Genomic DNA, 115,343 nt, shown 5'->3' with positions numbered 1-115,343 from the left:
TATTGAAGGATAATTAGATACGCATGATAAAATGCCCAATACGGCAGGTTCCCTGGCTTTAAAAAACTCTTTTCCACTACAGGATAGTTATCTCGTTAAAAAACTTAGAGATGCAGGTGCTGTAATCATTGGAAAAACCAATCTCAGTGAATGGGCAAATTTCAGAGGCCAGAAATCCACAAGTGGTTGGAGTGGGCTGGGTGGACTTACCAAAAACCCTTATATCCTAAATAGAAATACCTGCGGATCCAGTGCTGGTTCAGGGGTTGCTATCTCCTCCAATCTTGGCATAATAGCAATCGGTACAGAAACTAATGGATCTATCGTTTGTCCTTCCAGCTTCAATGGAATTGTTGGTTTAAAACCTACTGTCGGCTTAATTTCCAGACAAGGAATCATTCCCATTTCCAGTTCACAGGATACCCCGGGACCAATGGCAAGAACGGTGAAAGATATTGCCATAAGCCTTGGAACTATGGTAGGTGAGGATGAACATGATAAGAAGACCATTGGTAATACACCATTTCTACATAAAGATTATACCCGATTCCTTACTCTAACAGGATTGAAAGGAAAAAGGCTCGGATATGTAAAAGGAATTACCAAAGGAGCAAATAAAAAAGTGGACGATTTATTCTTACAAACATTAAAAATACTGGAAGCTCAGGGAGCCATAATTGTTGAAATAGAAAAAGATTGGATTTCCCCTGAAATTTCAAAAAGCTCCTTTGAATTGATGGTCAGTGAATTTAAGGATGATTTGAATGATTATTTAAAATCTTTAGGGAAAAATGCAGTAATAAAAAATATAGATGAATTAATCGCTTTTAACAAAAAGAATAAAGAAGAACTTCAATACTTTGGACAGGAATATTTAGAGATTTCAGCAAAAAGTAATGGAAAGAAAGATAAGGATTATAAAAAGGCTGTTACAATTGCCCAAAAAGGCAGCCAGCAAGGAATAGACTCTACAATAAAAAAATATAATTTAGATGCGATAATAGCACCTACTACTGCGGAAGCATGGAAAACGGATTTGAAAAATGGTGATAATTATGAAAATTTCTATTCAAGTTCCAGTGCTGCAGCTATTGCCGGATACCCAAGCATTACCTTACCAATGGGCTATATAAATAACTTACCGATTGGTATTTCTTTTTTTGCCGGAAAATGGGAAGAAGGTAAACTGATCAATATGGCCTATACATTTGAACAGAACAACCCACAAAGAAAAGTTCCTCAGTTTTTAAAAGAATAGCAAGTATATCATCAATTACAATATATCAAATACAGCTTTTAACTCTTGGTCTTTTATAATTGATTAATCGTCAGCTTATTTCAGGACGGGACATACAAAAAAAGCGCAGAAAATAATTCTGCGCTTTTTTATTCTTTACTCTCAAAAGTACTGTTTAAAGCATTTTAAGGTTGTTCACTTCCAGTTCTGTAAGGATTCTCCAGTGTCCTCTCTTGATATTCTTCTTCGTTAATCCTGCAAACATTACTCTGTCTAAAGATTCTACTTCGTATCCTAATCTTTGGAAAATTCTTCTGATAACACGGTTCCATCCGATGTGGATCTCAATTCCGATTTCATTCTTAGGTTTCCCTTCAATATATGAAATCTGATCAACCACAGCTACTCCTTCATCAAGACGGATACCTTCTGCAATAAGACGTAAATCTTCACCAGTAAGTTTTTTATCCAATGTTACATGATAAATCTTCTTAGCATCAAAAGATGGATGCGTCAGTTTCTTAGTCATGTGTCCGTCATTGGTCAGTAAGATAACTCCTGTTGTAGAACGATCCAGTCTTCCCACCGGGAAAAGTCTGTAAGGAGAAGCATTCGCTACAAGATCCATTACAGTTTTTCTTGCTTTATCGTCTTTTGTAGTAGAAATATAACCTTTTGGCTTATTCAAAAGTACATATACAGGTTTTTCAGGAGTAATGCTTTGTCCGTCAAAAACTACTCTGTCTGTTTTCTGTACCTGATATCCCATTTCAGTTACCACCTTTCCGTTGACTTCTACCAATCCCTGAGTAATCAGCTCATCAGCTTCTCTTCTGCTGCAGATTCCGGAATTAGCGATATACTTGTTAAGACGGATGCTGTCTTTATGAACGTCTTTTTCAATTTTATTCAGCCTTCTTTTCTGTACAAAAGATCTTGTTTTGTCATCATTTCTTTCTTCACCATTGGATGGTCTTCTTCCGTATTTCAGACTGCCTCTTTCATACTTATCTCTGGTATCGAAATTTCTTCCGCCTCTTTTAGGTTTACCGAAAGATTTTTTCTCATAGCTCTCACTTTTGTTCGTGATATAAGGTTTTCTTTCAGATTTTGAACCTGAATCTTCGTTAGAATTTTCGAAACTGTCTGTATTTCTTTTGAAAGGTTTCTTTTCAAATCTTGAGTTGGATCCCTGATGTTCTGGTCCTTTTCTTCCTCCGTCTTTAGAGAACGGTTTCTTAAAAGGCTTTGATCCTGAAGAATTTCCAGATCTGGAAGCACGAGAATCATCAGAACTTTTCTTGGTTGAAATTCTTGGTCTCTTTGGTCTGTCTGAATTATTATTATCTCTGCTCATTCTAAAAATTTCTGCAAAGATAGTAATTTAGTTACGAGTTAAAAATTAAGAATCATAACTTTGCACTATAGTTTACATTTTAACTTTACATAAAATAGAAGATGATAACAATATTAAACGATAATTTTTCACAGCTCAACGAGTTTCTTCACGAAAAAACTTTCAGTAAAATTTTCATTCTTGTAGATGAAAACACGCATGAATACTGCCTTCCTGTTCTTTTAGGAAATATGGAAACGGACCTTGGCTTTGAAATTTTAGAGATTGAAGCCGGAGAGGAAATGAAAAATATCCAGACAGCCAATCAGCTTTGGGAAATTCTTACAGAAATGCAGGCGGACAGAAAAGCGCTGGTTATCAACCTTGGTGGTGGTGTAATAACCGATATGGGCGGATTTGTGGCATCTACTTATAAAAGAGGAATACAGTTTATCAACATCCCTACTACCCTTCTATCGATGTGTGATGCTTCTATAGGTGGAAAGACCGGGATCGATTTGATGCACTATAAAAATATGGTGGGAACTTTTGCTTTCCCTGAGCAAATCTTTATTTTTCCCAAATTCTTAGAAACATTACCTTTTAAAGAATTAAGAAGCGGATTTGCTGAAATGCTGAAACATGGGTTAATTGCTGATAAAAATCATTGGGATCAGCTGACACAGATCCGTAAACTGGAAGTGGAAATGGTAGTCCCACATATTCAAACGTCTATGAATATTAAGCAGAATGTTGTGGATCAGGATTTCCATGAGCAGAACATTAGAAAAACACTTAATTTCGGGCATACCATAGGCCATGCGGTAGAAAGTTTATGTCTGCAACAGGAAAATCCAATCCTTCATGGTGAAGCTGTGGCTATGGGAATGATTGCTGAAGCTCATCTTGCTTACCTTGAAAACCTTATTTCTGAAGAAGATTCAAAAATAATCATTGAAAACATTCAGAGATATTACCCTTACCTTGATATCAGTGATTTTAAAGATGAAGATATTACCGCTTTACTATTGAATGACAAGAAGAATACCGACAGCAAAATCAATTTCTCTCTGCTTTCAGGAATAGGTTCTTGCATCTATGATCATCAGTGCAGCCAGGAAAATATCCTTGAATCTTTATCTTTTTATAGAAAATTGAACGATGCTTAACGTTTTTTTCGAAAAATAAATTCATTTTAAAACCTGTTTTTGACAAAATTGTCAATTTAGACCATGTCTAAACAAACATTTATTTAAAATCATAAAGAATTAATAATCAATAATTTATTTTAAAAATCACTTAAACACTAAGTGATTTTTTTATTGATTTTACTCATAAAAAATATTTTTGGCAAGCAATTTGAAAGATACTCTGCGTTCAACTGAAAAGCTGAACAAGTAGTAAAATTTAAAATTAAGAAAGAGTAAAATTAAAAAAATTAAAGTTATGAAAAAGTTAATTTTAGGATTAGCGTTAACTGCAGGAACATTCGCATTCGCTCAACAGACAGGAAACACATCTTCTAATCCGGTAACATTTGGAGTAAAAGGAGGTATGAACGTTTCTTCACTTTCAAAAGATAGTGGTCTTGATGATCAAAAATCTAAAATAGGATTCAACGCAGGTGTATTTGCCAACATTCCATTAGCAGCTTCATTCAGCGTTCAGCCAGAGGTTCAGTATTCACAATATGGTAATAAATCAAATTATACGTTAGGAAATACTAAGTTTTCTGCTTCTACCAAATTAGATTATATTACAGTACCGGTAATGTTCCAGTACAACCTGATTCCAAATCTTTATGTGGAAGCAGGACCGGAATTTGGTTTCATGGTAAGCGCTAAAAACAAGTTCAAAAATGAATCAAACGGAGATTCTAACACTACTGATAACTACAAAGACAATCTAAATACATTTAACTTTGGTATCGGTCTTGGAGCTGGATATTATTTCACTCCGAACTTAGGACTTACCGCAAGATATGTAGCAGGTTTAACAGATGTAGCGAAAAACAGACCTAGTGGATCTGATGCTACAAGAAACAACCTATTCCAGGTAGGATTAGCTTATAAATTTAAATAAGCTACTCATTCACTAACAAATTTTATATTCAATAGAAAAGAACAGATTAAAAAATTAATCTGTTCTTTTTTTATGTTAAAATAACAAAGTGTTGATAAAACAACAAAAATACATCCCAATTTGATGACTTATGAATTTGTTAAAAACCCATAAAGTCTTTATACAAGGGGTTTCCCGGCATATTGTTTGTTGCTTCTCGGACGTTAAACAACGTAAAAATTAAACTAATCTATGAAAAAGATTTTTCTAGGCCTGGCACTTATTGCAGGTACCTTTGCTTTTGCTCAAAGCACTTCAACTTCTACAGAAGCTACTACTCCATCCACATCTTCTTCTAAAATCAAATTCGGTTTGAAAGCGGGACTTAATGTTTCCAATCTTTCTAATATGAATATGAATTCAAAAGCAGGATTCTACGGTGGTGTTTTTGTGAATATTCCTGTCGCTAAGGATTTTTCAATTCAGCCGGAAGTTTTATATAGCGCTACGGGAGCTAAAGAAAAAGGAGGCAGTAATGCAAAACTTAATTTAGAATATCTTTCTGTACCGGTAATGTTCCAATATAAGGCACTTCCAAATTTCTATGTAGAAGCAGGTCCTCAATTTAATTTTTTAATTGATGCAAGGTTAAAGAAAAGTGAATCTACGGGCCTTCTTAAAAATGGAACTCAATCTTTCGATTTTGGAATCGGATTGGGAGCAGGCTACTATATTACCAAAAACATTGGGATAAATGTGAGATACACTGCCGGATTATCTGATATTGTAAAAACAAAATATCACTACGGATATGACAGAGAAGGATCTGTGAGAAATGGTGTATTCCAGGTAGGAGTAAATTACAAATTCTAAAGCTTTATTAAGCTTTTTTCATTAAGTTTTTATAATTAAAGTGGAGTCGGATTAAAATTAATCCGACTTTTTTAATACAATAGAAAAATTATTCTTCAAAAAACACAGTAAATAGTAGATTCACAGCATATTTAAACTTTGGCACACAGTTTGTTTCTTAATGAAAAGTTAAATAAAACTTAAAAACTATTAAAATATAAAACTTATGAAAAAGATTTTTTTAGGCCTTGCCCTAGTAGCAGGTACTTTTGCTTTCTCTCAGAAAACTTCAACTTCAACGGCTTCTGCTTCACCAGTTAGATTTGGTGTAAAAGCAGGTCTTAATATCTCTACTCTTTCTGATAATGACTTCAACTCTAAAGCTGGATTTTACGGAGGAGTATTCGCTAACATTCCTGTAGCTCAGGACTTCTCTTTCCAACCGGAAGTTATGTATAGCGGAATGGGAGCAAAATTTAAAGCAGACAGCGATGCTAAAGCAAACCTAGATTATATCTCTGTTCCTTTAATGCTTCAGTACAATGCTCTGCCTAACCTATACCTGGAGGCTGGACCACAGTTTAGTTTCCTTGTGAATTCAAAATTAAAATATAAATCAAACTCTACAGATGCCAAAGATGTTTTCAAATCATTTGACTTCGGAATTGGTCTTGGAGCAGGATACTATTTCACACAAAATATCGGAGTTACTGCAAGATATGTTGCAGGTCTAACAGATGTAGCGAAAAACAGACCTGATTTATCTGAAGATAAAGCGAAAAACGGAGTATTCCAATTTGGTTTAGCTTACAAATTCTAAAAACAAACTTTCTATTCAATACAAAGCCGGATTATAGTAAATCCGGCTTTTTTATTGTTTGAATATTTTTTGGCAAGAAATTTGCGTATTGAATAGTTGATTGTACTCTATTCCGGAAATTTCCAACTTACGGTCTTGTTTTTTACAATGAGTATGCTTTGATTCAGTTGATATTCAATTGAATATCAAAATTAAAATCTAACTATTACCATTAACTTTTAACGAGAACTGTGTCAGGTGGGCTGGACATTAGAGTGCACAACAGAATATGAAATATATTTTGTTTTATCATTTAAATACATTTTGATTTCAATAGAAAAAGTCAGGTTTATTAGTTTAAGCCTGACTTTTTCGCATCCGCATGATTTTTATCACTTCTTATCTTTATGGCAGATAATTTGCCATAACCAGAAAATAAAACTTAAATCATGAAAAAAATTTTTCTGGGACTTACACTTGTTGGCTCTTTTTTAATGAATGCTCAGGAAAAAGAACAGTCTCCCACCAAACCATCTTCAGTAAAATTCGGGATTAAAGCCGGTTTTAATGGGTCTACTTTCAGCAGAGGGGAAAGAAACGAAGTTGATAATAGCGAAAAAATCAAAGCTGGTTCACATATTGGAATATTTGCCAATATTCCTATTGCTGAAAAATTCAGTGTACAACCCGAACTTCTTTTCAGCCAGCTAGGCTCAAAAACGGAAGATCTCTTTATTCATGATTCCGGAGATTATTTTACGAAGCAGGAATATGAGTACAAAACTAATTTAAACTACCTTACTCTTCCTATTATGGTTCAATACAATATTCTTCCTCAATTGTATGTGGAAGCAGGACCTGAATTCGGTTTACTTCTGGGAGGGAAAATAGAAGGGGACGGAAGAAACGAAGTAAGATACGATAATACAACGACTGTTAATTCTGAGAGTTTCTCCGATAAAATTTCAATGAAATTATATAATAAATTCAATTTTGGAATTGGAATTGGTGCAGGATATTATTTTACTCAAAATTTTGGAGTGACTGCAAGATTTACAGCCGGTATAACAGGAATTTTCAAAAATGATTACGGGAGTAAAGTCAGAAATAATGCGCTTCAGCTTGGAGTGGCTTACCGCTTTAAATAGAGATATTTATTATTTTCAAAACTGATGCCGGGCTTTTAATAGTCCGGTATTTTTATTTCTATTCTTAAAAATAACCCGGAAGACCTATTAATTCTTGAAAAAGCTAATTCAAGTTCAAAATTTTTTATCATTTCAATTATCAACAATAAAGCCTATTGAGCATTCAACTATTTTCACAAAATATTCAGTTTACAACATATTTATTCATCAAAAAGGGATAAATGATTTAAAAAAAACTTTACAAAAACAGTCTAAAAACCCTTATAAACAGGCATTTTTCAACTTTGGCAAGCAATTTGCAAAATAATTCGAGTCTGATTGAGAGATCATCCGACACACAAATAGTAAAATTAAAAATTAAAATTATGAAGAAGTTATTTTTAGGATTAGCATTAACTGCTGGTACGCTAGCTTTTGCTCAGGAGACAGAAACAAAGACAGAAACGAAAACAGTAAATGCATCACCACTAAAAAAAGATGTTCAGCCTATTAGATTCGGGATCAAAGCAGGGGGAAACTCAGCGTATTTCAGCCAGCAGAAATTTGGAATCAACACTCAACAATTAGGTTTCCACGCAGGTGTATTCGTTAATATTCCAATTTCTAAACAATTCAGCTTCCAGCCAGAGGTATTGTATAACCAAATGGGTGCAAAAGATGTAATGTATTCTACAGAAACTGACAATGGAGTAACGAATGTAAAAACTAAAGTACAGAGCAGAGTAAAAATGGATTACATTTCAGTTCCATTAATGGTTCAGATGAGACCTACTGACAAGTTCTATATTGAAGCAGGACCTGAATTCAGTTATTTCATTAACGGAAAAAATAAAGGAGAATCTACTGTGGCAAGCACTACAGGAGGTGTTACAACAACTACATCAAATTCTCACTCTACAGATATCGACAAAGATATGATCAACAAATTCAACTTCGGTTTAGGCCTTGGTTTAGGATATGATATCACTTCCAATATCGGTATCAATGCAAGATATGTAAACAGTTTAACAAAGATTGATAAAAGCATGTCTGCCGCTGAAAACAACAACAGAGTGTTTCAGTTAGGTGTGAATTATAAATTCTAATCAAAGAACCAATTTTTTAACCCTAAGTGCAGAGCAATCTGTACGTATAAAATAGCCGGAAGTATATCTTCCGGCTATTTATATTGAAGTATAATAGTAATAGTTTTATTCGAATATTCTCGGATCATCACTGATGACACCGTCTATTCCCATCTCTTTTAACTCTTTTAATCTTTCTTTGGTATTCACAGTCCATGGGATTACTTTCATGCCCAAAGAATGGCATTCCTGTACTAATTGCGGGGTCACAAGACTATGTTCAGGGCTGTAAATAGTAGGAGTAAAACTCAGGAACTTCATATCTCCGGCTACTCCACTCAGGTGATCGGGATACATTTTGAACTTTTCTACAGGAATATTTTTAAAATAAGCCTGCTGCTGAGCCAGCTTTTTATCATCTACCTTTTCCACCAATAAAGCAGTCATAATTTTAGGATATTCTTTATGAAGAATTTCCAGTGTTCTTGGATCAAAAGACTGAATGACCACTCTGTCCTGAATCTTTTTTTCTACAATAATTTTCATCATCAGATCTACAAACTCCTTCGGTTCCGGATGAAATATATTATCAGAAAAAGGACGGGTTTTCGTTTCTATATTGTAAAAAGGCAACGGTCTTTTCAATTCACGGGCATAAGCTTCAGATGCATCAATGACGTCAGAAAAGAGAGGTTTCTGAACTTTTATTTTCTTTTGATCCGGATAATTATTCAATTTTTTTAATCCTACGTCAAATGTTTTGATCTTTGCGTAAGTCATTTCATATATTTTGTAATAAAAACCTGAATCTTTGGGAATGTAAGTTCCATCCGGTTTTGTAACCAGTTCCGGTGAAAGAAAAGCATCATGGGAAAGAATCACTTTTTTATCCTTGGTGATGGCCAGATCCATTTCCAGAGTTGTCACATTCATTTTCAGGGCATTCTTCATTGCCGGGATCGTATTTTCGGGGTAAAGAGATTTTCCTCCGCGGTGTGCCTGCTTGTCAAAAGACTGCGAAGAATACAGTTGGGTAAATACCAGAAAAATACCCATAAAAAGTGCGTTTTTCATATCCTGAAGTTTTAATCTGACAAAATTAAAACTCCTTTATATATTGAATACTACAGGAATATTAAGCTTTTGCTACATTTAAACAACAAAAGAGCCGGATTACAAATCCAGCTCTTCTATTTTGATATTTTTTAGATAAAGAGATTAATTGAATAAATCTACTTCTTCTCCTTTTCCTACTGGATATTCTTCTGTAAAGCATCCGAAACAGTGGTTAGCTGATCCTAAAATGTCTTTCAGGTTGTCTATGCTTAAAAACTCTAAGGAATCTACTCCCAGATAATTCTTAAGTTCTTCCGTAGTCATATTTGCAGAGATCAAATCATCTTTAGACGGAGTATCAATTCCCAGATAACAAGGAGCGATAATGGGTGGAGAAACACTTCTGAAGTGAATCTCTTTTACACCTGCATCTTTTAAAATTTTAACCAATCTTTTAGATGTTGTTCCACGAACAATAGAATCGTCAATAATGACTACTCTCTTATCTTTCATCTCAGAAATAATCGGGTTCAGCTTAAGGTTCACTACCCTTTCTCTCATTTCCTGTGTAGGAACGATGAAACTTCTTCCGATATATCTGTTTTTGATTAAAACCGGACGGAAAGGTATTCCTGAAGCTTTAGAGAAACCAATAGCAGCCGGAACTCCGGAATCCGGAACTCCAATCACCAAATCAGCATCTACAGGAGCCTGTTCCCAGATTTTCTCTCCAGATTTTTCTCTGATCTCGTATACATTGATGTTTTCTAAGGTAGAGTCAGGTCTTGCGAAATAAATATATTCGAAAGAACAGATTCTCTGCTTACCTTTCGCTTCATCCATCATATAAGAATGAAGTTTCCCAGGTTCGTTTTCATTGGTATAAATGATCTCACCCGGAAGAATATCACGTACATACTGAGCACCTACAGCATCCAATGCTACAGATTCTGAAGCTACTACATAAGATTTCTCATCAATAGCTCCCAATACTAACGGACGGATACCGTTAAAGTCTCTGAATGCAAAGAATTTGTTTCTGGTCATCCCTACTACAGAATAAGCTCCTTCGATCTTTTCCATGGTTGCTTTAATAGCTCCACGAAGACCTAAATCAAGGTTTTTCTGGATCAGTCTCAGGATTACTTCAGAATCGGAAGTCGCTCTGAAAACTACACCTTCAGCTTCTAATTCTGCTTTTAATTCTTTGGCATTGGTAAGGTTACCGTTGTGTGCTATAGAAAGTATAATCTGGTCATATTCGTTTTTCGCGAAAAATGGCTGGAAATTATATTTCTTTTTATCTCCTGCAGTGGTATAACGGGTATGCCCAATTGCAGAATTTCCCATAAAAGTCTCAGGTTCCTGAATTTCTTTATAAACATCCAAAACCAGTCCTTCGTCTTTCATGTTTGTGATTCTTCCATCCTTTAAAACGGAAATACCACAAGCCTCCTGACCTCTGTGCTGTAATGCAAAAAGACCAAACTGTGAAAGAGAGAAAGTATCCAGATCATTATCCGAATACATTCCGAAGATCCCACATTCTTCATTAGGAGCATCCAGTCTTTCCTCTTCCTGAGTTCTGAAAAGATTCCTTCCGTAAGTCTGGGTTTCAAACTGTTTTAAATATTCACTTTTATGAATGTCTAAACTTTTCATTTCTATTTTTTCTAATGATTAGAAGTTAGATATTAGATGTTAGAAATTAGTCTAAGTTAACTTCAATTATAATTTTAAACTTGCCTTTAATGAATAAATCATTTTTTGAATTTCAGCTAAAAGTTCCTTTAAAGGAGCTATTTTCATTTCAGATATAAAATTTAAATCAATCAGTAACTGAAGTTGAGTTTGTAGCTCATAAGTAGAACCAAACGCAATTCCAAGGAACTGATAAAATTCATTTTTATTATTTCTTCCGGCTCCCTCAGCAATATTAGATGGTATCGAAACTGCACATCTTCTGATTTGAGATTGTAGTCCGAATTTTTCCTCCGTGGGTAATTCAGCAGAAATCAAATAAACTTCTTTCACCAAAGCCATTGATTTTGTCCAAACCTTCAAATCTTCTATCCGATGTGATTTCATCCTAATTTCTAATATCTAACTTCTAATTTCTGAAATTATTTTGCAAGTAAGTTCTTCAATCGGTTGTAGATTTCAACATAAGCCTCAGTAACTTCTCCTAAGTCTCTTCTGAATCTGTCTTTGTCTAATTTCTTCATAGTATCTTTATCCCAAAGTCTGCAAGTATCAGGAGAGATTTCGTCTGCTAAGATGATTTCACCGTCTGAAGTTTTACCTAATTCGATTTTGAAATCTACCAGGATGATATTGATTTTGTCAAACAGGTCGATAAGGATATCATTGATATCTGAAGATAACTCATACATCTCGTCAAGTTCTTCGTAAGTAGCTGCTCCTAAGAAAACGGCATGGTGATCATTGATAAGCGGATCTCCCAATTCATCTTTTTTATAGCAGATATCGAAGATCGTTACCGGAGATTTAATTCCTTCTTCCACTCCTAATCTTTGTGCCATACTTCCTGCAGAGTAATTTCTTACTACCATTTCCAAAGGAATGATAGATACTTTTCTTACCAGCTGCTCTCTTTCGTCTAATTTTTGGATGAAATGAGTTTTGATCCCTTTTTCATTTAAATATTCAAAAATAAGAGTTGTGATCGCGTTGTTCATTTCCCCTTTAAGGTCTACCTGACCTCTTTTTTGAGCATTAAATGCTGTAGCATCGTCTTTGAAACGTACTACTACTTCATCAGGATTATCGGTTGCAAATACTTGTTTTGCTTTCCCCTCGTACAACATTTCTTTCTTTTGACTCATAATTTTACTTTCTAAATTGTAGTTAGATTTATTGATTTATTTTATTATTATTCCTGTTAAGACAGCCAGTCCAAAACTCAGCAGTGTACCAATTAATACATATTCTGTAAGCTTTCTCTGTTTTGCCTGTGCAAGGTCGCTGAATCTGAAAACAGATTTGGCAGCCACCATGAAACCTACGCCTTCCCAGTGATTCACCATGATAAAAGTGAAGACCAGCAGACGTTCTAAAATTCCGATATATTTTCCGGCACTTGATAAAGATTCGGTTTGAATTGTGTTGGGGCCATCCGGAGCAGGCGTCCATGATGACAATAAGATTTTGATAAAAATAGAAGCTGGTGTTGTTAAAAACAGTGCCGCCATAATTATCTTTAAAAATTCCTGATTCTGTAAAAATCCAAAGCTGAATTCCTGGAAATATAAAGAAACTCCGCCAATCACCAGAACATGCAGCAACTGATCTATGAAAAACCATCTTTTCTTAGTCTTTACATTCTGGAAACTAAGCTTCGCTGCATCAATAATAAAGTGAGTAATTCCCACCAGAACAGCCACCCACCAAAGTTGAAGATCCCAAAGAAAAACAAGACTTAAAATGGTGTGAATCAGAATATGAATGTATAAAAACTTACTTTTTAGTTTATAGTTTTCCTTATCTGCAACCCATGAATTTGGCTGAAGTATAAAATCTCCGAGTAGATGTGCCAATATGAGTTTGATAAAGATCATGCCTATAGTTCTGAGATTTTCTTTCTGAAATACTGATTGGTTTCCACGATAAGCTCATAGTTGGCTCGTTTCAGTCTTTGGCTTACCGAAGACTGTGAAATAGCAAATCTCTTAGCAAGATCTTCCTGTGTGATATCCTGATTCATGATCATTTCATGAATAATCTCTGCCGTAGCCATCGTCCAGTTATCAAAATCCTTGGACGACCATTTCAACAGAATATTAAGATCCCTGTCTACCGGATCACTGGAAGTTTTAATAGCAACCGTATGACCGTCGCTTTTAAGATCATTAAGCAGTCTTCCGGAATTCACATAAGCTGTACCGTTAGATTCAGTGATTTTCTCAGAAGAGAAACTTTCCTCACCAATACCTATGGCCATTCTTACATCCAGATTTTCGACACTTTTAATAAGAGATTTTATGGCTAGAAAACGCCAGAAAACGTCATCAATTTTGCACTTGAACTGAAACTCATCTCCCCTGTAGATTTCCCATGTGTGAGGAGCGCTTCCCCATTTTTCGAGAAGATGTTTAAGTCTGGTAATCCAAACTTCAGTGTCCGCATGCTGTGAATTTATAATATCACCGGTAATGACCGCTATCATACTGCAAATATAAGCATAATTACTTATATATAAAAAATATAAGCAGAAACACTTATAGATATTCATTATTAGCGAATCAGCTTATATCAATGATACAGTAAACATAAGGTTTTTAAGACGTTATATAAAACTTCAAAATTACAGAAATGCAAAAAAATGTTCGATCTTTTATTATTATATTTACTTTAACTCTACTTTTTTCATTTTTTTCAGGCAAGAAGCTGTTCCTGCTATCCGCTCATACTCCTCGCGCCATCGCTCTCCCACACTCAAACCCAACTGCGGGGTAACCGCTACTATCAGGGCTAAGAAAGTCAGTGCGAGCAAAACGAAGCCATCTCTTGAATTATTTCTACACCCTATAAAAATAAACCTAACAGGTTTTTAAAACCTGTTAGGTTTGGCTGATAGTATTTAAATCTGATGTTATTTACTTTTTAATAAACTGATGCGCTTTCTCATCAAGCTTTAAGAAATATATTCCTGTAGAAATTCCCTGTACAGAAATACTTTTCTTAAACCTGAAAGGATCCTTCTCCGTATAAATCACTTTCCCGGAAAGGTCTATAATCTGAGCCGCTTTTACCCTTTCCATTTCTTCCTTCACATAAAGATGATCATCAACCGGGTTCGGATAGATGGTAAACTCATTATTAATAGTAATCAGTTCCGCTGTAGACAATGTACCACCCAGATTCTGACAGTAATTGGACGGATAAGAATCCCATTCACTGATAGTAAATGTATCGTTAGGCTGATTGACTGTATTCTTTCTATATAAAGATACATTTCCGTTGTTATTGGTTGTATATTTTACTCCGATAGCATCTACTGTAACCGTTTTATTATAAGCTAGCTCAACATAGTTTCCGCCTGCAAACATCATAGGATCAGAAGCCGTTACAAATCTAGCCTGGCCAGCGGTATAACATAACAGAGTACCTTTTGGATTCAGAATAACAAAAGTTTCGTTATTCCCTACTTTACCTTCCAGTTCGTAAGTATCTCCACTGTAGATAGCTCCTGAAGAATTATTTTTAAACTGAATATTAATCCTGTAATTATTTAAATTAACTTCATGCCCTGTTTTATTAACGATTTCCAGAGCATTATTCTTTATAAATTCCGTATTCGTTCCCGATATATATTTCGTAATCATAAGATCCGGAGCATATGAATCCGAAGCAATCGTTGAAGCTGTCAATGTATTGCTGAACGGAGATTCCAGATATGCTTTATCAAAAGCTTTCACTGTAAAGGTATAAGTAGTTGAAGGATTCAGATGATCTATACTTATGGAATTCCCTTTGGTAACCGCAACAGGTGTCGTTGATCCGTTCATATAAACTCTGTATCCTAAAACATCAGTATCGGGAGAAGCGGTCCAGTTCAAATTGACAAAATAAGCATTCTGCTGGGTTGAAACCAATGATCCAGGAGCAGCGGGAGCAACATTATCCGGCGTTTCGGACCAGATCATATCAATCCACTCAGGATGGTCAATGAATGGATTTCTGTTTTTCTGTATGGTATAGATCGTATTGTTCCGGTCAATTTCTCTCTGCGAAACAGGATCTGCAGCACTCCATTGTTTCAGCATAGCAATATAAGCAAGATCAACTGCTCTTTCTTCCGTTCCATCCAATGGACACTGATCGGTTACCGGAGTAAGATTAGCTGAAGTAGTATAAGCCGTATTGAATGAACCTAATTTCCCTTCATATCGTACTGCAAAATATAGCAATGACCTCGCGATATCACCTTTGAATTCATTAATAGGTTCATACACTCTTCCCGTATAAGGGTAGTTTGGAATGGCTGCATTAGATATTCTTGAAGTATTGGAAAAAATATAATGATTCGTATTATTTCCTATCCCATAAGGATAATTGCTTCTTCGCTGATTGATATAACCATCAACAGGAATAATAAAGTTCAGATCCGAATACATAGGATAATCACTGATGGATGAGCTTGTACTGAATGTACTTTGTGGCATCATATGTTCCCTGTTGTATCCCTGACCTTCCGCACCTACACCTGCTACCATCTGATCTACAGTGTATTCATAGGAATCAGGCCCAGAAGGAATTTCAGAATAGATATCCAGCAAATATTGAGTATTGGAAGCATCGTGATCATAATATTTATCCAGATCAGTCTGCCCATATAACACCTTAAGATCGTCATAATGCCAGTTGACCATCTTTTCCGAAATAATATCGTGAAGCTTTGATTTCAGAGCATATCCTGTCAGTCCGGAAGTTCCGTCGTAATATCCGGCAGGAGCCTGCGCAGCAATATAAGAGGAAATTAAAATGATAGGAAGTAGAATTTTTTTCATGCTTTAAAAATTGGGGAACTAAAATAGTGAAATAAAAACCGGAAAAGGCTGAATATTTTATTAAGAAAGTATTAATTCTCAAAATATAAAAATTTGAAAATTAAAGGGATTACCCTTTAGATATTACGATTGAAATAATTTATTTTAGCATTCCATCAATTTGGTTATCTTTGGGAACTAACTATTATTATATGAATACAGAGACTATTGACAACATCAAAATGATAGCGGAAACCGCTAGAGAATTCGCAGAAAAGAACATCAGACCGAATATTATGGAATGGGATGAAAGCCAAACGTTTCCAAAAGACTTATTCCACCAATTGGGTGAGATGGGTTTTATGGGAATTGTAGTTCCTGAACAATATGGAGGTTCCGGCTTAGGGTATCATGAGTATGTTACTATTCTGGACGAAATTTCTCAGGTTGACCCATCTATTGGTCTTTCTGTAGCAGCACACAACTCACTTTGCACCAACCATATTTATGAATTTGGAAATGAAGAACAAAGACACAAATGGCTTCCTCAGTTGGCTTCCGGAAAAGTAATCGGAGCTTGGGGACTTACAGAGCACAACACAGGTTCTGATTCAGGAGGTATGTCTACTACAGCTGTAAAAGATGGTGATGAGTGGATCATCAACGGAGCTAAAAATTTCATTACTCACGCTATTTCAGGAGATATTGCCGTAGTAATGACAAGAACAGGAGAAATAGGAGCTAAGAATAACTCTACTGCTTTTGTTTTAGAAAAAGGAATGCCTGGTTTTACTTCTGGAAAAAAAGAAAATAAACTGGGAATGCGTGCTTCTGAAACAGCAGAATTAATTTTTGATAACGTACGTGTACCGGATTCTCATCGTTTAGGAGAGGTAGGCGAAGGTTTCAAGCAGGCTATGAAAGTTTTGGACGGTGGTAGAATCTCTATTGCTGCATTAAGTTTAGGTACTGCAAGAGGAGCTTATAAAGCTGCTTTGAAATATGCAAAAGAAAGACATCAGTTTGGAAAACCTATTGCAGATTTCCAGGCAATCAACTTTATGTTAGCAGATATGGCTACAGAAATTGATGCTGCTGAACTTCTTATCCAAAGAGCATCTACGCTTAAAAATGCAAAACAAAAAATGACAAAAGAAGGAGCTATGGCTAAACTATACGCTTCTGAAGCTTGTGTAAGAATCTCAAACAATGCAGTTCAGATCTTCGGAGGATACGGATATACAAAAGACTTCCCTGCTGAAAAGTTCTATAGAGACTCTAAGCTTTGTACGATTGGAGAAGGAACTTCTGAGATCCAGAGACTGGTAATCGGAAGAGATATCACGAAATAACATTTTAAAATCCCAATACAAATGATTAAACAGGCACTTTTAGGTGAATTTCTGCATGAAGCTGAAAACACCAGAAAAATTTTACAGGCAATCCCCGATAGCGCACTGGATTGGAAACCGTCCGAAAAAAACTGGACAACCGGTCAGCTTGCCTCTCACATTGCTGAAGTATACAATTGGTACGAATCCACTTTCAATAAGGATATTTTTGATATGGGTACGTATAAGTATGACAAAGGAGATATTTCCAAAGCGGAGAATATCCTTGCAAAATTTGAAGAAAATGTTGCCAACGCACGGAAAGTTCTTGAAAACTCGGATGAAAACACTTATTTCAATGAGTGGAAAATGGAAATGGATGGAAATGTACTTTTCCCTCCTATGCCAAAGGTTCAGGTGGTAAGAGCTTTTCTTTATAATCATTTGTACCATCACAGAGGTGAGCTGGTGGTTTATCTAAGATCAACCGGAAATAAAGTTCCCGGACTTTATGGTCCTACCGCTGATGATAAAATGTAATTAAAATTAGATAAATTAAATATAGTAAGCTGTTTCATTTTGAAACAGCTTTTTTTGTAGACCAAATGAACGATACAGCAATATTTTCAAATTTAATTTAACAACATTATTCATATATAATTAAATAATCAATAAGTTGTATTGACTCTTTTTGATAAATTAATAAACAAAATACGTATATTTAATTTTTTTCAAATTAAAACACATTTCATCACTTTCACTTTTCTTTTATTAATCAGCTTTTTCAATTATACTCAATGCACTGCATAATATATTATTTACAAAGTCTAAATTTTCCTTAAAAAATTTTGTTTTTCGTAATATATTTTTTATTAGATTTGATATTCCACAATCAAATTTAATATTTAATATGAAAAAACAATTAACGCTGATTGGAATGCTCCTTATTTCGGGTATTTCTTTCGCACAGACTGACCGTCTTTGGTCTGAAGGTTCAAAAAGAACTTCATCAGAGATCTTTGCAAACAAAACCAGCATCAGCAATCCTAAGGTATACAACCTGGATATCAACGGATTGAAAAACATTCTGGCAAAAGCTCCCAAAAGACTGGCTGCAGGCGAAAAATCAGAACTCATCATCTCTTTTCCGAATTCTGAAGGCAGAATGGAAAATTTTAAAGTGAGGGAGAATTCCAATTTTGCCCCTGAGTTGGCAGCAAAATATCCGGATATCAAATCCTACGTAGGACAAGGTCTGGATGATCCTAATTCCACAGTCTATTTCAGTGTTTCTCCACTAGGACTGTCATCTATGGAAATTTATGGTGATAAATCGGCTGTTTTCATCGAGCCTTACACCAAAGATCTTTCTTCGTATGTAGTGTACAGAAAATCTGACAAAAAAGATGATCTTAACAAATTTGAATGTACCGTAGTAGATGCTGCACAGAAAGGAGTTTCCAATTCTGCTCTTGCGGCAAGACCTAATGCTGACGATGCTAAACTGAGAACATTCAGACTGGCATTATCCTGCACAGGAGAATACACCACTTATTTCGGAGGTACAAAAGCTCAGGCTTTAGCAGCAATGAATACCACCATGACCCGTGTAAACGGTGTGTTTGAAAAAGATTTCGCTGCAAGAATGGTTCTGATCGCTAACAACGACGCTGTTATCTACACCAATGCTTCTACAGACCCTTATTCTGCTGCTTCAGGAATGAGCAGCTGGAATTCTCAGTTGCAAAGCACTTTAACCTCTGTAATTGGTGAGGCCAATTATGACATCGGACACTTGTTCGGAGCTTCAGGAGGTGGAGGAAATGCAGGATGTATCGGGTGTATCTGTACAAACGGATCTAAAGGAAGCGGTTATACTTCTCCGGCAGATGCCATTCCTTCAGGAGATAATTTTGACATCGACTATGTAGCTCATGAAATGGGACATCAGTTTGGAGGAAACCACACTTTTTCTCACGGAAATGAAGGTACAGGTGTAAACGTGGAACCAGGATCAGGATCAACCATTATGGGATACGCAGGAATTACCAGCCAGGATATCCAGCCGCATTCTGATGCATTTTTCCATGCGGTAAGTATCCAACAGATTACCAATAATATTAAAGCTAAAACCTGCTCTGTTAATACCAATACAGGAAATTCCATTCCTACGGCTAGCGCAGGGTTGGATTATACCATTCCAAAAGGAACACCATTCGTACTGACAGGTACAGGAACGGATGCTGACGGAGATTCTTTAACCTACATCTGGGAACAAATGGACAGCGCTTCTTCTTCTCAGACGGGAGCAAGCTCTGCAGCAAGCGCTACAAAAGCTTCTGGACCTAACTTCAGATCATGGACTCCTACCACTGCACCTGTAAGATATTTTCCTAGAATGGCATCTGTTTTAACGGGTGCAACTACTACAGCTGGTTCTGAAATCACAGTAGAAGCCCTTTCTTCAGTAGCCAGAACATTAAACTTCAGATTTACCGTTCGTGATAACAAGGCCGGAGGTTCCGGAAATAATTCTGACGATGCGGTAATCACAGTGAATGGAACTGCAGGACCGTTTAATATTACTTCTCAGAATTCAGCGACTACTTACACAGGAGGAAGTTCTCAAACTGTAACATGGAACGTGGCAGGAACTACCGCTAACGGAGTAAATGCGGCCAATGTAGATATTCTTTGGTCTACGGACAGCGGAAATACATGGACAACTCTATTAGCAGGAACACCTAATGATGGCTCACAGGCGGTAACCATTCCAAATTCTACGACAACAACGGGAAGAATTATGGTAAAAGGATCGAACCACATTTTCTTTGATGTCAACAATGCCAACATCTCTGTCAATGCAGGTTCAGGAACTCCTGACACGGTTGCTCCTACAGCTCCTACCCTTGCTGCTTCAGGAACTACTGCTACAACCACTAACCTTTCATGGTCCGGAGCTACAGATAATGTTGGAGTTACCGGATATGATGTATACCAGGGAGCTTCATTAATTGGTTCTACAGCCTCTACTACATATACTGTAACAGGACTTTCACCAGCAACTACGTATTCTTTCTCTGTGAAAGCAAAAGATGCAGCTGGAAATGCTTCGGTGTCAAGTAATACAGTGAGTGTGACAACTCTTTCCGGAGGAACAGTTACTTATTGTTCTTCTTCGGCCTCAAATACAGCAGATGAAAGAATTGGAAATGTAACCTTTGGATCTATCAATAATACGTCTACAGGAACTGCAGGATATGAAAACTTCACTTCAGTTTCTACAAACGTTACAAGAGGAAGCGCTTACACAATTTCCATTACTCCGGTTTGGACTTCTACAAAATACAGCGAAGCTTACGCAGTTTATATTGATTACAACGGAGACGGAGATTTTACAGACAGCGGAGAACTGGCATGGACAAAAGCAGGTTCTACAACAAGTCCGGTTACAGGATCTATTACCATCCCGGCTACTGCTACTGTTGGATCTACAAGAATGAGAGTAATGATGAAGTATAGCTCAATCCCTACTTCTTCATGTGAAGCCTTCACTTACGGACAGGTAGAAGATTATACCCTTAATATTGTTTCTTCCGGAAAAGGAGATCTTCATAGTACGAAAGATCTGATCACCGATGTGAAGCTTTATCCAAACCCTGCAAGAGATATACTTTATATTTCCAATACAACTTCTGAAGATTACAAAATCTTCGATATGGGTGGAAAACTAATCGACTCAGGAAAACTACAAAGAGGATCCGTGAACGTAAGCAACCTTATCAAAGGTGCATATATGATTCAAATCGGAGAATCTTCTAAGAGATTTGTTAAAAACTAATCCCTTTACAATTAAACGATGTGAAAAAACTGCTCCTTATGGGGCAGTTTTATTTTTTTTAATGTAAAATATCATTACAATAATCAATTATAAATGAAATTAATTACATAAAAACATTTTATTTAAAACAAAATAACTATAATTCGAGTTTTTTAATTTAAATTTATCGCATAACAATATTTTATTGTGCCGTTTACCCAGATTGTATTTAAGGGAGCTCCAAAGCCGTTTTTGACGTCTCATGCAGCTGCTGCTTCTGACTCTATTTTGGCGTAAATTGATATTTCTACACTTTACTGTCAGAAAAGTGTATTATTAAAACAAATTCCAGCCTCAAAAATTCCTCTTACTGAACAGAAAATCATTATTCATCCTCATTTCAGTAATTCATTTAAGATCTTTGTAAATAATAGGATGTTTCAAAAAGGTAATTCCCTCTAGTACCTCATTATTTTAAAATAATTTAAAATTTTTTATATGAAACATTTATTTAAGTACTTCTTTTTTTTAGCCATCACTTCTCTCTCGGTTGCGTGTAGCTCTGACGATGATGAAGTAATAGACATCAATCCGGATGTGACCACTGTATTCTACAAAAATGCAGATGAACTGGCAGTAACCTATGATCCCAATAATTCGGTAAGTCAAGCCATCAAAAATCAAGCTTATGACCTATACAAAAGGGGAAAATGGAGTGAATTGGAATCACTTTTTAAGGCTAATAATCTAAATGGCGGATGGCCACCAGCCAACGGAGGTTACAATATTGTTGATGATGTTCCTTTACAGGTTGGACAGAAATTCGACAGATACAGCGGAGCGGTTGGCAACTATAACGGTACCGGAGTTCCTACATTAGGCGGAAGTTTTACAAGTCCTATTATCAATGGTTACACTTATACTTTTACCCAAAGAGCATTAAATCAACCTGAAGACAAGTACGATTTTTACTATGAAATCGATGTTTTGAATAGCTCCATGCAGTTCAAAACCCAAACCGCAGACATTATTCCTTGGTTTAGCCAGGCTGGAAAAGGAAAACAAACCATGTGGAAAATCCCTATAGACATCAATACAGGGTATCAGAAAACATGGAATAAGCTGGCGGAAGAAGGTTATATAAAAGTTACCATTAAGAAAAGTCCCAGCGGAAAATACCCTAACTTAGTAGGCACAGTTATTCAGCCATAAATCAACCCAGATGTATTCAATATCAGAAAAAATAAGCATAACCGAAAAAGCTTCTGTTGAAAAAAGCACCTTCATCAACGATGAAGCTCTTCCTTCAGCGGTAACCGCTTTCAACTGCTGCCATTGCGGAAACAAAAATACAATTACAATAATACCTTACGAATCAGGATTTCCTATTCTGCAACTGTATCATGAAGATAAAGTATTATCCAAAGATGAATTGTTAAACCACAAAATTGCCAACGGAACCTCTCAAAGAATGTTGCATTTCGGAGAATTAACAGTTAATGATTTACCTACTTTATATTTTGGCACTGATTGTACTTCCTGTCATTCAAAATACATAGGCATTTTCAGCTATGGGGAAAAGCAGCCAGGATTGATGATATTGACCATCTCCGGAGTCTGGAAATATGAGTAATTGAAATCCTATCCACATCCTATTAAAAGTCCACAAGTTTCAGATTGTGGACTTTTTTCTTACTTTAGCGAAGAAATTAATAACATTATCAATAACCAGGAAAACACGTTAATTCATGAAAAAGATTACTTTACTTCTTTTCATGCTGTTCTTCGAGTCAGCATATTCACAAAAAACACTTGACCAATATCCTGATGGCCAGTTTCCTTACCAAGGAGGTTCTATCCAATTATTCTCAGATATGCAGGACTATTTCCTGAAAAGCGGCTCAAAACCATGTGATCAGAATGAGATGTATTTTGTAAGCCTAAAGATTGATGAGAATGGTAAACCTGCTTTAGTAAAGAAAAAGAGCGATGATCTTATTATAGAAAAGAACAAATGTGCTTTTACTCTTGCTGTCAAATCTTTAGGGAGCTTAAAAAACTGGCAGCCTGCAGAGCAAAACGGACACAAAGTTGCTGCTTATTTCGATTTTCTATTCCAACCCAAGGATTTTTTTGAAAACTACAGACCCGATTACGATATTGCTAAATCATATCAGTCTGCTGCCATGCCCGGTGGAATGAAAGCATTCAGAAAAGAGGTTCTTGAAAGCTTAAGTAATTATTTGGATTGGGAAACTTACAATCCAAAAGGAACATTTCTTATATCCTTTGCAATAGATGAAAATGGAGAGATCACCAATGTAGATATTGAACCCAAAGTAGAAAACAATAAAATTCTTCTTGAGGATGTAAAATTTGCTCTGAAAAAAATAAAAGGAAAGTGGACTCCGGCAAAAACTAAGGGAACACCAGTAAAATCATGGTTCAGAATGCCTATTAACTTTAATTCACGGGAGTAAAATAAAAATATTAAGTAACCTGCGCTTTTGGGTCTCGTATTTTACTCCTGTACATTTCACATTTTACAAATCCTTTTCTATCTTTGTGGGAAATAAAAAAATTCATGGATAAAATTGATAGTCTGAACCAAGTAGCAGAATTCCATACTACTTTCAAAGCCCCTATTTTAGATACCCCACAAATTCCTTCTCCGGAAAGATGCAATCTGAGAGTAGAACTTTTACAGGAAGAATTAAACGAACTGAAGCAGGCGATTGCTGACAATAATATTGTAGAAATTGCTGATGCATTGTGTGATCTTCAGTATGTTTTGAGTGGTGCGGTACTGGAATTCGGACTTGGCAACAAATTTGTAGAGCTATTCAACGAAGTTCAGCGCTCCAATATGTCGAAGGCATGTGATAATGAAGAACAAGCAAAGGAAACTGTTGAATTTTACAAAGAGAAGGAAGTAGAATCTTTTTATGAAAAGTCTGGAGAAAAATTCAATGTTTACAGACAGGCAGATCATAAAGTATTGAAAAACAAATACTACTCTCCTGCTGATTTAAAATCAATTATCGAAAAATAAAATATGAAAAAATTTATTACCAATATTGTTGCCTTTTCAGTTCTGTTCTTAGCTACACAACAGCTTACTGCACAAAAAGTAGTAGTAAACCGTGAAGTTGAAACTACGAAAGATGGCAAAATGCTTTTGGGAAACCAACTGAAAGAGCAGTTTTTAAAAGCTCCTTATGCAGATTGGTATGTAAAAGAACATGATGAATATGCTCTTGACCAAAAAGCAGTCAGTGAATTAAAAAAAGAGAAAATCGGTACTTATGATATTATTGTTTTCATGGGAACCTGGTGTGAAGACAGCCACAGAGATTTTCCAAGACTGATGAAAATATTGGAAGCCGTAGGTTATCCTGAAAATAAATTGAATATTATTGCTGTTAACCGTAAGAAAGAATCTCCTACCGGAGACGAAAGTCTTTACAATCTTCAGAAAGTTCCTACCATTATCCTGAAAAGATATGGAAAAGAAGTAGGTAGAATTATAGAAATGCCTACCACAGGATATATTGAAAGGGATTTGGTTCAAATTCTTAAAAAGAACGATTCATCTGTCATCAAAGAAATTTTTAAATAGATTTTGAGAAATTATAGAACAATATTATCCTTTGCTGCCGGTGCCGGTGCGATGGTGCTGCTGTTTTTGGGTCTGAAATCCTGCCTGAACCTAGGAAATAAAACTGAGAAATCGGATTATTATATCCTGACCAATCAGATTTCCAAGATGAATAAGATGGTAGTGATGGAACAGAATACATCCAGCATGCAGAAAACCAAAATGGGTTATGAAGTTTTTGGGAAAAAAATTTCCAGCAATAGCATTATTACGTATACCAAGACCAATGCGCAGGTTTCTTATGATCTTAACAAAATGAAGATCGAAGTAGATTCCATCAATAAAAAGCTTATTATTACCGAGCTTCCTGATGCTGAGATCAGAATAACTCCAAGTGTTGAAATCCAATCTCTTGATGATTCTTTTATTAACAGGATTTCGGAAAAAGACATTAAAAATGTTACTGCTAAAGCTAAAGAAACGGCAGAAAAATCAATCGATCAGAATCAGTTGAGAACCGAAGGCCGTAAACAGCTGATGGAAAATCTGAATAATGTTTTCGTTCTTGCGAAGGCTTTGAATTATGAAATAGAAGATAAAACCGGAAAAATTGGTATTCTGGGACTTTAGGAAAAATATTTCTGTTTGGCAAACCCTTTGAATGATACTATCCATATTGTTGACATTTAAAAATCAAAGTCATGGATAAAAAAGGAAAAACCAATAAGAAAGAATCTGCCAATACCGCAGAAACCCAAAAGCAAAATCAGGATTTCCAGAATATTCCTGCAGCATCCAAAAAGACCAATCCACCTGATATTGATAAAGAAGATATTCAGAAGTCTTCCAAAAATAAGACAGGAAAAACGGATAATACAAAGGAATAAAAAGAGCTGTTAAGGCTTATTGATCACTAAAAAAAACGAAAAGTTCCGTCTCATACGAGGCGGAACTTTTCTTTCTAACTATCTAACTGAACTTTTGTTTCTATACAATGGTAGATTTTCCGATCTTGATATTTTCAAAATTGTAATATGACTTTTCGGAATATCTGATATGATCTGCAATAAAACTTCCCACTTCACTTGTTGAGTAATATTGTTTGGTATTAAGATCAATGGTAACATACTTATTTTCAATAGCATGTTCCACAGATTGTCTTAATTTATCTGCTGCAGCCTTTAAATTAAGATGATCCAGCATCATCGCTACACTTAAAATAGAAGCAATAGGATTAGCAATTCCTTTTCCTTTAGCTTGTGGATAAGACCCATGAATAGGCTCAAACAAAGCATTCTTCTCTCCTACTGAGGCAGATGGCAGCAATCCGATAGAACCTCCAATCACACTTGCTTCATCGGAAATAATATCACCAAACATATTTTCCGTTACAATAACATCAAAATGCTTAGGATTAAGAATCAGCTGCATAGCCGCATTATCTACAAACATGTAATCAAGCTGTACATCCGGATATTCAGGAGCTATTTCCTGACAGGTCTTTCTCCACAATCTTGAAGTATCCAGAACATTGGCTTTATCAATAAGGGTAAGTTTTTTCTTTCTTTTCTGAGCTTCCTGGAAGGCCATATGCGCAATCGGAATAATATCTTCACGGCTGTATTTGCAAATATCATAAGCATAAGCTCCTTCCGGATCTGTAAATTTTTCACCGAAATAAATCCCGCTTACCAATTCTCTGAAGATCTGGATATCTGCTCCTTCAATAATTTCTCTTTTCAGTGGACTTTTATCAATAAGAGAAGCATACGTTTTCAAAGGGCGGATATTAGCAAATAATCCCAATTCTTTACGAAGTTTCAATAACCCCTGCTCCGGTCTTACTTTTGCTTCCGGATTGTTATCAAAAACCGGATCACCAATAGCTCCGAAAAGCACAGCATCAGATTCTTTACAGATTTTTAAGGTCTCTTCAGGCAAAGGATTTCCTGTCTTAAAAATAGCTTCCGCACCAATTAATCCATAGTCAAAATGGAATTTACATTGAAACGCTTCAGCAATAACATCCAATATTTTAATGCTTTCACTGATGATTTCCGGGCCAATCCCGTCTCCGGGAAGAACCGCAATTTTAAAATAATTGTCGCTCATTTGCTTTTTGTGTTTTTAATTCAAATTCTGTGATCGTCTGCTTTCTGCTGATTAAAAAATCAATATCGTCATAGCCATTTAGCAGGCATATTTTTTTGTAAGAATCAATTTCAAAGGTTTCCGTGGTGTCTTTAAAGCTGATGGACTGTAATTCCACATCAATAGCAATTTCATTATCAGGATTTTCATTGATACCTTCTAAGATTTCTTTTAAAAACTCTTCGGAAACCTTTACAGGAAGAAGTCCGTTATTCAGGGCATTTCCTTTAAAGATATCAGCAAAATAACTGGAAACAATTACTTTAAAGCCATAATCTGTCAAAGACCAGGCTGCGTGTTCACGGCTGCTTCCACAACCGAAGTTATTTCCTGCCACTAAAATTTCACCTTCGAATTTAGGATTGTTTAAAACAAAGTCCGGATTCGGTTCTCCTGTATGAATATTGAACCTCCAGTCTCTGAACAGATTTTCTCCGAAGCCTTTTCTGTCTATACTTTTCAGGAATCTTGCCGGAATAATCTGGTCTGTATCTATATTTTCTGCCGGCAGTGGAACTGCGCGGGATTTTAAAACAACTAATTTTTGCATTTATTCTATATTGTTTAGACTTAGAACCACAAAAGGCACAAAAGTTTTCTTTTTTACTTTTCAATTTACTTAACTGAAGTTCACATAAGAATGAAAATCAAAGATTTTCAAAAAGCTTAAGTGTTCTTTTTCTACAAGCAAATGGAATCTTCTTCTTACTTAAGTGTTATCATCTTTTGTGTCTTTGTGGTTAAATTCTTTTTAGTTTACACTTTCAAAAGCTGAAATTTTACCTTCTATTGCTGCTTTTGCTGCGGTAAGCGGACTGGCAAGAATTGTTCTTGAACCTTGTCCCTGTCTGCCTTCAAAGTTTCTGTTGGAAGTGGAAACACAATATTCTCCTTCAGGAATTTTATCATCATTCATCGCCAGACATGCTGAACATCCCGGCTGACGGATCTGAAATCCTGCATCATTGAATATTTTATCCAAACCTTCCTCATAAATCTGTTTTACTACCTGTTGAGATCCGGGAACAATGAGTGCTTTTACCGCTTCCGACTTACTTTTCCCTTTAATATACTGAGCTGCAGAACGGAAATCTTCTATCCTTGCATTGGTACAACTTCCTATGAAAACATAATTAACCTTAATACTGTTAACTGCCTGTCCGGCTTCCAGTCCCATATATTTCAATGCCTTCTCCTCCGATTCATTTTGCGGTACCGGAATCACTTCGCGGATTGAAATCCCCATTCCCGGATTTGTACCATATGTAATCATTGGGTAAATATCTGAAGCATCAAAGCTGAGTTCTTCATCAAAAACTGCTCCTTCGTCTGTTTTCAAAGTTTTCCAATACGCTACTTTTTCAGTCCAGTCTTCTCCTTCAGGGGCGAATTTTCTTCCCTGTACATATTCAAAAGTGGTTTCATCAGGAGCAATCATTCCTCCTCTGGCGCCCATTTCAATGCTCATGTTGCAGACTGTCATTCTTCCTTCCATAGACATTTCTTCAAATACATTTCCTGCATACTCACAGAAATATCCTGTTCCTCCGTCTGTTCCTATCTTTGAAATGATATAAAGAATAACATCTTTAGGCTGAACATTTTCATTCAGTTTACCATTGACTGTAATTCTCATTGATTTTGGTTTGTTCAGCAATAAACACTGGCTGGCAAATACCTGAGCCACCTGACTGGTTCCAATCCCAAAAGCAATAGATCCAAATGCTCCATGCGTAGAGGTATGGCTGTCACCACACACAATACTCATTCCCGGCTGGGTAATTCCCAATTCCGGAGCGATAATGTGAACAATTCCCTGATATGGGTGTCCCAATCCGAAAAGTTCAATATTATTTTTCTTACAGTTTTCCGTAAGCTGCTCTACCTGATTTCTTGAAAGTTCATCTTTAATAGGCTGCTCCTGATGTAAAGTAGGTACGTTGTGATCCGCAGTAGCTACAATCTGTTCCGGTCTGAATATCTCCAGATTTCTGGATTCAAGTTCCGCAAAAGCCTGAGGGCTGGTTACCTCATGAATAAGATGTTTGTCTATATAAATGATCTGAGGTCCGTCAGGAATGGTTTCTACCACGTGAGCGTCCCAAACTTTATCAAAAAGTGTCTTTTTATTATTCTTCATTGTTTACTTTATCTTGATTTAAATCAAACCTATCCTATTTTTCTACTGAAAGAATCCATCATCAGGCTCAGATCATCATTTCCTATTTCTTTTTTAAGGTCAGCAATTTTCAAAAATTCCTGATACAAATAATCAAGTTCATTTTTGGTCACCTCAAAGCCAATATGTTTGAAACGGTAGGCCAATGCTGAACGTCCGCTTCTTGCTGTAAGAATAATGGAAGAGGCATTCACACCTACTTCTGCAGGATCAATGATTTCATATGTTTCTCTGTTTTTAATCACCCCATCCTGATGAATTCCTGAACTGTGAGCAAAGGCGTTAGCTCCTACGATGGCTTTGTTTGGCTGTACAGACATTCCCATCAGGTCAGACACCATCACACTCATTTCATTTAACATTCTGGAATTCACATCGGTATGCAGATTCAAGTCTTTATGTTGTTTCAAAATCATGACGACTTCTTCCAACGCTGTATTCCCTGCTCTTTCTCCCAATCCGTTGATCGTGCATTCAATCTGACGTGCTCCGTTGATCGCTCCGGCAATAGAATTGGCAGTTGCCAGTCCAAGATCATTATGACAATGGCATGAAAGCACTGCTTTTTCAATTCCTTTTACGTTTTCTCTCAGATATTTTATTTTCTGACCATACTCTTCCGGTAAGCAATATCCTGTGGTATCAGGAATATTAAGAACAGTGGCTCCTGCTTTGATCACGGCTTCACAAACTCTTGCCAGATACTCATTATCTGTTCTTCCGGCATCTTCAGCATAAAATTCTACGTCCTCCACATAGGTTTTCGCATATCTTACTGCATCAGCGGCTCTTTCAATAATATCTTCTCTTGTGGAGTTGAATTTGTATTTAATATGAGAATCAGAAGTTCCGATTCCTGTATGAATTCTTGGTTTCTTTGCCAACTTCAGTGCTTCTGCTGCTACATCAATATCTTTTTTGTTCGCTCTTGTGAGTCCGCAAACCTTCGCATTTTTCACCAGTTTTGAAATTTCTGAAACCGATTCAAAATCTCCGGGGCTGGAAATTGGGAATCCTGCCTCGATAATATCAATCCCTAATTCATCAAGCCTTTCAGCAATAATCAGTTTTTGTTCCGTATTCAGTTTGCATCCCGGAACCTGTTCCCCATCTCTCAGTGTCGTATCAAAAATTTCGATTTTTTCGGAATTCATAAGTGAAGTTTTTTACTTAATTTTGGCTCAAAACTACAGCTTGCGATATTTTTTTATTTTCATTTTTTCTGAAAATTACAATATTCAACAGCTCGAAAAACAATTGTATTTACTTATTAATCAATAATTTAATTCCTTAAAATTTACAATGGCAGAATTGCAGAAAGATTTTTTGTTTGTATTGGTAAAGTCATTGACCACCTCTGAAAAAAGACAGTTTAAGTTATATGTTAACCGTCTCGGAATTAATGTAGATGCCAAATTTCTATTGTTATTTTCTGAGATGGACAAGATGAAGGAATATGATGAAAGCATTATTATTGAGAAAAAAATCTCAACAAAACAGCAGCTTTCCAATCTTAAGGCCCATCTTTACAAACAGATTCTGGTAAGTCTCCGGATGAACCCGAGCCATCAGAATTATAGAATCCAGCTTCGTGAACAATTGGATTTTGCCAATATACTATATCAGAAAGGGCTTTATAAGCAGGCTTTAAAGATATTGGACAAGACCAAGCAGACGGCATTGGAACTGGATGAAAAAAGTATTGCTTCAGAGATCATAGATCTTGAAAAAGTAATTGAATCCCAATTCATTACACGAAGTATTGAAGGCCGTGCCGAGGAGCTTATCAAGCAGTCTCAGGAGATCAGTAAACAAAACCGTTATACAACGAAATTATCCAATCTTTCGCTGAAATTATACAGTGAGATGCTTACTCATGGCTACGTAAAAAATGATGCAGACCGACAGGAAGTGCTGGACGTTTTTAACTCCGAGATTAAAAATATCAACCCTGAGAAACTGAATTTCACCGAGAAATTGTGGTATTACAAAGCCCATGTCTGGAAAAACCAACTTCTACAGGATTATAAATATACGTTGAAATATGCCTATCAATGGGTAGATCTTTTTCACAAAAAACCGGAAATGATCTACAGCCATCCTGTATGGTATATTAAAGGGAATACCTATCTGTTGAAAATCCTGTTTTTGTATGGAAATATTGATATTCTGGAGGAACATTTCCAGAATTTTAATACAATGGTACATGCGGAGAATTTTGTTCAGAATGAAAACCTTCAGTCACTTATTTTCCTTACGCATTACAATACGCTGATGAATATTCATTTCGTAAAAGGGGAATTCTTTACAGGAACCAAACTTATTCCTGAAGTGGAATTAAAAATGGAAAAGCTTAGAGAAAGGATTGATGAGCACCATTTCATGATTCTTTATCTTAAAATGGCTGCCATGTTTTTCGGCAGTAAAATGTTTGAAAAGTCCATTGAATATTCTATGAGGGTTATAGAATCCAAAGGAAATGTACAGGAAGATTTATTATTTCATACGCGAATTCTGATCTTAATGGCAAAATACGAGTCTGGAAATGACGAAGACTATGATGAATTCATCGCCTCTACATTGAAGTTTGCAAAAAAAATGAAGAAGCCGGAAGAATTCCATTTTGAAAGCATTCAGTTTTTTAAGAACCTGAATAATCAGGTGCCGGATCAGAGGCAGAAAGCCTTTGAAACCTTTGATAAAAAGCTGGAAGAATATTCCAATAACGAATATTATAGACGTTCATTATTCTATATTGATATTCATGGATGGATTAAATCTAAAGTTCAGAATGTGGATGTAATTGAAATTATCAAGCAGAAAGTAAAGTATAAAAGAAAACATTAATTAAAATTACACAAAATACTATATTTAAATATTTTAATACATTTTATTTAATGTAAAATTGAATGTCAAAAATAATTAATTTCTTAAAAAAATAATCTCTCGCAGACTGAGCTGATTTCGCGGATCAACATAAAAAATCTGCTTCATTTGTTCAATCTGCGAGAGAATAAATTTATCTAAAATTGTAAAACGCAATATTTTAATTTCATTACTTTCCGATAAGAAGTATAAATAACATTGAAAATATTAATATTTACGGCATGTATTAACAGGTCGCTCCTCTGGAGCTTTATTTTACGAGGGCTTCATTTTTTTCTATTAACAGTAAATCCCGATGGGATTAAAAATCCAGCTCCGATAGGAGCTAACGGTTAATAGGATATATTTGTTTTAAAATGATAGCTCCGTGTTAATTATGCTTTGATTTAATCAGACAAAGTGGTTTTATTTGTACAGATTTTCTATAAAATTCAATGCATTTTTATGAGTGATCTTTTCAACCAGCTCTGATGAAAAGCGTTCTTCAATTTCTTTATTGATGGCAGGATATCCAGAGGCGTTGGAATGCTCCGGGAAGAAAAAAGGATGACGGGATTTGTCCGGATGATCCTTCCAATAGAAATAATCTGCTCCATAAGCCATGCAGTCTTCTCCTCCAAGATCCAAACCATACTGAATATGTTCGTACAGTCTTTCCGGCTGTTCAATATCCACATAATCTTTGATAAAATTAAGACCGATTAAGCCTTTTCTGTTGATGACTTCCTTTGCCAGTTCATCCGGAAGGTTTCTGTTATTCTTATAAACAGATCGGTAGTTGGAATGGCTCGCAAGAATAGGAATTGAGTAATTTCTCTGATCGATATAGGTAAAAATATCATAGGCTAGCTGGTCACTTGTATGAGCCAAATCGATGGCAATCTTGCGGTCAGCAATATAATCGATCAAAACTTTTCCATCGTCCTTTAAGCCGGCTGTGGCATTATTCCCTCCTCCAAAACGATTTTCCAGATGATGGGTAATTCCGATATAAAAAACTTTCTGTGTATTTTCAATAATGGTTTCCAGATTTTTGAACCCGGATTCCAGACTTTGGTCTTCATCACAGAAAGCAGAGGCATTCTCTATAGAAGCAATAACTCCTACCCGATTTTTATGCTCCAAATCATTGTAATTGCCATTATTAAAAAGGAAAAAGTTATCATTTTGAATCAATTTTGAAAATAATTTACTTTGTTCTAGACCATGAACTGTACTATTCGCTCCTGTTCCTGCGTATATAGCCATCACCTGAAGTTTTACATTTCCTTCCTGTAAATAAGGTAGTGAACATCCAATTTCTTTATCATCAATATCGGCATCGGATCCTAGCAGATAATATAATAAATCGCAGTGCAGATCGACATTTATAGCATTCATATTAATTTGTAATTTGTTTGTTATTAAAAACTTACCTAAAGAACGAGAGTCTTAATATTGGTGTTATTATGAATAAAAAATCAAAGGTATTTTTCTATGAAAAACGAAATATGGAATTCAGTGAGACTAAAACCATCTGCATCTTTTACATTTTTAATATTAATTCTCATTCTAAATATGTGCTAATATAGTATTTTATCTAAAAATTCCGTATTTTTGCATCTTAAAATTTCTTAGTAAACAATGATAAAAATTACACTTCCAGACAATAGTGTCAAAGAATTCGAAGGAGCAGTGACTCCTCTAGATGTGGCAAAATCTATAAGCGAGGGATTGGCTAGAAACACCATTTCCGCAATTGTTAATGACAAACAAGTAGAAACGACCACACCTATAACCACGGATTCTACGGTACAGCTTTTGACCTGGAATGATGATCTTGGAAAGAAGGCTTTCTGGCACTCTTCTGCCCACCTTTTGGCGCAGGCTATCCTTGAGTTTTATCCTGATGCTAAGTTGACCATCGGTCCTGCTATCGAAAGCGGATTCTACTATGACGTAGATTTCGGGGATGAAAGCTTATCTGAAAAAGATTTTGAAAAGATTGAGAAAAAGATCCTGGAAAATGCGAAGAAAGGTTCTACCTTCTCTCTATATCCGGTTTCTAAAGAAGATGCTTTAAAAACGTATGCAGACAATCCGTATAAAGTTGAATTGATTTCTAATCTTAATGATGGAGAAATCACTTTTGTAACGCATGATAACTTCACAGATTTATGTCGTGGTGGTCACATCCCGAATACAGGAATCGTAAAAGCGGTTAAAATATTAAATGCAGCAGGAGCTTATTGGAGAGGTAATGAAAAGAACCCTCAATTAACAAGAGTATATGGTATTTCTTTCCCTAAACAGAAAGATCTTACTGAATATCTTGAAAGATTGGAAGAAGCTAAAAGAAGAGACCACAGAAAATTAGGTAAAGAACTTGGAATTTTCGCTTTCTCTGAAAAAGTAGGTGCAGGTTTACCACTTTGGTTGCCAAAAGGTACTGCTTTAAGAAGAAAACTGGAGAATTTCCTTTCTGATGCTCAGAAAAAAGGAGGTTATGAATTCGTAATGTCTCCACATATCGGGGCAAAAGAATTGTATGTAACTTCAGGACACTGGGATAAATATGGAGAAGATAGCTTCCAGCCGATTAAAACTCCGAACGAAGGAGAAGAATTCTTGCTGAAGCCAATGAACTGTCCTCACCACTGTGAAATCTACAAGACTTCACAATGGAGCTACAGAGATTTACCAAAAAGATATGCAGAATTCGGTACGGTATACAGATATGAGCAAAGTGGAGAACTTCACGGTTTAACGAGAGTTCGTGGATTTACTCAGGATGATGCTCACCTTTTCTGTACTCCAGATCAGCTTTCTGAAGAATTTGAAAAAGTAATTGATTTAACACTTTATGTGTTCAAATCTTTAGGTTTTGAAGATTTTGTCACTCAGGTTTCATTAAGAGATCCTGAAAACAAACAAAAATATATCGGTTCTGATGAAAACTGGGAGAAAGCTGAAAGTGCGATCATCAATGCAGCTCAAAAGAAAGGTTTAAAAACAGTTGTAGAATACGGAGAAGCGGCATTCTACGGTCCTAAGCTTGACTTCATGGTGAAAGATGCTTTAGGAAGAAAATGGCAGCTTGGAACTATCCAGGTAGATTATAACCTTCCGGAAAGATTTGATCTTCATTATATCGGAAATGATAATGAGAAGCACAGACCGGTAATGATCCACAGAGCACCATTCGGTTCTATGGAGCGTTTCATCGCTATTTTGCTGGAAAACACAGCTGGTGATTTCCCATTATGGTTAAGCCCGGATCAGTTTATTATTCTACCGATCAGTGAAAAATATGTAGATTATTCAAAAAAAGTTTCACAATTTTTGGAAAATCACGATATTAGCGGTCAGATTGATGACAGAAACGAGAAGACCGGTAAAAAGATCCGTGATGCAGAATTAAATAAAATTCCTTTCATGCTTGTCGTAGGAGAAAATGAAGAAAAAGAAGGCACGATTTCTGTAAGAAGACGTGGAGAAGGAGATCTTGGAGTGATGAAGATGGAGGATTTCGTTGCTTACTTCAAAAAAGAAGCAGCCATATAAATTTTAAATTAAAAGATTGAAGGATTCAAATAATTAATTGGAATCTTTCAATTTTAAATATTTAAATCAATTAAATTAAGTAATTAACCAATAAAATTATAATACAATAGCACAAAGATTTAACAACAGGGGCCCACAGAGACGTCCGGTACAAGAGGACTTACACTTGATCAACGATAAAATTCGTGTGAGAGAGCTTCGTTTAGTGGGCGATAACGTAGAGCCAGGAATTTACCCAATTGACAAAGCAAGACAAATTGCGGCGGAACAGGAATTGGATTTAGTAGTAATTTCTGACAAGGCAGAACCATTTATTGCAAGAGTATTGGAATACAAGAAATTCTTATACGAGCAAAAGAAAAAACAGAAGGAACTTAAAGCTAAGCAGGTAAAAGTGGTAGTAAAAGAGATCCGTTTCGGACCTCAGACTGATGATCACGATTACGAATTCAAAAAGAAGCATGCTGAAAAATTCCTTGAAGAAGGTTCTAAATTAAAAACCTACGTATTTTTTAAAGGACGTTCGATTATCTTTAAGGACCAGGGAGAAATTTTGCTTTTAAAACTTGCTCAGGAACTAGAGCACGTGGGTAAAGTAGACCAGCTTCCTAAACTTGAAGGAAAAAGAATGATTATGATGATGAGTCCTAAAAAACCAGCAAAATAATTAAGTCATTATTTTATATAAAGAAACCTCAAAGTAATTTGAGGTTTTTTTATGCTTATATTTTCAAAAGAGATTGCCTCGGACTACTCTATTGTTTATCCTTCAAAATCCCCACAGTCATGTTCTGTGAAAAGCGGTAAAGCTTTTTGGGTGGTAAAATATTTCGATATTCTTTTGTTCTTTAACTCCAGTTTTTTGCCTTCTATCACGAGTTCGTAAACGGGCGCTTTATCTATTTGAGTTAAAATATAGGTTCTCTCCGGTGTTTTAAAAATAGTTTTACCTCCTTCATCAGAGAATGAAAAATCACTAATTTCAAAAGTGTCTTTTTCATCACAGACATTGGTCCATCTGATCTGCTTCTTTGTTATGGAAAGACTTGTCAAATCGCATGAATAGCAGTTACCCGAAAATTCTATCCCATATTTCCCATACACGTCTGTACTCTTGCTGTTCAAGAGATCAATAGGAACCAATGTTGAAAAATCAGCTGGTATTTCTATTGGTTCTAGATCATTTTTCACTGGTTTCGGTTTAGATGCTGCAACGTCTTTTTTAGTATCCGGAGAAGTATTTGTTTCTACTTTTTTATCTGTAGCGGGTGAACAGGATGCTAATAAAGCGATCACAACTGAAAGGCTGATTATTAAGTTTTTCATTTTTATAAAGTAAATTACAATATTGGTTTTATCGTTTTGTAAAATTCTCCAAAATCCATCGTTCAATATATCCCTGTTTTCAGCCATTTATTCCCTATATCAGGTGGTTTTGTTGGCTTCTGATCTGAATACTGATACATTTGCCAAAAATATAGAAAATGAAAATACTCAATCAAATTTTTATATCATCTATGGTTGTTTTTGTGGGATGCAACCAGCAGAACAAAAATTCAGAAACGGATAAAACAGAGACTGAAGTTAAGCAGAAAATAATAACCCTTACTGATTTCAAAAAAATAAAAGGGGTGGATAATGTTCAGGAGGTACCGTTTCAATTATTTACCCAACTGGATTCTATACAATTTTTTGTAACACCGAGTAAGGATGCAGCCCATTTGAAAATGCCTTACAATAAGTTCGATAATTATTATGGATTCGAAGAGTTTGAGGATTTTTATTCTATTCACTACAGCATTAATAATAACATTTCGAACAGCATTGAAGCTTTTGTTTTGAAATCAGAATTCACGCCTTCTTTTGAACTGACTTTAAAAGATGTGGATCTTTATGAGATCCGAAGCAGTACATTTAAAAAATCATCTGATTTTAAAAACAAGTCTTTTAAAAAGTTTGGAACTATTGCTGAGATTTCAGAGCAGGAATTTAATTCAAACTCAAAAAAACAAATCGGTGAACAGTTGGTAAAAAATCCGAATATACAACTACAGGAAGGCAACTGGGTATACAAAGAAAATGGCAGAGAAGAAGTGATTACCCAACATGAAAATATATCCACAGAAACCGGACCTCTGGCTAATGAATATGTAGGAAGATCACCTTACTTAAACATGGAGGTTTTCAGAGAAAACTCTGATAAAGTTGTAGATTCTTACTACTCTTTTTTCAATATAAAAAATGCAGTATTGTTTGAACTCAGCACAAATGGTTATCCACAAATTCTTCCTTCCAAGAGCTGGGTTACCTGCATTTCATCTAACAATGATGTAGGAAGCGATTTTATCATCACTCAATACTTACCACAAACCAAGAAACAGGATAATCTTTTATACGTGAATTTCACCAAGTTCAAAATAGCTGATGATAAGAAGGCATTCTGGACCGATAACGACACCTTTTATGCAGAAGTATATCCGCTTAATTCAGCTGCGGGCAATGGTAAAAAGCAGAAAACAGCCTATATAAAAATCCAGCTGAAGGCTGATCTGTTTTAGTAAGGAAACTGAGAGAATTAGGATATCAATGGAAATATAATTTACACTTAAAGGAATGAACTTGTGTAAACTTTTATATTTTGAAACATTCAGATCGTATTAAGATGTTGAGAGTATTAAGACAAGCTCCGCTTTAAGCTTAAAGATAAGAATGATTTATCTTAACTATACTTTATTTCTTAAACTCTTCTTAATGGTTTTATTAGATAAAAATTTCAACAATTTCAATAATAAAAACCCCTGAAATCAGCGAGTGTACAGGGAAATAAAGTCTAATATCTTTGCTGCAATAATTTAAAGAGATACAATGAAAAAATTAAGTTTGACTGTCCTTTTTTGTTTATTAAGTTTTATGACTTTTGCACAATCGTTGAAAGTAGTTATTAAACAGGACGGAAAAGTAATACAGTCGGTAAATGATGTTTATGAGCTGAAAAAATCGCCTTTCCTTTTTGAAATTACCTCTACTAATCTTGAAGGTTTTTTAGTGGGTGCTACGACAAATAAAGAGATCTATGGTGCGGCTTTGGGTGTTTTAAATGCTGAAGTCCCATGGTTTCAGAATACAGGTATGGCGGAGGAACTTTATAATAAGGACAAAGAAATGTTTCTGATGGATTCTGCTCCTTCTTATTGGTATTATACGGATGCAAAAGATCACAGATTTGATAAAAATCCTAAAGGTAATGCAAAACAATGGACTGCCACACGTACTATAACAAGGTTTTATGATATCATGGTAGACCAGCCTATCAATTTAAAAGATTTTGACGGCAGAGTTTTCATCCTGATGTATCAACCTGAATATAATGACGAATATGATTTAACAGGAAAGAAAAACCTGTTTCAGGCTGCGTTGAAATTCAAAGATTAAAACAAACACACCAATTATTTGATTATATAAGAAAAAGGTCTGCTTTTACGATGTAAGCAGGCCTTTTTTGTAGATGAATATTTTATTCAATAATCAATCCATATTCTATGGCTAACTTTATAGCTGAACTCAGGTTGGATGTCTGAAATTTTTCAATAAGATTCTTTCGGTGGCTTTCTACGGTGTGCGGGCTTATAAAAAGCTTTTCCGCCATTTGATTGGTGGTAAGTCCTTTTGCCGCTTCCGCCAGAATTTCTTTTTCTCTTCGGGTCAGTTTCGGAACCTGGCTTAATCCGTCCGTTGATTTTTTCTCCAGAACAGATTTGGTTTGAGAGCATAAAAACCTGTTACCGGCATATACAGCATTAATTCCTTCGATAATTTCGGAAACTGAAGCATTTTTTTGAATATATCCTAAAGCCCCTTCAGCCAGAGTACTGTTAATTACAGGTAATTCATTATGAACACTAAGGATAATAATCTGAAGGTTATTGTACTTTTTCTTTAAAGGTTTGATGAGTTCAATACTGTTGGTATCAACCAGATTGATGTCAAGCAACAGAATATCAACTGCATGCTTTGCAAGACCTGCATTCATTTCCGAAACATTTTTGAAACAATCAACAACATCTATTGTATCACTGTTTCCTAAAATATTCTTAAGTCCTTCCAATAGAAGTGGATGATCATCTGTTATGGCTACTTTTATCATGTTTAATGAATAGGGATTTGAAGTTCTATACTGGTACCAATATTCAATTCGGAGGTAATATTCATCGTTCCTTTTAAAAATTGGACTCTTAGTTCTATATTGTGAAAACCTGCCGTTTTTCTAACGTCTAAATTGGTATGATCGAAACCTTTACCGTTATCCTCTACTGTAAGACTCAATAGGTTTTCTTCTTCGCTTATCTGAACAATAATTTCGGAAGTATCAGCATGTTTTATCGCATTGTTGACCAATTCCTGAATAATCCTGTAAATAATCAATTGTTTTTCCTTCGATAAGGAATTGCTGTAATTGATAAACTCTGTATGGATTTCCAATGCATTGTTGGAAATTCGGGACGCAAACTCCTGAATAGCTACTTCCAGGCCGTATTTTGTTAATAAATCGGGCATTAAATTATGCGCTACCCTTCTTAGCTCTTCTACCGCCCCATCAATCTGTTCAATTGATTTTGAAATTCCTTCTTCAATATTTTCCGAATGATGAGGATTTAAATAAGAAAGTTGATGCTTCGTTCCTGAAAGCAAACCTCCCAATCCGTCATGGAGATCACGGGCCAGACGGCCACGCTCCTGCTCCTGCCCTTCAAGCAATGCTGTAAGGGTAGAAATTTTGGAGTTCTGTTTCTCCTGTTCCATAGCTAAAGCATGCAGTTCGTCTCTTCGCTTAATGGATTTAGCACGTTGTTTATAGGCATAAAGTAATAAGAGGATCAAAACAATAAAGAAAATAATAAAAAAGACATAATAGGTATTGATCTTCTCTTTGAAGGCTAATAGCTTTTTGTAATTATCAATATCATTATTCTTCTGTTGGGTTTCCAACTTTGCCAGACGGAGCTGCTGTTCTTTTTTTTCTGACTCAAGTTCTGAAAATTTCAGTCTTTCACGCTGGTTTTCTTCTACCAGTTTTAAATTATTGTAAACCTGTTCACGCTGGGCACGGAGGATATTGATTAACTTAATTTCCTGGGCTTTCTTATCACTTTCTAATTGTAGCTTGATGTATTTCTGCTCCTGTCGTTCTTTATCAAACTGAGATTCTAATCTTTTGGTAATATCAAGTTTTTCCTGATCATAAACACTTTTATATTGATCAACATAGCTTTTATAATAAGTCAGGGCTTCTTTATAATTGCCCTGCTCTTCACTAATTCTGGATAAAGATTCAAGAATAGACAATTCTATATTATGATCTCTCACCGGGCTTTTTCCAATCTCCATGGAAGCTTTTAGAAAATAAGACTTCGCTAAATCATAATTTTTATCCTGTAAGGCTAATTCTGCCAGAATTCCAAATGATGAAGCAATATGAATAGGATCGCCTATTTCCAGACTCACATTATTGGCTAAGCTGGCATACTGTAATGCTTTATCTCTATCAAATTCAGTATATAAATTGGCTAAATTGATCGCAGCATATGAAAGACTGCTCCTGTTGAGCATAACCTCCTTATTTCTATTAAAAGTTGTTATAGCCTGCAGATAATATTGCTCTGTCTTATTTCTAAACTCCGTATTGGATGGATTTTGGGTGTATTTCTGTTCATATACATATCCCATTCGCATATAAGCATCGAAGATAAGATTCGGATCATTTTGTTTGGATGCCAGCAACAAAAACTGCTTACTATACTTCTCTTCCAACTGGTATTCATTAAGATTGGAATAAATAGCTGACAATTCTTTCGCTACGTTACCAAATCTCCCATACAATGTAGAGGTTGTTGGTGAGTTTTCATAATATTCAATCGCTTTTAAATACGCAGTAACAGCTTCAGCCGTTTTATTATTACGGGTAAGAATCCAGCCTTTTGCATAATGAAAGTATCCTTTTGCCTCATTACTCTTGGTTTTTAAACTGTATCCTTTTGCCATGTCCAGGCTTTTTAAAGATTCAGTAGTTTTATTATCAAGACGATAATTCATTGCCTGTACGGCATACAAAATAGTTGCATATTTTCCGTCAGCCTGCTTTGCAGCAGTAGAAATGTTGGTATTTAAAATCTGATAAGATTTAGGCTTAAGGTTATGGAAAAATAACGCAGTCGCGTATTTAGGAGCAAGATTCAGCCGCTCAACTGTATTGTTTGAAGTATGGCTGTATTCTCTTTCTAATCTGCTCAAAACATCCTGTGCCTGAATGAAAAACGGACAAACCAATAAAGTAAATATAAATAATAACCTGTACATCAAACCCTTATCTTTATTAAGTTGCATTATAGTAAAGAACGTAAATATAGGCAAATACCTGCTAATCGATGGTTGGCTTGTATTCTTACCCCGAAAAATACTATATATCTATGCTGATGCTGGATTCATATTATACTTTTACAGCTTCTCCTTCACTCAATTCTATTTTGTTATTGTTTTTACCCATGTTTTTAATAGTGTGTTAGTTCGAAATAAGAATTGATCATTGAATTGGGTATGAAAAAGAAAGCTATAAAAGTTATAAATAAAAGATTTTAACCGTTTTATCTTTAGTAAATTTTGAGTCAAAGATAAAAATAGAAGCACTACAAAAACATCCCTGATAACAGGGGTTTTTACATCTTTGTATCTTCTGAGAAAACCTCTTAAATACCTAACCTGCAAAACACACTACAGCAACATTGTATAGAAATAAAATGCAACTAAAGCGACTCCAATAGTTCCGGAAATGAGAAATAGGAGCAAATAATACCCTCCACTTTTATTTTTCTTCTGTAGAGAATTCATTATAAAAATAATAAGGGTGCACAAAAATCCTGCTCCAAAAAATAGAAACAGTACAGCAAAAAATATTGCTCTTTCAATCTGTAAATCTGCGGATGAAAGCATAATGATATAGGTTTATAAGTTAAAGATGAATTCAGAAAACCTGAAAGAAATTATAGTGACCATCAAGTAGAGCTGAATTTGATGCTCAATAGTAGAAAGAATCAAAGAATAAGACAATCCCGATTATCAGCTATATTTCACCGGATACATACCATTTTCCAGAGACTATTGAACAGCAGTTGTGAGTTTTTACTCTGGTATATTCTCATAAGATAAAGATTACCAGCCTATTCATTATTTAATTAATAGTATTCATATATTATTATCATTTATAAATTTTTAATCAATTATTATCTCAAATCAAGATATTGTGAAGATTTTCTATCTACATTTGTGATTATAAAAAAATCAAATACACTATTTATTAATTATTAAAAAAAGAAACAATGAGCACACTTACATTAAAAGACGGAACAGAAATTTATTACAAAGATTGGGGAAAAGGACAGCCGGTTTTCTTTCATCACGGATGGCCATTATCCAGTGATGACTGGGATGCACAAATGTTCTTCTTTTTAGAACAGGGTTACAGAGTAATTGCTCATGACAGAAGAGGCCACGGAAGATCTGAACAGACTCCTTACGGACACGATATGGATACTTATGCTTCCGATGTAGCAGAAATTGTTGCAGCTTTAGACTTAAAAGATGTGATCCATGTAGGACATTCTACAGGTGGTGGTGAAGTGATCCGATATGTAGCAAAACATGGCAACGGAAGAGTTGCGAAAGCTGTTCTGGTAAGTGCAGTGACACCTATTATGGTTCAGAATGAGAATAATCCGAACGGAGTTCCTATCTCTGTTTTTGATGATATCCGAAACAATACGGCAAAACACAGACAGCAATTCTTCATCGATATTACCTTCCCTTTTTACGGATACAACAGAGAAGGAGCAGATGTTTCTGAAGGAATCCAGAGAAACTGGTGGAGACAGGGAATGAACGGTTCTATCAAAGCGCATTATGACTGTGTGAAAGCATTCTCTGAGACAGATTTCACTGAAGATCTTAAAAGTGTAGATGTTCCTGTATTGGTAATGCATGGTGAAGATGACCAGATTGTACCTTTTGAAACAACAGGTAAGGTTGCTGCTACTCTTCTTAAAAACGGAAAACTGATTTCTTATCCTGGATTCCCACACGGAATGCCGACAACAGAAGCTGAAACGATCAACAGAGATTTATTAGCATTTTTTCAATCATAATTAAGTTACACTATTATATTACAAAACCGCAATTGAATAAGTTGCGGTTTTTTTATTTACAAACACTAAAAAGTGTTTTAAATAAATCTCACAACACCTATTAATAAAGACTTTAAATTAAAAATAAAATCTTCAATCAGTGAATTATATTGATAAATTATTATATTTGCGCTGTTAAAAAATAACCTATGAAAACAAAATTAATGACTTTTTTAAGTCTTTCAATGCTTTTGGCTTCTTGTGCTCAGGATGAGAGTCGCGATAATGTAATGCCAGTTGAAAAGCAAGTTACAACCAATGGAAGTAAAACTTCCGGTATTGCAAGTCGTTCAACTGTTACTTTAATAAAGGAAGTATATCACCCTTCTATATTAAACGCAGGACAAGCTATTACTTTAGAACATAATGGTCAAAAGTTCCAGCTTATTATGCAGTATGATCATAATCTTGTCCTGTATAGAACTTTTGCTGGCTACACTTATCCATTATGGAAATCAAACACTTATAGAAACAATTTGAGCGCCTATTCAATGCTAGTTGCCCAAAATGATGGAAATATGGTCATTTATAACAATGGAATTCCTCTTTGGAACACTAATAAAACGGTTAATTTCCATGTAAATGATCCTCATATGAAGCTTCAACTCTTTTCAAAAACTGGAGCTGCCATTCCTACGGGATATAGAATGAAGTTTGTTCTGGGAGGGAATAATCTAAATATTAATGATGTCTTCGAGATAGATTTCGAGTAAAAGAATTCAACTTATTATTGAACCGTTTCTTTGAAACGGTTTTTTATTGATGCGATAAAATCAAACATTATAAACATCCGAATTGATTTTTTTTGTATCTTTGCGCACTATTATTCCTAATGTCTTTAGGAGTAGCCAAAACAGATATTGATAACAAAAACAATAAAAAAGCAAAACAATGCCAAAATTAAAAACGAAATCAGGTGCTAAGAAACGTTTTGCTCTTACTGGAACAGGTAAGATCAAAAGAAAAAACGCTTACAAAAGCCACATCTTAACTAAGAAAGAAACTAAGCAGAAGAGAAATCTTACGTCTACTTCTTACGTAGCTAAAGTGGATGAGAAAAGCGTTCAACGTCAATTAGCAATTAAGTAGTTTTTATAAATCTATATTCGGTTTATAAGAATTCAAACAAATTCACAATTTTAACCCTGAAACGGTGCAAATAAGAGCAATAACACTGCCGCCCTTTTCAAAAAAACAATTTAAATTATGCCAAGATCAGTAAATGCCGTAGCTTCAAGAGCTCGCAGAAAGAAAATTTTTAAGCAAGCTAAAGGTTTCTTCGGAAGAAGAAAGAACGTTTGGACTGTAGCTAAAAACGCGGTAGAAAAAGCAATGCAATATGCTTACCGTGGTAGAAAAGAGAAAAAGAGAAATTTCAGAGCACTTTGGATCACTCGTATCAACGCGGGAACTAGAGAGCACGGAATGTCTTACTCTCAATTTATGGGAGCTCTTAAAAAGAACAACATCGAACTTAACAGAAAAGTTTTAGCAGATTTAGCAATGAATCACCCTGAAGCTTTCAAAGCTGTTGTAGATCAAGTAAAATAATGTAGAATAGATTTTGTTATCAATATAAGTCCCGGGTTTTCCCGGGATTTTTTTGTTATATACTTTTCATCTTTCTTACCGTTAAAAATCCAGCCGATGCTCTTTTAAATTCTATTACAATTGCCATATCAACAGCAAACCTTATTGGATAGAATTAATAAAACATGAATTTATCATTGAATACACTTAATAATAAAGAAAAATTTACCTAAATATTATTCATTTAATGAATTTTAAACTAACATAGTAATAAATTTAATAAAAAGATATATTATTATTAATAAATCAAGCAAACAGACACTATTCCACTTAAAAATTAACAATAAATGATGATTTATTGCTATATTAGCAATCTCTAAAGAAAGTATTAAAAATGAAAAAAGTTGCAGCTTTTTTGCTCACTTCCATTGCACTGCAAAATATGAGTGCACAAAGTTTTATTCAAGCTTATAAGGACAGAGCAGACATGGTTACCCAAACCAACATTACTACAAACCTTCAGGAATTTGCAGGGTTTGGAGTTAAAAAAACAGGTACAACAGCTAATAATAATGCTCTGGACTGGCTTAAAAACAAATATCTGTCTTACGGATATACAGCAGCTAATATGTCTGAAGATTCTTTTACCTACGGAAGCAACACTTCAAAAAATTTAATTATTACCAAAACAGGAACAGTATACCCTAACCAATACATCATTATCTGCGGACATTATGACACAATTGTAGGTCCTGGAGTAAGTGACAACGGGAGTGGAACTTCCATTATTCTGGAAGCAGCGAGAATATTGAAAAATGTTCCCACAGAATACTCTATCAAGTTTATTCATTTTTCCGGGGAGGAACAGGGGCTTGTGGGAAGTAACCATTATGTAAATAATGTAGCTTATCAGAATGGCAGCCAGGTTCTAGATATAAAATTGGTTTTAAATATTGACCAGGTAGGTGGACTTATTGGAAATAACAACAATACGATTACCTGCGAAAGAGATACCGGAGGTGTATCTTCCAATAATACGGCGTCTAATGCTGTAACACAGGAACTGATGACCTGTACTACCCTTTACTCTCCTCTTCAGACGAATCTTTCGTATGCTTACAGCTCCGATTATATGCCTTTTGAAGCGAAAGGATATACCATTACCGGATTCTATGAGTATCTGAGAAGTGAAAATGAACATACGGTAAGCGATACTTTTGCCAACCTGGATCCTGTCTATGTTTTCAACGTAGGAAAAGCAGCTGTAGGAGCCTTACAGCACTTTGCAGTTGCCTCTACAACCAGCAATCTTTTAAGCACTAAAGATACAGCACAGCATGCAACAGAAGCTATCAGGATTTATCCTAATCCGGCTAAAGATCTTGTGACTGTGGAATTTCAGGAAAAAGTAAAGCAATTCAAAGTTGAAGTCAACGACATGTCAGGAAATACTGTATTATCGCTTGAAAACCAGGAAAAAATAAACACTTCGGGATTAACAAACGGAGTCTATACTTTTACTATTAAAACCGATAAAGGAAATACCACAAAAAAAATAATCATTAATAAATAATGTCAGGTGGAATATTCTGAATCTGCTTTACATTCAGGAATATTCAGCATTACTCTCATACAATGAAGAAAATCGCTACTTTTTTATTGGCTTCTATTGCTATTCAAAGTATTGGAGCTCAAAGTTTCATTCAGGCTTATCAGGACAGGGCGGATATGGTAAATCAAACCAATATTACAACTTACCTTCAGGAATTTGCTAATTTAGGCGTAAAAACCACAGGTTCACCAGCTAATGCCAATGCATTGACATGGCTCAAAAACAAGTACCTTTCTTACGGATATACAGCCAGCCAGATAGCAGAAGATCCTTTCACTGCAGGAAGTTATAATTCTAAAAATCTGGTCATTACCAAAACAGGAACCGTATATCCTAATAAATATGTAATCATCTGTGGACATTTCGACAGTATTACCGGCTTAGGAATCAATGATAACGGAAGCGGAACTTCTATTATTCTTGAAGCCGCAAGGATTCTGAAAGATGTTCCTACTGAATATTCTATAAAATTCATTCATTTTTCCGGGGAAGAGCAAGGACTTCTGGGAAGTAAACATTATGTAAACAATGTAGCGTATCAGAATGGCACCCGTGTTCTGGATATTAAACTTGTTTTTAATCTGGATCAGGTAGGTGGTGTGATGGGCAACAACAACAATACGGTTTACTGCGATGAAGATCAGGGTGGACTTACTTCCAATAATGCCGCTTCGGCTGCTGTAACTCAGGAACTGAGAAACTGTACAGCGCTCTACTCTCCTCTTTTAACCGCTGTAGATCCTGCTGCTGATACGGATTATATCCCTTTTGAACAGAAAGGCGAAGTGATCACAGGCTTCTTTGAAAGAATAAGAAGTACTTATCCGCATACGGTGAATGATACTTTTGCCAATACAGATCCTGTATACATTTACAAGATAGGAAAAGCGTCTGTGGGAGCATTACAGCATTTTGCAGTTGCTACCGGAACATTGGGAACGCATGAAACCGCTGTAAAAAATACTTTGGAGAGTGTAAAAATCTATCCAAATCCTGCCAAAGATGTCATCAATATTGAACTTCCGGACTCCGGAATTAAAAACTTCACTTTTGAAATCACTGACTTCCAGGGACGTTCTATTTTCAAGAGAAATAATGAAACAAAAATCAACGCTTCTTCACTTGAAAACGGAGCTTATATCGGAATTTTAAAAATCGGAGACCAAAAGGTTGTCAGAAAAGTGATGATTGAAAGATAATTCAATGTAAGAAACTATAATATTCAATAAAAACCTTTGAAACAGTTCAAAGGTTTTTATTTTTTCACATTAGACCCATATTACAGCATTTACAACGCATCCATAATAATTAATGTGATATTCATAATAAATATTCTTTTATTTTGTAATATTAAACACTTCATTGTGATTTATTTACTACATTCGTGTTACCAAAATAATATTATTTATATGAAAAAATTCACAACACTTTTATGCTCTGTATTGATGATGCAGAGTATTGCGGCTCAAACTTTTATTCAGGCTTACAAAGACAGAGCAGATTTGGTAACCCAAACCAACATCACCAACAACCTTCAGGAATTCAGCAATTTAGGTGTAAAAACTACAGGTTCGGTAGCTAATACCAACACATTAAACTGGATCAAAAACAAGTATCTTTCTTACGGCTATACTGCGAGCCAGATAGAAGAAAGTCCTTTTACCTTTGGAAGTACCAGCTCTAAAAATTTAATCATTACCAAAACCGGAACGCTGTATCCTAACAAGTATGTCATTATCTGCGGGCATTTCGACACCATTTATGGCCCTGGAGTGAATGATAACGGCAGCGGAACGTCTATTATTCTTGAAGCAGCAAGAATTCTGAAAAATGTTCCTACTGAATATTCTATAAAGTTCATCCATTTTTCCGGTGAAGAACAGGGGTTAAAAGGAAGCAGCCACTATGTGAACAATGTTGTATATCAGGGAGGTGTCCGCAAATTGGATATCAAACTGGTCTTCAATCTGGATCAGGTAGGCGGCGTGAAAGGAAACAACAATACAACGGTATATTGTGATGAAGATCAGGGAGGTGTTTCCAGTAACAATGCCGCTTCTGCAGCTGTCACTCAACAGCTGAGAAATTGTACAGCACTCTACTCTCCTCTTCTGACTGCTGTAGATCCGGCTGCTGATACAGATTATATTCCTTTTGAGCAGAAGGGCGAAGTGATTACCGGTTTTTTTGAAAGGATAAGAAGCACTTACCCTCACAGCTCTAAGGATACTTTCACTAATATGGATCCTGTTTATGTATACAAGATCGGGAAAGCTACTGTGGGAGCATTGCAGCATTTTGCTACAGCTTCTACTACTATGAGCAAACCTGCCTCTAAAAATTCACTGGAAGCGGTAAAAATCTATCCTAATCCCGCCAATAATATCCTGAATATTGAATTACCGGATTCTAAGGAAACCAACTTCAGTTTTGAAATCAGCAATTCTTTAGGAAGATCATTGCTGAAAGTCAATAACGAAAGAAAGATTAATGTTTCCGGTCTTCAGAACGGAGTCTATGTTGGAGTATTGAAAATGGGTGAAGAGACTCTGGTTAAAAATATTATGATTGAAAGATAAAAATTCGATCCATTGACAATAAAAAACAGCAGGACTATTCCTGCTGTTTTGTTTTTATGAATTAAATAATTTTAAAGCTCTTCAACAATCTGTTCTCTTGTTTTGTTATTTAAATCGATAGTCTTTGCTGGGATAAGCTTATTAGGCAATATATTTCCTGCCGGCCTTATCCATTCTTTTACTCCAAAAAGAAAATCCAGTTTTGTATTGGGAGTCTGGAAATTTATCAGTTCCCCAAAATGATTGGGATGTCCTTTTTCAGGCATTTCTCCTGCTACTTCTGCCAGTTTATTATCCAAAACCATTACACTGAACATCATAGCACTGGAGAAAGTATTTTTCCCAACAATGACATAAGTCTTTCCATTGAACCGCAACGGATTTTTATCTGCTATTACTGAACGTGAGCGTATTGGATAATAATCACCATCCTTTATCTTATTATACTCAGAAGATTCTTTATTATTCGATTTTAAATAATCAGCATATTCTTTACTTTTTTTCCATCTTCCCTGGTAGGTTTGGTAAGGTTTGTCTGAAAAGTAATTAATAAGTAAATTTCCCACTGCAGAATTTCCTCCGTAATTGTTGTGGACATCAATGACCAGCTTTTTAGCATTGTCTTTTTTAATCTGGGTGAAAATACTATCAAATTTTGTTTTCCATTCTTCTATGGTGAATGTATTCCTATCGTCAAAGGTATTGACTGTTAAATAAGCATAATTCTTTATTTTTTTATAATCAATAGGTTTAAAATCTTCTCCTTTCTTTGGTTGCATTTTTGACGCATTCGCTTTCAGCTGTTCCAAAGAGATGCTTTTAACTAATGTATGCAACCCACTTTTAAATTTCAGATTGTAGTCATCTGTGATAAAATAGCAGAATTTATTAATCGTTATCCAAAACCGATCAACAGCTATTGGAATTCGTTCTTCTTTTGCTCCCGGAATGGTTTGTGCGCAATTTTCCAATACTTCATTGATAGGTATATCATTCAATGAAAGCAATTCATCACCAATGTTCAGTTTATTGTCCGAATAGTTTTCTGTAAGAAGCATTTTTCCATTTTCATATTTAAACTTCAACGGCAATACTTTCATGCTTCTTTTAATGCTATCTGTGACACAGAAATCAGACATTGAGCTATGTTCATCGTTTAATGTAACAATCAAGGGCTTTGCGAGGTAGTAAAAATCCTTTTGAGTCATGCCATCTTTCAGAGACTTACGGATATCTGTATATTTTTTTTCAAATTCGGATTTTGAAATCTCAGTATAAGGGTTTACATGTGCATTGACTATTTTGTCTTTAATAAAATCTACATCCTGCTCCAGTTGTTGTTTTGTGAATTTTTGAGAGTAAAGTTCATTACAATTTTTCTGAGCAAAAGCAACCTGAACAAAAAATGCGGCTATCAGGGTTAGTTTTAATTTCATGGTATTCGTTTCTAGCCAAATTAGTATTGTAAATCCGACCTTTGTTACAGCATTTATTTACTATTGGGATTGTCAATAGTAACATCATACTTTAAAGCAAATCCTTTGATTTTAGAAACTATATCCTCATCATTAATAAATCCATCTCTGATATCTGTCAATAATTCCTCCAGAGTTACTTTATAAAGATCCGCTTCATTACATGATAAAAAACGGAGCATTTCTTTTAAAGCATTATCAAAATCTTTCAGTTCACAATAAGACAGATATTTTATCTGAGATGCTAATTCATTGTGCTCGTCTCTTTGTAATAAGTTATCAGCAATATCTATAGCCCATTGATATTCTCCCAGCTTATGCCAACAGTTTGACATGAATAATAGTCTGTAGTTTTCAGCCTTTGGAGATAATCCATTTAAATTTTGCAATATTGTAATGGCGGGCATATATTGTTCATTGTCCATCAGGTTCTTTGCTTCATGTAATTGATTCATCATATTACTTAAAATATTTGATTCCTTTTGCAATTGAAAAAATAATCAATATGCCAACTATAAAGATTAAAGCAGTGTTTTTTAAATCAGCCACACTAATACCTTTAACAGATTTATCCTGAAATAAAAAAATGAATACCGGGACAAGACAAATTGCTGACCAAATTACTAAAGCATATTTCATTTCCTAAAATAAACATTTTTTCAAAAATACGATGAATAGATGTCACGAAATGAACGAGCCCTTTCCGTAATAGAAAAGGGCTCATTTTTATAAAAAGGATTCAAATTAATAATTAAAATTAAGAGAAACCGTATAATATCTTCCGTTTCCGCGTACATATTCTGCATCACGAGCTGTATACATCGAAGTTGGCGTGAAATAAGAAGTGTTGAATACATTCTCTATTCCAAGTCCTATGGTCATCAGTTTATTAAGTTTATAGCTTCCCTGAACATTGAACAGGTTAAAGCTTTTCACAGGGCCTTCTCCTTCATCATACTTTCCTGATGCGGCAGGTTCAAACTTATCTCTCTTAAACGAGTACATATGATAGACACCCAGTTGTAATTTTTGAGCCTTATCATTCCATTTAACAAAAGAATTCAACCTTGCGGGTGCAATTCTTAAACCGCTTAAATATTTTTCATAGCTGTTGTCGTTCTTCACATCTACTTTTCCTTCCTGATAGGTATAATTGGTTCCGATCGTTAATCCCTGTGTCGGATAGATATTTACTGCCAGTTCTACTCCATTAATGTACTGAGGAGCACGAAGCGGAGTCCAGAAACCATTCACAGAAACAAGATCTGCTCCCAGCTTGGAGTAATTATAAAAATAACTGGCTGAAAAATCTACATACTGCCCGATCTTACTGTTGAAACCAATTTCATAATTATCAATAACTACGGGATCTGTATTAATTTCACTTAAGACATTGCTTTTCGCATCTCTCAGCACACGGCCCAAATCATAGATATTAAATCCTCTGGAATAAGAAGTGAAGGGCTGGAAGAAATCAAATGCTACATAACTCACGCCTACATTATAAGACAGGTTTGAATAGTTCAATCTTCCTCCTTCTACATTGAAAGGAACATCTTTGTTGGAAGGTAAAGTAGTATAATCAGGAACTTTTACCGACATTTTATCCCATCGAACGCCTGCTTTTACCGTCAGATCATCAGTAAGGAATAATTTTCCCTGTACGAAAGGCGCAGCAGCCAGCATATTCATTTCAGGAACCCACATTCTTCCGTCTACCAATGGCTGACTTGTTTTCTCATTTAAAAGGTCCAAACCATAGGTCAATGAACCCTTTAAGCCTTTCTCTTTTCCAAATTCAGTGTTAAAATCTGCTCTGAAACCATATTTTTTCTCCAAAATGGCAGATTGTCCTCCTGTTTTCCATCTCGGTGCATTCCTGTAATCGTATATCGTATAAAAGTCCTGGAAGTACAAAGTTGTATTAAGCGTTGTATTGCGGAAAATATTCTTATTGATATACTTAAGATATCCATTGTGGTTATATCTTGTTCCTTCTTTCACTCCTTCCCGATCTCCTAGTTTTCCGGTAGAAGGCTTCTCTCCATATTTTCCGAGATCTAAAATATATTTGGAATCCTGCAGACTTGAATAGTAATTATACATCACTTCCAGTCTGTTGTTGTCATTCAAATCATATCCTATTTTCGCAAAGATATTATTGACGGCAGTTTCTCCCAGTCCATATCGTGGGTTCTGAACCAAACCTTCACCATCTATTTTTACTCCGCTTTGAGTAAGTGTTCCATTCACAAGATAATCGAACTTCTCTGCTTTTCCGAAGAAACTTTGGGAAACTCTGTATCCAGCGCCGCCTTCCGATTTAAACATTTTGTTATTAAACAAATCATGGCTGGTAAATCCCAACACCGTTCTTCCTGAAAAAACTTTACCGGAAGTGCTTTTTTGAGTAATATAATTAATGATTCCTCCTTCTGCGCCATTTCCATAAATAGAAGTTGCTCCTTTTACCACTTCAATTCGTTCCAAGACCGAAGGATCAATACTTCTGATTTCTCTGTCGTTGTTACGTAAAGGACTGGATTGTGGAATTCCGTCGATCATAATCAAAACGTTTCTTCCTCTTAATGTTTGCCCTCTGTTGCTCACCAAATTATTTCCAAACGCTAATCCTGGTACTTTGTAGGCTAGAATATTACTGAGATCAGCAGAAATCAATGATTGCTCTGCAATTTCTTTTTTGTTGATGATATTGACTGTAGAAGCTGTTTTCTTTACAATTTCCGGAGATCTTGATGCGGTAACAATCACTTCATCAAGCCTGTTCTGTTCTAATGAATCTTTTTTCTGGGCAGCGACTTGAGAAAATGCCACAAGGCTTCCGATTAAGAAAATAGATCTATTCATACTTAAGTGTTATTTAGAATAATTAAAAACAAAAGTACGATTTTTAGCAGCCTTTGAATTTTGGGTGTTTTAACAACCTTTCCACCGATATAGTTTTAAATGCTTTTATCAAACTCATTTAAATAAAATAATCAATCCATGCAGCCACTATAGTTAATTTTATTAACATCAACTGATAATCGTCATGTATAAAAATTACCAAGACTATATTTGGTATTATAATTTTTTCCTGTTTTAACAAAAAAGTAAGCGTCTCAAAAATGTCATCCTGAACACAGATTAAAGGTCTGCGAACGTAGATCAACAACGCGGTGAAGAATCCCATGTAGTCAGTTATCAATGAGATTCTTCCTTCGTCAGAATGATAAAAGCCAAGTTACTTGACTTTTGAGACAATTTCTTTATTTATCTCTGTTTTTAAGAATTTCTTCAATCTCTTCCAGCGAAAATCCTTTGGCTTTCAATAAAATCAGGAAGTGATACAGCAAATCTGCAGCTTCGTTTTTAAAAAGTTCTTCATTGTCATCTTTTGCTTCTATAACGAGTTCTACGGCTTCCTCACCTACTTTTTGAGCCATTTTATTGATTCCTCTCTGATAGAGTGAATAGGTATAAGAATCTTCAGCTTTAGTATCTATTCGCTGTGATATTTTATCTTCCAGTTCATACAGAAATCCTTTGACATTCTTTTCTCCAAAACAACTAAAACTTCCTGTGTGACAAACCACATTTTTCGGAACCGCTTTAATTAAAATGGTATCCTGATCACAGTCGATGTCAATACTTTTTACCTTTAAAAAGTTACCGGATTCCTCACCTTTTGTCCAGAGTCTGTTTTTGGAACGGCTGAAAAAAGTAACTATTCCTTCTTTTTTTGTTTTCTCAAAAGCTTCTTCGTTCATGTAGCCCAGCATCAATACCTGCAGCGTTCTATAATCCTGAATGACTACCGGAACAAGCCCGTTATCTTTATTAAAATCTATTGTCATCGTACATCTATTTTTTGAGTTTTTAACTGTTGTTTTAAATCCTGGATTCCTATTTCATTAAAATGGAAAATACTGGCTGCCAACCCTCCTGTAGCTTTCGTTTCATTAAATACTTTAACAAAATCATCTACCTTACCGGCTCCTCCGGATGCTATCACTGGAATACTGATATTGTCTGAAACCAGTTTTGTAATCCGAAGATCAAAGCCGTTTTTTGTGCCATCACCATCCATAGAAGTCAGCAGAATTTCTCCTGCTCCAAGAGATTCTGCTTGTTTTGCCCATTCTACCGTAGTGAGTTCAGTAGCTTCTCTTCCTCCTTTGATGTGAACCAGATCTTTATCGCCTACTTTTCTTGTATCAATAGCAACCACTACACACTGACTCCCGAATTCTTTGGCCAGATCAGAGATAAGTCCTGGATTTTTTACCGCTGAAGAATTGATGCTGATCTTGTCTGCCCCTGCTTCCAAAAGCTTTCTTACATCTCCCACAGACGAAATCCCTCCTCCAACCGTAAAAGGGATGCTGAGCTCTTTTGCAATCTCTTTTACCAGCTCTACAAACGTTTTTCTGTTTTCAATAGTTGCCGTAATATCAAGAAAAACAAGCTCATCTGCGCCTTCCTGCTCATATTTTTTGGCAAGTTCTACAGGATCTCCTGCATTTTTAAGGTCTTCAAAATTGATTCCCTTCACCGTAGCTCCATCTTTGATATCCAGACATGGAATAATTCTTTTTTTAAGCATTTTCAATAAAATTTTGAAGTTGTTGTAAGCTTATTTTTCCTTCATAAATTGCTTTTCCGATGATGGTGCCTGTACAGCCGATATCTTTCATTTTATACACATCAGCAATCTCTGAAATCCCTCCGCTTGCTACCAGCTGAACAGATGTTTTATATAAAATCTCAATATAAAGTCCTGTTGAAGGCCCTTCTAACATCCCATCTTTTGCAATATCAGTACAAATAGTGGTCTGTATTCCTTTTTCCTGATACTGAAGGATGAAATCAATGATGTCATTATCACTTTCTTCAAGCCATCCGGAGGTTTTAATCTTTCTGTTGTCGCAGTCTGCCCCCAGAATAATTTTCTCCCCATATTTTTGAATCATTTCATAGCAGAATTCAGGATTTTGCACCGCAATACTTCCTAAAGTAATCTGCTTTGCCCCGGAATTAAAAGCTGTTTCAATATCTTCCTGAGTTTTTAAGCCTCCTCCAAAATCAATATGCAATGAAGTAGAGCCCGCGATATTTTCAAGAACCTTCTGATTCACAATATGCTTTGATTTTGCCCCGTCCAGATCCACCAGGTGAAGAAACTGAATGCCGAAACTTTCAAACTCCTTCGCTACTTCTACAGGATCTTCATTGTATATTTTCTTTGTATTGTAATCTCCTTTTGATAAACGGACACATTTGCCGTCAATAATATCAATAGCCGGAATTATTTTCATCATTATAAATTTATAAAGTTTTTAACGATCTGATTTCCCACAATTCCTGATTTTTCAGGGTGAAACTGTACTGCGTAGAAATTGTCTTTCTGCAACGAAGCACTGAATGGCAGGATATAATCACAAACAGACGTGGTAAAGTCTGAAAGCTCACAATAATAGCTGTGCACAAAATACACATCACTGCTCTTTTCAATTCCTGAAAAAAGTGGAGAACTCTGTCCTGAAACGGTATTCCAACCCATATGCGGAACAATATCCTTTGCTGGAAATTTTCTGACATTGATATCAAAAATCCCCATTCCTTCAGTATTTCCCTCTTCATTTTCCTTACACATCAGCTGCATTCCAAGACATATTCCTAAAACCGGCTGTGTAAGGCTTGGAATCAAAAGATCAAGTTCTTTTTCCTTTAACAGTTTCATGGTGGATGAAGCTTCTCCTACGCCTGGAAAGATCACTTTATCCGCTTTTAATATCTGCTCGGGATCATCCGTAATCACAGAATCTATTTTAAGTCTGTTGAGGGCATTCTGGACAGAGTTTACATTTCCTCCATTGTATTTTATTATAGCGATCATATTTATAAACTTCCTTTTGTAGAAGGCAAACTGTAGTTACTATCCGATTGATTCACTGCCATTTTCACAGCTTTTGCAAAGGCTTTAAAAATGGATTCAATTTTGTGGTGTTCATTCTCTCCTTCTGCTTTGATGTTCAGATTGGATTTTGAAGCATCTGTAAAGGATTTAAAGAAGTGAAAAAACATTTCTGTAGGCACATCTCCTATTTTTTCTCTTTTAAACGGAGCATCCCAAACCAACCATGGTCTGCCACCGAAATCAATAGCCACCTGAGAAAGACAGTCGTCCATCGGAAGCAGAAAACCATATCGTTCAATCCCTTTTTTCTTTCCTAAAGCTTTTAAAATAGCTTCTCCCAGTACAATTCCTGTATCTTCAATGGTGTGGTGCTCGTCTACAGCAAGATCTCCGTTTACTTTAATGGTCAAATCCATATTTCCGTGTCTTGCAATCTGATCCAGCATGTGATCAAAAAAGTGAAGTCCGGTTGAAATATCTGACTTTCCGTTTCCATCAAGATTGACTTCAATTTCAATATCTGTTTCATTGGTTTTACGGGAGACTTTTGCCTTCCTCATTCCGGATTTTAAGAACTGATAAATCTCTGACCAACTTGTTGTAGACAGCTCAGCTTCGCTATTTAAGTTTTGGTTAAGATAAATAGCCTTAGATTTAAGGTTTTTAGCGAGTTGCACATCACTACTTCGATCACCAATTACATAGGAATTTTCAAGATCATAATTGCCATAGATGTATTTTGTCAGCATTCCGATTCCTGGTTTTCTGGTGGGAAGATTTTCAGATTCAAAGCTTTTGTCAATTAAAATATCACTAAAAATGATCCCTTCATTTTCAAATGCCTGCAACATTTTCTCATGAGGTTTTATGAAATCTTCTTCAGGAAAACTTTCAGTTCCCAACCCATCCTGATTGGTTACCATTACCAATTCATAATCTAATTCATTGACAATTTTTGCAAGGTTTTGAAAAACTCCCGGATAAAATTCCAACTTTTCCACAGAGTCTACCTGAAAATCTGTAGGCGGTTCAATGATCAATGTTCCATCACGGTCTATAAAGAGTACTTTTTTCATATGTTTTTTATTTTTTTAACCATTAAAATAAAACTTAACTTTTCTTATTATCTTCCTTTTTCTTAATGGTTTATAGTTTATATTCCTTTCAAAAGGTTAATTAACTTTTCATTTTCCGAACGATTCCCCACATTAATCCTGATGCATCCCGGGATGGCCGGATCTCTTCTGCTGGTTAAAATTTCCTCTTCCAGCATTTTTGCATAGACATTATCAACATTTTCCATTCTGATCAGGAAAAAATTGGCATCCGTTGAAAAGACTTTGAAAATACATTGAATTCCTTCAAATTGCTGTTTTAACCATGTTCTCTCTTCCAGAATACGAGTTACGTTCTCCTGAAGTCTGTTTTCTTCCTCCAATGTCTTCAAAATCAATTCCTGACTCAGAACATTCACATTATAAGGAGCTTTAACCGTATTGATCAGGCTGATAATCTCTTCAGATGCATAAGCCATACCTACTCTTGCACCGGCAATTCCCCATGCTTTAGAAAAAGTTTGCAGTACAATCAGGTTAGAATATTTCTCCAACAACTCCAGACTTGATTTTTTTTCTGAAAATTCAATATACGCTTCATCCACTACTACAATTCCGTTGAAATTCTGAAGATAAAATTCAATATCATCCACACTATTTCCCGTGGGGTTATTAGGTGAACATAAAAAGAAAATTTTCAGTGAAGGATCTTCAACTACCTTTAAAAAATTCTTTTTTACAATCTCAAAGTTTTCATCCAGATCCAGTTTCAGGACTTTATTCTCATTAATTGTTGCATAGAAACCATACATCGCAAATGACGGATTCATCATCAGAATCGCATCTTTTTTAGGCTCGCAGAAAATTTTGATGATAAGATCTATCAGCTCGTCACTTCCATTTCCTATGGCAATCTGTGAAGGTGAAACTTTTTTAAGCCCTGCAAGCTTGGTTTTAAGCTTTTTCTGGGTAGAATCCGGATAACGGTTGCATTCTCCAAAAGGACTTTCATTCGCATCCAGCATTACCGGAGCATTAAATTCATTGTGATCCCTAAAACTGATGTAGGGCTGTAATTGTAATATATTTTCTCTTACTAAAGTTTTGATACTGTTATTTTTCATTGTATTGATTTTCTTTTTAAAAAATGATTCAATATAAAAATCGTTTTTAAACCATTAAGATGAATTGAGTGATTAAGAATAGTGAAGAAAATATCTTCAGATCTTTATTAAGCAGTGAGCTGAATTCAAATCTATTTGAATCTTAATTTTGCTTAAAAGCTTCATTTTCTTAATGGTTCAAATTATTTTTTTGATGAACGAAAGGGCGTAAAAATATTTCGGTTTCGCTCAATGTGAGATTTTCGGCAAGTAATGTGTCATTATTTTTCCCACAGATTTCACAAATTTCACAGATTTTTCATATTTGCCTTCTTCATTGCAGAATCTGTGAGAGATTAAAACTTTGATATTCAATTTTATCAGAGATAAAACCCTTGCGTCTTAAAATATTCTTCAATTATATTCTTCTTGCGTCTTTGCGTTTTCCAACAACTAATTATTTCAATCTTATTGACACTGCATTTTTGTGAGCAAACAGCCCTTCCGCTTCTGCCATAAGCTCTATTGTTTTTCCTAAATTCTGAAGCCCTTTTTTTGAAAGGTGCTGGAATGTTATTTTTTTTACGAAACTGTCCAGGGACACTCCACTGTAATTCTTTGCATAAGCATTCGTAGGAAGTGTGTGATTCGTTCCACTGGCATAATCTCCTGCACTTTCACAAGAATAGTTTCCAAGAAAAACCGAACCTGCATTCTGAACCTCCGGAATATATTTTTCAAAATTATTGATCGCAAGAATCAAGTGTTCCGGAGCATAAAGATTGCTGAACTCAAGAGCATCTTCCAGGGAGTCCACTAAAATAAAAGAGCTGTTTTCCAAAGCCTGAGCAGCAAATTCATTTCTCGGCAAGTCTCTGATTTGCTGCCCAACAGCCTTTACCGTCTCTTCAAATACTTTAAGGTCTGTGGTTATAAAAACCACCTGGCTGTCGCTTCCGTGTTCTGCCTGTGAAAGAAGATCTGCTGCACAAAAATCAGGAATAGCCTGCTCATCTGCAATTACAAGAACTTCACTCGGACCGGCAGGCATATCAATGGCCACTCCATACCGTTGTGCATATTCTTTTGCTGCTACGACAAATTGATTTCCAGGTCCGAAAATTTTGTTAACAGCAGGAATACTTTCTGTTCCAAAAGTCATCGCGGCAACAGCCTGTGCTCCGCCTGTTTTAAAGATTTCCGAAACCCCGCAAAGTTTTGCGGCATAAAGAATAGCAGGATTGATATTTCCATTCTTATCCGGTGGTGTACATAATACAACTTCTTTACAACCCGCCAGATTTGCAGGAACCGCCAACATGAGCACAGTAGAAAATAAAGGTGCCGTTCCTCCCGGAATATAAATTCCAACTCTTTCTACTGCACGATTTTCCCGCCAGCAAACCACTCCTTTTGTGGTCTCAATCTTCTGAATTTCCTGCTGTTGAGAAGCGTGAAATGTTAAAATATTTTCTTTCGCCTGTTGAATAGCTTCTTTCAATTCATCTTGAATCTGATTTTCTGCCTCCTGAATTTCGGTATCAGAAACTTTAATGCTCTTGGTTTCTGCTTTATCAAACTTTTTGTTGAATCCAATTAAAGCTTTATCTCCATTTTTTTCAACTTCTGTGAATATTTCTGTGATCAGACCTGAAATTTCTTTCTGCTCCAGAACAGGGCGCTTTACCAAGTCTTTCCAAGTGTTTTTTGTGGGATATCTATATATTTTCATTGTACTTTTTTAATTTTTTTTGAACCATTAAGATTCTTTTAAGTTGTTAAGTTTTATTAAGATCATAGCGGAAGCTATTTTATTCAGCTGCCTGGTACCTTAATAACTCAATTTTTTTATGAACGCAAAGGCGCAAGTTTTTTAAATCTATACTTTTTTAAGGCGCAAGAAAATCGAAGATTTTCAGCAAGGGTATGGACTTTGTTTTGTGTTTTTATATACATCATTCAATTTTATCGGAGATAAAATCTTTGCGTCTTAAAATAGTATCAACTTCATTTTTATTGCGCCTTTGCGCTAACCAACATCTACCATTATGTTTTTTTTAAATAACCATTTTATCAATTGGAATGATTAAGATATCCTGAGCGCCATTTTCTTTGAGTTCGTCAATCACATCCCAAAAACGTTCTTCGTCAATCACAGAATGAATACTGCTCCAGCCTTCTTCTGCTAATGGAATAACTGTAGGGCTTTTCAATACAGGGAGAACACCGGCTACTTTCTGTATTTTTTCATTGGGAACATTCATCAGAATGTACTTTGAATTTTTTGCTTTTAAAACAGACTTGATTCTGAAGACAAATTTTTCAAGAATGGCTTCTTTCTCAGATGATAATTGGGGCGTTTGAGCTAAAACAGCTTCCGATTTCAGTAAAGTGACCGTTTCTCTTAATCCGTTTTTGAATAAAGTACTTCCGGAGCTGACAATATCACATATTCCATCTGCAAGACCAATATTAGGAGCAATTTCCACCGAACCGGAAATAACGTGAATGTCTGATGCGATTCCTTCTTTTTCTAAAAAGTTTTTAAGGGTATTGGGGTAAGAAGTAGCAATTTTTTTACCTTGAAAATAAGACAACTCATCGGTTTCTACTTCTTTGGGAACAGCCAATGAAACACGGCATTTTGAAAAACCAAGCTTCTGAACAGTCTTGATATTCTTACCTTTTTCAACCAGAAGGTTTTCGCCAAGAATGGCTACATCCACCACTCCGTCTTCGAGGTATTGCGGGATGTCTGAGTTCCGAAGGTACATGATTTCCATCGGAAAGTTATCTACTGAAACTTTGAGTTGGTCTTTACCGTTGTTAACAAAGATTCCGCAGTCTTTAAGAAGCTGAAGAGATTCTTCGTAAAGCCGGCCGCTTTTTTGGATTGCAATTTTTAATTTACTCATTTTGCCTTTTTTGGGTCCGAGCAAATAAAAACTGATCTATTGAAATTTCTGAGGAGAATTCAGGAAACAAAAAAACCGTCTATTTACTCAGACGGTTTTAATTATTTTTGATTTTAGCACATACTTATATCAATCAATTCCGCCTAACAGAGATGATGATGATAATGATGTAATGCTAAAAATATTGGTTTCATTGTATTGAATTATGATGCAAATGTAGGATTTATTTTTAAAATGCAACGTTTTTTCAGATAATTTTTTGATAAAAATTCATAAGCTCTTTGGCAATGGGTTCGTCATTAAACTTCTGAACAAACTCGAAACCCTTTTCCTCACGGCGTTTTCTCTCGGATTCATTTTCCCAGAGAAATTTGATTTTCGCGCGGATATCCAGATCGTTGTCAGGATTCACATACACTGAGTCCTTTCCACCTGCTTCCGGCAGACAGCTGGTATTGCTTGTAACGACAACTGTTTTGGAGAAAAGTGCCTCAATCACAGGGATTCCGAAGCCTTCAAAGAAGCTTGGATAGACAAAAATATCTGCCAGTTTATAGAGACAAGCCAGCTCATCCATAGAAACACCTTCCAGGAAAAGCACCTGCTTCTCCATTTTGTTTTTTTTCAGGAAGCGTTCTATTTTCTGGTAATATTTGGTCTTTCTTCCCACGACTACAAGAGGAATTTCTGTACCGTTGATTGCTTTTACAACATTCAAAAGGTTCTTACGGTCTTCGATAGTTCCTACATTCAGTACAAACCTTTCCGGAAGCTTGAATTTCTCTTTAACAGCTTCCATCAATTCCGGAGACTGCTGTTCTTTAAAAGCATGATGACATCCCTGATAAATAACTTCAATCTTAGTCTCAGGAACTTTTAAATACTGAATAATGTCTCTTTTGGTCTGGTCTGAAATCGCAATGATTTTATCAGCGGTATCAGCGGCTTTTTTGAATTTCCAGAAATGGATTTTCCTGTCAAAAAAGGAATAATACTGCGGATATCTTACAAAGATTAAATCATGAATAGTAACAACCTTTTTAATAGGTTTTGGATCCCATTTTAAAGGAAGTTCACCGGATAATCCATGGAAAATATCTGCTCCTTGTTTTTGGGCATCTTTACCCATTTTCAGCTGACGGGAAAGGTTTCCTTTTGAGGTTTCAATAAAGTGAACATTAGTGCGTTCCAGGATATCTTTTCCGCGCTCTGATTTGTTTTTATTGAGTAACAGATATTCGTTCTCCGGTTCATATTCGGAAAGGATTCTTACAAGGTCTCTCGAGTAGTTTCCAAGGCCGGATGTATTGTGGAAAAACCGTTTTGCATCAAAGGCAATCTTCATCGTTCTATCTGTTTTTGAAATTCCTGAAATGTTCCGAATGTATGTCCTTTTTCTTTCAACCAGCCTACAAACGAATCAAATCTTTCTACCATCTCTTTTCCTGAATTTTTTACAGTAAATCCAGGAAGTTTAAAGGCTTCATCTTTGATTTCCGCAAATTCCCAGGGATGGAAATAAATGTTCAGATACTGATCTTTTTTCAAACAGTCTGAAGCCAGTTTTTTGTAGAAAAATAAAGGAAAATTGTGAAAACTTAACCAAAACAAAGGAATTCTGAAATTAGGCGAAACCGAAGCCGGAACCTGAGTCACATTTCCTTCTTTGAAATAGGTTCTGGATACTTTTAAATTATTATATCTTCCTGGCAAAAACGTAGGATTGATAGAGGAATTGTAAGAATATCCTGCTCTTTCCACTTCTTTTTCGTCTACAGGCATCATTCTTGGCATTCTTAATCCGGTAACCTTTGCGGAAAATAATTCTTCCAGTTTTTCTCTGGATTCTTTCAGATGTTTATCTTCAAATTCTGAATGAAACCAGGTGTGAGAAGCCAGTTCATGGCCTTCATGTAGCAACCTTTCAATAAGGTATTTGCTGTTTTCTGCAAAAACTACTGTGGAAAAAAAAGTAGCTTTGGCGTTATGTTTTTTAAGGATATCGAGAATTCTCTCTAATCCTGTCTGTGAAATTGAAATCTGCTTTTCAAAGGGAATTTCACCCTTATATTCTAATGGCATATCAAATTCTTCAATATCAAAACTCAATAAAACCATTCTAAAAATTTTTGTTTTTAATAATATAATTTGGTCTGTCTTTCACCTGTTTGAATATTTTACCTAAATAAATTCCCATGATTCCGAGGATGATCAACTGAAGTCCTCCAAAGAAAACAATGGTCATAATTAAGGATGCCCAACCTGAAATCTCAGTTTTTGCAATAAATGAATGAATAACATATGCTCCATATCCAATGACTGACAGTGCCGAGAATAAAAATCCCAAATATGCCGCCAGATAAAGAGGTTTCACGCTGAAAGCAGTGATTCCTGTAAAGGCAAAAGTAAACATCTTTTTAAGGTTGTAGCTGCTTTTCCCTGAGAGTCTTTCTGCTGCAGTAAAGTCGATTCCAGTCTGTTTGAAACCCATCCAACTCGTTAATCCTCTAAGGAACAGATCGTCTTCATTAAAGTTTCTCATGACTTCAACGGCACTCGCATCGAGCAATCTGAAATCTGAGCCCCCCCCTTTTGTTAAGTTAACATCTGAGAGGCTTGATAAAAGCTTATAAAATAGGTCTGATGTTTTTCTTTTAAAAAATGAAATCTCTTTAGGATACGTTCTAAAAGTAAAAACTACATCATAGCCTTCTTCCCATTTCTGAATCATCTCCGGAATAAGAGCCGGAGGATGCTGAAGATCTCCATCCATAGAGATAACGGCATTTCCATGGGCACTGTCCATTCCAGCTTTTACTGCTGGCTGATGTCCAAAATTACGTGAAAACTCGATGAATTTCACTTCATCATATTGACTGGAAAGTTCTTCTAATTTTTGTTGAGTATTGTCCCTGCTGCCATCATTCACAAATATGATTTCAAAGTCATAATTGTTCAAACCATCAAAAACTTCTTTGATTTTCTGATGGATCATGGCAACGTTTCCTTCTTCGTTATAAGCGGGAATTACAATTGAAATTTTCTTCATATGTATTAATTCAGGCTGTAATTTTTCTCAAAATCTTTAGTCAGAAGCTCATAAGTTACTCTCAACCAGATTACAATACAAGGTACGGCTTTTAATGAATATTTGATGATATAATTCTCTTTTACAAATTTCGGAAACAGATCCGAAGTTGAGAAGCATGTGAAAATAATGACAAAAACCAACAATCCAATGATCAATGGTGTTCTTTCTTTCTGAAGGAAAAACCAGATCAGTACTCCTACCACCGCAATAATATACGTAGGAGATTCTGAACTTGAACTGAACAATACCAAGAACAGTAATGTTGAAGCCAGAATCATCAGTTGAAACGCATAATGTTTGTATTGCTTAATTCTGATGTAAGGTAATGCAAAAAGCGGCAATCCACCTGCTAAAAACACAAGGTTAGAAATGGATGCATCTCCTAAAACTCTTCTTACAAAGCCCATTAATGAAATATCCTGCATATTTCCTAATACCTGATTTTCACTATTCTTTTCTACAATAGACTGAAACCAGTCCGCGTAGCACTGAATGACAAACTGCGGGCTTGAATAGGCCATCGGAAGCACAAAAAACAATAGGGCAATGCCAATTCCTGAAAGAATAAATTTAGTTTTATTTTTAATGAAGAAAAACTGTGTTAATCCTACAATTCCGTAGATTTTCACAAATATTCCTATTAAAATTGCGGTTACAGATTTCACTTCTTTTCTTTCGTAAATATAAACTGCAGATAACAGTAAAAGACCTGTCAGTGCTACATTGAACTGCAGACTTAAAGCCGCAGTAATGTATTCCTGAAGGCAAAGCAATCCGAAAATCGCTTTCTTGCTGTCTGAAAAAGGCAGTTTATAAATTCCGTAGATAAAAATGAAAGTATTGGCAATATTCCAAAGTGAGATTCCCAACCAATCCGGCATCATGGCAAACGGTGCAATCAATGCACTGAAAAATACACCATAATGGTTCAGATCAAAATAAAAATCAGGATAATGGATAAATAAATTTTTCTGATGAATGGTATTAAAGAATACGTTTTTAAAAATCAGATAGTTATTGATCGCATAATCTCCTCTCAGATATTTGGAAATTGCTGTAACAACGGATATAATAAGATAAACCCCAAATATATATTTAGGGTTTAATAATATTTTAAGAAATTTTTCTTTCAAGATTGTGGTATTAGATTAAAATATTAATCTTAAACGGCTACATTATTATCTCTCAATGCATCATTCAGAGATGTTTTCTTGTCTGTAGATTCTTTTCTCTGACCGATGATCAGGGCACATGGAACCTGATATTCTCCAGCCGGATACTGTTTTGTATAGCTCCCAGGGATAACTACTGAACGTGCAGGAACTCTTCCTTTGATTTCAATTGGTGTATCTCCGGTAACATCGATAATTTTTGTAGAAGCGGTCAATACTACGTTAGCACCCAGTACAGCTTCTTTTTCTACGTGAACTCCTTCTACAACGATACATCTTGAACCGATAAAGCAATCGTCTTCAATGATTACCGGAGCAGCCTGTAAAGGTTCTAACACCCCACCGATCCCAACACCACCACTCAGGTGAACGTTTTTACCAATCTGTGCACAGCTTCCTACCGTTGCCCATGTATCTACCATTGTTCCAGAATCTACATAAGCACCGATGTTTACGTAAGATGGCATCATAATTACTCCAGGAGCAATGTAAGCACCTTCTCTCGCTACTGCATGTGGAACAACTCTCACCCCTTTTTCAGCATAACCTCTCTTCAAAGGCATTTTGTCATGAAATTCAAACGGACCTACTTCAATAGTTTCCATTTTCTGGATCGGGAAATACATTACCACAGCTTTTTTCACCCATTCATTTACCTGCCATCCGTTTTCTGTAGGTTCTGCAGTACGAAGTTCCCCTTTATCAACTAAAGAAATAACTTCTCTGATCGCCTTCTGGCTGTCTTCATTCTGCAATAATTCTCTGTTGTCCCAGATATTTTCAATAGTTTGTTGTAATGACATGTTTCTTATTTAAAATTATACCGGCCAAAGATACAAAAAAGTTCAGCAAAACGGGTTTTAACATTGTGCTTTTAATAAAGACACAACATGCGCTTCACCTTCTTTTTATAGGTCGAGTAAATTTGCCCATGTTCTTTTAAGAGATGCTCTTCTTCAAGCCTGATCTGGATCTGCATCAAAATACTCCCCGTCAGTAGAAAAGCAAAAGCAATTACAGTAGGGAAAGCGAGGAAAAATCCGACAAGGCTGATGGTCATTCCCAGGAATATAGGATTTCTTGAAAACCTGAATAATCCGTGAGTAACCAGATCGGTTTTTGTGGAACCATCAATCCCAATCCTCCATGAATTTTTCATTTGTAATTGTGCTATAATCATCCAAATCAACGCAAAAATCATTAATATAATTCCTGTGTACTGAAAAAGATCATATTCCAGCACATTGATTTTAAAAGCAGGAAAAATGTCTTTCGGAAAAAATAAAAGAAGTATTGTATAGATAAACAAAGCAAATAAAACCAGCTTAAAATACAACCCCACAAGTCCGTATGCGGAATCATCTTTGGGAAGGACATTAGGGTTTTTGCCAATCTGCCTGGCTACTTTATAACTTATTCCAACAAAAGAAATGATAAAGAAGAGTATGAAATATAAAGGAATAAAGAATCTGATGAAATCTGCCATATGATAATAGTTTTGGGCAAATTTGCTAAGTTTCGTGATGCAATGCTATTGCAATGATGAATGGCAGATAGATAACAAACGGAAACATAAAAATTCCCCTCCTCCGGAGGGGTCGCGAAAATTCAAAGAATTTTTGACGGGGTGGTTAAAGAAGTTTTGGCTAAAGCCGGTTGAAGTTTTTGTTTTTCGATAAACGGGCTTCCTTCGACTAAGCTCAGGATAACAACCCGTTCCTATTGAATATTTTAACTGCTATTTACTCCAAAATAATAAACTCCATCGTTTTCGCAACATGTTTTTCCTGAATAATCCCTTGCGAATATGGAATATTATGATCACTGTTATATTTTGTCAGATAGGCCTGATTAATTTCTTCAGTAAGGGTATTGATATCGTCCGGGATGAGAGCTTCTATAGGATAAATGGTTTTACCACATTGAATTTCTCCTGCAGAGTTTTCTAAAAAGGTATTGTACCAGCTTCTTTCAGCAAGTCCCCACGATCTTGCAAATATCCGGTTTTGGACTACAACCATCCATATTTCCAGAAATTCCGGTCTTTGATGTCCGGCTTTTATTCCGATAATCGTATGGTTTTGAATGTAATTTAATGCTGTTTCTTTATTCATTGTCTTAATTTTCAGTAAAACTAAAACATGAAAACAAGAATGAAAACTTATTTATGTATACTGTCAGAAATATGATGCAATCGGGTGTTTTTCCGATGTATGGTATTTTTTAAAGCATCATTTTACCAAGCGCTGTCTGCAGACATTCTTTATAACTTTTGGCGACTGTAATTTTTAAATCACCACAGAGTAAGTGATTGTCTTCAAAAGATTCAATATTGATCAGATTGACAATGTATGAATTGTGGACCCGCATAAATTCGTCCGGAAGGGTTTCTATGAGGTCTTTAAGTGTTTTGTAGTAAATGTATCTTTTATGGTCTGTGGTATGAACTTCTACATAATTTCCGAGTCCTTTAATGACATTAATATCTTTAAAGAAAAGCTTTATCAGCTTTTTATCTGATTTAATGAAAGCAAAAGTACGGTTCTCAATCATTTATGTAAGATATTTTACAGCACTCTTTGAGCATGAAGGTAGGCCTTATTCCAATATTTTTCGTTCAGGGAAGAAATGATTACGCCTTTTGAGGTAGAAGCATGAATGAATTTTACTTCTCCGTCAGGACCAATATCATGAACAATTCCCACATGAGAAACTCTGCTTCCTCCGGCTGTCGCAAAAAACAACAGATCACCCGGTTTTACGTCTTTGATATCAATATTCTTTCCGGCATCGGCCTGATCAGAAGATCTTCTGGGAAGATTAAAATCATTTTCTTCAAATACTTTTACAGTAAATCCGGAGCAGTCAAATCCTGAAGAAGTATTTCCTCCGAATTTATACGGTGTTCCAATATACTTTTCTGCATCTTTCAAAATATCATTGATCGATCTGGAAACACTGCCACTAAATTTTGAATCCAGTTTTCTTAGATTTTCAGCTTTTGCTACGGCCTTTGTATTTGATTTTTTGCTCGCAGAAGCACTTTTCGAGGATCCACAGGAAACCACAAAAACAGAGGCTGCCAGGACAACCACCATCTGCTTTACTTTTATTTTTTGTTGAAATAATTCCGTTCCCATATTCTTCTGATTTATAATTAATTAACAAAATCTACCACAAATATACATTTTATAATTTAATTATGGTATAACTATACTACAACTATATTATAAATATATGTTAAAATTTTGATTTTCATTATTTATTGGTATATTTGATTTCTATTTTAAAAATATGGCAACCTATGAAAGTGTAATCAAGATCACCGGAGCAGTGGGCGATCTGGTATTTTATACTCTGAATGGCAAAAATGTGGTTCGGAAGAAAAGCGGGTTCAATAAAGCTGCGTTTAAAAAAAATCCGTCCTATGAGAAAGTAAGACAGAACAGTTCTGAATTCGGGCATTGTTCCAAAATGGGGAAAATGATCCGGAAAAGCCTGGAAGTATATATTAAAGAAGCAGGTGATCCCCTCCTCTACCAGAAGTTTGCAAAAGTGATGACTGCTATCAAAGATTTGGATACCATTTCTGAAAGAGGAAAAAGAACGGTTGAAAACGGTTTAAAGACCGAAGAAGGAAGAAAACTTCTGAGAGATTTTCAATGGGGAACGGTCAGGAAGGTTTCAGATGGTGTAAGAATGGAAGATCAGATTCTGTATAAAAATGACCATTGTACATCAGAACATGCCTTGATTATGACGATGAAATTGGATGCTGAAAATTATAACATAGAAAGTAATGAAGAAATAGTCCATTGGAATCAGCAACAAGACAAGTCTTTTAAAAAGTATTTCTCTGAGGATGACATTCTAATCTATTTTGTAGCATTAAAGAATGAAAATGATAAGATTACCCATATGGGATTTGTATAAATAAAAAAGTCTGCAGTATATGCTGCAGACTTTCTTGTTTTTATTTCTTTTCTCCTTTCCAGCTTCCTGATACGGCAGGTGTTGGAAGTGAGTTGGACCAGTTTCCGTTTCCTTTTTTTTCTGTCGTTAACGTTCCTTTGAAGTCTCCTTGTGAAGGAAGTCCTACTCTTGCGTTAAGATCTCCTGTCTCACTTAAATTTCCGGTAATGCTGTAATTTTCATTATTAACATCAGAATGCATTGTTCCTACCACTTTACCACTTTCATCTACCACAAAGTTCCAAACTCCTTTGTCTGCTCCTTCATAGGAACCAGACCATGTTCCTACATAATCATAAATAGTATCATCATCAGAGCTGCAACCGATAAATAAAAACGCCGTTAATAAAAGTAAAAAAAGTTTCTTCATAGTTTCAGTAGTTTTATAACCTAAAATCCTGTTATTCTCCTGTACTTTCCTTCTAGAGATCCAGCCACAGAGAATATTGCTTAATATTTATTATTTTTTTGTTCCGTGCAAATCTACTAATTTTTTCATTCAAATTATCTGAATTTTAATTAGCACCCAATATGTTTATTAAAAAACAACATATTTCGGCTAAAATACAAATATTTTTCAAACAAATAGAGTCTCTATAAATTTTGAGTTATTTTAAAATTTATACGTAAAACTTAATATTAATACGTTTAATATTCATTTACAATTAGTTTATATTAGATTTCATGCCGTTTGTATTCTATTTTAAAGATATTTCTTACCTTAGCGAAAAATTTAACCTTTTCAAAAAATTACATGAAAACAAAAACATTATTTTTGGCAGCACTTGCTATTTGTGGCAGTTCAACAGCACAGGTTGGGATTAACACCGCTACTCCAAGTCATACTTTGGATGTGAATGGTCTGGTAAGAGTAAGAGGGCTTTCAAATGCTGAAAAAAAGATTGTTGCTGCAGATGCACAAGGAGTTTTAACTCTTATTTCTCCTGAAGAAATTTTTGCGCCAAAGGCTATATTGAACACATCAACCTCTTCCAGTGAACAAAGATCTACTGTATACGAAGGAAAATGTTTCCAACCTGGTGACAATGCTTCTTCCTGTACTGTTTCTGTAAACCATTACTCCTCTTGTGCGGGATTCAGTAATCCTGTTGACACTCAAATCATTGTTGGGCAAGGAATTAATACCGGAAATGGACAGTTTCTAGGAACATGGACAGCCCGATATGTTGATAATAAAGGGTTTGCAAACGCAACTGCTGTGGCCAATCAGACAGCGCCTGACTATCCCAGAATCTCTTATCCAAGTACCAATACCGTGAACTATTTAGGAAGTGGCAACTTTGCTGGTCAATGCAATACAGATCTGGTCACTACCATCAATCAGGCCACCGGAGATATAAAAGTAGAGTCTGTAAAGCGAAGCATGTACGCACACCTTGTGTACCTTATTAATATTGCCCGCTCCAGATCTTTATAATAGTTGATATTTGATTTCAAAAAGGCGGCCACAATATTTTCATTGTGGCTGTTTTTGTAAAATGAAAAACCCTCTGAAAAGAGGGCTTTGATTTATCTTGGAAAAGGAAGCGTTACCGGATAGCAACCACAAAGGCAGTCCCACTGATCAAATTCTTCTGAACAAACACCAATGGCTTCACATCTCCATAAAGCACCTGGAGGACATGCCGGAACATTAGGTCCTGCTCCTTTAACTGTTTTTAATTCTTCTCTCGAGATTTTCTTTAAATTTTTCATGGTTTAAAATATTTTAGTTCATTTCAAATATAAGAATATTCATTAAACAGCAATTTAATTTATGAAAAATTTAACTTTTCAAACAAAAAGCCTCTAAAAAGAGGCTAAAAACTATTATTGAATGAATGAAAAACTTATCCCAAATGTATGAAATATTCATTCCGGCTTTTATGAGTACAGTCATAATCAGCTGTTTTCCATAATTCACTAATTGATAATCTCTCCTTGGCTGTTGTCCAGTTTTTTACGAAATTTCTGAAGATCTTCCGGAGTTGCCCTACTCCACTCTGTAATTTCCCCGACTATTTTCAATGGCATTCCGGAACGATAAGATCGGGTTGGATTTCCCGGAAATTTTTTATCTGTTACATTGGGATCATTTTCGAAATTCCCTGTGGGTTCTACAATATATACCCGCTCTGCTCCATCGCCTTTTGCCAGTGCAGCAGCAAGTCCTGCCCCATTGGTTAAAGCAGTGAAGTAAATATGATTCATTTTGAATTCTGATTGGTAATTAGAATTCCCTCCCGCTGTCAACAGATCTCCCATCTGTAAGTCGGCTTTTGTTCCGTGGTAAAAAGGACCTTTATCAGACGGATGGTTATGAAGTAACACTGACAATTCAGCATTTTTTTTTGATTTTTCATGATCTCCTAAATCCTCATAGCATTTGGAAATATTCCGGTAAAGAGAAGGTAAAGCACTTTTAACGGTATCATCATTTATTTTTAAAGCCAACTCTAAGGAAGTTTCAATCCATTTTAACCGATCAGCAATGGTTTTCTGATGACGTGCTACATAATAAGCTGCCAGAAACTTTTCATGATCATCCGGAGCTTCTTCCCAGGCTTTTAAAAATAATTGAGCTGCTTCCTCAGGCATTCCTTTGTCTTCAAAGCCCATTCCTTGCAGACAAAGCTTGATCACAGGATTAAAAGGAGAAAATTCCATGTTTTATTTTTTTCAAATCTAGGGTATTCTGTTGGAATTCTTTTATTTAATAATGTATAGTTGGAAAGTTGAGAAAATAAAAAATCCTTTTTTAAAATGTAAAATGAAAGCTATTTTCCTGCAAGTCACTTATAAAACGGTGTTATAATCTATCAGGAAGTAAAAAGAACGGTACAACTAAAAAACAGTAAAGCCCCTTAATTGGGACTTTACTGTTTAATTTTGCTTTTTCTTCTCAATATTTTCAGAGAGTAATAGAATTTCTTTATTTATTTTATCTGCATTTACTTTTTTTGTAATGATACTGCTATGACTTGCATTCATTATTATTTGTTTTCCTTGAGAAGAGAGTTCTTTTAGTTCTTTTTGCATACCAAACCATAATTGAAGTTCCTTTTCAGGATCAATTCCAGCTTTCCTGTATTTTTCTTTTTGGGATTCTTTATACTGTTCTGTAGCCGTAAATACCAAAACAGGTAATGAATCTAATTTCTTTGCCTCACCCGCACGCTTCAGTACATCATTAGTAAGTTCATTCTCTCTTAAAAACATCTTAAAAACATCCCCTGAATTATAAGTGAGCGACTGTGAGCGACTATAGGCTTCTTTGGGCAGATCATCACCCTGATACGGTTCTTTACTAAATATTTTGTTATAAATGCCCAAAATACCTAAATCTGCAAGTATAGATCCTATTTTAAATAGTTTTGCTTGTCCCTTGGGAACCAATTCTTTTTGTGCTAATCGGTTCCATTGTTCAGGATGACTTGAATCTATGAAAACGATTCCTTTCACTTCGTTTGGATAAAGATCTCTAAATATTCTATTATAAGGACCTCCCATAGAATGTCCCACCAAAATATAAGGTGGTTTATCTCCAGTTTTCTTCAATAGTTCATGAAGCTGCTCTGCGTAAAACTCTGGAGATCTATGATTACTGTTACTCGATTCGCTATACCATTTTCCATCTCTATCATAGCGTATAACTCTCGTTTTATCTTTTAAGCCTTCTGCAATCCAATGCAGCATATCTGTATTACCATGTGCCCCAGCTTCAATAATAACCGTAGGTAAAGATTTTTTATTCCCATCTATTCTTACATGGATGTTAGTTCCATTCACATTTACTAATTGACCTGGCGGAACTGGTTTCGAAGAAAATAATCGGTAACACATGCCTAAGAACAGGAATAATATGAGAATTCCTAGTATAAGTTTACCTAGAAACTTAAATATTCTTAAAATTGATTTCATAGTTATTTTTAAATTTCAAATTGATATCGGAAGAAGTGTCGAAACAGAATATTTTACGGAAACCTAAATTTGTTCTGTCTAAATATAGTATAGAGAATCTTTGAAATAGGCATGATTAGAAGTTTTCCGCAAATATAACAAAAGCCCTCTCAAAGAGAAGGCTTTTGTTATATAAAAAGTTTTTATTAAGATCCGATTGGTACGCAAGAGCAAACACAATCATAAATACCCTGATCTGGATCACAAACGTAGATTGATTCGCATTTAAGATAGTATTTTGCAGGACATGTAATTGGAGCCCCAGCTCCCTGAACATTTTTCATTTGATCTCTTGTAATTTTCTTTAGATTTTTCATAGTTATTTATTAATGTATTAGTTTTTAGTACCTATAGTACTTATTTTCAAATATAACTAAATAAAATTAATCACAAAACACTTGTAAATTTTTCTTTACAATTGATCACTAAGAAGTAAGATCTTTTAGATCCAAAGTTCAAAATTTTCTTGTGTATTAATTGTTACTCTTCTTGATACTGATTAATACATTTCCAAAAAGACTGAACATGAAAAAAGCCCTTATAAAAAGGGCTTTGCTGAAGTGGAGAATACGGGACTAGAACTCCCCTATTTTAAACCTGCATTTATACGGTTTTTATTAGTATGAAATACAAATTGCCACGAATTTGCCATAATTATTCCTTACCTTTAAAAACCAGAACTTCTTTTTATATGTCAAAGAAACCTTATTAAATCTAAATTCTTTCAAAAAATCATAAACTGTAAAATTCTTACTTCAGTACTCAAAGAACTTTTAGTTACGCTCTACAAATATATTTAATTATAAGTATATTTTATTCTAATATTTAATCTACGACTAAATTTATGGGATTTGCGCACGAGTATCTCTTTTGAAAGTAGGAAATTCCTAAATTCTAAAACGGAAAATTGCTTTTGTATCCTACTAATTTTTTTTAATGTCTTCCGTCATATTGACACCTTTCATATGAATATTTAGGAAAATAATTTTTATAATCCGATTATGAATTCCGGAAAATACTGAAATACATTCATGTTACAGAATCTCACCGCGGTATGCTAGGAAAAGGCACTGTTAATTGGGAGGAGTTTTTCTCAGCATTGAAAAAAAATCAATTTTGAAGGTAATCTGTTTTTCGAAAACTTTAGCTCTTCAATTCCGGAAATACAAGAAAAGGTTTCTTTATGGCAGAAATCACCCCATAATGCTCAACAACTTACTGAAGGAAGTCTTACTTTTTAAAAGAAGCATCTCTGTAGTTGATAAGATTATCGGTTATATTATTTTGAAACTTAAAGAAAACTGAACTTATCAGCTTTTCACCGATTGATTCTGCCCGTTCGCCGAAAATACAGATCATTTTTTAGAATTATAACTGACCTTTACATCAGGAAAAAAGCCATAATGCCCAACTAAAATCTTATTATTATGAAAACGAAAATCGGAATTACAGAAAAAAACACAGAAGCCGTTGCAGAACAATTAGCAAAATTATTAGCAGACGAAACGCTTCTTTACATTAAAACAAGAAACGCTCACTGGAATGTAACTGGAGACAACTTCCACGCTAACCACATTTTCTTTGAGGAACAATACAGACAACTGGATGGACTGATTGACAGCGTTGCAGAACGCATGCGTAAAATCGGACATTTTGCACCGGCAACTATGAAAATCTATCTGGAACTTACGCATTTAACAGAGTACAGCGAAAGAACAAATGACGGGCTCGGATACATGAAAGATTTATTAAGTGATCATGAAAGCATCATCGAATTCCTTCGGGGAAATATCACTCCGTTTGCTGAAACTTATAAAGATTACGGTACCAGTGATTTTATTACAGGTCTGATGGAAACCCATGAAGAAATGGCATGGATGATCCGCTCTTATTTCAGATAACACAAAATAAAAAAGTTATAATTATCTTTGTGTAAATCATAAACAACTATACCAATGAAAGCCTTAATCGTGGATGATAATGATATTGCAAGAACAACATTAGCACACCTCGCCAAACAGATTCCAGATCTTTCCATTGTCAACGAGTTTTCCAATGCCATAGAGGCTTATCATTATCTTCAGTCCAATTCCGTTGATCTGATATTTCTCGATATAGAAATGCCGGAAATGACAGGGATTGAGCTTACGAAAACGCTTTCTGGTAAAGATACTATCATCATTTTCACCACCTCAAAAAAGGAATATGCGCTAGAAGCCTTTGAGCTTAATATCGCAGATTATCTTCTAAAACCTATTATGCCGGTAAGATTTCTGCAGGCAGTAAGCAAGGTACAAACTATTCTTGAAAGCAGAAAAGAAAATGTGGAAATCACAAGGGATGAGTTTCTTTTCGTGAGAGACTCCAATATTACCAGGCGTTTAAAGCTGGATGATATTTTCTATGCGGAAGCCATGGGTGATTATGTAAAGTTTTATACCAAAGAAAAGATGTTTGCCATTCACGGTAAAATGAAAACAGCAGAAGAGCGTCTCCCTAAGGATCATTTTATAAGAGTTCACCGCTCCTATATTGTTTCTGTCGGTAAAATTGACACCCTTCAGGATGGCGGTATTATGATCAACGGTAAATTCATTCCTGTGGCAGACGCATACAGGAAAGCTCTCAATACACGAATGAATGTCTTTTAGCCGGCCATCAGAAATTTGATAACTTTTTTGCTCTCAATTCCCGAACATTTGAAGGTTAATCAACCTTTACCGGTATTTTATTTTAAATCAGACCGTTATTATGAAAAACATATCTTCAGTAATGGATAACAAACGATTCAGCTATTTTATTATCCTGACCTTTATTGCGGGCTCACTCCTATTGATAGCTGTTCAGCTCAATTCTGCAGGAAATACCAAGGCACTGATTCAGAATAACAATACCTTGCTGAGCGAATTGCGTTCAAGCAATCATTTACGGGAGATTGACCGTGATATTCTGGGAGTGGAAAGCAGAATCAGAGCATCCATTGCAACAAATGATACCACCCATCTCGAAGGCATAGACAAAAAAATCAACCAGATTGAAAATTTTCTGGATTCTCTTTCCAAAGACAATGTAAACGCTGAAGAAGAAAAACTGATCCATAGGTTAAGTGTTCTGGCCATGGAAAAGAAAACAACCAAAGATAAACTCCTGCACCGTTATATTTCTGTTGGAAACATGGATGATAATACCTCCATTGCCAATCCGCGAGCGAGAAATATTTCTAATGAAATCACCAGTATTACGGCTAAAATATATGAAAGTAGAAAACTGAATATGGTTGAACTCAGCCAGAAAAGTGAAGAAATGGGACAAAAAGCAAGATTTTATGATATTTCTTTACTGATCTTACTGATTTTGAGCGGTTCTGTCGCTGGATATCACATCCTCAGACAGTTTAAACGCCAGAGGTTACTCATAAATGAACTTAATATTGCGGAGAAAAAAGCATTGGTGGCCGCACAAACCAAGGAAAATTTCCTTGCCAATATGAGCCATGAAATCAGAACACCTTTAAGTGGAATTCTCGGTTTCACCAACTTGCTGCAAAAACGTCCTCTGGATGAAACCTCAGCAGAATTTGTCTCTTCAATACAACGTTCCGGAGAAAACCTGATGTCCATTATCAATGATATTCTTGATTTATCCAAAATAGAAGCAGGAATGATGCGCATTACCCCCGGAATTTTCAGTATCAACGGACTGGTCAATTCCGTAGAAACATTTTTTACAGAACGGGCCAGAGAGAAAGTTCTTACCCTCTCAAGCACAATTGATCCTTCTATTCCCGACACTTTGGTGGGAGATGCCACAAGACTGACCCAGATTTTAGTCAACCTGATCGGAAACGCGATAAAATTTACACACCAGGGAAATATTACTGTCGAAATCTACAGTAAACAGCAAACTGAGAAGGAAGCCGTTCTGGGATTTAAGATTTCAGATACAGGAATTGGAATTGACAAAGAAAAGCTCACCGAAATCTTCGAAAGATTCAACCAGGGAGAAGATTCAACCACAAGAAATTACGGAGGAACAGGATTGGGCTTATCCATCGTTAAAAGCTTAATCATACTGCAGAACGGAAACATAGAAGTGAGCAGTGAACAAGGCAAAGGAACTACATTTCATTTCTACATTCCTTACGGAATTGCTGAAGAACAGCTTACAGTAATTCCAGCTGTTGATCCTCACTACTTTAAAGATAAATCCAATACGCCATTGAAGGTTCTGGTGGTTGACGATAATGTCATTAATCAAAGCCTGATGAGACATCTGCTTTCTCAATGGAATATTAATTTTCATATTGCGTCGAACGGCCTTGAAGCAGTAAGCTATCTGAAAAACAATGCATGTGACCTGGTTTTAATGGATATACAAATGCCCAAAATGGACGGATATGCAGCTACTCAGAAAATCCGGGAAGAACTCAGACTGGATATTCCAGTCATCGCAATGACTGCCCATGCGCTGGCAGGAGAAAGAGAAAGATGTCTGAGCAGTGGGATGAATGAATATATTCCTAAACCTGTCAATGAAGAAGATTTGTTTATGCTGATTTCGAAACTCGGGTTTAAAGAAAAGAACAAAAACCAAAAGAAAAACGAAAATCAATCTTCCGGCTATCAATATATTGACCTCACTTATATGCACACGGTTAGCGGTGGCGATAAAAGTTTCGAACAAATGGTTACCCAACAGTTTATTGAAAACATTCCCAATCATATACAGAAACTGACAACGGCTTACGAAAACAAAGATTTTCAGAATGTGAAACTGTGGGCTCACGATCTGAAATCCAGCATTACTATCATGGGATTATATCCTCTGTTAAAGGAAAAACTAGATATTCTTGAAACAGTATCAGCAGAAAACCCCGACACGCAACAAATATTGACAGAAGTAAAGAATGTTTTGCTGAAAGCCGTTTCTGAAGCTGAAGCATTTTCAAAAACAATTTAAAAATAAGAAAAAATGAATTTATTTTCACCTATACACATTCGCAGTCTTACTTTAAAGAACAGGATTGCATTATCTCCTATGCAGCAATACAGTGCAAAAAACGGAGTTCCCGGCAACTGGCATCTCGTTCACCTCGGAAGCCGTGCTGTTGGTGGCGTGGGATTGATCCTTACCGAATGTACAGCCGTTTCAGAAGAAGGTCTGGCTACACTATCCGATGTTGGGATCTGGAACGAAGAACAGAAAGAGGCATGGAGTAACATCGTGAATTTTGTACATGAACAGGATGCAAAAATAGGAATTCAGTTGTGGCATGCAGGCGGAAAAGGAAGCCTGAAACATCCCAATGAAAGAATGAAGCCTCTCACTCCGGAAGAAGGAGCCTGGACTGTAAAATCCTCCTCTGCTCGTGAGTTCAATGGAGTTTTTGCAGAAGAGCTCACAATTGATGAGATTCGGGAATTACAAACAAAATTTGTTAAAGCAGCCCTTCGTGCTGTTGAAGCAGGTTTTGATACCATTGAACTTCATGCAGCACATGGTTACCTATTCCATCAATTTTATTCTGCAGTGATCAATAAAAGACTGGATGAATATGGGGGAAGCTTTGAAAACAGAGTCCGTTTTCTTGTGGAAACAGTCCAGGAAATCAGGAAAGCTATTCCTGCTGAAATACCTCTTTTCGTAAGAATTTCTTCTACTGACTATATAGAAACAGAGGAAGCTTGGACTCTCGAAGACAGTATCAGACTTTCGGAAATCCTTAAAGAAAAAGGTGTAGATTTCATAACGGCATCCGGCGGTGGATTTACCAATGTAAGCAAGGATAAGGTATTTCCTGGATATCAGGTTCCTTTTGCAAAAACGATTAAAGAACAGACTGGGATTTTAACAGGAGCTGTCGGAATGATTAAGGAAGCAGAACAGGCTAATGATATTATTGCCAATGGAGATGCGGATATGGTAATCATTGCCCGGGAACATCTTAGAGATCCTTATTTTGCCATTCATTCAGCCAGAGCATTAGATGTTGAAACAGAAATTCCATGGCAGTATAAAAGGGCGTATTAAATTAACCAATAAAAAGTCAGTTATGGAAAATCAGGGTGCCTCCGTAGTGATTACCCATCATATTATGGATGGAAAACAATCACAGTATGAAAAATGGCTGAACGAAATTGTGCCTGTTACTAAACATTCTGAGGGCTTTATTGATCTTCAGATTGTTCGTCCGATTCCTGATCTGACCTTTGTGTATACTGTTATTATCCGTTTTGATACGATTAACCATCTCAAAAGCTGGATGGAGTCGGATAACCGAAAAAAACTTATTGAGAAAGCCAATCCGCTGTTCAGAAAAAATGACCATTACCAGATCAGGTCAGGGTTGGATTTTCTTTTTACTACAGAAAATGAAGGGAATAAAGTTCCGGTACGCTGGAAACAGTTTCTCGCAACCTGGTCAGCCATTTATCCCCTGTCCGTACTTATTCCTGCTTTGGTAATTCCTTTTCTACGGTTTTTACATATTCCGGTAAATCATTATTCCGACGGATTCATCAATTCCGGAATCATTGTTTTTCTGATGGTGTTTGTGGTTATGCCCAATTATACCAGACTGATCAAAAAATGGTTGTATAAATAACCATTTTTAAAAATTATTCTTCATCAATCACTGTAACCCACAGTGATTTTTTTGTTTTCAGGAGCCCTCCTCCTGTTATCGTTTGAACATCACCAGCTTATTCAACGATTGTTTTCGCCTGTTGACCGAACAGCAGGCAAAATTAAAATGATCGGGTTGTAGTTTTACATCATCAATAAGACAAACAATCAAAATCAATTATTATGGAAATCTTACAAACTCCCGAAAACGCACTATCTCATTCAAGCGTAAGCGCCATCATCAATGTACCAATTGAAAAAGTAAATATTGCAGACTGGCTGTTTAACCTTCCCGATGCCGAATATCAGCGATGCTCTACCCAGCATATCGGTGCTGCTATTTCTGTTACTTTTGATGGCCAACCAGTGTCTTTAAATGTGGAAACTATTGGAGATGCACTAATGGTTCAACATTATGTTGCAGATGTTCACCGTCCTGACTATTGTCGCATGCTTTCTATATCTGATTCAATTACAAAAAACGGACGTACAAAAGTTCAGGTCTTATGGGAACTGAAAGTGACAAAGATTGATGAAAACACCTGTCTTTACACCAATGAAATTCATGCCACGGCCACTCCTGAAATGTTTGAATATATGAAAGAACATGGGATCAACCTTGCAGATGCCGCTGCATCCAGACAGGCCGCTTCTGATACCCATAATCATGAGGAAACTCCAAACTTTGCAAAAAGTATTGAAAATAAAGCACTGACAGGGCAATATAACCAGCCTTTTTAAGAGGAGCCAAACCCTCTATATTTTCAACGACTTATTTTGCCTTTTCACCGAATGACATCAAGAAAAAGTAAAATTCAGGAGTAGCTTTACAATAGTAAAAACAAAGAGAATTAATCACAAAAAAATAACACTATGAATCCATCAACATTAAGTTTCAAATACGAACTAGAAAAAAAAGAACCGCGTACCAATGATGGCGGTACAACAAGAGGTGCTTCCGTAAAAGAATTCCCTGCTTCTGTAGGTATTGCCGGAGTTTCCATGAGATTACAACCCGGAAGTATGAGAGAGCTTCACTGGCATGCCAATGCCGCAGAATGGGCTTATGTGATTTCAGGAACGGTACGTACAACCATTATTCATCCGGACGGACGGAGTTATACCGATAATTTTGAACCCGGCGATGTATGGTATTTCCCGAAAGGTTATGGGCACTCTATTCAGGCTACCGGAACAGAGGAATGCCATTTCATTCTGATTTTTGACAATGGTAATTTTTCCGAAGACCATACCTTTAGCGTTACAGATTTTGTTTCAAGTATGCCTCCTGAAATTGTTGCACAAAATTTAGGACTGAGTCTTGAAGAGGTTGCAGAACTCCCTCAGAAAGAAGTTTACTTTGCAGCAGGAGTTGTTCCTGATGAACTATCTGTGAATGCAGAAGCCCGTCCTGAGGAATCAGACATTGAACTGACAAGCCTTCACCGTTATCCTCTGCATTCTCAGCAGCCAAGAATCATTCCCGGTGGAGGGCTGCAGAGACTGGTTACCCATAAAGAATTTCCGATCAGCACCACAATGGCAGGTTCTGTGCTGGAACTGCAACCTGGTGCTTTAAGAGAAATGCACTGGCATCCAAACGCTGATGAGTGGCAGTATTTTATATCTGGACATGCAGAAATGTCGGTATTTCTGGCAGAAGGAGTTTCAGTGACTGAACAATTTAATGCAGGTGATGTTGGATATGTGCCTATGGGAGCCGGACATTACATTAAAAATACAGGAGATACCGTCTGTAAAGTATTGATCGGATTTAATAGTGGTACCTACGAATCCATTGATGTGAGCGAATGGCTGGCAGGAAACCCAAAAGATGTGGTCATCACCAATTTTGGACTGAAAGAGGGAGAAATAGAAAAATTTCCGGAAAAGAAAGTATTTATCAAACCTGAAAAATAACTTCTGTGCTTGTGGAAATAAAAATCCCGATCCCCGACAAGACCGTCAGAACGCAGGAGAAACTGGCAGTATTTCTGGCCTTTATCGCAGGATATACCGATGCTACAGGACTGATACAATGGAAAACCTACGTTTCTTTTATGAGCGGCAATACGACCCAGTTAGGAGCAGCTCTTTTCACTGGAAAATATGATATTATAATCAGTTCAGCCATCGTAATCATCTTTTTTCTGGCAGGGATTTATACAGGAACATATTTATTATTATCAAAGAAGTTCAGAAGCACCAAGATGATCTTCTATACAGTTTCCGGAATCATGATCCTTTACAGTATCACTGATTATTATGAGCATATTTCCAATAGAGTGTCTATAGCTGTTATCGGTTTCTCAATGGGTCTTATGAATACCATTGTTACATCAGTAGGTAACCAAAAGATCAATACCGATTTTGTGACAGGAACTTTAAATAGCCTGGCAAGAACAGCTGCTCTTTTTGTAATGAGTAATCAGTCAGAGGAGCGGCAAGAATACAAAGTAAATATTTTTCATTTGTTATTCTTATGGATGGGCTTTCTCTCCGGTGCTGCAGCAGCTTCTTTCCTGCTCATTTGTTTAGAAAACTGGGCACTGATCCTTCCGGCAGCCTTACTGCTCATTTGTACATTCACAGTACCAATTCAAACAATTAAAAACTAATCCTATGCTAAAAAAAAATATGGTTGCCCCGGATTTTACATTATTTGCAACCCCAGATCAGAAAATTACCTTATCCGAATTCAGAGGGCGAAATGTCATTCTTGCATTTTATCCGGCAGACTGGAGTCCGGTGTGTAGTGACCAGATGGCATTATACAACGAAATGTTGAAGTATTTCAAAAAATATGATGCAGAGATTTTCGGAATTTCCGTAGACAGCAAATGGTGCCACCTGGCATTTTCACAATCAAGAAAACTGCACTTTCCGCTACTTGCAGATTTTGAGGCAAAAGGAGAGATAGCCAAGAAATATGGTGCTTACAATGAGGAAGAAGGAGAATGCAACAGAGCTCTTTTTGTCATTAATAAAGACGGCATCATCGAATGGAGTTATCTCTCTCCTACTGCCATCAATCCCGGCGCGGACGGAATTTTAGAAGCATTGGAAAACCTTAACACAAAATAATTATGTCACTAAAACCATCAGTCAGTAATGCTGACCACACTCAGGGTAGCACAAATGCCAGCTTAGTCATTGTAGAATATGGAGATTATCAATGTCCTTTCTGCGGAGCTGCCTATCCGGTTCTTAAAGAATTAATGAAAGAATTCGGAGTTCAGATCAGATTTGTATTCAGAAATTTTCCTCTGTCTGAAATGCATCAATATGCAAGAGCAGTGGCTCTGTCAGCAGAAGCGGCAGCTTTGCAGGGAAAATTCTGGGAAATGCATGATGCCATTTATGAAAATCAGGAATTTTTGAATGATAGTCTCCCGGTAAAACTTGCAGAAAAACTGGGTCTAAATATCCCTCAGTTCAAAGCTGATATCCGCAAGCAGGAATTAGCAGAAAAGGTAGACTCAGACTTTGAAAGCGGTATCATCAGCGGAGTGAACGGAACACCTTCTTTTTTCATTAATGGAAACAAGTTCAACGGCAGTGCCGAAGACCTTTTTCAGCTGGTTAGTGAAAATACAGCCTATTAATCAGAAAAATATGTAAACAAAATCAATCATAACATTAAAAATAAACAACATGAGTACACTAACATTAAAAGACGGAACAGAAATTTTTTACAAAGATCAGGGAGAAGGACCTGTATTAATGTTTCACCACGGATGGCCTTTATCATCTGATGACTGGGATGCACAGGTGATCTTTTTCCTACAGAAAGGCTACAGAGTGGTTACCCACGACAGAAGAGGACACGGGCGTTCCAGCCAGAATATCTACAATCATACTATTGAGCAATATGCTTCTGATGCCGCAGAACTGGTTGAATTTTTAGATCTGAAAGATGTCATCCATATTGGCCACTCAACGGGTGGTGGAGAAGTAATCCGTTATGTTAACAAATATTCAAATGGGAGAGCAAAAAAAGCTGTATTGATCAGTGCTATTCCGCCGGTAATGGTTAAAAGTGAGAATAATCCTGATGGTGTTCCTATAGAAGTTTTTGATAATATTAGGGAACAGACATTAAACAACAGAAACCAGTTTTATTTTGACCTGACTTTCCCTTTCTATGGCTATAACAGAGAAGGAGCGAATGTAAAAGAGGGAGTACAGCGAAACTGGTGGAGACAAGGGCTGATGGGCGGAATTGTAGCCCATTATGATGGAATCAAAGCTTTTTCAGAAACAGATTTATCCGAAGATTTAAAAGCTGTGGATATCCCTGTTTTGGTGATGCATGGTGAAGATGACCAGATTGTCCCTATTGCCAATGCTGCATTAAAATCAATTAAATTATTAAAGAATGGAAAACTGATCACCTATCCTGGATTCCCTCACGGTATGCCGACTACAGAGCACCCCACCATTAATAAAGATCTTTTGGAATTTATCAGATCCTAAATGATGATTCTTTTTTAAAATATAAAAGATGAACCCCTAAGGTTCATCTTTTTATTGTTAAGAATGACGTAATACCTTGAAAATTGATTCTTATTCAGTTTTTATTTTTGAAAGGTCAATCCCTAGTTTTGTAAATTCCTCTGTTCCTTTATCGGTAATGTAATATTGCCGTTCGGCAGGATTATCCTTGGCAATCCAGCCCTTCTCTACAAATTGTTCCAGCAGAAGCTGCCCTAATTTTCCACCAATATGCTCATAGCAGGGTTTGGCGGGTTTTCTTGCAGTTGACTTGTTCATATCCTTATATTTAATGGTGTTTCTGGTATTGTTGTTTTCAGGAAATATCAATTCAAATGCAGATAATCCTTAATTGTTTTCAGAACCCCGAAGTTGTCATTGGTACAGGCTTCAAAATTAGCGACCTGCTTTACATTCGGATGCGCATTTTTCATGGCATAAGAGTATTTGGCATTCTTCAGCATTTCTATATCGTTCATATAATCCCCGAAAGCCATCGTATTTTCAGGAGAAATATCCAAAGATTTCTGTAAGATTTTAAGAGCATTCCCTTTATTGATATCTTTATTCATAACATCCAGCCAATGCGCTCCTGAAATAACTACCTCGAGACCGAATTCTTCAAATTTTTTAAGAGCAGGATAAAGGTGTTTTTCTGAACCATCAGGATGATAGACTGCTATTTTAAAAACTGTATCATCAATTTTTTTCGTAAGATCATCCATTTTCATATTTTCGGTATAATACTTTGAGAAAAAATCTACAAATTGCTGATCTTCGGTCTCATAATAAGCCATTTTTTTAGCGGATAAAACAGCTTTTGCGCCTGGTATTTCACGAACAGCTTTGATGATCTCAACAATATATTTGTATTCCAGTATATCAGCAAAAAGTTCCTGGTCTTTATAGATAACATAGCCGCCGTTTTCAGCTATAAAACCAATTTCACTTTCTATTTCTTCAAAATAATGGGTAATCCCCGGCATCTGCCTGCCACTTGCCGGTACAAACAGGATATTCCTTTTTTTCAGTTCTTTGTAAACTTCTGCAAACTCAGGACTCATTTCATGGCTGGAATTGAGAAAGGTTCCATCCATATCCGTCACAATTAATTTGATTTGTTCCATAATTTTATTTAAAAACGATATTCTGTTTGCATCAGAATCATCATTTGCTTATTCTTTTCAAAGATATTGATTTATTATTTTTTCTTGTAATGAATGGTAGCAAGGTTTCTTACTATCATTACATCAAATGTATATTCTTCTCGGAGACGTTCTTATATATAAAAAAACCTCCCGTGTCAATAGGGAGGTAAAAGTTCAAAATGAATTATAAGTAAAGTGATGTGGTGTTAAACAAGTTTTTTCTTTAAAACTTCTTTTAACATTAACAATGCCTGTGCCATATACATCACCGTTTAAAGAAATCTCGATTTTTGTGGTACATCTTGATATCGCTAACTTGAATCAAATTTTATATTATTTTTACCTTCTTCACTACCTATCTATTTTTCTAAAACAGTCTGTTATGCAGTGATCTCAAAGCTTCTACCTTAAAAACTGAAGGAACTAATAATGAAATATTATTTTCACTTCCTCCGTAGGAAATCATTCGTATTGGAATATGCTTTACTGCTTCAGACACAATGGTTGCATATCCATGATTATTTTTCCTGAAATCACCTACAATACATATAATAGATTGCTCACTGTCAATTTCAACAGCAGAAAAGGTGTTTAGTTCTCTTATAATTTCAGAAAGATTTTCCGTGTGATCAACGGTAAGAGAAACAGCTACTTCAGAAGTTGTAATCATATCTATAGGTGTTTTGTATCGTTCAAAAATTTCAAAAACCTTTCTCAAAAAACCATAGGCCATCAGCATACGTGAAGATTGAATACGGATAGCCGTGATTCCATCTTTAGCAGCTATTGCCACAATTTGATTTTGATTGGTAGCCTCTCCAGAAATCAATGTTCCAAGGGCAGATGGATTCATTGTATCTAGTAACCTTACAGGAACATTATATTTTCTTGCAGGAAACACACTTTGGGGATGAAGGATTTTAGCGCCAAAATATGATAGTTCAGCAGCTTCATCAAAACTAAGTCTGGCTATAGATTTTGTATTCTGTACATATCTCGGATCATTATTATGAAAACCATCAATATCTGTCCAGATTTGAATTTCTTCTGTCTGCAATGCTGCTCCCAGCAAGGAAGCGGTATAATCAGAACCTCCCCTTTGCAGATTATCAATTTCACCCTGAGCATTTCTGCATATATACCCTTGGGTAATAAATAAAGTATCTTCCGGATATTTTGCAATTTCAAGAGCTGCCTGTTTTCTTATTTTATCAATATCGGGTTCCTTATCTTCATCAATTACCATGAAATCTAATGCTGATAATAATATAGAAGAAACTTCTTTTTCCTTTAAGTATAAATGAAAAAGGGTGGTTGAAATAATCTCACCTTGTGCAAGAATAATACGTTCTGCTATAGAAGAAAAATTTTTATGTTTGAACTGATAAAAAAGATCAAAAATCTTGTCTATAAAAGCTAAAGCTTCCAAAATTCCTTTTTCAGTTTTAAACAACTCATTTACAAATTTTATATATTTCTGCTGTAATCCATCAATATGCTTGTAGGCTGCTTCAATATCTTTGTTTTCATATAGCTCAGATAATTTCACCAAATCATTTGTCGTACCTGAAACAGCTGACAAAACCACAAGATGTTTATCTGATTGCTGAGATCTGATTATTGGCAATAACTGCTGGATACGTTCCGGACTTCCTACTGAAGTCCCTCCAAATTTCAATACTTTCATAATAAGATTAATTGTTAATTTTTATCAATAAAAAAAAGAGCCTGTCGTGATGACAAGCTCCTTTTTTATTTAATTTCTAACCAATAGGAAAATGACTCACGACGTTGGACGTAAGTACTGTTTCTTTCCTTTTTTTAAGTTAGATACTATCATTTTCTTTTTTTTACTGGGCAAATATACATTTTTTTGCTAATCTTTATAAAAAAGTACGAGCTAAATTTAAGATTCACATCATGAGTTTTCAGATAGGAACAATAAAATGCAAGCAATTTTATTATGATCTATTTTTAACCAGCAGCGCTGCAGTTCTTTACAAATTTTTCAAACTTCCGATCAGTATTTCGCATAACGGGACCATGACCAAAGCAGATAATAGCAGGGTTAAGTTTTGCTAACTTCTCGAGCGATTGGATATTTCGCTTTTGATCTGATGTAAAAATATTGGGCGGAAGCTTCAAACCAACTGCTGTGGTAAGCAAATTCATATTTGTTGCCACATCTCCGATAATCAATACTCTATCCCGCTCACGGAATAAAGAAATATGACCTGCTGAATGGCCAGGGGTCTCTATTACTCTAAAATTTCCAATAATATCATTTTCAACAATTGTTTGCTGTACTTTATGTCCTTGACCTGCCCAGTACTTTTGCTGAAGCTTTGCTATCCAATGCTGTGGACTCGGATAGTCGTTGGTTACTATACCTGTTTCAGTTCTAAAAACTTCGTTAGGGTGACAGAGTAATGGTATTTCAAACTCAGCGCAAATCTGATCACTACAACCCTGATGATCTGCATGAGCGTGAGTCAGTATATGTTGATAAACAGGAATTTTCTGGACAGCTTTCTTAACAGCGGTATATGAACTCCGTATTCCGGAATCAATCAATACACCTTCAATTATATAGCAATTGATACTATTTCGGGGCATTAATGAGATCTGAAATACTTCGGGAGCAATTTGACGTAGCATATTTTTTTGTACAAATCTACAGTGCTAACTAAGATAACATAAGGACATTTGTCCTATAATATGTTGGCTCTGTGTATTTGTGCCTTTGCCCGTGTAAGCGATCGCTGAGTAACACCCAGGTAGGATGCCAGATCCTGGGTTGTAACTCGCTTTATGAGTATAGGTTCGTTAGTGAGAACATGACTATATTTATCTAAAGCAGACCTATTATTATAATTAATCATATATTGTTCTTTTTGGCTATATTCACGCTGCATCACTGATTTTATCACTTCGTTCCAAGCAGTCAGGTGGGTAAGCAGCTGTTGATAATCTGAGAAATTAATTCCATAAATTATACTATCTTCTATAGCCCGGATGCTCCTTATTGATTTATTCTGTTGTACAAACTCTTGAAAAGAGGTAATAAACTCATTTTCAAACTTGAAACACGTTACATTTTCTTTCCCCTCCTTGTCAAGAGCATATGCCTTTACACCTCCACTAGTGATAAATCCAATATAACGACATGATTCATTCTCACGAATAAAAAAGTCTCCTTTTTTTAAACGAATCGGTTTAAAAAACTGTAAAGAAAAGGTGATTTCCTCAGCTGATAGTTGTCCTGTTGAGGATAAGTAATTTTCAAATACAGTACTCATTTCTATTATTTGTATTTAAGTATTGTTATTAAAATTCTATGGAGTAAAGGCCTAATCCATTGGGTAAGCCTTAAATCCGATATTATAAGATCGGTTTTGATACCTTCCTTAATCGTTGAAAGAACCAGCCTTCATATGAGAGTGAGATTTTAAATGAACATTGTAAACATAGTGTATTTATAATGTATATGCAAATGATAATATATCAAATAAGTAATTCTTAAATGCAAAATTCAAGATAAACAATCTATAAAAATTTTTCATAATCAACCGGTAAAAAGGCAGCTAAGGTATTGCTGTCAGCCATAGCTTATGCCACCAAAAGACTACGGCATAAACGGTCTCCTCCCTAAAGGTACCCTCCAATTATTCCGTTTCCTTTTGTTTGATACTATTGACAACACTTCATATCTACTTTCTTTTTTCCGGTTTTCTTTTGAAAAATATTGATTAAAGCCTAAGATGGCTTGGAGAGTAAGGGGAAGAGAAAATATTAAAAAGCTTTTGACCTAAAAAAGTTATGGAATAGTTCAATTATGTTTTAAATAAAATACCGTTTAAATTAAGTACGGGAAATATAAGACTCTGCCGTACTCAGGGCAATCACAATGAAATACAATATCGTAAATGAGATCAAATTGATTTACACAAGAAAAGGAAATACTGAAAAAGCAGTATTGAACTCTCAAGATGCTGCAGATATTTTTCGTGAACATTTTGATGAAGATCAGATCGATTACAGAGAGTCATTTTATTCAATGTATATGAATCAGGCTAATAAGGTATTAGGAATACAAAAAATTTCAGAATCTGGAATTACGTCTTCTCTTGTTGATATCAGAATCATTATGCAGGGAGCCTTATTATGCAATGCCGTGTCATTTATAATAGCTCACAACCACCCTTCCGGAAATCTGACACCTTCACGTGAAGACATAAACATTACACACAAAATAAAGGAGGCTGCCCAACTGTTAAATATAAACTTGCTGGATCATTGTATTTTGACCTCAGAGGACTACTTATCATTTGCTGATGAAGGAAAATTATAACCCTATACTCACTGAAAAATCGGTAATTTTAAAATTACCGATTTTTTTTGCAAAAAGATGGACACGATTATTCTCGTGTCCATCTTTTTGCATAGATTTTAAATAATACATTTGATAACATTTTTAATGTATATCAAAAACATTGCAACCTCTAGTGGACCATTTCTTATAGTTCATAAATTCCAATCGATGTCATTACATTCCTTCTATTAAAAACGGAAATTGAACTCTCATCTTCTAAATTTTAATATCACCATGAATATTGTTAAACAAAAAACGTTTAGGATTAATATAGGCAATGGTGTCTAGCTCCACATCACCAAGGTTATGATAACATTCCGCTACCATATATTTTTCAGTTTTATGATTTCTCACAACATAAAAATCGGTACCAAAAAGTATTTTATCCTTAAGCTTTACATTCTTTAATGAGTGTTTCAGTAAAGGATGGATTTCATCGCTATGTACAATATAGCTGATATCTGCATAAACATTTTCATACTGTAACATCATACTTGAAATAAGGGAATACCAATCAACATATTTCCATAATTGTTCCATTTTTCCAGGAGTTGGTTTTTCATTTTTCTCTGGAAAAAACTTAATCCCTCTATCAGGATGTGTAATGATCTGTTTACTGAAATCATAGCGTTCCATTTCGAGAAACCGCTTCCATTCATCATCTCCACCATAATGTGCAAAACAAATCTTTAGTTTGCTTAAATTACAGGAGAGCTCAGTTTCTTCATTAGTATATCCAAATAACTCGCGAATTTTGGGATCTTTTGCATCCTTCACCACTTTTCTCAGCAGTGTTTCATCTAGTAAACATAAATAGTTTAACGGATGTGTGAAATTGTTTATAAAATCAATATTCTTAGTTTGTTTCAACAAAAGTGGCTCATATAATTCACTTCCGATATTTTGTTGAAAAATAGGATGTCTATCCCACTTCTTCTTTTTAGTTCCTCTATAAAAAATTGTCCCCTTTATACAGTGGGTCATGATAGGTAAATTATTATCCGCAGCATATTTCCATAAGGGCAGTAATCTTTCATCAAATGGATAATATCCTAAAGCGGGATAAATCTTAAATCCACTAAAATGATGATCCATAATATAATCTTTTACAAGACAATCCAATAGTTCAACATGGTTATTTATAATCTCATAGCTAAAATAATCATCCTGCTCTTCTAAACGTCTTGGGTCTGCAAAAACAAAAGGAAAAATAAAATCCGATAACTCTTTATTCTGTTTCAGTTTAACAAGTTCTGCCATCTGATCAAGATAACCGCTTCCTTTTTTTAACTTTCCAGCTTCCATATACTCCATATCCATTGGAAGGATAACAAATCCTGTATTCTTAGGGTATTGATCTCGGAGATCCATATAGGTAGAACTTTGTTGTCTATGAAAGGCATACCTTCCTATATTTAAATACCTCTCCAAAAGTTCTTTAGTCTGCCTTCCAGGAAGAATTCCTAAAAAAGCATATATTTTTTTTAGGATGAAAAAAATAAAATTTCTACCACTTTTAAAAAGTATCAAAAAAATAAGAATCAATATTATCTGGATATAAAATGATTGGAAATTTTGTACTACATGATAAGATTCCAAGAAAGACCTTATCTTAAGTAGTTCTTTACCTAAAATTGAAGGCGCAAAGCCTATTAAACCAATCCAATCATAAATAATATAAAATACATTTATTGCTAAAAGTACCCCCAATAAAATAGCTACTATTTGTCCTACTACCGTTCTGCTAGCCTGAATCCTGATATAATATAATAAGGCTTCAATGCGCTTGTATCTTGGTTTAAACCTGTATTTCTCGAGAGTGTCGAAGTAGAATCTAAATCCCCTAACAATTATTGATAGAGACAAAATATAATACAAAGGCCATGGAAGAAATGTTTTGGCTAAGTAGGGAGGAACATGATCACCCGTAAAAATATGAGCATGACAATTGATTAAGGAAGCTTTCTTTTCCATAATATAATTTGGTTTTAGTTTTTATTGATGATCTCTTCACTCTATTTTGAATCAGATCGTATTCAAATCTATTGAATATCAACAACATTCACAATAACTATTTTTCGTGACTTGAAGGTGCTTAAAAAAGAAAAAGAGGCCAAAATTCTGACCTCTACACTCATTAATTTTATTATCAAACAGAAATTCTGTCTCTTTTCATTTCCTACACAATCGTAAATCCAAAAAGTAAAATACTAACGGTAAGCATAAAAATTGCGGGTAAAAACATTGTATTCATTTTATTTGCTCTTTTTTAATCTCTTATTAGCCTTGCATGAATCAGGTCTTTATTTTTAAACCGTAATTTATGATGTCTTCCCCCGTTCTTTTCCAAAATTTCGATTTCCAAAATCTGATCCTTTAGAAGTGTAAACTGATCCAGTAGATAAATTCCTAAGATGTTCGAATGATCGGAAGCCGTCATTGTGGGAAAATATACACGAATGGGTTCTAATAGCTTGTCTTGAACAACCGTACGTTTTAAGTTCTTCTTGTCAACAATCTTGAATTTGATCCATTCAATCGTATATGCCACATTACTGGAGTTTTTAATCTCCAAGGTGAAATAAAACTTGTTATCATTGACATGCAATGATTTGACTGAGAATCGAATTCCATAATTTTTGGAAGCAATATGCTTAATAGTTCTATTGTTTTTCCGGTAAAGATTTTCTATAATATGACCCGTCAGCGTAGATGAGCTTCCTTTAAGATCTTCAAATAAAACATCTGTTGAATATTGCCGTTGCGTATCTCTCTGCAGTTTTAATAAATCATAACTGAGTACTGCCGGATAAGGACTGTAGAATGCATCAAAACTGTAAAATTTCCCGTCTTCAGTAATGACTGAAAAATTGGTTTCTTCTTCAAAATCTCTTACCGCGGACTTAACCCGAAGAACATTTCCAATAGTTTCTGTCTTATTGGCAACCAAGAGATCGCTTCCAAGATCAACATATCGAATGGGTGATGGAAATAAGAGATGTGATGTTTTATTATAGGTCACCTCCATTCTGAAAGGTATCAATCGTGTCTCTTCTAAAGGAAGATAAGAAGTGTTGGAATCCTGAGCAAATGACCTGCTGCTTATGATGAGCAGCAGTAGAATTCCCAAGATATAATGGCTCTTTAGTGTTTTCATTTTTTATTAATTTAATTAGTTATTCTTTGGCACAAGTAAAATCTGATGGCCTGCTTTTACCGTTACCTTCTGTTGTCTGACTTTTTTCTGAAAATAACCGGACACTCCCTGTACCACTCCCCTGCTTATGTCCGATGCAATCTGCTGCCCGGCTGATTGGGTCATCATAATATTCGTTCCTGAAGTCTGACTCATATTCGCTACAATGTCATTAACTGCATTTTGTTCAGGTGAATAAGGAACATTCAGTCCTGGCTGGCCATCATTGTCATATACATTAATTTCTACCGGATAAATACTGCCATCATATCCAATTGAACTTATTTTCAGCTGAAGCCTGCCTCCTTGAAATTTGCTTGTGGCGATGAGCAATGTGCCTGATGGAATTTCTATCCGCTCCAACTGCATACCTTCTGAAAGCATAATTGATAAAGTACTTTCATCAACTAATGTTTTGGTTTCAGAAACAATTCCCTTTATCGCATTCTTAGATTGATTTGATATTTTTTTATCGATTTGTACATCAAAAAATCTCTTATGATTCAACCCTAGAATAAAAGAACTGTCAGATGGTTCTCTATACAAGGATGAAACTATTCTGGAATGAGCAGCTTTAACTGGGGTTAGCTTAACCTTCTTGTCATTCGATGGCTTTATTTCTTCGTTTTGCTTTGGTATCGTCTCTTCTTTCGAAGCGGAAGGAAGGTATTTAGCCGCCATCTGGTAGGATTTTTCCATGAGCTCCAATTGATCATTCATTCCCAAACCTGCAGGAACAGAATTATTCTGTATCGCATCCTTCTTTAATCTTGAAATTTCCTTTCTCAAATCATTGACTTCCTGATTATCCTGCTGATAGAAAGAGCCTAAGGCTTGTTGCGCATTCCGATAACTGTTTACTGCCTTCTGGTCTGAACGTGATAAATCACCTGATTTATTGACACCCAAAGAATATACAGCATTTTGATTAACATCACTTTCATCAGTCCAATAATCAGATAATGCAGTAAGAGCATTTCTCTTTTCTTCGGTTTTTTGTTCCAAAAGTTGCTGCTCATAAGCTTTCTGTTTATCCGACTGCAACTGACCGTCTTTTGCCTGGGGAATCACAGCATTAAAGCCTTCCTCTGCAACAATCGTATTTCTCTTTTTTGGTTTAAAAATCAGATACAAACAAATCGCACATAATAAAGCCATTAAACAATAGATCATTGGCTTTTTAAGCTGCTCCCACTTGGCTTTGGGATGATCTCCTATCCCCTTATCATTCTGAGGCAGGTCATTTTCTGTAATTTTTATTTTTTCAGAATCTTTCATCCTTTTATTTCTTTATTAATGAGTTAATCTTATCAGCTTGTATGCTATCCTTCGTTTGAAGGCTCCTGGAAACCCCATCAATATGATTGATCGATATTTCATTATTGCTCTGAACTGTCGATATGCAGATGCTAACAATTACCAGTAAAGTGAGTAAAGCATATCCTCCGAAAAAAAGCTTGGTAAATAATCTTTGTCGCTTAACAGGAAGAATTTTCCAACGATTATCCGCTTGCAAGGCGTAATATTCTATTTTATCTCTTATTCTTTTCATAAGGTAATTTTAACGTTCTACGGTTTCAATATCTTTGTTTTCAAGGACATTGAATTTTTCAATGGTAAATCCCTGAGGATTGCTGTCAGACCGTACTGAATTAACCAATAAACAGTTTGTGATCAGACTTCTTATGGTAAGGTTGCTTGATCTGATGATAAATTGTCTGGCGTAGGTTTTTACGGTATATGGATAACTTTCAAAGTCTGCAGCTAAGCTGTCTACTTCCACTCTCTGCTGAATATTCCCCGAAATAATTCTGTTATAATATCCCTTTTCCTGAAGGTCTTTATAGTAATTAAATGCAGATTGATCAGCAAGATTGAAGGCTCTTTTAACATTGCTTTCAATAGCATTTTTATCCGGTGCTACCGTAAAAAACAGTTCGTGAAATCTTCTGACATGTTCTCTGGCTTCAACAGGCCTGTTGATCGACATATCCTGAGAAAGTGCCACCATCAGAGACTTACCATTATCCAACACATAAATCTTCTGGCGCTGCGCTTCAGCAAACTGATAAGATTTAAATACAACCACTCCTACAACTCCAAAACAGAACACTGTAAATACCAGCGTAAACAACCGGATCTGCTTAAAGCTACTCTCAATATTCTTTAATGATTTAAATTCCATACTACTGTATTTTTATTTTAATAACTTTCCTGAAATGTTACCTGTTGCTGAGCCTGTCGCTGCTCCAGCAATATTTCCTGACTTCGTGGCAGTCTGATTGACATTACGCATAAAATTTCCTGCTCCTCCAGCCTGAATTACCCAGCCTGTAACCGTAGGTACGGTAAAGTATCCTATAATTCCGATCACCATATAGATGATGTAAACCGTATTGGAAGTGTCCGGAATAAAGGTGGGATCTGCCAGCATTTCAATATCCCGCTCCAAAATGAGTGACTGAATTTTGGCCAGTATAGAACTGAAAATATCAGCAACAGGAAGCCAGAGATACACACTGATGTACCTTGTCAGCCATTGGGTTAAAGTGGTCTGAAAACCATCCCACACTGAAATTGCAAAAGCAATAGGTCCTAATATGGAAAGCACAATAAGAAAAAATGTCCTTATCGTATCAATGACCAACGCGGCTGCCTGAAAAAGAATCTCCAGAAACTCTCTGAAACCATCCCGTATGTCTTTCTTGATAGCAAACATTTCTCTTTCTATATACATACCGGACATGGTGACCAGATCAGAAGGTGACCAACCAAGCTCTTCCAGCTTTTTATCAAACTCTTCATTGGAGATCAGATAAGCCATCTCCGGATTTCTAAGCATGGCTTCTCTCTCCAGAAGATCTTTTTTCTCTTGTAATTCATTCAAATCTAAAACCTGATTTTCCAACATCACATGACTTCCCTGAACAATAGGGCTCAGAACACCATTGATACTTCCCAACACCAAGGTTGAAAAAAACATGATACAGATCCCTATGGCAAATGGTCTGAGCATAGGAAACAGGTCAATAGGCTCAGCGCGACTTAAGGACTGCCAGACTTTGATGGCTACATAAAACAAAGCTCCTAAACCCGCGACTCCTTTTGCTACTGCTGCCATATCAGCACACAAAGGCATCATTTCCTCATATACTGATCGTAGAACTTCATGTAAATTCGTAGGCTCCATATTACCAGTATTTTTGGTTAGATGTTCCGTAAAGATTTAACACCCTTTGAGTGTTGTTCTGCTTTTTAGCTCTCAGATAGCTCACTGAAATATTTTTGTTGGTATAGTATCTTACCAGATTATGGTATTCCTTGACCTCTTTGTAAACCCGATCAATGACATCCATTCTTTCTTTATCGTTTAAAGAAAGACCATTAGAAGTAATAATTTCCTTGAGTTCTTTAAGCAGCTCAGTGCTCTCAGTGAGTAAAGCTGAATAACCATTGGCTATGGAAGATAATTCTTGTGCATTAAAATTTTGGTCATTGAGCATTTTACCGAAATTATTGACATACATCTCGGAAACATCCCCTACAAGCAAAACGGTCTGCTGCACCTTTCGGGCATCTTTGACCAAATTGTTGATGGCTTTCAGCTTGTCATAATACTCTTTGCCTTGTTCGTAAACTTTCTTGACTTCATTAAAGTTTTTTACAACGTTCGATACGGTTGATGAAGTCTGCACAATTTCATTGGCAGAGTTTAAAATACCTGATGCAAGATTAGCAGGATCGGTAACGACAAATTGTGCTTTAGCAAAGGTGAAGGTGGCGAAGAATGCCACCAATACTGTTTTAATGATTAAATTTTTCATGGGTGTAAATAGGTGTTGATTAATTGTCTTTGATTGATTTGATTCTCTTTAGAGAAATCCTCTTGATAGCATGCTCTACATTGCCATCAAGTTCTGATGCAAGATTCATTACTTCCATCTTTTCTGTCTCTTCGGTGGTGTACGCTAGATATTCCTCAGTTGATACTTCAGTGGCATAGACCGCAGAGTGCGTTCCACCCAATCCGATCCACACCTCTTTGTACAGTCGCTTCGGATCATTATTCATATTGATAGACAATACCTGAGATTTTTCTTTATCCGTTAGTCCGAGCATTGCCTGAATGTCATCAAACTTATTCATGTATTTACGCTGATCAAGTAGAATCTTACAGTCTGAATTATTAATGATGCTTTCCTTAACAATTGGAGACTGAATAATATCATCGACCTCCTGAGTCACTACAATGGCTTCTCCAAAGAATTTTCTGACAGTCTTAAACAGGTATTTGATATACTCTGCCATTCCCTCTTTGGCAATTGCCTTCCAGGCTTCTTCAATGAGGATCAGTTTTCTAATTCCTTTCAGTCTTCTCATTTTATTGATAAAAACTTCCATAATGATGATGGTCACAATAGGAAACAGAATCTTATGATCTTTAATGGCATCGATTTCAAAAACGATGAAACGTTTGGACAGCAGGTCCAGCTGCTTTTCTGAATTAAGAAGGTAATCATATTCCCCACCCCTATAATAAGGCTCCAATACATTGAGAAAGTTGGCTATATCAAAGTCTTTTTCCCTGACCTTCTTCTGCTCCAGCACTTGTTGATAATCCTCCCTGACATAATCATAGAATCCATTAAATGAGGGATCCTGCTCGCTAGTCTTAATCATTTCAATATAGCCACTTACTGCATTGGACAATGCAACTTCTTCTGATCGTGTCGGGGGTTCATCATCTCTTTTCCATAAGGTGAGAATCAGTGTTTTAATACTTTCCCGTTTTTCGATATCAAAAATTCCATCATCAGTATAAAATGGATTAAATGCAATTGGATTGTCCTCTGTATAAGTGAAATACACTCCATCCTCTCCTTTTGTTTTCCCTTGGATCAGTTCACACAATCCTTGATAAGAATTTCCTGTATCGACAAGCAACACATGAGCTCCCTGCTCATAATACTGTCTGACCATATGGTTCGTGAAAAAGGATTTGCCACTTCCTGAAGGTCCCAGAATAAACTTGTTCCTGTTCGTAATAATCCCCTGTTTCATGGGAAGATCAGAAATATCCAGATGAATCGGCTTCCCTGTGAGACGATCTGACATCTTGATTCCGAAAGGAGAAGGAGAATCCTGATAGTTCGTTTCTTCAGTAAAGAAGCAAAGTGCTGGCTCAATAAATGTGTAGAAACTTTCCTCACTCGGAAAATCACCAGCATTTCCGGGAATGCCTGCCCAGTACAGAGTGGCTGTATCCGTAGTGTTATGACGGGGTTTACATTCCATCAGTGCTAAGGCACTTCCGGTATCGTTTTTTATTTGCTTCAACTCAGCCTGATTATCTGACCATGACATCACATTAAAGTGGGCACGTATCGATTGTAAACCAAAAGAATGTGCTTCATTCAGATACTTTTCAATCCATTCCTTATTGATCTGATTGGCTCTGCTGTACCTTGCCAGTGAATGCATATTTCTTGCAGATTTTTCAAACTTAGACAGATTTTCATCACTGTTGTCAATAAACAAATATTGATTATATAGGTGATTGCAACTTAATAATAGCCCGACAGGAGATGCAAAAGACAGCAAACAGTCACTGCGGTCCGTACTTAGCTTTTCGTATCTGCTGTGAGATGAAACAGTACCTGGTAAATCATCGGTATCCGATAAGGTATGCATACTGAGCCGGTTATTGCCGATCCTCATTTCTTCTGAACCCAGCTTGATATCCTGCAATGAAGGATGGGCTTCTCGAGATAAAGTGAGATACTGTTCCAGGAGTCCTGATTTTTCAGCAGTACCTGAAATTTCATCCTCGGTCATTCTTTCCAAATGGATATAACCACTGTCATTCATAATCCGCTCAAGCTGATCGACAGCCTCCATAAAATGATTAATTGCCTCTTTGTCCTTAATCTCTTTCGGAATCAGTTTGCCTTTGCATAAAGATGAAAAATTACTCTGCATCCTTATTCTTTCCTTGGAGGTCTTTGTAATGAACAGATAACAATAATGATTTAAAAAAGGTCTTTCATTAAAATGCCTTTCAAAAGATTTGGAAAGAAAGCTTTGATCTTCTCTCAAAAGGTCCGGAGTATAATTTTCTTTAATGAACCAATCCTGTTTATGAACGACCGTATAGTCGGGAAGCGTTTTAACCGCCTTGAACCACGCTGAATGAATGGCTTCATACTCAGCCGAGGCAATCGTAAATAATTCCGGAAGTCTTACCTTAAAACAAACTGTGATGTCTGCATCTTTTGAAATAATGCAATTATTTTCTATAGCAAGCAGGGGAAATTTACTCTCCAACGTTGCCGATTTGGAGGAATTTCTCATGCGGAAGCTTTTTTACGGTTAGTATGCAGATAGCGGTAAATACTCTTTCGACTAATGATATACCTGGGATGTTTTTTCTGAGCTCCCATTTTCATCAGACCATGCTCTCCGTATTTTCTATTCAGGGCGAAAGTCTGCCAGATCAAAAGACCACTACAGGCAGCTCCTATAACCAGGCACAAGTAAGTATTGACCCCGGCCATATACATGATCATCATGCAGATCAGTATCCCTAACAACCCTCCTGCGAAAATAAATAGGTACTGTGCCTTCAACCCTTTGAATTCTACCGTCCGTCCTATTCCTTTATTGATATGATATGTATTCATAATCGAAGATTTTTAAAGGAAGAATGATCGTAGGATGGTAGCTGCTACAATAAGGAATATACACGCACCAAACCAGCTGGCAGCCGTTTTACTGGTGTCAGGATCTCCGCTGCTGAACTTGTTGTAAACCTTGACGCCTCCAATCAATCCGACTACCGCACCAATAGCATAAATTAATTGGGTAGCCGGTTCAAAATAAGAGGTGACCATCTGTGTGGCCTCATTGATTCCGGCACTGCCATTACCCTGGCCAAAAACACCTGTTACTGCTATAAAGGTTAAACCTAATACCAGTAGTTTTTCTCTTTGTTCTTTCATAATTAAACACTTCAATTTGTTATGATGTACCGCACTTTGCGGAACTATGGAACAAAGATGTTTGAGCCTTAGAATTATTTTGGGCTAATGGCGTCATTAGGAAGCTTTTGGCTTTAAACTAAGACGACAAGTGCCAGTATTCGTTTATAATTAATTGTAAATTTGTAGTCGAATTTCAAAAAGACAATCATGGATAAAAGGTTCGCTGATATTATTGAACTCATCACCCGATCTCGTAACAATGCGATAAGAAAAGTCAATGAAGAACTGATCGATTTATATTGGAATATTGGGGAATATATCAGCAGGAAGGTAGAGCTGAGCGAATGGGGACAATCTGTGGTCAAAGAACTGGCTCAATACATCCAAGCTAATGAACCTGAAATCAAAGGGTTTTCAGATAAAAACCTTTGGAGAATGAAGCAGTTTTATGAAACCTACAAGGAGTTTCCAAAAATCTCAACACTGTTGAGAGAAATCAGCTGGTCTCATAATCTGGCTATTTTTTCACGTTGCAAAACAATTGAAGAACAAGAATTTTACATCAAACTGACCCAACAGGAAAATTACAGTTTTAGGGAACTTGAAAGACAAATCTCCAGCAGTCTTTTTGAAAGAACCATGCTCGGAAATTCAAATCTCTCAACACTGTTGAGAGAAACAAACCCTGAGATTGCCAATACCTTTAAGGACAGTTATGTATTTGATTTTTTAAACTTACCCGAAACGTTTAGTGAAAGCGAACTTCAAAAAGGGCTGATACTGCAGATGAAAAACTTCATTCTGGAGTTAGGCAGAGATTTTCTTTTTATCAGCGAAGAATACAAAATACAGGTTGGGAATTCGGATTTTTATATTGATCTCCTATTCTTTCACAGAGGTCTCCAGTGCCTGGTCGCATTTGAACTGAAAGCAGACAAATTTAAACCTGAACAGCTGGGGCAGCTTAATTTTTATTTAGAAGCTTTGGATAGGGATGTTAAACGTCAAAATGAAAATCCAAGCATTGGAGTATTGCTCTGTAAAGATAAAGATAGCGAAGTAGTAGAATATGCCCTGAGCAGAAGCCTGTCCCCCACCATGGTTTCCGAATATAAGACCCAGCTTCCTGACAAAAAAGTTCTGCAGCAGAAACTCCATGAATTGTTTGATAAAAGACCCGAGTAAGTTCCGTTATATCACATCGTTAAAGGGGAATTTGCCTAAACAAACTCCCCGATATCGAAACTATCAGAAGAATTACTCTTCTTAGAAGAAATGATCTTTTCATCATCCGGAATACTTTCCCTTAGCAAGCTGCCAATTCTTTTTGAAGCCTCTCCTAATGAATTCTCTAACAAATCAAAAAGCTCGGTTCCCTGAATTTTCTGAATTATTTCTACTGCTTGTTGTTCTAAGTCAGCCTCCAACAAGTCCTGCTGAAGCAACTGACCCACAGTACTCAATTCCTGAAAGGTAACCCCTGTAGCAAACCCGCTTTCAATAATAGAGTTTTCATATAGCCCATCTTCATCCTCTTGCTCCAGCTCATCGTTTTTAATGGGAATATCATCAAGACCTTTCTTTAAAGCAACATCTCCTAATAATTCCTCTTTAGTTTCTGAATCAAAATTATCAACCGTAAGTAAAGCAGGCTCACCTTGTCTTTTATTGGCATCAATTGGTAATACCAGTCTTTCTTTTTCCTTGGTCTCACCCATAATAGATGGAACATTCATTTTCATAGAAGAGTCTTCTTTACGGGGGATACTTGTGGAAAACTTTCTTTCGGAAAGGATAAGAATGATAATAATGAGCAGACCTATAATGATTATTTGTTCCATAAAATGATACATTAAAAAATTGGACGGTATTTATTATTGTAATCCTCTGTAATTTCCTTTTCAAACATTTCGAAATGGTAAGCCAGAATATTATCCAGATAGGCATACAGTGGAATCTGATCTTCTGCAATAATCTGAATAATACGAGATAAGCGCTCGTGATATTCAGAACGGATATAGATACTTTTATCACCACGCTTAGTCATTGTATGATGGGTTAGAAACTGCTCAACATAAGTTATTTCATTATTCTTCTTATTCTTCAATGTATGCTTTTGTACTTCTTTGCCCTTTGGAGGATCTGCATTTTTAATCGATATTTCTTTCTTGGCACTTCCAGCCATAATAGACATTAAATACTGTTCATCAATACCTTGGGCCTCGTTGTTATTTTTATCATTTTCCATATTGCTATAATTTGACAATTTTCAAAAATTCTTCTATAAATTGATCCAGTCTGCACTGAACTAACAGCTTAGGATCTGCAGGCAGTAAAGTCGATCGAAAAACCGTCTTTGCTACCAACTCCCCTTCTTTCCGAAATCTCTTACTGTCTGTAATGGTTGTTTCCATAAGCTGTAGACCTAAATCTGAGATTACCTTACTGTAATTTTTGTACAACATTGTCTTTTCTCTTCCATCCACCTGATTCCAGAACAAATGAATACCTCGAATCCCTGTCTGATTTTCTTTCATCAATACATTGGTTAAAACATCAGTAAAACTCAGTGTACTCTCCAGTACGACGCGATCGGCAGTAATGGGAGAAAAAATGTAATGGACATTGGTTAGGGTTTGTAAAATACCTGTGGTATTCACGGTCCCCGGTAAATCAAGGAAGATAATATCAGGCGTTATTTCGGATCCTTCAACATACATCTTTATTTCATCTAAGACCTGATCAGCTTTACTCTGGAAAATAGGATAAGCTTTTTTATTGATACTCGTAAATTGTTTGTGAGCCATCTTTTTTAGGATTTCATTCTGCATTACCGTTTTCAAATCACGTTCTCTCATTTGGAGTAAACTGTACTGTGGAAAATCACAATCAAAGACGGTGACCTGATATCCCATCCGATAATGAAGAATACTTGCGATAAGTGTTGTAAACGTACTTTTTCCAACTCCTCCTTTTTGAGTAGAAAATGCAATAATGGTGGGTTGTTTTTTTGTTGTCATTATAATTGAATTTTAGTTAAGTCAAATTGTAAAGAATGAGGGATGGAAAGCATTCAAACCTTAATAATCTCATGAGGGAATCATAGCTATCACGAATGTTGGCCGTGATTCCTGAAAGTTATATTGACTTCCGGCAGTATGTAATGAATGTCATCCATCTTACAATCCTGATCGATTGATTTTCTGATTTCTGTCTCTCAAAAATGATATCGTGATGGCGGGAAGTCCGGAAGGCCAGCATGCTGGATTTCCACTATTCAAGATTTCTGTTACATCTGCAGCCAGGAAATCCTGCTTTCACTCTGACCCAAATGAATAATATTTCTTTCTTGGAAGCTATATAATGGTCGTTTTTGGCTTTAAGTGACTGTCTTTGGCTTTCTCTCTAATGCTGTCTCTATAAATCATTGTGGCTTATTTTGTTCCAAGAAGACAGAGGAATCTTAAGAGGTTGAATTCTATTTATACTATGCAGTACTCCATCTGCTTTTTTACTAGAATTTCCTTTCACCCGAAAGGGGCAAGTTGTGTTTTGAGCATCTCGAAATGATTTCCGATGCTAAAAACAACTTGCCCTTGCAGGGGGCAGAAAAACAACCTCCGAAGTCGGTGTTTATAGAGTAAAGTAGAAGATTATGAATGATAAAAACAATGAACAAAAGAAAAAGGGAGGACGACATCCTAAAGTTGATCCTGCCAAGATTAGATATACCATCTCTTTGAATGAATTGGAACATTCCCGGTTTCTTGAACTTTTTGATCATTCAGGAATGAAAGTTAAAGCTCATTTTATAACGTCCTGTATCTTTAACAAACCCATAAAAACGGTAAAAATTGATAAGGGAAGTTTAGATTTTTATATGCGGTTGACCTCTTTTCATAGCCAGTTTCGTAATGTAGGCATCAACTACAATCAGATCGTGAAGATTCTTTACACCCATTTTTCTGAAAAAAAAGCAGCTTCTTTTCTGTACAAGTTGGAAAAACAAACGGTAGAAATGATTGAAATTTTTAAAAATGTCATTAAAATTACCGAAGAGTTTCATCAAAAGAATCTACAAAATAATAATGCTGAATGATCGCAAAAATTGGTAGAAGCAACAATCTTTTTGGAGTTTTGTCATACAATAATACCAAGATACAACAGGAGAAAGGAGAAATTCTATTGACCAGCAAAATGGTAGAAACCCTGAATGGACAATATTCTGTGCCACAGTTGATGAAATCATTTGAGCCTTATCTGATCGCTAATCAAAAAACAGAAAAACATACGCTCCATATTTCTCTTAACCCCGATCCTAGAGACCATGTTTCTGATCAAAAATACAAAGAAATAGCAGAGCAGTATATGCGTGAGATGGGTTATGGTGAGCAGCCTTTTGTAGTGTTCAAACACACTGATATTGACCGTTCCCATATCCATATTGTTTCTGTATGCGTAGATGAAAATGGTAAAAAGATTTCTGATCAGTTTGAAAAAGTAAGGTCGATGAAAATCTGCAGAGAATTGGAAAAAGAATTCGGACTTCAACCGGCAACTGAAAAACAAAGTCATCAGAATATAAAAACTTTTCGTACCGTAGATTACAAAAAAGGTGATGTAAAAAGTCAGATTTCTTCAGTCATTCGCCATCTCACCGAATACTACCAATTCCAAACATTCGGTGAATATAATGCATTACTTTCTCTTTATAATATAACTACCGAACAGATAGAAGGTGAATTGCATGGGAAATTGAAAAAGGGTTTGCTATATTTTCCGTTATCTGATGATGGAAAAAAGACAGGACATGCACTTAAAGCTTCTTTATTTGGGAAAACAGCCGGACTTGAAAGTTTACAGTTATATTTTGAGAAATGTAGACTGAAAAATAAACCTTTACAAAAAGATCTTAAATCTCTTATTCTTACAACTTTTCAGTCCACAGACAATGAGTCTCATTTTAAAAGACAATTAGCTATGCACCATATTGATACTGTCATTCGGAGAAATGAAAAAGGAAGAATTTATGGGGTAACATTCATAGACCATCATTCTAAAACAGTTTGGAATGGATCAAGGTTAGGAAAAGAGCTTGCGGCCAATCACTTTAATGATTATTGGAACAGGAATATCAAAAAGGATATGAAAGGACCTGTCGTATCAGAAACTAAACCATCATTAAACGACATGCATCTTCCTACAGAAGAACGCCATCATTTGTTTGACTTTTTATCAACGGATAAACACGAAGATGGTTTGATTGAAGCGTTGGGCGGTTTAATACCCGAAGCACAAGGTGAAGATGATGAGGAGCAGGACTTTGTTAATAAAATGAAGAAGAAAAGGAAAAGAGGTTTTCGCTAGTAGACTTTAAACCTTTACTTATTTATAAATATTCTTATATTAAAAAGGCTCTATTTAAAAAGAAATAAAGCCTTAAATGTTCAATGTATCAAATTACTGAAATGATACTTGTTTTTTATCAGTACTACTGCATTAAGAAGTTAATCATTAATTCAGCGGTTTCATTTGGTTTTTCAGAAAGTATAAAATGTCCACTATCTTCTATCTTTTTTAGTTGGAGATTTGTTGTACTATTTGGTAACGACATTTTTAATATGTCATATCCACTACCACCGATTCCAATTACGGGAATTGTAAGTTTATCATACGTTTTACTATCTTCAATATCTTTTGGAAATGCTTGATACCACGCGTTTGATGCCCGAATTGCATTTTTGTCGTTATAGGCAGCGGTATAAACAGCCTTATCAAAATCGCTTATACTTTTTTGATCCTTCAATAAGTTTTTAAATAACCATTCAATAACGATATCCATACGCCCCTCAAGAAGTTGTTCAGGAAGTTCTTTTACTTGATTAAATGCAAGCCACCAAGGATAAAGATAGTCAGCGCCGAATACCGGCAACATTGGCAAATGATACATTCCTGTATCCGGATGCGGGGTATCCAGCATAATCAATTTAGAAACTGTTTCTGGATAGTTCATGGCAAAACTAAATGCTACGTGCGCACCAATGTCATGTCCGCCAACATAAACCTTTTCAAAGTCTAATTTTTTTACGAGTTCAAAGATGTCTTTTGCCATGTTCTTTTTTTCATACCCGTCTGTCGGTTTGTCTGAATTTCCCATTCCTCTCATTTCCACAACAATAACATGGAATTTAGTCGCAAGGATGGGCATTACCTTATGATATGCCCACCAGGTTTCAGGATAGCCCGGAATCAATATCAAAGGTTCACCTTGTCCACCCATTACATAATGGAGTTTTACTCCATTTACATCAGCATAATGACTGGTGAAATTTGGAACTAATTTAATGAGCTCATCGGGAGCAAAATTTTTGGTATTTATCATATTAAAAGAGCATTTTCATTAGAATCAAAAAGCTATTTATTAAATTATTTCAAATCTTTACAATACAGTAATTATTTAATTGCCAGCTTGTGATATGCAAAAATATGTACTAATTTTACAACACACAAGTATACAGTATACTACATAGTTCATACATTTAAGATAATTTAACATATGAAATTAATAAATCAACTTTCCAAGGAAACGGGTATCCCGATTGGAACAATACGTTTCTACGAAAAAAGCGGTCTTTTTAGAGGAGAAACAAAAAAGGAAGTAACCACTAATAACTATGTTTATTATGGAGATGAAGTCGCAGAAAAGCTTAGATTTATACAAATGGCAAAAGCGGTTGGATTTACATTGTCAGAAATTAAAGAAGTTGTTGATGTTTGGTATAAAAAAGAAATTTCCCAAAAAGCACAAATTGAAGTTCTTGATCTTAAATTAGCACAAATTGATCAAAAGATAAAAGAATTAAAGACAATGAAAAAACAAATTGCTTTGTGTAAAAGCAATATTAGAAATAAAGAAGACTAAAATTACACTGCTCCAGATATCTATTATTTTTCAATTTATCACTTTTTTTAGTTTTATTATGGTCAAACTCTTCCACTTGCCACAACATTCTACCACATTCTTATAGTCACTCTTAATAGTCTCTACATTCACTTGCAAAAATTAAATTCATAGAGATATGCAGGGAGAAGATGATTTAAGAGGTTTATCCAAAATTATGGCTTTCATGAGAAGTGTAAGCATCCTTTTGATGCTGATGCACCTGTACTGGTTTTGTTATGAATTCTTTTTAAAACAAGGTTGGACATTAGAGCTCATCAACAAAATACTATCCAATTTCAACCGGACCACAGGTTTGTTTTCACAAACCTTTTACACCAAAGCATTCGCTGTGGTTTTAATGGCTTTAAGCTGCTTAGGAACTAAAGGCGTAAAGAATGACAAGATAACCTGGCCTAAAATTTACGTAGCACTCAGTGTAGGTTTTGTGCTGTTCTTCCTTAGTACACCATTACTGAAACTATCTCCCACAATAGGTACATTGCTGTATATCCTTACCATCTCATTAGGTTATCTCGCTTTGCTCATGGCCGGCGTATGGATGAGCCGATTGCTACGCACCAATCTTATGGACGATGTTTTTAATAACGAAAACGAGAGTTTCTGGCAAGAAACCAAATTGATAGCAAATGAATATTCCATCAATCTTCCTACTCAATTTTATTACAGAGGAAAATGGAATAAGGGATGGATCAATATTGTGAATCCCTTTAGAGCGTCTATTGTGCTGGGGACTCCTGGCTCTGGAAAATCGTATGCTGTTATCAATAATTACATTAAACAGCATATACAGAAAGGATTTAGTATGTATATCTACGATTTTAAATTCGACGATCTTTCATCCATTGCCTACAATCACCTGCTCAAGCATAGCGATAAATATAAAGTGAAGCCGAAATTTTACCTCATTAATTTTGATGATCCACGAAAAAGCCACCGATGTAATCCGTTAAATCCAAATTTCATGACAGATATCTCCGATGCTTATGAGGCTGCTTACACCATCATGTTGAATCTCAATCGAAGCTGGATACAAAAGCAGGGAGATTTCTTTGTCGAAAGCCCTATTATATTGCTAGCAGCGATCATATGGTTTTTAAAAATTTATGAGGGAGGTAAGTATTGTACTTTCCCACATGCTATTGAACTTTTGAATAAAAAATATGAAGATGTATTTACCATATTAACTTCATATTCAGAGCTGGAAAACTATTTATCTCCCTTCATGGATGCCTGGCAAGGAGGGGCGCAGGATCAGCTTCAGGGTCAGATTGCATCTGCAAAAATTCCATTATCAAGAATGATTTCTCCACAGTTGTATTGGGTGATGACAGGAGATGATTTTTCGCTGGATATTAATAATCCGAAAGAGCCTAAAATATTATGTGTCGGAAACAACCCTGATCGACAGAATATATATTCTGCAGCTTTGGGGTTGTACAATTCTAGGATTGTAAAGCTTATTAATAAAAAAGGCAGACTTAAAAGTTCTGTTATTATAGATGAGTTACCAACTATTTATTTTAGGGGGCTTGATAATCTGATTGCAACAGCAAGAAGCAATAAAGTCTCAGTTTGCCTGGGATTCCAGGACTTTTCTCAACTGACTAGAGATTATGGAGATAAAGAAAGTAAAGTTATTCAGAACACCGTTGGAAATATTTTCAGCGGCCAGGTTGTGGGTGAAACCGCAAAAAGTCTTTCGGAGCGTTTCGGAAAAGTACTTCAAAAAAGACAGAGTTTGTCCATTAACAGAAACGATACTTCGACATCAATTTCAACACAGTTAGATTATTTAATTCCCGCTTCTAAAATTTCAACCTTAACACAAGGATTTTTTGTAGGTGCTGTTTCAGATAACTTTGATCAGAGGATAGAACAGAAAATATTTCATTCAGAGATCGTTGTAGATAGTATCAAGATATCTCAGGAAACTAAAAAATATCAGAAAATACCACAAATCCGATCCTTTATCGACAATGATGGAAATGATTTAATGGGTAAACAGATTGAAGACAATTACAAATGTGTCAAGGCTGATATCCTTACCATTATCTCAATTGAGATGAATCGGATAAAAAATGACCCTGATCTGCAGCATTTGATTAAAGAAGATTAAATAATGAAACCTCAGAACGAATACTATTTGAGGTCCCATTATCCACTTTATTACTCAATATCGCTGTTCATAAAATAGTGATTGAGGTTATCACTGACCAGTTGAAGGAATTTGGTGGGTCCCTGCTTTCGGTTACGAATTTCAAATATGGTCTTATGAAAATTGCCAAGATCGCAATCCAATGACTTTTCTGTAAATTTTATGACTTCACTTAATTCTATATTACCTCCATTAAAACAACGCATCTGGTAAAGAGCATAGATTAGCTCTATAAGTCCGACTTTTGATCCCGACCAGTTAAGAGGAGATAGTATTTTTGATGTTGCGTCTTCATTAGAGCCTTCAATCTGCTTTTTTAAATACTGATCAAATTGCTGATTGGAAATAAATCTGGCAATCATATGATCATGTGATGTTGTAAAGCATGGATCATAATTATAGAAGCCGGAAGATAGCTTCATTTTCAAATCGTAGGAGTTGCGTACAAATATTTTATGATCAAGATAGGTTGCTTCCCGTTTATAATAACTGTAGAATTCAGAATGTTCCAAATAAAAGGCCCTCAACTTTTCCTGCTCTGCCTCATAATATTTTTTTAAAGTCTTATTTCCTGCAGCCGGCTTATGAGATTCAATATCTAGTACCGTCGAGTAATAGATGAATTTTGAAATAAACTGTGGTTTTAGCTTCTTAAAAAAGAATACTTCCTCGGCAATATGATCAAAATGATGATTGGAAACCATTAGTTTCAACTTCCTTATTGACTCATCAATAATGAATAAAGCCTTTTCTGAAATTTTAATCAAATCACTTCCCTCAGCATATACTTCGTTAATCTTGAGATCCAGTTCTTCCGCTAATTGTGATGTTTTTTTAAAAAGAGTTTTTGTTACCATGTCCTTTTTTCAGGAATTTACAAAAAATCCTTTAGGCGGACTCTAATCAACTAATACCCAACTCCCTTTTCCGATTCTTTATATAATCTGTTGGCCGGATACCATTGATATCAAAAAACAAATTTGAAAAGTTTTGACGTGCAGCTATACCGCATTCCTCAGCTAAAGCTTCGATGGTATAGTTTAGGTATTTGTTATTCGTGTTGAGTAAATTGGTAATATAATTAATCCGCAGTTCCGCCATATATCTATTAAAATTTATCCCTTTTTGCTCATTGATATAAACAGATAAATAGTGAGAATTTGTCCCTAACTTGATAGCAATGCTTTTCTGTGTGAGTCCCTTCTTTTTAAACTGCTGTTCTTGCTCAAACCTCAAAAGCTTCTGGCTAATTTCCGCTGTTATTTCGGGGGTGAGAGAAGTCTTTCTTACAGGAAATTCCGCCGACTCTTCACTTAAAATATTATTGAAATTATAACTTCCATCCGCTATTCTATTCTGAAGAAGGTCATATTGCTTCTTGATCTTTTGATCTTTCAGGTACCGTACAATAAAAAATCCCAGAACAAGACTTCCTGAGACAATCAATATCTGGGCAATTACAATTTTTTTACCGCTTGACTTTTCAATTTCCTCTTTTGCTTCAATCAATGTTCTACGGTCAAAGTCATTATGAAGTTTTGAAGATAAATAAGGAAAATCTTTGCTGATTAAACTATCCGCTTTTAAAAGCTGGTTGGTATAATACAGTTGTTTGTTGATGTCCTTATTTTTATAGTTATCGATCAGATAATGATAACTCTTGTACACTTCTGGATGGATAAAGTCATGCCTGTTGAAAATACAATCTACCTTTTCATAGCAATCTACTGCCCTATCAATATTATGCTGTGCTTCAAATGTTTTACCCAAGTAATAATATACTACAGAAGCCCAGGCAAAATCATTTCGTGCAACAATAGTTGGCAAAGACTTTTGCAAATATTTTTCAGCCCCTATATAATCTTTTTTATAATACCTGGAAATTCCAATACCTTTAAGAAAGTAACTTTGCTCTAAATCAAAATCACTATCATCGGCTGTTAACCTGTACCCTAATATACTTAAGCTGTCACTCTTGGCAAGATTGTTTAGATATCGGTTGATTACAGACAATTGGTGTAAACAGTTCAGATAACCTTTCTTATAATTAAACATTTCATTTTCATGATCGTTTATATTCGAATTTAAATTGTAAAATGCAGCGCAGCTTGTAAAATGCTCCAATGCTTCATCAAAGTAACCCAGATGACCTTTTACAATTCCTATATGGTAAAGGACTTTGTAATGATGATATTGATCCTTCGATCCTTTTGAATAAGTATAGGCCTTAAGATACTCATTCAAGGCTAGTTTATACTTTTTTTGATAGAAATAATATAGAATACCTTTGCTTAAATAATCCTTACTGATATCATCATTGGTTCCATGCTGCAGGCTTACAGTAAGTGCGCTGTCAGCATATTTCATTTTATTTTTATAGTCAAACTGTCGCCCGTCTCTATAACCTTGGATCAGTTTTGAAAATTTCTTTTCTTTCTTTGCTTTTTCAATATACAGTTTTACAAATGGCATTGCATTAATGTCATCGATCGTCATTTTTTCATAAGATTTTCTGATCTCACTAAAAGTCATTTCCTTTTTTTGTTGTGAAAATAAAAAATGTGAAAAAACAGAAATTAAGAAGAGAAAGCAATAAAACCTTTTCATTTACTGATATTTAGAACCCCACCAATTCAAAAATAATCATTTATGTTTTAAATAAATCAAATTTAAAAGAATTAAACACAATCAACAAAACAACAAACACAAAGTATTGAAAATAAACAACTTAAATGCGCTTCTTACCTGTATTAATTTTAAAATTGAGACGTAACAATTTTAAAATAGACTCATAGAACAGTTTTTTTCAGCACATAATCCGAATAATTTTGACATCAGAATTCTAATATAATCCGGCCGGGATAACCTAATTAAAAATTACTAAAATGAAAAAGTTTATCCCAATTTTTAGCATAGTGATCGGTGCCGTTTGTCTTCAAAACTGTACCCATCGAGATGAAGATATAATCTCAAATAATGAACATACTGAAAAATCAAAACCTACAATAAACGGTTTGGTAATGAAACAGGATTCGACTAAATCCCTAGAAGTAATTGAAGATCCAGAAACAAAAGATCCTCCCGTAAGAGACGGTGATAATTGGAGGCTTACTAAGGAGTAAAAACTAAATATAAACTATGATTCCTCATACCTCCATATCAGTTGTTACAGGCTTACCATGTCCAAAGAGTGGCATCTGGGAAAGTATGGGGAATTTCAAGACAACTGTAACCCTTTTCAAGGGTGAACCAATGCCTGAATATTGTGGGTGGAAAATCAAATGGAGACTGATTCAGGTTTGTTAAACCTACTAACTAGAAAGCCATGAAAAATTTTCAGACCTTTTTTACTTATCTTATAAGTTATTTTTTTATTCTCTTGTTTGTTTATGCCAGTGTCAGTAAACTTCTGGAATTTGAAAGATTTCAGATACAATTAGCGCAGTCACCACTTCTCAGCGCTTATGCAGGTTTTGTTTCTTACAGTGTCATTATTATCGAGTGGGTTGCTTCTATTTTACTGTTGATACCCATTTGCATACGAGTAGGCTTATACCTCTCAATTGTTTTAATGTCAGCATTTACAGCCTATATTTTCATCATTCTCAACTTTAGTGACTTTGTACCCTGTTCCTGCGGAGGGATTCTGGAAAAACTAGGCTGGACTGAACATTTAATTTTTAATGCAGTGTGTATATTACTTGCTGGTATTGCCATATTCTTAATGGAAAAGAAAATTCCTGTTCGCACATCAAAAACTGCTTTAACAGTATCTACATCAATCCTGTTTAGTATCATTTTAATAATAGGAATGTTTCTTTCCTCGGAATATGTTATTAAAAAGGAAAATAATTTTACAAGGCGATTTATCAAACACCCTCTCATTGAGCATCAATCAATAAAGCTGGGCAATGATTTTTATTATTTTGCAGGGTTTGATGGTCATAACATTTATCTGTCTAACCAGAAATATCCGCAACAGCTCCTCACAATTGACTCTTCGATGCAAAGAAAAGCTGTTGTCTCTGCCCGAATAGAAACAGATCATCCTTACAAAAATATCAGACAAATAGTATCAGACAAACATTTCTATATCTATGATGGATCGGTACCCATCCTATTTAAAGGTAAGCTTGGAACCGACTCAACAATAAGAATAAGCTATAAAGATGCTTTTTTTAATGACCTCAAGGTCATTGACTCTTCCCATTTTGTTATAAGGACACAAATTCGTCCCAATAATCATTTGGTTTTAGGAGTGCTTGATATTGACGGTCATGAGAAATTACAATTAAAACCAAAAATTTTACGGAAACAGATTGATGGTCTTTTCGACGTTGACGGAAGCATGGCCTACGAAACAAATGCGAAAAAACTATTATATACCTATACTTACAGAAATCAGGTGATCGTCATGAATAGCAGCATGCACGTACAACAGCATTTGAAAACTATCGATACCGTAAAAACAGCTCAGATTAAGACAACGAAGCTTTCCGACGGCACTTACAAAATGACAGCACCAGCATTAAAGGTGAATATAAGATCAATTGTTTATAAGAATCTGCTTTTTGTACAATCTAATCTGATGGGCAGACACGAATCCAGAAAAGCCTGGAAGAAATCAGATGTATTGGATGTATACGACATTGATTCCCAAAGTTATGTAGGCAGTATCTATATTTTTAAGAAAGATGATCATAGACTCACCGATATCGTGGTAACGGAAAACTATCTGTACACAATCCATAATAAAGAGCTTACTCAATATAAAATAACAAAAGCATTATCGCAATACATTAAATCGGGGATGCCGAAAACCGATAAACAGAGTAGGCAACACTAAATATTTCATTCTATGAAAAAAATCCTTTTCCCTGCTTTACTAGTTGTACTAGGAACAGGAACAGCATTTGCCACCAAGATGGCAAATCAGACAAACAAAGCTATTGTACCGGGATACGTTATGGTTCCGGATGGTAATGGAAATTTCACTTGTGAGCAAGCAAGTAAAAACTGTAGTGACATTCCGACAGGACCTTTCTGTCAGCTATCAGATGGCACACAGCTGAAAGAACAGATTTCAGAAACTTTCTGCGACAATGTTCTACGGGAAATTCCACAGTAAAAAAAGAGGATGCCTTACAAGTGACTGTTGCACAACTTCACCTTAGCATTTTAAAAGGACAGCAGGAATACATTCCTGCTGTTTTTTATTTACATAA

Annotated in this window: 116 protein-coding genes (1 of these 116 running past the window's edge); 53 read left to right on the top strand and 63 right to left on the bottom strand. The window is 35.7% G+C overall.

Annotation, left to right across the window (positions count from 1 at the left end; genetic code table 11):
• Together ACMA47_RS16400 and ACMA47_RS16395 are read left to right on the top strand one after the other, a co-directional pair.
• A protein-coding gene (locus tag ACMA47_RS16400; RefSeq protein ID WP_413930624.1) for an amidase family protein crosses the window boundary here: on the top strand, positions 1-17 show its 3' portion. Its footprint begins 307 nt before the window's first position; the window shows 17 of its 324 coding nt (coding positions 308-324); its start codon lies beyond the left edge, outside the window; the stop codon is at positions 15-17.
• A 14-nt stretch (positions 18-31) separates the two neighbouring features.
• The gene (locus ACMA47_RS16395) at positions 32-1,258 is read left to right on the top strand and encodes an amidase family protein (RefSeq protein ID WP_413930623.1); all 1,227 of its coding nucleotides are present in this window, start codon (positions 32-34) and stop codon (positions 1,256-1,258) included.
• A gap of 154 nt (positions 1,259-1,412) precedes the next feature.
• Here the strand turns inward: ACMA47_RS16395 and ACMA47_RS16390 are convergent, their stop codons facing one another.
• Entirely contained in the window at positions 1,413-2,594 is a 1,182-nt protein-coding gene (locus ACMA47_RS16390; protein WP_253316053.1) for a pseudouridine synthase, read from the bottom strand.
• A gap of 101 nt (positions 2,595-2,695) precedes the next feature.
• Here ACMA47_RS16390 and aroB point away from each other — a divergent pair, with 101 nt between their 5' ends.
• The 6 genes from aroB (at position 2,696) to ACMA47_RS16360 (ending at position 8,518) form a co-directional block, all read left to right on the top strand.
• Complete coding sequence (gene aroB / locus ACMA47_RS16385) at positions 2,696-3,742, top strand: 3-dehydroquinate synthase (protein WP_413930622.1); 1,047 nt, start codon at positions 2,696-2,698, stop codon at positions 3,740-3,742.
• 277 nt (positions 3,743-4,019) lie between these two features.
• Complete coding sequence (locus ACMA47_RS16380; protein ID WP_034698274.1) at positions 4,020-4,655, top strand: porin family protein; 636 nt, start codon at positions 4,020-4,022, stop codon at positions 4,653-4,655.
• Positions 4,656-4,886: 231 nt separating this feature from the next.
• The gene (locus ACMA47_RS16375) at positions 4,887-5,507 is read left to right on the top strand and encodes a porin family protein (RefSeq protein WP_413930621.1); all 621 of its coding nucleotides are present in this window, start codon (positions 4,887-4,889) and stop codon (positions 5,505-5,507) included.
• Between the two features lie 205 nt (positions 5,508-5,712).
• On the top strand, positions 5,713-6,306 hold the full coding sequence (locus ACMA47_RS16370) for a porin family protein (protein ID WP_413930620.1): 594 nt from the start codon (positions 5,713-5,715) through the stop codon (positions 6,304-6,306).
• 428 nt (positions 6,307-6,734) lie between these two features.
• Positions 6,735-7,433, top strand: coding sequence for a porin family protein (locus ACMA47_RS16365; protein WP_413930619.1), 699 nt, complete (start codon positions 6,735-6,737; stop codon positions 7,431-7,433).
• Between the two features lie 365 nt (positions 7,434-7,798).
• Positions 7,799-8,518 carry a porin family protein gene (locus ACMA47_RS16360; protein ID WP_413930618.1) on the top strand — a complete coding sequence of 240 codons (720 nt, stop codon included), beginning with the start codon at positions 7,799-7,801 and terminating at the stop codon, positions 8,516-8,518.
• Positions 8,519-8,623: 105 nt separating this feature from the next.
• Here ACMA47_RS16360 and ACMA47_RS16355 read toward each other — a convergent pair whose 3' ends face one another.
• From ACMA47_RS16355 to ACMA47_RS16325, 7 genes are all read right to left on the bottom strand, one after another.
• Positions 8,624-9,571 (bottom strand): glycerophosphodiester phosphodiesterase family protein, encoded by a 948-nt coding sequence (locus ACMA47_RS16355; protein WP_413930617.1) that lies wholly within the window; start codon positions 9,569-9,571, stop codon positions 8,624-8,626.
• 144 nt (positions 9,572-9,715) lie between these two features.
• Positions 9,716-11,215, bottom strand: a complete 1,500-nt coding sequence (purF, locus tag ACMA47_RS16350; RefSeq protein ID WP_413930616.1) for an amidophosphoribosyltransferase — start codon at positions 11,213-11,215, stop codon at positions 9,716-9,718.
• A 66-nt stretch (positions 11,216-11,281) separates the two neighbouring features.
• Positions 11,282-11,641, bottom strand: coding sequence for a four helix bundle protein (locus ACMA47_RS16345; RefSeq protein WP_407846442.1), 360 nt, complete (start codon positions 11,639-11,641; stop codon positions 11,282-11,284).
• Positions 11,642-11,676: 35 nt separating this feature from the next.
• Complete coding sequence (purC, locus tag ACMA47_RS16340; protein ID WP_034698289.1) at positions 11,677-12,399, bottom strand: phosphoribosylaminoimidazolesuccinocarboxamide synthase; 723 nt, start codon at positions 12,397-12,399, stop codon at positions 11,677-11,679.
• Positions 12,400-12,435: 36 nt separating this feature from the next.
• Entirely contained in the window at positions 12,436-13,131 is a 696-nt protein-coding gene (locus ACMA47_RS16335) for a DUF3307 domain-containing protein (RefSeq protein WP_413930615.1), read from the bottom strand.
• Between the two features lie 2 nt (positions 13,132-13,133).
• Positions 13,134-13,739, bottom strand: coding sequence for a SatD family protein (locus ACMA47_RS16330; protein WP_034698295.1), 606 nt, complete (start codon positions 13,737-13,739; stop codon positions 13,134-13,136).
• A gap of 430 nt (positions 13,740-14,169) precedes the next feature.
• Complete coding sequence (locus ACMA47_RS16325) at positions 14,170-16,083, bottom strand: endonuclease (RefSeq protein WP_413930614.1); 1,914 nt, start codon at positions 16,081-16,083, stop codon at positions 14,170-14,172.
• Between the two features lie 191 nt (positions 16,084-16,274).
• On the opposite strand from ACMA47_RS16325, the gene ACMA47_RS16320 reads away from it, so the two are divergent.
• The 10 genes from ACMA47_RS16320 (at position 16,275) to ACMA47_RS16275 (ending at position 25,698) form a co-directional block, all read left to right on the top strand.
• Positions 16,275-17,414 carry an acyl-CoA dehydrogenase family protein gene (locus ACMA47_RS16320; protein ID WP_034698301.1) on the top strand — a complete coding sequence of 380 codons (1,140 nt, stop codon included), beginning with the start codon at positions 16,275-16,277 and terminating at the stop codon, positions 17,412-17,414.
• 21 nt (positions 17,415-17,435) lie between these two features.
• Positions 17,436-17,933, top strand: coding sequence for a DinB family protein (locus ACMA47_RS16315; protein ID WP_413930613.1), 498 nt, complete (start codon positions 17,436-17,438; stop codon positions 17,931-17,933).
• A 370-nt stretch (positions 17,934-18,303) separates the two neighbouring features.
• Positions 18,304-21,234: a reprolysin-like metallopeptidase gene (locus ACMA47_RS16310; protein WP_413930612.1), complete on the top strand. Its 2,931-nt coding sequence runs from the start codon at positions 18,304-18,306 to the stop codon at positions 21,232-21,234.
• A gap of 477 nt (positions 21,235-21,711) precedes the next feature.
• On the top strand, positions 21,712-22,425 hold the full coding sequence (locus tag ACMA47_RS16305; protein ID WP_413930611.1) for a hypothetical protein: 714 nt from the start codon (positions 21,712-21,714) through the stop codon (positions 22,423-22,425).
• 10 nt (positions 22,426-22,435) lie between these two features.
• On the top strand, positions 22,436-22,846 hold the full coding sequence (locus ACMA47_RS16300; RefSeq protein ID WP_413930610.1) for a hypothetical protein: 411 nt from the start codon (positions 22,436-22,438) through the stop codon (positions 22,844-22,846).
• A gap of 115 nt (positions 22,847-22,961) precedes the next feature.
• A complete protein-coding gene (locus ACMA47_RS16295; RefSeq protein WP_413930609.1) occupies positions 22,962-23,693 on the top strand; it encodes an energy transducer TonB in 732 nt (243 codons plus the stop codon).
• Positions 23,694-23,797: 104 nt separating this feature from the next.
• Positions 23,798-24,265, top strand: coding sequence for a nucleoside triphosphate pyrophosphohydrolase family protein (locus tag ACMA47_RS16290; RefSeq protein WP_034694493.1), 468 nt, complete (start codon positions 23,798-23,800; stop codon positions 24,263-24,265).
• A 3-nt stretch (positions 24,266-24,268) separates the two neighbouring features.
• Positions 24,269-24,832: a TlpA family protein disulfide reductase gene (locus ACMA47_RS16285; protein WP_413930608.1), complete on the top strand. Its 564-nt coding sequence runs from the start codon at positions 24,269-24,271 to the stop codon at positions 24,830-24,832.
• Between the two features lie 3 nt (positions 24,833-24,835).
• Positions 24,836-25,441 carry a DUF4230 domain-containing protein gene (locus ACMA47_RS16280; protein WP_413930607.1) on the top strand — a complete coding sequence of 202 codons (606 nt, stop codon included), beginning with the start codon at positions 24,836-24,838 and terminating at the stop codon, positions 25,439-25,441.
• A gap of 71 nt (positions 25,442-25,512) precedes the next feature.
• The gene (locus ACMA47_RS16275) at positions 25,513-25,698 is read left to right on the top strand and encodes a hypothetical protein (RefSeq protein ID WP_413930606.1); all 186 of its coding nucleotides are present in this window, start codon (positions 25,513-25,515) and stop codon (positions 25,696-25,698) included.
• Positions 25,699-25,798: 100 nt separating this feature from the next.
• On the opposite strand, the gene leuB is transcribed toward ACMA47_RS16275, so the two are convergent.
• From leuB to ACMA47_RS16255, 4 genes are all read right to left on the bottom strand, one after another.
• On the bottom strand, positions 25,799-26,923 hold the full coding sequence (gene leuB, locus ACMA47_RS16270; RefSeq protein ID WP_413930605.1) for a 3-isopropylmalate dehydrogenase: 1,125 nt from the start codon (positions 26,921-26,923) through the stop codon (positions 25,799-25,801).
• Positions 26,904-27,512, bottom strand: coding sequence for a 3-isopropylmalate dehydratase small subunit (gene leuD, locus ACMA47_RS16265; RefSeq protein WP_413930604.1), 609 nt, complete (start codon positions 27,510-27,512; stop codon positions 26,904-26,906). The genes leuB and leuD overlap by 20 nt, the downstream gene beginning before the upstream one ends.
• A gap of 201 nt (positions 27,513-27,713) precedes the next feature.
• Positions 27,714-29,102 carry a 3-isopropylmalate dehydratase large subunit gene (gene leuC, locus ACMA47_RS16260; RefSeq protein ID WP_413930603.1) on the bottom strand — a complete coding sequence of 463 codons (1,389 nt, stop codon included), beginning with the start codon at positions 29,100-29,102 and terminating at the stop codon, positions 27,714-27,716.
• Between the two features lie 29 nt (positions 29,103-29,131).
• A complete protein-coding gene (locus ACMA47_RS16255) occupies positions 29,132-30,295 on the bottom strand; it encodes a 2-isopropylmalate synthase (protein ID WP_081906410.1) in 1,164 nt (387 codons plus the stop codon).
• A 148-nt stretch (positions 30,296-30,443) separates the two neighbouring features.
• On the opposite strand from ACMA47_RS16255, the gene ACMA47_RS16250 reads away from it, so the two are divergent.
• Positions 30,444-31,988 carry a hypothetical protein gene (locus ACMA47_RS16250; protein ID WP_413930602.1) on the top strand — a complete coding sequence of 515 codons (1,545 nt, stop codon included), beginning with the start codon at positions 30,444-30,446 and terminating at the stop codon, positions 31,986-31,988.
• A gap of 444 nt (positions 31,989-32,432) precedes the next feature.
• Here ACMA47_RS16250 and ACMA47_RS16245 read toward each other — a convergent pair whose 3' ends face one another.
• Positions 32,433-33,407, bottom strand: a complete 975-nt coding sequence (locus tag ACMA47_RS16245) for a dipeptidase (RefSeq protein WP_413930601.1) — start codon at positions 33,405-33,407, stop codon at positions 32,433-32,435.
• Positions 33,408-33,650: 243 nt separating this feature from the next.
• Between ACMA47_RS16245 and thrS the strand changes: the two genes are divergently transcribed.
• Together thrS and infC are read left to right on the top strand one after the other, a co-directional pair.
• On the top strand, positions 33,651-35,570 hold the full coding sequence (gene thrS / locus ACMA47_RS16240; protein WP_047430716.1) for a threonine--tRNA ligase: 1,920 nt from the start codon (positions 33,651-33,653) through the stop codon (positions 35,568-35,570).
• Positions 35,571-35,736: 166 nt separating this feature from the next.
• Positions 35,737-36,237 carry a translation initiation factor IF-3 gene (gene infC / locus ACMA47_RS16235; protein ID WP_027372223.1) on the top strand — a complete coding sequence of 167 codons (501 nt, stop codon included), beginning with the start codon at positions 35,737-35,739 and terminating at the stop codon, positions 36,235-36,237.
• A 95-nt stretch (positions 36,238-36,332) separates the two neighbouring features.
• Here infC and ACMA47_RS16230 read toward each other — a convergent pair whose 3' ends face one another.
• Positions 36,333-36,896, bottom strand: coding sequence for a hypothetical protein (locus ACMA47_RS16230; protein WP_413930600.1), 564 nt, complete (start codon positions 36,894-36,896; stop codon positions 36,333-36,335).
• A gap of 158 nt (positions 36,897-37,054) precedes the next feature.
• On the opposite strand from ACMA47_RS16230, the gene ACMA47_RS16225 reads away from it, so the two are divergent.
• Both ACMA47_RS16225 and ACMA47_RS16220 read left to right on the top strand, forming a co-directional pair.
• Positions 37,055-38,128 (top strand): resolvase, encoded by a 1,074-nt coding sequence (locus tag ACMA47_RS16225; protein ID WP_413930599.1) that lies wholly within the window; start codon positions 37,055-37,057, stop codon positions 38,126-38,128.
• 307 nt (positions 38,129-38,435) lie between these two features.
• The gene (locus ACMA47_RS16220) at positions 38,436-39,002 is read left to right on the top strand and encodes a hypothetical protein (protein WP_413930598.1); all 567 of its coding nucleotides are present in this window, start codon (positions 38,436-38,438) and stop codon (positions 39,000-39,002) included.
• Positions 39,003-39,084: 82 nt separating this feature from the next.
• Here the strand turns inward: ACMA47_RS16220 and ACMA47_RS16215 are convergent, their stop codons facing one another.
• Positions 39,085-39,714, bottom strand: a complete 630-nt coding sequence (locus ACMA47_RS16215) for a response regulator (RefSeq protein ID WP_413930597.1) — start codon at positions 39,712-39,714, stop codon at positions 39,085-39,087.
• 2 nt (positions 39,715-39,716) lie between these two features.
• Complete coding sequence (locus tag ACMA47_RS16210; protein WP_413930596.1) at positions 39,717-41,924, bottom strand: ATP-binding protein; 2,208 nt, start codon at positions 41,922-41,924, stop codon at positions 39,717-39,719.
• Between the two features lie 1,016 nt (positions 41,925-42,940).
• Here ACMA47_RS16210 and ACMA47_RS16205 point away from each other — a divergent pair.
• The 7 genes from ACMA47_RS16205 (at position 42,941) to ACMA47_RS16175 (ending at position 49,522) form a co-directional block, all read left to right on the top strand.
• Positions 42,941-43,762: an alpha/beta fold hydrolase gene (locus ACMA47_RS16205; RefSeq protein ID WP_413930595.1), complete on the top strand. Its 822-nt coding sequence runs from the start codon at positions 42,941-42,943 to the stop codon at positions 43,760-43,762.
• Positions 43,763-43,950: 188 nt separating this feature from the next.
• A complete protein-coding gene (locus tag ACMA47_RS16200; protein ID WP_413930594.1) occupies positions 43,951-44,514 on the top strand; it encodes a hypothetical protein in 564 nt (187 codons plus the stop codon).
• A 178-nt stretch (positions 44,515-44,692) separates the two neighbouring features.
• On the top strand, positions 44,693-44,890 hold the full coding sequence (gene rpmI, locus ACMA47_RS16195) for a 50S ribosomal protein L35 (protein ID WP_034694453.1): 198 nt from the start codon (positions 44,693-44,695) through the stop codon (positions 44,888-44,890).
• A 117-nt stretch (positions 44,891-45,007) separates the two neighbouring features.
• Positions 45,008-45,352, top strand: a complete 345-nt coding sequence (gene rplT / locus ACMA47_RS16190; protein WP_034694451.1) for a 50S ribosomal protein L20 — start codon at positions 45,008-45,010, stop codon at positions 45,350-45,352.
• Between the two features lie 373 nt (positions 45,353-45,725).
• Positions 45,726-46,904, top strand: a complete 1,179-nt coding sequence (locus tag ACMA47_RS16185) for a M28 family peptidase (RefSeq protein ID WP_413930593.1) — start codon at positions 45,726-45,728, stop codon at positions 46,902-46,904.
• A gap of 62 nt (positions 46,905-46,966) precedes the next feature.
• On the top strand, positions 46,967-48,142 hold the full coding sequence (locus tag ACMA47_RS16180; protein WP_413930592.1) for a M28 family peptidase: 1,176 nt from the start codon (positions 46,967-46,969) through the stop codon (positions 48,140-48,142).
• Between the two features lie 210 nt (positions 48,143-48,352).
• Complete coding sequence (locus tag ACMA47_RS16175) at positions 48,353-49,522, top strand: M28 family peptidase (RefSeq protein WP_413930591.1); 1,170 nt, start codon at positions 48,353-48,355, stop codon at positions 49,520-49,522.
• 71 nt (positions 49,523-49,593) lie between these two features.
• Here the strand turns inward: ACMA47_RS16175 and ACMA47_RS16170 are convergent, their stop codons facing one another.
• The 20 genes from ACMA47_RS16170 to ACMA47_RS16075 form a co-directional block, all read right to left on the bottom strand.
• A complete protein-coding gene (locus ACMA47_RS16170) occupies positions 49,594-50,958 on the bottom strand; it encodes a S41 family peptidase (protein WP_413930590.1) in 1,365 nt (454 codons plus the stop codon).
• Positions 50,959-51,011: 53 nt separating this feature from the next.
• Complete coding sequence (locus tag ACMA47_RS16165; protein WP_413930589.1) at positions 51,012-51,455, bottom strand: tetratricopeptide repeat protein; 444 nt, start codon at positions 51,453-51,455, stop codon at positions 51,012-51,014.
• A 286-nt stretch (positions 51,456-51,741) separates the two neighbouring features.
• Positions 51,742-53,865, bottom strand: a complete 2,124-nt coding sequence (locus ACMA47_RS16160) for a TonB-dependent receptor (protein ID WP_413930588.1) — start codon at positions 53,863-53,865, stop codon at positions 51,742-51,744.
• Positions 53,866-54,266: 401 nt separating this feature from the next.
• Positions 54,267-54,854, bottom strand: coding sequence for a bifunctional phosphoribosyl-AMP cyclohydrolase/phosphoribosyl-ATP diphosphatase HisIE (gene hisIE / locus ACMA47_RS16155; protein WP_413930587.1), 588 nt, complete (start codon positions 54,852-54,854; stop codon positions 54,267-54,269).
• Positions 54,851-55,603, bottom strand: a complete 753-nt coding sequence (gene hisF / locus ACMA47_RS16150) for an imidazole glycerol phosphate synthase subunit HisF (protein WP_413930586.1) — start codon at positions 55,601-55,603, stop codon at positions 54,851-54,853. Before hisF ends, hisIE begins: the two co-directional genes overlap by 4 nt.
• Positions 55,596-56,315: a 1-(5-phosphoribosyl)-5-[(5-phosphoribosylamino)methylideneamino]imidazole-4-carboxamide isomerase gene (hisA, locus tag ACMA47_RS16145; protein WP_413930741.1), complete on the bottom strand. Its 720-nt coding sequence runs from the start codon at positions 56,313-56,315 to the stop codon at positions 55,596-55,598. Before hisA ends, hisF begins: the two co-directional genes overlap by 8 nt.
• A gap of 2 nt (positions 56,316-56,317) precedes the next feature.
• Positions 56,318-56,896 carry an imidazole glycerol phosphate synthase subunit HisH gene (gene hisH / locus ACMA47_RS16140; protein ID WP_413930585.1) on the bottom strand — a complete coding sequence of 193 codons (579 nt, stop codon included), beginning with the start codon at positions 56,894-56,896 and terminating at the stop codon, positions 56,318-56,320.
• Between the two features lie 2 nt (positions 56,897-56,898).
• A complete protein-coding gene (gene hisB, locus ACMA47_RS16135) occupies positions 56,899-57,993 on the bottom strand; it encodes a bifunctional histidinol-phosphatase/imidazoleglycerol-phosphate dehydratase HisB (protein WP_413930584.1) in 1,095 nt (364 codons plus the stop codon).
• A gap of 77 nt (positions 57,994-58,070) precedes the next feature.
• Complete coding sequence (gene hisC / locus ACMA47_RS16130) at positions 58,071-59,096, bottom strand: histidinol-phosphate transaminase (protein WP_413930583.1); 1,026 nt, start codon at positions 59,094-59,096, stop codon at positions 58,071-58,073.
• Between the two features lie 436 nt (positions 59,097-59,532).
• Positions 59,533-60,807 (bottom strand): histidinol dehydrogenase, encoded by a 1,275-nt coding sequence (hisD, locus tag ACMA47_RS16125; RefSeq protein WP_413930582.1) that lies wholly within the window; start codon positions 60,805-60,807, stop codon positions 59,533-59,535.
• A gap of 325 nt (positions 60,808-61,132) precedes the next feature.
• A complete protein-coding gene (gene hisG / locus ACMA47_RS16120; protein WP_413930581.1) occupies positions 61,133-61,990 on the bottom strand; it encodes an ATP phosphoribosyltransferase in 858 nt (285 codons plus the stop codon).
• A 247-nt stretch (positions 61,991-62,237) separates the two neighbouring features.
• Positions 62,238-63,335: a glycosyltransferase family 4 protein gene (locus ACMA47_RS16115; RefSeq protein WP_413930580.1), complete on the bottom strand. Its 1,098-nt coding sequence runs from the start codon at positions 63,333-63,335 to the stop codon at positions 62,238-62,240.
• A complete protein-coding gene (locus ACMA47_RS16110; protein WP_413930579.1) occupies positions 63,332-64,108 on the bottom strand; it encodes a polysaccharide deacetylase family protein in 777 nt (258 codons plus the stop codon). The genes ACMA47_RS16115 and ACMA47_RS16110 overlap by 4 nt, the downstream gene beginning before the upstream one ends.
• A gap of 1 nt (position 64,109) precedes the next feature.
• Positions 64,110-65,039, bottom strand: a complete 930-nt coding sequence (locus ACMA47_RS16105) for a glycosyltransferase family 2 protein (RefSeq protein ID WP_034694416.1) — start codon at positions 65,037-65,039, stop codon at positions 64,110-64,112.
• Between the two features lie 5 nt (positions 65,040-65,044).
• Positions 65,045-66,214, bottom strand: a complete 1,170-nt coding sequence (locus ACMA47_RS16100) for a glycosyltransferase family 87 protein (protein ID WP_413930578.1) — start codon at positions 66,212-66,214, stop codon at positions 65,045-65,047.
• Positions 66,215-66,243: 29 nt separating this feature from the next.
• Positions 66,244-67,056: a 2,3,4,5-tetrahydropyridine-2,6-dicarboxylate N-succinyltransferase gene (locus ACMA47_RS16095; RefSeq protein WP_034694413.1), complete on the bottom strand. Its 813-nt coding sequence runs from the start codon at positions 67,054-67,056 to the stop codon at positions 66,244-66,246.
• A gap of 71 nt (positions 67,057-67,127) precedes the next feature.
• Entirely contained in the window at positions 67,128-67,739 is a 612-nt protein-coding gene (locus ACMA47_RS16090) for a methyltransferase family protein (RefSeq protein ID WP_413930577.1), read from the bottom strand.
• Positions 67,740-67,995: 256 nt separating this feature from the next.
• A complete protein-coding gene (locus ACMA47_RS16085) occupies positions 67,996-68,367 on the bottom strand; it encodes a DUF2255 family protein (RefSeq protein ID WP_413930576.1) in 372 nt (123 codons plus the stop codon).
• Between the two features lie 109 nt (positions 68,368-68,476).
• Entirely contained in the window at positions 68,477-68,806 is a 330-nt protein-coding gene (locus tag ACMA47_RS16080) for a LytR/AlgR family response regulator transcription factor (RefSeq protein ID WP_413930575.1), read from the bottom strand.
• Between the two features lie 14 nt (positions 68,807-68,820).
• A complete protein-coding gene (locus ACMA47_RS16075) occupies positions 68,821-69,393 on the bottom strand; it encodes a C40 family peptidase (protein WP_413930574.1) in 573 nt (190 codons plus the stop codon).
• Between the two features lie 154 nt (positions 69,394-69,547).
• On the opposite strand from ACMA47_RS16075, the gene ACMA47_RS16070 reads away from it, so the two are divergent.
• Complete coding sequence (locus ACMA47_RS16070) at positions 69,548-70,186, top strand: hypothetical protein (protein WP_413930573.1); 639 nt, start codon at positions 69,548-69,550, stop codon at positions 70,184-70,186.
• A 40-nt stretch (positions 70,187-70,226) separates the two neighbouring features.
• Here the strand turns inward: ACMA47_RS16070 and ACMA47_RS16065 are convergent, their stop codons facing one another.
• Positions 70,227-70,595 carry a hypothetical protein gene (locus ACMA47_RS16065; RefSeq protein WP_034694405.1) on the bottom strand — a complete coding sequence of 123 codons (369 nt, stop codon included), beginning with the start codon at positions 70,593-70,595 and terminating at the stop codon, positions 70,227-70,229.
• A gap of 384 nt (positions 70,596-70,979) precedes the next feature.
• On the opposite strand from ACMA47_RS16065, the gene ACMA47_RS16060 reads away from it, so the two are divergent.
• Complete coding sequence (locus ACMA47_RS16060) at positions 70,980-71,663, top strand: hypothetical protein (RefSeq protein WP_062669796.1); 684 nt, start codon at positions 70,980-70,982, stop codon at positions 71,661-71,663.
• A 92-nt stretch (positions 71,664-71,755) separates the two neighbouring features.
• On the opposite strand, the gene ACMA47_RS16055 is transcribed toward ACMA47_RS16060, so the two are convergent.
• The 5 genes from ACMA47_RS16055 to ACMA47_RS16035 all read right to left on the bottom strand — a co-directional run bounded on the left by ACMA47_RS16055 (position 71,756) and on the right by ACMA47_RS16035 (position 75,544).
• Positions 71,756-71,941 (bottom strand): bacteriocin-like protein, encoded by a 186-nt coding sequence (locus ACMA47_RS16055; protein WP_079241573.1) that lies wholly within the window; start codon positions 71,939-71,941, stop codon positions 71,756-71,758.
• A gap of 207 nt (positions 71,942-72,148) precedes the next feature.
• Positions 72,149-72,562, bottom strand: a complete 414-nt coding sequence (gene arr / locus ACMA47_RS16050; protein ID WP_413930740.1) for an NAD(+)--rifampin ADP-ribosyltransferase — start codon at positions 72,560-72,562, stop codon at positions 72,149-72,151.
• 546 nt (positions 72,563-73,108) lie between these two features.
• A complete protein-coding gene (locus ACMA47_RS16045) occupies positions 73,109-74,146 on the bottom strand; it encodes an alpha/beta fold hydrolase (RefSeq protein WP_413930572.1) in 1,038 nt (345 codons plus the stop codon).
• A 185-nt stretch (positions 74,147-74,331) separates the two neighbouring features.
• Positions 74,332-74,502 (bottom strand): bacteriocin-like protein, encoded by a 171-nt coding sequence (locus tag ACMA47_RS16040; RefSeq protein ID WP_413930571.1) that lies wholly within the window; start codon positions 74,500-74,502, stop codon positions 74,332-74,334.
• A 913-nt stretch (positions 74,503-75,415) separates the two neighbouring features.
• Positions 75,416-75,544, bottom strand: a complete 129-nt coding sequence (locus ACMA47_RS16035) for a hypothetical protein (RefSeq protein WP_413930570.1) — start codon at positions 75,542-75,544, stop codon at positions 75,416-75,418.
• 68 nt (positions 75,545-75,612) lie between these two features.
• Here ACMA47_RS16035 and ACMA47_RS16030 point away from each other — a divergent pair, with 68 nt between their 5' ends.
• The 11 genes from ACMA47_RS16030 to ACMA47_RS15980 all read left to right on the top strand — a co-directional run bounded on the left by ACMA47_RS16030 (position 75,613) and on the right by ACMA47_RS15980 (position 85,285).
• Positions 75,613-76,086 carry a Dps family protein gene (locus ACMA47_RS16030; RefSeq protein ID WP_413930569.1) on the top strand — a complete coding sequence of 158 codons (474 nt, stop codon included), beginning with the start codon at positions 75,613-75,615 and terminating at the stop codon, positions 76,084-76,086.
• Positions 76,087-76,140: 54 nt separating this feature from the next.
• Positions 76,141-76,836: a LytR/AlgR family response regulator transcription factor gene (locus tag ACMA47_RS16025; RefSeq protein ID WP_413930568.1), complete on the top strand. Its 696-nt coding sequence runs from the start codon at positions 76,141-76,143 to the stop codon at positions 76,834-76,836.
• 100 nt (positions 76,837-76,936) lie between these two features.
• The gene (locus ACMA47_RS16020; protein WP_413930567.1) at positions 76,937-79,144 is read left to right on the top strand and encodes an ATP-binding protein; all 2,208 of its coding nucleotides are present in this window, start codon (positions 76,937-76,939) and stop codon (positions 79,142-79,144) included.
• A 12-nt stretch (positions 79,145-79,156) separates the two neighbouring features.
• Positions 79,157-80,215: an NADH:flavin oxidoreductase/NADH oxidase gene (locus tag ACMA47_RS16015; RefSeq protein ID WP_413930566.1), complete on the top strand. Its 1,059-nt coding sequence runs from the start codon at positions 79,157-79,159 to the stop codon at positions 80,213-80,215.
• 22 nt (positions 80,216-80,237) lie between these two features.
• Positions 80,238-80,789 carry an antibiotic biosynthesis monooxygenase gene (locus ACMA47_RS16010; RefSeq protein ID WP_413930565.1) on the top strand — a complete coding sequence of 184 codons (552 nt, stop codon included), beginning with the start codon at positions 80,238-80,240 and terminating at the stop codon, positions 80,787-80,789.
• 203 nt (positions 80,790-80,992) lie between these two features.
• A complete protein-coding gene (locus ACMA47_RS16005; RefSeq protein ID WP_413930564.1) occupies positions 80,993-81,550 on the top strand; it encodes a hypothetical protein in 558 nt (185 codons plus the stop codon).
• 132 nt (positions 81,551-81,682) lie between these two features.
• Positions 81,683-82,729: a cupin domain-containing protein gene (locus ACMA47_RS16000; RefSeq protein ID WP_413930563.1), complete on the top strand. Its 1,047-nt coding sequence runs from the start codon at positions 81,683-81,685 to the stop codon at positions 82,727-82,729.
• An 11-nt stretch (positions 82,730-82,740) separates the two neighbouring features.
• Entirely contained in the window at positions 82,741-83,427 is a 687-nt protein-coding gene (locus ACMA47_RS15995; protein ID WP_413930562.1) for a YoaK family protein, read from the top strand.
• A 4-nt stretch (positions 83,428-83,431) separates the two neighbouring features.
• Complete coding sequence (locus ACMA47_RS15990) at positions 83,432-83,893, top strand: redoxin domain-containing protein (RefSeq protein WP_413930561.1); 462 nt, start codon at positions 83,432-83,434, stop codon at positions 83,891-83,893.
• A gap of 2 nt (positions 83,894-83,895) precedes the next feature.
• Entirely contained in the window at positions 83,896-84,414 is a 519-nt protein-coding gene (locus ACMA47_RS15985) for a DsbA family protein (protein ID WP_413930560.1), read from the top strand.
• Positions 84,415-84,463: 49 nt separating this feature from the next.
• Positions 84,464-85,285, top strand: a complete 822-nt coding sequence (locus tag ACMA47_RS15980) for an alpha/beta fold hydrolase (protein ID WP_413930559.1) — start codon at positions 84,464-84,466, stop codon at positions 85,283-85,285.
• Positions 85,286-85,375: 90 nt separating this feature from the next.
• Here the strand turns inward: ACMA47_RS15980 and ACMA47_RS15975 are convergent, their stop codons facing one another.
• From ACMA47_RS15975 to ACMA47_RS15955, 5 genes are all read right to left on the bottom strand, one after another.
• Positions 85,376-85,582 (bottom strand): ArsR family transcriptional regulator, encoded by a 207-nt coding sequence (locus ACMA47_RS15975; protein ID WP_077416025.1) that lies wholly within the window; start codon positions 85,580-85,582, stop codon positions 85,376-85,378.
• A 47-nt stretch (positions 85,583-85,629) separates the two neighbouring features.
• Positions 85,630-86,430: an HAD family hydrolase gene (locus tag ACMA47_RS15970; protein WP_413930558.1), complete on the bottom strand. Its 801-nt coding sequence runs from the start codon at positions 86,428-86,430 to the stop codon at positions 85,630-85,632.
• 388 nt (positions 86,431-86,818) lie between these two features.
• Positions 86,819-88,138, bottom strand: coding sequence for an aspartate kinase (locus tag ACMA47_RS15965; RefSeq protein WP_413930557.1), 1,320 nt, complete (start codon positions 88,136-88,138; stop codon positions 86,819-86,821).
• A gap of 287 nt (positions 88,139-88,425) precedes the next feature.
• A complete protein-coding gene (locus tag ACMA47_RS15960) occupies positions 88,426-89,109 on the bottom strand; it encodes an MBL fold metallo-hydrolase (protein WP_413930556.1) in 684 nt (227 codons plus the stop codon).
• Between the two features lie 53 nt (positions 89,110-89,162).
• Entirely contained in the window at positions 89,163-89,750 is a 588-nt protein-coding gene (locus tag ACMA47_RS15955) for a Crp/Fnr family transcriptional regulator (protein ID WP_413930555.1), read from the bottom strand.
• 608 nt (positions 89,751-90,358) lie between these two features.
• Between ACMA47_RS15955 and ACMA47_RS15950 the strand changes: the two genes are divergently transcribed.
• Positions 90,359-90,802 (top strand): JAB domain-containing protein, encoded by a 444-nt coding sequence (locus tag ACMA47_RS15950; protein ID WP_413930554.1) that lies wholly within the window; start codon positions 90,359-90,361, stop codon positions 90,800-90,802.
• Between the two features lie 237 nt (positions 90,803-91,039).
• On the opposite strand, the gene ACMA47_RS15945 is transcribed toward ACMA47_RS15950, so the two are convergent.
• From ACMA47_RS15945 to ACMA47_RS15900, 10 genes are all read right to left on the bottom strand, one after another.
• Positions 91,040-92,797, bottom strand: coding sequence for a hypothetical protein (locus ACMA47_RS15945; RefSeq protein ID WP_413930553.1), 1,758 nt, complete (start codon positions 92,795-92,797; stop codon positions 91,040-91,042).
• A 295-nt stretch (positions 92,798-93,092) separates the two neighbouring features.
• Positions 93,093-93,980, bottom strand: coding sequence for a conjugative transposon protein TraN (gene traN, locus ACMA47_RS15940; protein ID WP_413930552.1), 888 nt, complete (start codon positions 93,978-93,980; stop codon positions 93,093-93,095).
• A gap of 15 nt (positions 93,981-93,995) precedes the next feature.
• Positions 93,996-95,297: a conjugative transposon protein TraM gene (gene traM, locus ACMA47_RS15935; protein WP_413930551.1), complete on the bottom strand. Its 1,302-nt coding sequence runs from the start codon at positions 95,295-95,297 to the stop codon at positions 93,996-93,998.
• A 4-nt stretch (positions 95,298-95,301) separates the two neighbouring features.
• Complete coding sequence (locus tag ACMA47_RS15930; protein WP_413930550.1) at positions 95,302-95,571, bottom strand: hypothetical protein; 270 nt, start codon at positions 95,569-95,571, stop codon at positions 95,302-95,304.
• 9 nt (positions 95,572-95,580) lie between these two features.
• Complete coding sequence (gene traK, locus ACMA47_RS15925; RefSeq protein WP_413930549.1) at positions 95,581-96,204, bottom strand: conjugative transposon protein TraK; 624 nt, start codon at positions 96,202-96,204, stop codon at positions 95,581-95,583.
• Positions 96,205-96,216: 12 nt separating this feature from the next.
• Complete coding sequence (gene traJ, locus ACMA47_RS15920) at positions 96,217-97,209, bottom strand: conjugative transposon protein TraJ (RefSeq protein ID WP_413930548.1); 993 nt, start codon at positions 97,207-97,209, stop codon at positions 96,217-96,219.
• A gap of 1 nt (position 97,210) precedes the next feature.
• Complete coding sequence (locus tag ACMA47_RS15915) at positions 97,211-97,843, bottom strand: DUF4141 domain-containing protein (RefSeq protein ID WP_413930547.1); 633 nt, start codon at positions 97,841-97,843, stop codon at positions 97,211-97,213.
• A 19-nt stretch (positions 97,844-97,862) separates the two neighbouring features.
• On the bottom strand, positions 97,863-100,370 hold the full coding sequence (locus ACMA47_RS15910) for a TraG family conjugative transposon ATPase (protein WP_413930546.1): 2,508 nt from the start codon (positions 100,368-100,370) through the stop codon (positions 97,863-97,865).
• Complete coding sequence (locus ACMA47_RS15905) at positions 100,367-100,699, bottom strand: DUF4133 domain-containing protein (RefSeq protein ID WP_413930545.1); 333 nt, start codon at positions 100,697-100,699, stop codon at positions 100,367-100,369. The genes ACMA47_RS15910 and ACMA47_RS15905 overlap by 4 nt, the downstream gene beginning before the upstream one ends.
• A 12-nt stretch (positions 100,700-100,711) precedes the next feature.
• Positions 100,712-101,017: a DUF4134 domain-containing protein gene (locus tag ACMA47_RS15900; protein ID WP_241279502.1), complete on the bottom strand. Its 306-nt coding sequence runs from the start codon at positions 101,015-101,017 to the stop codon at positions 100,712-100,714.
• A gap of 189 nt (positions 101,018-101,206) precedes the next feature.
• Between ACMA47_RS15900 and ACMA47_RS15895 the strand changes: the two genes are divergently transcribed.
• The gene (locus tag ACMA47_RS15895) at positions 101,207-102,184 is read left to right on the top strand and encodes a PDDEXK nuclease domain-containing protein (protein ID WP_413930544.1); all 978 of its coding nucleotides are present in this window, start codon (positions 101,207-101,209) and stop codon (positions 102,182-102,184) included.
• A gap of 35 nt (positions 102,185-102,219) precedes the next feature.
• On the opposite strand, the gene ACMA47_RS15890 is transcribed toward ACMA47_RS15895, so the two are convergent.
• Genes ACMA47_RS15890 through ACMA47_RS15880 form a run of 3 tightly spaced genes read right to left on the bottom strand, consistent with a single transcriptional unit; the run spans position 102,220 to position 104,019 of the window.
• Positions 102,220-102,840: a hypothetical protein gene (locus tag ACMA47_RS15890; protein ID WP_413930543.1), complete on the bottom strand. Its 621-nt coding sequence runs from the start codon at positions 102,838-102,840 to the stop codon at positions 102,220-102,222.
• Between the two features lie 11 nt (positions 102,841-102,851).
• On the bottom strand, positions 102,852-103,247 hold the full coding sequence (locus ACMA47_RS15885; RefSeq protein WP_413930542.1) for a DUF3408 domain-containing protein: 396 nt from the start codon (positions 103,245-103,247) through the stop codon (positions 102,852-102,854).
• A 4-nt stretch (positions 103,248-103,251) separates the two neighbouring features.
• Positions 103,252-104,019, bottom strand: coding sequence for a ParA family protein (locus ACMA47_RS15880; RefSeq protein WP_413930541.1), 768 nt, complete (start codon positions 104,017-104,019; stop codon positions 103,252-103,254).
• Positions 104,020-104,654: 635 nt separating this feature from the next.
• On the opposite strand from ACMA47_RS15880, the gene mobA reads away from it, so the two are divergent.
• Together mobA and mobB are read left to right on the top strand one after the other, a co-directional pair.
• Positions 104,655-105,098, top strand: a complete 444-nt coding sequence (gene mobA, locus ACMA47_RS15875; RefSeq protein ID WP_413930540.1) for a conjugal transfer protein MobA — start codon at positions 104,655-104,657, stop codon at positions 105,096-105,098.
• Positions 105,095-106,366, top strand: a complete 1,272-nt coding sequence (gene mobB / locus ACMA47_RS15870; protein WP_413930539.1) for a conjugal transfer protein MobB — start codon at positions 105,095-105,097, stop codon at positions 106,364-106,366. The genes mobA and mobB overlap by 4 nt, the downstream gene beginning before the upstream one ends.
• Positions 106,367-106,490: 124 nt before the next feature.
• On the opposite strand, the gene ACMA47_RS15865 is transcribed toward mobB, so the two are convergent.
• The gene (locus tag ACMA47_RS15865) at positions 106,491-107,381 is read right to left on the bottom strand and encodes an alpha/beta fold hydrolase (RefSeq protein WP_413930538.1); all 891 of its coding nucleotides are present in this window, start codon (positions 107,379-107,381) and stop codon (positions 106,491-106,493) included.
• 174 nt (positions 107,382-107,555) lie between these two features.
• Here ACMA47_RS15865 and ACMA47_RS15860 point away from each other — a divergent pair, with 174 nt between their 5' ends.
• Positions 107,556-107,921, top strand: a complete 366-nt coding sequence (locus ACMA47_RS15860; RefSeq protein ID WP_413930537.1) for a MerR family transcriptional regulator — start codon at positions 107,556-107,558, stop codon at positions 107,919-107,921.
• 157 nt (positions 107,922-108,078) lie between these two features.
• Positions 108,079-110,079 carry a conjugal transfer protein MobC gene (mobC, locus tag ACMA47_RS15855; protein WP_413930536.1) on the top strand — a complete coding sequence of 667 codons (2,001 nt, stop codon included), beginning with the start codon at positions 108,079-108,081 and terminating at the stop codon, positions 110,077-110,079.
• A 50-nt stretch (positions 110,080-110,129) separates the two neighbouring features.
• Here mobC and ACMA47_RS15850 read toward each other — a convergent pair whose 3' ends face one another.
• Positions 110,130-110,975, bottom strand: a complete 846-nt coding sequence (locus ACMA47_RS15850; RefSeq protein WP_413930535.1) for an RteC domain-containing protein — start codon at positions 110,973-110,975, stop codon at positions 110,130-110,132.
• A gap of 46 nt (positions 110,976-111,021) precedes the next feature.
• Positions 111,022-112,650 carry an AraC family transcriptional regulator gene (locus tag ACMA47_RS15845; RefSeq protein WP_413930534.1) on the bottom strand — a complete coding sequence of 543 codons (1,629 nt, stop codon included), beginning with the start codon at positions 112,648-112,650 and terminating at the stop codon, positions 111,022-111,024.
• A gap of 353 nt (positions 112,651-113,003) precedes the next feature.
• Here ACMA47_RS15845 and ACMA47_RS15840 point away from each other — a divergent pair, with 353 nt between their 5' ends.
• Genes ACMA47_RS15840 through ACMA47_RS15825 form a run of 4 tightly spaced genes read left to right on the top strand, consistent with a single transcriptional unit; the run spans position 113,004 to position 115,246 of the window.
• On the top strand, positions 113,004-113,240 hold the full coding sequence (locus ACMA47_RS15840) for a hypothetical protein (RefSeq protein ID WP_413930533.1): 237 nt from the start codon (positions 113,004-113,006) through the stop codon (positions 113,238-113,240).
• A 16-nt stretch (positions 113,241-113,256) separates the two neighbouring features.
• Positions 113,257-113,424 (top strand): hypothetical protein, encoded by a 168-nt coding sequence (locus ACMA47_RS15835; RefSeq protein ID WP_413930532.1) that lies wholly within the window; start codon positions 113,257-113,259, stop codon positions 113,422-113,424.
• Positions 113,425-113,443: 19 nt separating this feature from the next.
• Complete coding sequence (locus tag ACMA47_RS15830; protein ID WP_413930531.1) at positions 113,444-114,964, top strand: DoxX family protein; 1,521 nt, start codon at positions 113,444-113,446, stop codon at positions 114,962-114,964.
• Between the two features lie 12 nt (positions 114,965-114,976).
• Positions 114,977-115,246: a DUF6520 family protein gene (locus ACMA47_RS15825; RefSeq protein WP_413930530.1), complete on the top strand. Its 270-nt coding sequence runs from the start codon at positions 114,977-114,979 to the stop codon at positions 115,244-115,246.
• The last annotated feature ends 97 nt before the right edge of the window (positions 115,247-115,343 follow it).

This window comes from Chryseobacterium sp. T20, assembly GCF_047345655.1.
GTDB lineage: Bacteria > Bacteroidota > Bacteroidia > Flavobacteriales > Weeksellaceae > Chryseobacterium.
The sequence above is the reverse complement of the archived record's forward strand: the minus strand, read 5'-3'. Positions and strand labels throughout refer to the sequence as shown.

Bases quoted from the DNA above. Each gene is read 5' to 3' on its own strand.
- ACMA47_RS16225 (WP_413930599.1), top strand. From the start codon at position 37,055: ATGAAAATACTCAATCAAATTTTTATATCATCTATGGTTGTTTTTGTG.
- mobB (WP_413930539.1), top strand. From the start codon at position 105,095: ATGATCGCAAAAATTGGTAGAAGCAACAATCTTTTTGGAGTTTTGTCA.
- ACMA47_RS15945 (WP_413930553.1), bottom strand. From the start codon at position 92,797: ATGGAAAAGAAAGCTTCCTTAATCAATTGTCATGCTCATATTTTTACG.
- ACMA47_RS15895 (WP_413930544.1), top strand. From the start codon at position 101,207: ATGGATAAAAGGTTCGCTGATATTATTGAACTCATCACCCGATCTCGT.
- mobA (WP_413930540.1), top strand. From the start codon at position 104,655: ATGAATGATAAAAACAATGAACAAAAGAAAAAGGGAGGACGACATCCT.
- traJ (WP_413930548.1), bottom strand. From the start codon at position 97,209: ATGGAGCCTACGAATTTACATGAAGTTCTACGATCAGTATATGAGGAA.
- ACMA47_RS15960 (WP_413930556.1), bottom strand. From the start codon at position 89,109: ATGCTACGTCAAATTGCTCCCGAAGTATTTCAGATCTCATTAATGCCC.
- ACMA47_RS16330 (WP_034698295.1), bottom strand. From the start codon at position 13,739: ATGATAGCGGTCATTACCGGTGATATTATAAATTCACAGCATGCGGAC.
- ACMA47_RS16075 (WP_413930574.1), bottom strand. From the start codon at position 69,393: ATGGGAACGGAATTATTTCAACAAAAAATAAAAGTAAAGCAGATGGTG.
- hisIE (WP_413930587.1), bottom strand. From the start codon at position 54,854: ATGACAATAGATTTTAATAAAGATAACGGGCTTGTTCCGGTAGTCATT.
- ACMA47_RS16345 (WP_407846442.1), bottom strand. From the start codon at position 11,641: ATGAAATCACATCGGATAGAAGATTTGAAGGTTTGGACAAAATCAATG.
- ACMA47_RS16310 (WP_413930612.1), top strand. From the start codon at position 18,304: ATGAAAAAACAATTAACGCTGATTGGAATGCTCCTTATTTCGGGTATT.
- hisA (WP_413930741.1), bottom strand. From the start codon at position 56,315: ATGAAAATAATTCCGGCTATTGATATTATTGACGGCAAATGTGTCCGT.
- ACMA47_RS16220 (WP_413930598.1), top strand. From the start codon at position 38,436: ATGAAAAAATTAAGTTTGACTGTCCTTTTTTGTTTATTAAGTTTTATG.
- ACMA47_RS16210 (WP_413930596.1), bottom strand. From the start codon at position 41,924: ATGTACAGGTTATTATTTATATTTACTTTATTGGTTTGTCCGTTTTTC.
- hisF (WP_413930586.1), bottom strand. From the start codon at position 55,603: ATGCTTAAAAAAAGAATTATTCCATGTCTGGATATCAAAGATGGAGCT.
- ACMA47_RS16055 (WP_079241573.1), bottom strand. From the start codon at position 71,941: ATGAAAAATTTAAAGAAAATCTCGAGAGAAGAATTAAAAACAGTTAAA.
- purF (WP_413930616.1), bottom strand. From the start codon at position 11,215: ATGAAAAGTTTAGACATTCATAAAAGTGAATATTTAAAACAGTTTGAA.
- ACMA47_RS16005 (WP_413930564.1), top strand. From the start codon at position 80,993: ATGGAAATCTTACAAACTCCCGAAAACGCACTATCTCATTCAAGCGTA.
- aroB (WP_413930622.1), top strand. From the start codon at position 2,696: ATGATAACAATATTAAACGATAATTTTTCACAGCTCAACGAGTTTCTT.
- ACMA47_RS16255 (WP_081906410.1), bottom strand. From the start codon at position 30,295: ATGAATTCCGAAAAAATCGAAATTTTTGATACGACACTGAGAGATGGG.
- leuD (WP_413930604.1), bottom strand. From the start codon at position 27,512: ATGCAAAAATTAGTTGTTTTAAAATCCCGCGCAGTTCCACTGCCGGCA.
- ACMA47_RS16250 (WP_413930602.1), top strand. From the start codon at position 30,444: ATGGCAGAATTGCAGAAAGATTTTTTGTTTGTATTGGTAAAGTCATTG.
- ACMA47_RS16025 (WP_413930568.1), top strand. From the start codon at position 76,141: ATGAAAGCCTTAATCGTGGATGATAATGATATTGCAAGAACAACATTA.
- ACMA47_RS16085 (WP_413930576.1), bottom strand. From the start codon at position 68,367: ATGAATAAAGAAACAGCATTAAATTACATTCAAAACCATACGATTATC.
- ACMA47_RS16175 (WP_413930591.1), top strand. From the start codon at position 48,353: ATGAAAAAATTCACAACACTTTTATGCTCTGTATTGATGATGCAGAGT.
- traK (WP_413930549.1), bottom strand. From the start codon at position 96,204: ATGGAATTTAAATCATTAAAGAATATTGAGAGTAGCTTTAAGCAGATC.
- thrS (WP_047430716.1), top strand. From the start codon at position 33,651: ATGATAAAAATTACACTTCCAGACAATAGTGTCAAAGAATTCGAAGGA.
- ACMA47_RS16395 (WP_413930623.1), top strand. From the start codon at position 32: ATGCCCAATACGGCAGGTTCCCTGGCTTTAAAAAACTCTTTTCCACTA.
- ACMA47_RS16170 (WP_413930590.1), bottom strand. From the start codon at position 50,958: ATGAAATTAAAACTAACCCTGATAGCCGCATTTTTTGTTCAGGTTGCT.
- ACMA47_RS15880 (WP_413930541.1), bottom strand. From the start codon at position 104,019: ATGACAACAAAAAAACAACCCACCATTATTGCATTTTCTACTCAAAAA.
- ACMA47_RS15965 (WP_413930557.1), bottom strand. From the start codon at position 88,138: ATGAAAGTATTGAAATTTGGAGGGACTTCAGTAGGAAGTCCGGAACGT.
- ACMA47_RS16320 (WP_034698301.1), top strand. From the start codon at position 16,275: ATGAATACAGAGACTATTGACAACATCAAAATGATAGCGGAAACCGCT.
- hisB (WP_413930584.1), bottom strand. From the start codon at position 57,993: ATGAAAAAAGTACTCTTTATAGACCGTGATGGAACATTGATCATTGAA.
- ACMA47_RS16065 (WP_034694405.1), bottom strand. From the start codon at position 70,595: ATGAAGAAACTTTTTTTACTTTTATTAACGGCGTTTTTATTTATCGGT.
- ACMA47_RS16060 (WP_062669796.1), top strand. From the start codon at position 70,980: ATGAAAACAAAAACATTATTTTTGGCAGCACTTGCTATTTGTGGCAGT.
- ACMA47_RS15845 (WP_413930534.1), bottom strand. From the start codon at position 112,650: ATGACTTTTAGTGAGATCAGAAAATCTTATGAAAAAATGACGATCGAT.
- ACMA47_RS16105 (WP_034694416.1), bottom strand. From the start codon at position 65,039: ATGAAGAAAATTTCAATTGTAATTCCCGCTTATAACGAAGAAGGAAAC.
- ACMA47_RS16380 (WP_034698274.1), top strand. From the start codon at position 4,020: ATGAAAAAGTTAATTTTAGGATTAGCGTTAACTGCAGGAACATTCGCA.
- ACMA47_RS16335 (WP_413930615.1), bottom strand. From the start codon at position 13,131: ATGATCTTTATCAAACTCATATTGGCACATCTACTCGGAGATTTTATA.
- purC (WP_034698289.1), bottom strand. From the start codon at position 12,399: ATGAGTCAAAAGAAAGAAATGTTGTACGAGGGGAAAGCAAAACAAGTA.
- ACMA47_RS15955 (WP_413930555.1), bottom strand. From the start codon at position 89,750: ATGAGTACTGTATTTGAAAATTACTTATCCTCAACAGGACAACTATCA.
- ACMA47_RS16115 (WP_413930580.1), bottom strand. From the start codon at position 63,335: ATGAAGATTGCCTTTGATGCAAAACGGTTTTTCCACAATACATCCGGC.
- ACMA47_RS15835 (WP_413930532.1), top strand. From the start codon at position 113,257: ATGATTCCTCATACCTCCATATCAGTTGTTACAGGCTTACCATGTCCA.
- ACMA47_RS16305 (WP_413930611.1), top strand. From the start codon at position 21,712: ATGAAACATTTATTTAAGTACTTCTTTTTTTTAGCCATCACTTCTCTC.
- ACMA47_RS15825 (WP_413930530.1), top strand. From the start codon at position 114,977: ATGAAAAAAATCCTTTTCCCTGCTTTACTAGTTGTACTAGGAACAGGA.
- ACMA47_RS16355 (WP_413930617.1), bottom strand. From the start codon at position 9,571: ATGAAAAACGCACTTTTTATGGGTATTTTTCTGGTATTTACCCAACTG.
- ACMA47_RS16375 (WP_413930621.1), top strand. From the start codon at position 4,887: ATGAAAAAGATTTTTCTAGGCCTGGCACTTATTGCAGGTACCTTTGCT.
- ACMA47_RS16160 (WP_413930588.1), bottom strand. From the start codon at position 53,865: ATGAATAGATCTATTTTCTTAATCGGAAGCCTTGTGGCATTTTCTCAA.
- ACMA47_RS15950 (WP_413930554.1), top strand. From the start codon at position 90,359: ATGAAATACAATATCGTAAATGAGATCAAATTGATTTACACAAGAAAA.
- ACMA47_RS16095 (WP_034694413.1), bottom strand. From the start codon at position 67,056: ATGTCATTACAACAAACTATTGAAAATATCTGGGACAACAGAGAATTA.
- ACMA47_RS15915 (WP_413930547.1), bottom strand. From the start codon at position 97,843: ATGAAAAATTTAATCATTAAAACAGTATTGGTGGCATTCTTCGCCACC.
- ACMA47_RS15850 (WP_413930535.1), bottom strand. From the start codon at position 110,975: ATGGTAACAAAAACTCTTTTTAAAAAAACATCACAATTAGCGGAAGAA.
- ACMA47_RS16290 (WP_034694493.1), top strand. From the start codon at position 23,798: ATGGATAAAATTGATAGTCTGAACCAAGTAGCAGAATTCCATACTACT.
- ACMA47_RS16010 (WP_413930565.1), top strand. From the start codon at position 80,238: ATGGAAAATCAGGGTGCCTCCGTAGTGATTACCCATCATATTATGGAT.
- ACMA47_RS16185 (WP_413930593.1), top strand. From the start codon at position 45,726: ATGAAAAAAGTTGCAGCTTTTTTGCTCACTTCCATTGCACTGCAAAAT.
- ACMA47_RS16295 (WP_413930609.1), top strand. From the start codon at position 22,962: ATGAAAAAGATTACTTTACTTCTTTTCATGCTGTTCTTCGAGTCAGCA.
- ACMA47_RS16080 (WP_413930575.1), bottom strand. From the start codon at position 68,806: ATGATTGAGAACCGTACTTTTGCTTTCATTAAATCAGATAAAAAGCTG.
- ACMA47_RS16370 (WP_413930620.1), top strand. From the start codon at position 5,713: ATGAAAAAGATTTTTTTAGGCCTTGCCCTAGTAGCAGGTACTTTTGCT.
- ACMA47_RS15910 (WP_413930546.1), bottom strand. From the start codon at position 100,370: ATGAGAAATTCCTCCAAATCGGCAACGTTGGAGAGTAAATTTCCCCTG.
- ACMA47_RS15975 (WP_077416025.1), bottom strand. From the start codon at position 85,582: ATGAACAAGTCAACTGCAAGAAAACCCGCCAAACCCTGCTATGAGCAT.
- ACMA47_RS16230 (WP_413930600.1), bottom strand. From the start codon at position 36,896: ATGAAAAACTTAATAATCAGCCTTTCAGTTGTGATCGCTTTATTAGCA.
- ACMA47_RS15890 (WP_413930543.1), bottom strand. From the start codon at position 102,840: ATGGAACAAATAATCATTATAGGTCTGCTCATTATTATCATTCTTATC.
- hisH (WP_413930585.1), bottom strand. From the start codon at position 56,896: ATGATCGCTATAATAAAATACAATGGAGGAAATGTAAACTCTGTCCAG.
- ACMA47_RS16205 (WP_413930595.1), top strand. From the start codon at position 42,941: ATGAGCACACTTACATTAAAAGACGGAACAGAAATTTATTACAAAGAT.
- ACMA47_RS15840 (WP_413930533.1), top strand. From the start codon at position 113,004: ATGAAAAAGTTTATCCCAATTTTTAGCATAGTGATCGGTGCCGTTTGT.
- ACMA47_RS16315 (WP_413930613.1), top strand. From the start codon at position 17,436: ATGATTAAACAGGCACTTTTAGGTGAATTTCTGCATGAAGCTGAAAAC.
- ACMA47_RS16090 (WP_413930577.1), bottom strand. From the start codon at position 67,739: ATGGCAGATTTCATCAGATTCTTTATTCCTTTATATTTCATACTCTTC.
- ACMA47_RS16390 (WP_253316053.1), bottom strand. From the start codon at position 2,594: ATGAGCAGAGATAATAATAATTCAGACAGACCAAAGAGACCAAGAATT.
- ACMA47_RS16030 (WP_413930569.1), top strand. From the start codon at position 75,613: ATGAAAACGAAAATCGGAATTACAGAAAAAAACACAGAAGCCGTTGCA.
- ACMA47_RS16300 (WP_413930610.1), top strand. From the start codon at position 22,436: ATGTATTCAATATCAGAAAAAATAAGCATAACCGAAAAAGCTTCTGTT.
- ACMA47_RS16365 (WP_413930619.1), top strand. From the start codon at position 6,735: ATGAAAAAAATTTTTCTGGGACTTACACTTGTTGGCTCTTTTTTAATG.
- ACMA47_RS16285 (WP_413930608.1), top strand. From the start codon at position 24,269: ATGAAAAAATTTATTACCAATATTGTTGCCTTTTCAGTTCTGTTCTTA.
- ACMA47_RS16165 (WP_413930589.1), bottom strand. From the start codon at position 51,455: ATGATGAATCAATTACATGAAGCAAAGAACCTGATGGACAATGAACAA.
- ACMA47_RS15885 (WP_413930542.1), bottom strand. From the start codon at position 103,247: ATGGAAAATGATAAAAATAACAACGAGGCCCAAGGTATTGATGAACAG.
- ACMA47_RS15930 (WP_413930550.1), bottom strand. From the start codon at position 95,571: ATGAAAAGAATAAGAGATAAAATAGAATATTACGCCTTGCAAGCGGAT.
- ACMA47_RS16180 (WP_413930592.1), top strand. From the start codon at position 46,967: ATGAAGAAAATCGCTACTTTTTTATTGGCTTCTATTGCTATTCAAAGT.
- ACMA47_RS16000 (WP_413930563.1), top strand. From the start codon at position 81,683: ATGAATCCATCAACATTAAGTTTCAAATACGAACTAGAAAAAAAAGAA.
- ACMA47_RS16110 (WP_413930579.1), bottom strand. From the start codon at position 64,108: ATGGTTTTATTGAGTTTTGATATTGAAGAATTTGATATGCCATTAGAA.
- ACMA47_RS15830 (WP_413930531.1), top strand. From the start codon at position 113,444: ATGAAAAATTTTCAGACCTTTTTTACTTATCTTATAAGTTATTTTTTT.
- ACMA47_RS16035 (WP_413930570.1), bottom strand. From the start codon at position 75,544: ATGATCTGTATTTTCGGCGAACGGGCAGAATCAATCGGTGAAAAGCTG.
- mobC (WP_413930536.1), top strand. From the start codon at position 108,079: ATGCAGGGAGAAGATGATTTAAGAGGTTTATCCAAAATTATGGCTTTC.
- ACMA47_RS15970 (WP_413930558.1), bottom strand. From the start codon at position 86,430: ATGGAACAAATCAAATTAATTGTGACGGATATGGATGGAACCTTTCTC.
- rplT (WP_034694451.1), top strand. From the start codon at position 45,008: ATGCCAAGATCAGTAAATGCCGTAGCTTCAAGAGCTCGCAGAAAGAAA.
- ACMA47_RS15900 (WP_241279502.1), bottom strand. From the start codon at position 101,017: ATGAAAGAACAAAGAGAAAAACTACTGGTATTAGGTTTAACCTTTATA.
- traN (WP_413930552.1), bottom strand. From the start codon at position 93,980: ATGAAAACACTAAAGAGCCATTATATCTTGGGAATTCTACTGCTGCTC.
- ACMA47_RS15860 (WP_413930537.1), top strand. From the start codon at position 107,556: ATGAAATTAATAAATCAACTTTCCAAGGAAACGGGTATCCCGATTGGA.
- ACMA47_RS15980 (WP_413930559.1), top strand. From the start codon at position 84,464: ATGAGTACACTAACATTAAAAGACGGAACAGAAATTTTTTACAAAGAT.
- ACMA47_RS16070 (WP_413930573.1), top strand. From the start codon at position 69,548: ATGGCAACCTATGAAAGTGTAATCAAGATCACCGGAGCAGTGGGCGAT.
- leuB (WP_413930605.1), bottom strand. From the start codon at position 26,923: ATGAGCGACAATTATTTTAAAATTGCGGTTCTTCCCGGAGACGGGATT.
- traM (WP_413930551.1), bottom strand. From the start codon at position 95,297: ATGAAAGATTCTGAAAAAATAAAAATTACAGAAAATGACCTGCCTCAG.
- ACMA47_RS16040 (WP_413930571.1), bottom strand. From the start codon at position 74,502: ATGAAAAATCTAAAGAAAATTACAAGAGATCAAATGAAAAATGTTCAG.
- ACMA47_RS16200 (WP_413930594.1), top strand. From the start codon at position 43,951: ATGAAAACAAAATTAATGACTTTTTTAAGTCTTTCAATGCTTTTGGCT.
- ACMA47_RS15865 (WP_413930538.1), bottom strand. From the start codon at position 107,381: ATGATAAATACCAAAAATTTTGCTCCCGATGAGCTCATTAAATTAGTT.
- ACMA47_RS16215 (WP_413930597.1), bottom strand. From the start codon at position 39,714: ATGATAAAAGTAGCCATAACAGATGATCATCCACTTCTATTGGAAGGA.
- rpmI (WP_034694453.1), top strand. From the start codon at position 44,693: ATGCCAAAATTAAAAACGAAATCAGGTGCTAAGAAACGTTTTGCTCTT.
- ACMA47_RS16360 (WP_413930618.1), top strand. From the start codon at position 7,799: ATGAAGAAGTTATTTTTAGGATTAGCATTAACTGCTGGTACGCTAGCT.
- hisD (WP_413930582.1), bottom strand. From the start codon at position 60,807: ATGAAAATATATAGATATCCCACAAAAAACACTTGGAAAGACTTGGTA.
- hisG (WP_413930581.1), bottom strand. From the start codon at position 61,990: ATGAGTAAATTAAAAATTGCAATCCAAAAAAGCGGCCGGCTTTACGAA.
- leuC (WP_413930603.1), bottom strand. From the start codon at position 29,102: ATGAAGAATAATAAAAAGACACTTTTTGATAAAGTTTGGGACGCTCAC.
- ACMA47_RS16045 (WP_413930572.1), bottom strand. From the start codon at position 74,146: ATGAAATCAATTTTAAGAATATTTAAGTTTCTAGGTAAACTTATACTA.
- ACMA47_RS16275 (WP_413930606.1), top strand. From the start codon at position 25,513: ATGGATAAAAAAGGAAAAACCAATAAGAAAGAATCTGCCAATACCGCA.
- ACMA47_RS16015 (WP_413930566.1), top strand. From the start codon at position 79,157: ATGAATTTATTTTCACCTATACACATTCGCAGTCTTACTTTAAAGAAC.
- ACMA47_RS16245 (WP_413930601.1), bottom strand. From the start codon at position 33,407: ATGAATGCTATAAATGTCGATCTGCACTGCGATTTATTATATTATCTG.
- hisC (WP_413930583.1), bottom strand. From the start codon at position 59,096: ATGAAAAATAACAGTATCAAAACTTTAGTAAGAGAAAATATATTACAA.
- ACMA47_RS15985 (WP_413930560.1), top strand. From the start codon at position 83,896: ATGTCACTAAAACCATCAGTCAGTAATGCTGACCACACTCAGGGTAGC.
- ACMA47_RS15905 (WP_413930545.1), bottom strand. From the start codon at position 100,699: ATGAATACATATCATATCAATAAAGGAATAGGACGGACGGTAGAATTC.
- ACMA47_RS16325 (WP_413930614.1), bottom strand. From the start codon at position 16,083: ATGAAAAAAATTCTACTTCCTATCATTTTAATTTCCTCTTATATTGCT.
- ACMA47_RS15990 (WP_413930561.1), top strand. From the start codon at position 83,432: ATGCTAAAAAAAAATATGGTTGCCCCGGATTTTACATTATTTGCAACC.
- ACMA47_RS16020 (WP_413930567.1), top strand. From the start codon at position 76,937: ATGAAAAACATATCTTCAGTAATGGATAACAAACGATTCAGCTATTTT.